This is a genomic window from Pseudomonas sp. LPB0260, assembly GCF_013388395.1.
In genome coordinates, this window is the sequence record NZ_CP058247.1 from 1,809,822 (window position 1) to 1,924,018 (window position 114,197).

At 65.8% G+C, this 114,197-nt stretch carries 95 protein-coding genes, 2 tRNA genes and 6 pseudogenes (2 of these 103 cut by a window edge); 47 read left to right on the forward strand and 56 right to left on the reverse strand.

All coding sequences use genetic code 11. From position 1 onward, the window contains the following. The 3 genes from LPB260_RS07920 to LPB260_RS07930 all read left to right on the forward strand — a co-directional run. On the forward strand, positions 1-195 hold the end of the coding sequence (locus LPB260_RS07920; protein WP_208708153.1) for an ATP phosphoribosyltransferase regulatory subunit. 993 nt of this gene lie to the left of the window's left edge; 195 of the gene's 1,188 nt are visible here — the last part of the coding sequence; the start codon falls outside the window, past its left edge; it ends in the stop codon at positions 193-195. Between the two features lie 54 nt (positions 196-249). Further along, the gene (locus LPB260_RS07925) at positions 250-1,545 is read left to right on the forward strand and encodes an adenylosuccinate synthase (RefSeq protein ID WP_208708154.1); all 1,296 of its coding nucleotides are present in this window, start codon (positions 250-252) and stop codon (positions 1,543-1,545) included. A 142-nt stretch (positions 1,546-1,687) separates the two neighbouring features. Next, on the forward strand, positions 1,688-3,622 hold the full coding sequence (locus tag LPB260_RS07930) for a methyl-accepting chemotaxis protein (RefSeq protein WP_208708155.1): 1,935 nt from the start codon (positions 1,688-1,690) through the stop codon (positions 3,620-3,622). A 98-nt stretch (positions 3,623-3,720) separates the two neighbouring features. Here the strand turns inward: LPB260_RS07930 and LPB260_RS07935 are convergent. Further along, positions 3,721-3,807, reverse strand: a tRNA-Leu gene (locus LPB260_RS07935). A gap of 80 nt (positions 3,808-3,887) precedes the next feature. Then, positions 3,888-3,974, reverse strand: a tRNA-Leu gene (locus LPB260_RS07940). 206 nt (positions 3,975-4,180) lie between these two features. Here LPB260_RS07940 and rnr point away from each other — a divergent pair. From rnr to LPB260_RS07990, 10 genes are all read left to right on the forward strand, one after another. Then, the gene (rnr, locus tag LPB260_RS07945) at positions 4,181-6,715 is read left to right on the forward strand and encodes a ribonuclease R (RefSeq protein ID WP_208708156.1); all 2,535 of its coding nucleotides are present in this window, start codon (positions 4,181-4,183) and stop codon (positions 6,713-6,715) included. After that, positions 6,712-7,467 (forward strand): 23S rRNA (guanosine(2251)-2'-O)-methyltransferase RlmB, encoded by a 756-nt coding sequence (rlmB, locus tag LPB260_RS07950; protein WP_208708157.1) that lies wholly within the window; start codon positions 6,712-6,714, stop codon positions 7,465-7,467. Before rnr ends, rlmB begins: the two co-directional genes overlap by 4 nt. Before the next feature lie 212 nt (positions 7,468-7,679). Further along, on the forward strand, positions 7,680-8,105 hold the full coding sequence (gene rpsF, locus LPB260_RS07955) for a 30S ribosomal protein S6 (RefSeq protein ID WP_208708158.1): 426 nt from the start codon (positions 7,680-7,682) through the stop codon (positions 8,103-8,105). Between the two features lie 28 nt (positions 8,106-8,133). Further along, positions 8,134-8,364 carry a 30S ribosomal protein S18 gene (gene rpsR / locus LPB260_RS07960; RefSeq protein WP_003246847.1) on the forward strand — a complete coding sequence of 77 codons (231 nt, stop codon included), beginning with the start codon at positions 8,134-8,136 and terminating at the stop codon, positions 8,362-8,364. A gap of 36 nt (positions 8,365-8,400) precedes the next feature. Further along, positions 8,401-9,294 (forward strand): hypothetical protein, encoded by an 894-nt coding sequence (locus LPB260_RS07965; protein ID WP_208708159.1) that lies wholly within the window; start codon positions 8,401-8,403, stop codon positions 9,292-9,294. Between the two features lie 21 nt (positions 9,295-9,315). Beyond that, a complete protein-coding gene (rplI, locus tag LPB260_RS07970) occupies positions 9,316-9,762 on the forward strand; it encodes a 50S ribosomal protein L9 (RefSeq protein WP_208708160.1) in 447 nt (148 codons plus the stop codon). Between the two features lie 117 nt (positions 9,763-9,879). After that, on the forward strand, positions 9,880-11,274 hold the full coding sequence (gene dnaB, locus LPB260_RS07975; RefSeq protein ID WP_208708161.1) for a replicative DNA helicase: 1,395 nt from the start codon (positions 9,880-9,882) through the stop codon (positions 11,272-11,274). A gap of 193 nt (positions 11,275-11,467) precedes the next feature. Then, entirely contained in the window at positions 11,468-11,980 is a 513-nt protein-coding gene (locus LPB260_RS07980; protein WP_208708162.1) for a GNAT family N-acetyltransferase, read from the forward strand. A 44-nt stretch (positions 11,981-12,024) separates the two neighbouring features. After that, positions 12,025-12,837, forward strand: a complete 813-nt coding sequence (locus LPB260_RS07985; protein WP_208708163.1) for a sulfotransferase — start codon at positions 12,025-12,027, stop codon at positions 12,835-12,837. A gap of 33 nt (positions 12,838-12,870) precedes the next feature. After that, the gene (locus tag LPB260_RS07990; protein ID WP_208708164.1) at positions 12,871-16,008 is read left to right on the forward strand and encodes an autotransporter domain-containing protein; all 3,138 of its coding nucleotides are present in this window, start codon (positions 12,871-12,873) and stop codon (positions 16,006-16,008) included. A 241-nt stretch (positions 16,009-16,249) separates the two neighbouring features. Here LPB260_RS07990 and LPB260_RS07995 read toward each other — a convergent pair whose 3' ends face one another. The 3 genes from LPB260_RS07995 to LPB260_RS08005 form a co-directional block, all read right to left on the reverse strand. Continuing rightward, positions 16,250-16,951, reverse strand: coding sequence for a YafY family protein (locus tag LPB260_RS07995; RefSeq protein WP_208708165.1), 702 nt, complete (start codon positions 16,949-16,951; stop codon positions 16,250-16,252). A 134-nt stretch (positions 16,952-17,085) separates the two neighbouring features. Next, positions 17,086-17,451 carry a VOC family protein gene (locus tag LPB260_RS08000; RefSeq protein ID WP_208708166.1) on the reverse strand — a complete coding sequence of 122 codons (366 nt, stop codon included), beginning with the start codon at positions 17,449-17,451 and terminating at the stop codon, positions 17,086-17,088. A 197-nt stretch (positions 17,452-17,648) separates the two neighbouring features. Further along, positions 17,649-19,508, reverse strand: coding sequence for a diguanylate cyclase (locus tag LPB260_RS08005; protein ID WP_208710122.1), 1,860 nt, complete (start codon positions 19,506-19,508; stop codon positions 17,649-17,651). A gap of 244 nt (positions 19,509-19,752) precedes the next feature. Here LPB260_RS08005 and LPB260_RS08010 point away from each other — a divergent pair, with 244 nt between their 5' ends. Beyond that, on the forward strand, positions 19,753-22,065 hold the full coding sequence (locus LPB260_RS08010; protein ID WP_208710124.1) for a YgiQ family radical SAM protein: 2,313 nt from the start codon (positions 19,753-19,755) through the stop codon (positions 22,063-22,065). Positions 22,066-22,138: 73 nt separating this feature from the next. Here the strand turns inward: LPB260_RS08010 and LPB260_RS08015 are convergent, their stop codons facing one another. From LPB260_RS08015 to LPB260_RS08025, 3 genes are all read right to left on the reverse strand, one after another. Then, positions 22,139-23,404 carry an Hsp70 family protein gene (locus LPB260_RS08015; protein WP_208708167.1) on the reverse strand — a complete coding sequence of 422 codons (1,266 nt, stop codon included), beginning with the start codon at positions 23,402-23,404 and terminating at the stop codon, positions 22,139-22,141. A 96-nt stretch (positions 23,405-23,500) separates the two neighbouring features. Continuing rightward, positions 23,501-23,938: a YqaA family protein gene (locus LPB260_RS08020; protein ID WP_208708168.1), complete on the reverse strand. Its 438-nt coding sequence runs from the start codon at positions 23,936-23,938 to the stop codon at positions 23,501-23,503. Positions 23,939-23,993: 55 nt separating this feature from the next. Next, positions 23,994-24,722, reverse strand: a complete 729-nt coding sequence (locus LPB260_RS08025; protein WP_208708169.1) for a VC0807 family protein — start codon at positions 24,720-24,722, stop codon at positions 23,994-23,996. Positions 24,723-24,975: 253 nt separating this feature from the next. Here LPB260_RS08025 and LPB260_RS08030 point away from each other — a divergent pair, with 253 nt between their 5' ends. The 4 genes from LPB260_RS08030 to LPB260_RS08045 all read left to right on the forward strand — a co-directional run bounded on the left by LPB260_RS08030 (position 24,976) and on the right by LPB260_RS08045 (position 28,083). Then, on the forward strand, positions 24,976-25,923 hold the full coding sequence (locus tag LPB260_RS08030; RefSeq protein ID WP_208708170.1) for a substrate-binding domain-containing protein: 948 nt from the start codon (positions 24,976-24,978) through the stop codon (positions 25,921-25,923). 110 nt (positions 25,924-26,033) lie between these two features. Beyond that, positions 26,034-26,897 (forward strand): oxaloacetate decarboxylase, encoded by an 864-nt coding sequence (locus LPB260_RS08035; protein ID WP_208710127.1) that lies wholly within the window; start codon positions 26,034-26,036, stop codon positions 26,895-26,897. 92 nt (positions 26,898-26,989) lie between these two features. Further along, positions 26,990-27,256: a DksA/TraR family C4-type zinc finger protein gene (locus LPB260_RS08040; RefSeq protein ID WP_208708171.1), complete on the forward strand. Its 267-nt coding sequence runs from the start codon at positions 26,990-26,992 to the stop codon at positions 27,254-27,256. 29 nt (positions 27,257-27,285) lie between these two features. Continuing rightward, positions 27,286-28,083 carry an ABC transporter substrate-binding protein gene (locus tag LPB260_RS08045; protein ID WP_208708172.1) on the forward strand — a complete coding sequence of 266 codons (798 nt, stop codon included), beginning with the start codon at positions 27,286-27,288 and terminating at the stop codon, positions 28,081-28,083. Positions 28,084-28,160: 77 nt separating this feature from the next. On the opposite strand, the gene LPB260_RS08050 is transcribed toward LPB260_RS08045, so the two are convergent. The 3 genes from LPB260_RS08050 to LPB260_RS08060 all read right to left on the reverse strand — a co-directional run bounded on the left by LPB260_RS08050 (position 28,161) and on the right by LPB260_RS08060 (position 29,958). Continuing rightward, positions 28,161-28,718 carry a GNAT family N-acetyltransferase gene (locus tag LPB260_RS08050; protein ID WP_208708173.1) on the reverse strand — a complete coding sequence of 186 codons (558 nt, stop codon included), beginning with the start codon at positions 28,716-28,718 and terminating at the stop codon, positions 28,161-28,163. Next, the gene (locus LPB260_RS08055) at positions 28,663-29,232 is read right to left on the reverse strand and encodes a GNAT family N-acetyltransferase (protein ID WP_208708174.1); all 570 of its coding nucleotides are present in this window, start codon (positions 29,230-29,232) and stop codon (positions 28,663-28,665) included. Before LPB260_RS08055 ends, LPB260_RS08050 begins: the two co-directional genes overlap by 56 nt. A 129-nt stretch (positions 29,233-29,361) precedes the next feature. After that, positions 29,362-29,958 (reverse strand): MarC family protein, encoded by a 597-nt coding sequence (locus LPB260_RS08060; protein ID WP_208708175.1) that lies wholly within the window; start codon positions 29,956-29,958, stop codon positions 29,362-29,364. Between the two features lie 224 nt (positions 29,959-30,182). On the opposite strand from LPB260_RS08060, the gene LPB260_RS08065 reads away from it, so the two are divergent. Then, entirely contained in the window at positions 30,183-30,452 is a 270-nt protein-coding gene (locus tag LPB260_RS08065; protein WP_208708176.1) for a MoaD/ThiS family protein, read from the forward strand. A 15-nt stretch (positions 30,453-30,467) separates the two neighbouring features. Further along, positions 30,468-31,544, forward strand: coding sequence for an exo-alpha-sialidase (locus LPB260_RS08070; RefSeq protein WP_208708177.1), 1,077 nt, complete (start codon positions 30,468-30,470; stop codon positions 31,542-31,544). A 42-nt stretch (positions 31,545-31,586) separates the two neighbouring features. Here the strand turns inward: LPB260_RS08070 and LPB260_RS08075 are convergent, their stop codons facing one another. The 13 genes and pseudogenes from LPB260_RS08075 to LPB260_RS08135 all read right to left on the reverse strand — a co-directional run bounded on the left by LPB260_RS08075 (position 31,587) and on the right by LPB260_RS08135 (position 49,579). Then, positions 31,587-34,358 carry a hybrid sensor histidine kinase/response regulator gene (locus tag LPB260_RS08075; protein ID WP_208708178.1) on the reverse strand — a complete coding sequence of 924 codons (2,772 nt, stop codon included), beginning with the start codon at positions 34,356-34,358 and terminating at the stop codon, positions 31,587-31,589. Positions 34,359-34,453: 95 nt separating this feature from the next. Then, on the reverse strand, positions 34,454-35,743 hold the full coding sequence (purD, locus tag LPB260_RS08080; protein WP_208708179.1) for a phosphoribosylamine--glycine ligase: 1,290 nt from the start codon (positions 35,741-35,743) through the stop codon (positions 34,454-34,456). A 198-nt stretch (positions 35,744-35,941) separates the two neighbouring features. Next, a complete protein-coding gene (gene purH, locus LPB260_RS08085) occupies positions 35,942-37,549 on the reverse strand; it encodes a bifunctional phosphoribosylaminoimidazolecarboxamide formyltransferase/IMP cyclohydrolase (protein ID WP_208708180.1) in 1,608 nt (535 codons plus the stop codon). A gap of 76 nt (positions 37,550-37,625) precedes the next feature. Next, positions 37,626-37,946, reverse strand: coding sequence for a DNA-binding transcriptional regulator Fis (fis, locus tag LPB260_RS08090; protein WP_208708181.1), 321 nt, complete (start codon positions 37,944-37,946; stop codon positions 37,626-37,628). Further along, a complete protein-coding gene (gene dusB / locus LPB260_RS08095) occupies positions 37,943-38,941 on the reverse strand; it encodes a tRNA dihydrouridine synthase DusB (protein ID WP_208708182.1) in 999 nt (332 codons plus the stop codon). Before dusB ends, fis begins: the two co-directional genes overlap by 4 nt. A gap of 179 nt (positions 38,942-39,120) precedes the next feature. Next, positions 39,121-40,428, reverse strand: a complete 1,308-nt coding sequence (locus tag LPB260_RS08100) for a DUF3426 domain-containing protein (RefSeq protein ID WP_208708183.1) — start codon at positions 40,426-40,428, stop codon at positions 39,121-39,123. A gap of 82 nt (positions 40,429-40,510) precedes the next feature. Further along, positions 40,511-41,389, reverse strand: coding sequence for a 50S ribosomal protein L11 methyltransferase (gene prmA, locus LPB260_RS08105; protein WP_208708184.1), 879 nt, complete (start codon positions 41,387-41,389; stop codon positions 40,511-40,513). 164 nt (positions 41,390-41,553) lie between these two features. Next, a complete protein-coding gene (gene accC, locus LPB260_RS08110; RefSeq protein WP_208708185.1) occupies positions 41,554-42,903 on the reverse strand; it encodes an acetyl-CoA carboxylase biotin carboxylase subunit in 1,350 nt (449 codons plus the stop codon). 17 nt (positions 42,904-42,920) lie between these two features. Further along, complete coding sequence (gene accB, locus LPB260_RS08115) at positions 42,921-43,385, reverse strand: acetyl-CoA carboxylase biotin carboxyl carrier protein (protein WP_208708186.1); 465 nt, start codon at positions 43,383-43,385, stop codon at positions 42,921-42,923. A 23-nt stretch (positions 43,386-43,408) separates the two neighbouring features. Next, entirely contained in the window at positions 43,409-43,852 is a 444-nt protein-coding gene (gene aroQ, locus LPB260_RS08120; RefSeq protein WP_208708187.1) for a type II 3-dehydroquinate dehydratase, read from the reverse strand. Positions 43,853-43,975: 123 nt separating this feature from the next. After that, entirely contained in the window at positions 43,976-45,751 is a 1,776-nt protein-coding gene (locus LPB260_RS08125; protein WP_208708188.1) for a protein-disulfide reductase DsbD, read from the reverse strand. Positions 45,752-45,868: 117 nt separating this feature from the next. Continuing rightward, a pseudogene (locus tag LPB260_RS29300) lies at positions 45,869-46,378 on the reverse strand (methyl-accepting chemotaxis protein); the annotation flags it as partial. Between the two features lie 1,584 nt (positions 46,379-47,962). Beyond that, a complete protein-coding gene (locus LPB260_RS08135) occupies positions 47,963-49,579 on the reverse strand; it encodes a PleD family two-component system response regulator (protein ID WP_208708190.1) in 1,617 nt (538 codons plus the stop codon). A gap of 266 nt (positions 49,580-49,845) precedes the next feature. Between LPB260_RS08135 and LPB260_RS08140 the strand changes: the two genes are divergently transcribed. From LPB260_RS08140 to speA, 4 genes are all read left to right on the forward strand, one after another. Further along, the gene (locus tag LPB260_RS08140; RefSeq protein WP_208708191.1) at positions 49,846-50,913 is read left to right on the forward strand and encodes a DUF2333 family protein; all 1,068 of its coding nucleotides are present in this window, start codon (positions 49,846-49,848) and stop codon (positions 50,911-50,913) included. Next, complete coding sequence (locus tag LPB260_RS08145) at positions 50,913-51,443, forward strand: NUDIX hydrolase (RefSeq protein WP_208708192.1); 531 nt, start codon at positions 50,913-50,915, stop codon at positions 51,441-51,443. Before LPB260_RS08140 ends, LPB260_RS08145 begins: the two co-directional genes overlap by 1 nt. 243 nt (positions 51,444-51,686) lie before the next feature. Further along, positions 51,687-52,058: a translation initiation factor Sui1 gene (locus tag LPB260_RS08150; RefSeq protein WP_208708193.1), complete on the forward strand. Its 372-nt coding sequence runs from the start codon at positions 51,687-51,689 to the stop codon at positions 52,056-52,058. A gap of 137 nt (positions 52,059-52,195) precedes the next feature. Next, positions 52,196-54,109, forward strand: a complete 1,914-nt coding sequence (gene speA / locus LPB260_RS08155; RefSeq protein ID WP_208708194.1) for an arginine decarboxylase — start codon at positions 52,196-52,198, stop codon at positions 54,107-54,109. Positions 54,110-54,169: 60 nt separating this feature from the next. Here the strand turns inward: speA and LPB260_RS08160 are convergent, their stop codons facing one another. Together LPB260_RS08160 and LPB260_RS08165 are read right to left on the reverse strand one after the other, a co-directional pair. Further along, positions 54,170-54,625, reverse strand: coding sequence for a DUF2214 family protein (locus LPB260_RS08160; protein WP_208708195.1), 456 nt, complete (start codon positions 54,623-54,625; stop codon positions 54,170-54,172). A 10-nt stretch (positions 54,626-54,635) separates the two neighbouring features. Beyond that, on the reverse strand, positions 54,636-56,018 hold the full coding sequence (locus LPB260_RS08165; protein ID WP_208708196.1) for an MATE family efflux transporter: 1,383 nt from the start codon (positions 56,016-56,018) through the stop codon (positions 54,636-54,638). Positions 56,019-56,169: 151 nt separating this feature from the next. Here LPB260_RS08165 and LPB260_RS08170 point away from each other — a divergent pair, with 151 nt between their 5' ends. After that, positions 56,170-61,080, forward strand: coding sequence for an alpha-2-macroglobulin (locus LPB260_RS08170; protein WP_208708197.1), 4,911 nt, complete (start codon positions 56,170-56,172; stop codon positions 61,078-61,080). 102 nt (positions 61,081-61,182) lie between these two features. Continuing rightward, on the forward strand, positions 61,183-61,713 hold the full coding sequence (locus LPB260_RS08175) for a transposase (protein WP_208708198.1): 531 nt from the start codon (positions 61,183-61,185) through the stop codon (positions 61,711-61,713). A gap of 73 nt (positions 61,714-61,786) precedes the next feature. On the opposite strand, the gene LPB260_RS08180 is transcribed toward LPB260_RS08175, so the two are convergent. Then, on the reverse strand, positions 61,787-62,080 hold the full coding sequence (locus LPB260_RS08180; protein WP_208708199.1) for a hypothetical protein: 294 nt from the start codon (positions 62,078-62,080) through the stop codon (positions 61,787-61,789). Between the two features lie 436 nt (positions 62,081-62,516). Next, complete coding sequence (locus LPB260_RS08185) at positions 62,517-63,914, reverse strand: PxKF domain-containing protein (RefSeq protein WP_208708200.1); 1,398 nt, start codon at positions 63,912-63,914, stop codon at positions 62,517-62,519. 411 nt (positions 63,915-64,325) lie between these two features. On the opposite strand from LPB260_RS08185, the gene pbpC reads away from it, so the two are divergent. The 12 genes and pseudogenes from pbpC (at position 64,326) to LPB260_RS08240 (ending at position 81,631) form a co-directional block, all read left to right on the forward strand. Continuing rightward, positions 64,326-66,689, forward strand: coding sequence for a peptidoglycan glycosyltransferase PbpC (pbpC, locus tag LPB260_RS08190; RefSeq protein WP_371926166.1), 2,364 nt, complete (start codon positions 64,326-64,328; stop codon positions 66,687-66,689). 96 nt (positions 66,690-66,785) lie between these two features. Beyond that, positions 66,786-67,628, forward strand: a pseudogene (locus LPB260_RS08195) (ShlB/FhaC/HecB family hemolysin secretion/activation protein); the annotation flags it as partial. 872 nt (positions 67,629-68,500) lie between these two features. Further along, positions 68,501-68,788 (forward strand): hypothetical protein, encoded by a 288-nt coding sequence (locus LPB260_RS29305; protein WP_371926123.1) that lies wholly within the window; start codon positions 68,501-68,503, stop codon positions 68,786-68,788. Then, positions 68,785-69,390, forward strand: coding sequence for a transposase (locus LPB260_RS29310; protein ID WP_371926124.1), 606 nt, complete (start codon positions 68,785-68,787; stop codon positions 69,388-69,390). Before LPB260_RS29305 ends, LPB260_RS29310 begins: the two co-directional genes overlap by 4 nt. A 47-nt stretch (positions 69,391-69,437) precedes the next feature. Further along, the gene (locus LPB260_RS08205) at positions 69,438-70,220 is read left to right on the forward strand and encodes an ABC transporter permease (protein ID WP_208708203.1); all 783 of its coding nucleotides are present in this window, start codon (positions 69,438-69,440) and stop codon (positions 70,218-70,220) included. Continuing rightward, a complete protein-coding gene (locus LPB260_RS08210) occupies positions 70,213-71,979 on the forward strand; it encodes an ABC transporter ATP-binding protein (RefSeq protein ID WP_208708204.1) in 1,767 nt (588 codons plus the stop codon). The genes LPB260_RS08205 and LPB260_RS08210 overlap by 8 nt, the downstream gene beginning before the upstream one ends. A 56-nt stretch (positions 71,980-72,035) precedes the next feature. Next, positions 72,036-74,027: a methyltransferase domain-containing protein gene (locus LPB260_RS08215; RefSeq protein WP_208708205.1), complete on the forward strand. Its 1,992-nt coding sequence runs from the start codon at positions 72,036-72,038 to the stop codon at positions 74,025-74,027. 273 nt (positions 74,028-74,300) lie between these two features. After that, on the forward strand, positions 74,301-75,626 hold the full coding sequence (locus LPB260_RS08220) for a glycosyltransferase (RefSeq protein ID WP_208708206.1): 1,326 nt from the start codon (positions 74,301-74,303) through the stop codon (positions 75,624-75,626). A 539-nt stretch (positions 75,627-76,165) separates the two neighbouring features. Next, on the forward strand, positions 76,166-77,233 hold the full coding sequence (locus LPB260_RS08225) for a hypothetical protein (RefSeq protein WP_208708207.1): 1,068 nt from the start codon (positions 76,166-76,168) through the stop codon (positions 77,231-77,233). A 12-nt stretch (positions 77,234-77,245) separates the two neighbouring features. Then, complete coding sequence (gene asnB / locus LPB260_RS08230) at positions 77,246-79,174, forward strand: asparagine synthase (glutamine-hydrolyzing) (protein WP_208708208.1); 1,929 nt, start codon at positions 77,246-77,248, stop codon at positions 79,172-79,174. Positions 79,175-79,202: 28 nt separating this feature from the next. Beyond that, positions 79,203-80,405: a glycosyltransferase gene (locus tag LPB260_RS08235; protein ID WP_208708209.1), complete on the forward strand. Its 1,203-nt coding sequence runs from the start codon at positions 79,203-79,205 to the stop codon at positions 80,403-80,405. Further along, complete coding sequence (locus LPB260_RS08240) at positions 80,402-81,631, forward strand: glycosyltransferase family 4 protein (protein WP_208708210.1); 1,230 nt, start codon at positions 80,402-80,404, stop codon at positions 81,629-81,631. The genes LPB260_RS08235 and LPB260_RS08240 overlap by 4 nt, the downstream gene beginning before the upstream one ends. 14 nt (positions 81,632-81,645) lie before the next feature. On the opposite strand, the pseudogene LPB260_RS08245 reads toward LPB260_RS08240, so the two are convergent. Further along, positions 81,646-81,965: pseudogene (locus tag LPB260_RS08245) on the reverse strand (transposase); the annotation flags it as partial. Between the two features lie 391 nt (positions 81,966-82,356). Between LPB260_RS08245 and LPB260_RS29315 the strand changes: the two are divergent. Next, positions 82,357-82,554 (forward strand): annotated as a pseudogene (locus LPB260_RS29315) (IS481 family transposase); the annotation flags it as partial. A gap of 295 nt (positions 82,555-82,849) precedes the next feature. On the opposite strand, the gene LPB260_RS08250 reads toward LPB260_RS29315, so the two are convergent. From LPB260_RS08250 to LPB260_RS08265, 4 genes are all read right to left on the reverse strand, one after another. Then, entirely contained in the window at positions 82,850-83,527 is a 678-nt protein-coding gene (locus LPB260_RS08250; RefSeq protein WP_208708211.1) for a DUF799 domain-containing protein, read from the reverse strand. Positions 83,528-83,533: 6 nt separating this feature from the next. Continuing rightward, positions 83,534-83,884 (reverse strand): DUF4810 domain-containing protein, encoded by a 351-nt coding sequence (locus LPB260_RS08255; protein ID WP_208710129.1) that lies wholly within the window; start codon positions 83,882-83,884, stop codon positions 83,534-83,536. 26 nt (positions 83,885-83,910) lie between these two features. After that, the gene (locus LPB260_RS08260; protein WP_208708212.1) at positions 83,911-84,573 is read right to left on the reverse strand and encodes a CsgG/HfaB family protein; all 663 of its coding nucleotides are present in this window, start codon (positions 84,571-84,573) and stop codon (positions 83,911-83,913) included. Between the two features lie 458 nt (positions 84,574-85,031). Next, positions 85,032-85,613: an OsmC family protein gene (locus tag LPB260_RS08265; RefSeq protein WP_208708213.1), complete on the reverse strand. Its 582-nt coding sequence runs from the start codon at positions 85,611-85,613 to the stop codon at positions 85,032-85,034. 122 nt (positions 85,614-85,735) lie between these two features. Between LPB260_RS08265 and LPB260_RS08270 the strand changes: the two genes are divergently transcribed. Next, complete coding sequence (locus LPB260_RS08270) at positions 85,736-86,779, forward strand: GlxA family transcriptional regulator (protein WP_208708214.1); 1,044 nt, start codon at positions 85,736-85,738, stop codon at positions 86,777-86,779. A gap of 23 nt (positions 86,780-86,802) precedes the next feature. On the opposite strand, the gene LPB260_RS08275 is transcribed toward LPB260_RS08270, so the two are convergent. Then, on the reverse strand, positions 86,803-87,726 hold the full coding sequence (locus LPB260_RS08275) for a LysR family transcriptional regulator (RefSeq protein WP_218281510.1): 924 nt from the start codon (positions 87,724-87,726) through the stop codon (positions 86,803-86,805). A gap of 96 nt (positions 87,727-87,822) precedes the next feature. Here LPB260_RS08275 and LPB260_RS08280 point away from each other — a divergent pair, with 96 nt between their 5' ends. Beyond that, a complete protein-coding gene (locus LPB260_RS08280) occupies positions 87,823-88,836 on the forward strand; it encodes a zinc-dependent alcohol dehydrogenase family protein (protein WP_208708216.1) in 1,014 nt (337 codons plus the stop codon). A 10-nt stretch (positions 88,837-88,846) separates the two neighbouring features. Here the strand turns inward: LPB260_RS08280 and LPB260_RS08285 are convergent, their stop codons facing one another. Both LPB260_RS08285 and LPB260_RS08290 read right to left on the reverse strand, forming a co-directional pair. After that, a complete protein-coding gene (locus LPB260_RS08285) occupies positions 88,847-89,173 on the reverse strand; it encodes an AzlD domain-containing protein (RefSeq protein ID WP_208708217.1) in 327 nt (108 codons plus the stop codon). Then, entirely contained in the window at positions 89,170-89,907 is a 738-nt protein-coding gene (locus LPB260_RS08290; protein ID WP_208708218.1) for an AzlC family ABC transporter permease, read from the reverse strand. The genes LPB260_RS08285 and LPB260_RS08290 overlap by 4 nt, the downstream gene beginning before the upstream one ends. Before the next feature lie 369 nt (positions 89,908-90,276). On the opposite strand from LPB260_RS08290, the pseudogene LPB260_RS29320 reads away from it, so the two are divergent. Then, positions 90,277-91,296 (forward strand): annotated as a pseudogene (locus LPB260_RS29320) (cache domain-containing protein); the annotation flags it as partial. Positions 91,297-91,434: 138 nt separating this feature from the next. Next, on the forward strand, positions 91,435-92,163 hold the full coding sequence (locus LPB260_RS29325) for a methyl-accepting chemotaxis protein (protein ID WP_371926167.1): 729 nt from the start codon (positions 91,435-91,437) through the stop codon (positions 92,161-92,163). Positions 92,164-92,193: 30 nt separating this feature from the next. On the opposite strand, the gene LPB260_RS08300 is transcribed toward LPB260_RS29325, so the two are convergent. The 8 genes from LPB260_RS08300 to LPB260_RS08335 all read right to left on the reverse strand — a co-directional run bounded on the left by LPB260_RS08300 (position 92,194) and on the right by LPB260_RS08335 (position 99,036). Next, positions 92,194-93,315 (reverse strand): GGDEF domain-containing protein, encoded by a 1,122-nt coding sequence (locus LPB260_RS08300; RefSeq protein WP_208708220.1) that lies wholly within the window; start codon positions 93,313-93,315, stop codon positions 92,194-92,196. A gap of 136 nt (positions 93,316-93,451) precedes the next feature. Further along, on the reverse strand, positions 93,452-94,303 hold the full coding sequence (locus LPB260_RS08305; protein ID WP_208708221.1) for a universal stress protein: 852 nt from the start codon (positions 94,301-94,303) through the stop codon (positions 93,452-93,454). An 11-nt stretch (positions 94,304-94,314) separates the two neighbouring features. Continuing rightward, positions 94,315-95,802: a SulP family inorganic anion transporter gene (locus tag LPB260_RS08310; RefSeq protein WP_208710131.1), complete on the reverse strand. Its 1,488-nt coding sequence runs from the start codon at positions 95,800-95,802 to the stop codon at positions 94,315-94,317. A 387-nt stretch (positions 95,803-96,189) separates the two neighbouring features. Next, positions 96,190-96,681, reverse strand: coding sequence for a GNAT family N-acetyltransferase (locus tag LPB260_RS08315; RefSeq protein WP_208708222.1), 492 nt, complete (start codon positions 96,679-96,681; stop codon positions 96,190-96,192). 70 nt (positions 96,682-96,751) lie between these two features. Continuing rightward, positions 96,752-97,312, reverse strand: coding sequence for a DUF4136 domain-containing protein (locus LPB260_RS08320; protein ID WP_208708223.1), 561 nt, complete (start codon positions 97,310-97,312; stop codon positions 96,752-96,754). Between the two features lie 60 nt (positions 97,313-97,372). Next, a complete protein-coding gene (locus tag LPB260_RS08325; protein WP_208708224.1) occupies positions 97,373-97,972 on the reverse strand; it encodes a DUF4136 domain-containing protein in 600 nt (199 codons plus the stop codon). Positions 97,973-97,984: 12 nt separating this feature from the next. Further along, positions 97,985-98,734 carry a methyltransferase domain-containing protein gene (locus tag LPB260_RS08330; protein ID WP_208708225.1) on the reverse strand — a complete coding sequence of 250 codons (750 nt, stop codon included), beginning with the start codon at positions 98,732-98,734 and terminating at the stop codon, positions 97,985-97,987. Continuing rightward, a complete protein-coding gene (locus LPB260_RS08335; protein ID WP_208708226.1) occupies positions 98,731-99,036 on the reverse strand; it encodes a nucleotide pyrophosphohydrolase in 306 nt (101 codons plus the stop codon). The genes LPB260_RS08330 and LPB260_RS08335 overlap by 4 nt, the downstream gene beginning before the upstream one ends. 129 nt (positions 99,037-99,165) lie before the next feature. Here LPB260_RS08335 and LPB260_RS08340 point away from each other — a divergent pair, with 129 nt between their 5' ends. After that, on the forward strand, positions 99,166-100,443 hold the full coding sequence (locus LPB260_RS08340) for an acetyl-CoA C-acetyltransferase (RefSeq protein ID WP_208708227.1): 1,278 nt from the start codon (positions 99,166-99,168) through the stop codon (positions 100,441-100,443). A gap of 140 nt (positions 100,444-100,583) precedes the next feature. Here the strand turns inward: LPB260_RS08340 and LPB260_RS08345 are convergent, their stop codons facing one another. Beyond that, positions 100,584-101,600, reverse strand: coding sequence for an ABC transporter substrate-binding protein (locus tag LPB260_RS08345; RefSeq protein ID WP_208708228.1), 1,017 nt, complete (start codon positions 101,598-101,600; stop codon positions 100,584-100,586). A 215-nt stretch (positions 101,601-101,815) separates the two neighbouring features. Beyond that, entirely contained in the window at positions 101,816-102,859 is a 1,044-nt protein-coding gene (locus tag LPB260_RS08350; RefSeq protein ID WP_208708229.1) for an LLM class flavin-dependent oxidoreductase, read from the reverse strand. A gap of 364 nt (positions 102,860-103,223) precedes the next feature. Here LPB260_RS08350 and LPB260_RS29330 point away from each other — a divergent pair. After that, a pseudogene (locus LPB260_RS29330) lies at positions 103,224-104,159 on the forward strand (cache and HAMP domain-containing protein); the annotation flags it as partial. 126 nt (positions 104,160-104,285) lie between these two features. After that, the gene (locus LPB260_RS29335; protein ID WP_371926169.1) at positions 104,286-105,014 is read left to right on the forward strand and encodes a methyl-accepting chemotaxis protein; all 729 of its coding nucleotides are present in this window, start codon (positions 104,286-104,288) and stop codon (positions 105,012-105,014) included. 58 nt (positions 105,015-105,072) lie between these two features. On the opposite strand, the gene LPB260_RS08360 is transcribed toward LPB260_RS29335, so the two are convergent. Together LPB260_RS08360 and ribBA are read right to left on the reverse strand one after the other, a co-directional pair. Continuing rightward, complete coding sequence (locus LPB260_RS08360) at positions 105,073-105,558, reverse strand: flavin reductase family protein (protein ID WP_208708231.1); 486 nt, start codon at positions 105,556-105,558, stop codon at positions 105,073-105,075. Positions 105,559-105,881: 323 nt separating this feature from the next. Further along, positions 105,882-106,991, reverse strand: a complete 1,110-nt coding sequence (gene ribBA, locus LPB260_RS08365) for a bifunctional 3,4-dihydroxy-2-butanone-4-phosphate synthase/GTP cyclohydrolase II (RefSeq protein WP_208708232.1) — start codon at positions 106,989-106,991, stop codon at positions 105,882-105,884. A 94-nt stretch (positions 106,992-107,085) separates the two neighbouring features. Here ribBA and LPB260_RS08370 point away from each other — a divergent pair, with 94 nt between their 5' ends. Next, positions 107,086-107,379 carry a DUF1330 domain-containing protein gene (locus LPB260_RS08370; protein ID WP_208708233.1) on the forward strand — a complete coding sequence of 98 codons (294 nt, stop codon included), beginning with the start codon at positions 107,086-107,088 and terminating at the stop codon, positions 107,377-107,379. 34 nt (positions 107,380-107,413) lie between these two features. Here the strand turns inward: LPB260_RS08370 and LPB260_RS08375 are convergent, their stop codons facing one another. The 8 genes from LPB260_RS08375 to LPB260_RS08410 all read right to left on the reverse strand — a co-directional run. After that, the gene (locus LPB260_RS08375) at positions 107,414-107,977 is read right to left on the reverse strand and encodes an NUDIX hydrolase (protein ID WP_208708234.1); all 564 of its coding nucleotides are present in this window, start codon (positions 107,975-107,977) and stop codon (positions 107,414-107,416) included. A 4-nt stretch (positions 107,978-107,981) separates the two neighbouring features. Further along, entirely contained in the window at positions 107,982-108,734 is a 753-nt protein-coding gene (locus tag LPB260_RS08380; RefSeq protein ID WP_208708235.1) for a GntR family transcriptional regulator, read from the reverse strand. A gap of 93 nt (positions 108,735-108,827) precedes the next feature. Then, positions 108,828-109,217: a carboxymuconolactone decarboxylase family protein gene (locus tag LPB260_RS08385; RefSeq protein WP_208708236.1), complete on the reverse strand. Its 390-nt coding sequence runs from the start codon at positions 109,215-109,217 to the stop codon at positions 108,828-108,830. 25 nt (positions 109,218-109,242) lie between these two features. Further along, entirely contained in the window at positions 109,243-110,694 is a 1,452-nt protein-coding gene (locus LPB260_RS08390) for an NAD-dependent succinate-semialdehyde dehydrogenase (RefSeq protein ID WP_208708237.1), read from the reverse strand. Positions 110,695-110,774: 80 nt separating this feature from the next. Further along, positions 110,775-111,260 (reverse strand): flavin reductase family protein, encoded by a 486-nt coding sequence (locus LPB260_RS08395; protein WP_208708238.1) that lies wholly within the window; start codon positions 111,258-111,260, stop codon positions 110,775-110,777. Between the two features lie 34 nt (positions 111,261-111,294). Then, complete coding sequence (locus LPB260_RS08400) at positions 111,295-112,776, reverse strand: aldehyde dehydrogenase (protein WP_208708239.1); 1,482 nt, start codon at positions 112,774-112,776, stop codon at positions 111,295-111,297. Continuing rightward, positions 112,773-113,606, reverse strand: coding sequence for an alpha/beta fold hydrolase (locus LPB260_RS08405; RefSeq protein WP_208708240.1), 834 nt, complete (start codon positions 113,604-113,606; stop codon positions 112,773-112,775). The genes LPB260_RS08400 and LPB260_RS08405 overlap by 4 nt, the downstream gene beginning before the upstream one ends. A 26-nt stretch (positions 113,607-113,632) precedes the next feature. Next, positions 113,633-114,197, reverse strand: the 3' portion of a protein-coding gene (locus LPB260_RS08410) for an amino acid synthesis family protein (protein WP_208708241.1). 26 nt of this gene lie beyond the right edge of the window; 565 of the gene's 591 nt are visible here — the last part of the coding sequence; the start codon falls outside the window, past its right edge; its stop codon occupies positions 113,633-113,635.

Sequence of the window (114,197 nt, forward strand, 5' to 3'; positions counted from 1 at the left end):
CAGCCGGCCGGTATCTGGGCGCCGGACAACCATGATGTATTTCTGTGGCAGGCGGTGCAGCGACTGCGCGGCGAGGGTTCGCGCGTGGTGCAGGCCTTGCCTGGCCAGGAATTGAGCGATGCGCATGAGGCTGGCTGCGATCGCCAGTTGCTGCTGCGCGATGGCCGTTGGCAGGTGGCGCCGCTGGCGCCCTGAATCGTTTCCGCCGGCTGCGGTCGGCATCAAGCTTGCGCGAAGAGGACAAGTGTTATGGGTAAGAATGTCGTAGTCCTGGGCACCCAGTGGGGCGATGAGGGCAAGGGCAAGATCGTCGACCTGCTGACCGAGCAGGCCGCCGCGGTGGTGCGTTATCAGGGCGGGCACAATGCCGGCCATACCCTGGTGATCAACGGGGAGAAGACCGTGCTGCACCTGATCCCCTCGGGGATCCTGCGTGAGGGCGTCGAGTGCCTGATCGGCAACGGCGTGGTGGTCGCGCCCGATGCGCTGATGCGCGAAATCACCAAGCTGGAAGAGAAGGGTGTGCCGGTGCGCGAGCGTCTGCGTATCAGCCCGTCCTGCCCGCTGATCCTGTCCTATCACGTGGCCCTCGACCAGGCGCGCGAGAAGGCCCGTGGCGACGCCAAGATCGGCACCACCGGCCGCGGTATCGGCCCGGCCTACGAGGACAAGGTGGCGCGTCGCGGTCTGCGTGTCGGCGACCTGTTCCATCGCGAGCGTTTCGCCGCCAAGCTCGGCGAGCTGCTGGATTACCACAACTTCGTCCTGCAGAACTTCTACAAGGAGCCGGCCATCGACTTCCAGAAGACTCTGGACGAGTGCATGGAATACGCCGAGCTGCTCAAGCCGATGATGGCCGATGTCACTGCGGTGCTGCATGAGCTGCGCCGTGCGGACAAGGACATCATGTTCGAGGGTGCCCAGGGCTCGCTGCTGGATATCGACCACGGCACCTATCCCTACGTGACCAGCTCGAATACCACCGCTGGTGGCATCGCCACCGGTTCCGGGTTCGGCCCGATGTACCTGGATTACATCCTCGGCATCACCAAGGCCTACACCACTCGGGTCGGTTCGGGTCCGTTCCCCACCGAGCTGTTCGACGACGTCGGCGCCTTCCTCGCCAAGCGTGGTCACGAGTTCGGCGCCACCACTGGTCGCGCCCGTCGCTGCGGTTGGTTCGACGCGGTGATCCTGCGTCGGGCAATCGAGATCAACAGCATCTCCGGTCTGTGCCTGACCAAGCTGGACGTGCTCGACGGCCTGGAGACCATCCGCATCTGCACCGGCTATAAGGATGCCGAGGGCCAGGTGCTGGTCGATGCGCCGACCGATGCCGACAGCTACCTCGGTCTGCAGCCGGTGTACGAGGAGGTGCCGGGCTGGAGCGAGTCGACCCTCGGCGCCAAGAGCCTGGATGAGCTGCCGGCCAATGCGCGCGCTTACATCAAGCGTGTCGAGGAGCTGGTCGGTGCGCCGATCGATATCATCTCCACCGGGCCGGACCGCAACGAGACCATCGTGCTGCGTCATCCATTCGCCTGATAGCGCGCACGCTGTCTGGAAAGGGTCGCCTCGTGCGGCCCTTTGTCGTTTCCGCGAGCCGATATGCTGCGCGGCTGTCCGGATTCAATTATTCCCGTAAGTCGCCGTTACAGTCTGTACGGTCTGAGAAGGAGCCCTGTCCGTGTCTGCCATCGTCTTGTTGCTGCGCAGCCGCCTGCTGCGTCCGGTGTTCCTGGCCTTGGGTGTCGCCTTGTTGGCGCAGGTCGTACTTGCGGTGCTGCTGACGCGATCGACCGTAGGGGCGCTGGTGGATGATCTTGGGGGGCGGCTGGGGTCCGATACCCAGCGTCTGTCGGCCGACCTCGAAGCGGCTGGACGGGAGGTGCAGGGCGGTCTGCAGGGGCTGTCCGTGCGCATGCAAGGCAGCCTCACCGATGGCCTGAAGCAGCGCCTGAGTGCCGAGCAGGATCAGGTGCGCGAGGCTCTGGGGCGTAACCTCAGACAGTCGGCCGATGACCAGGCGCAGCTGCTGGCTGCGGTGTCGCCTAAAGCCATCTGGGATGGCGACGTGCCGGCATTGACCGAGCTGTCGCGCATGGCCCATCGCAATCCAGGTGTGCTGTTTGCGGTCTATCTCGATGCCCAGGGCGAGCGCCTGACCCGGCATGTCAATCGGCAGGACCCGCGGGTCAAGGCGTTGATCGCCAAGGGGCAAGGGCGTGGTGCCCTGGACAAGCTGCTGAATGCCGCCGCCGGCGATGCGGGCGTGTATGTCGCCGAGGCGGCCATCAGCCCCATGGGCGAGGCGATCGGCAAGGTGGTGCTGGGTGTCTCGACCGTCGAGGTCGAGCAGGAGCTGGCGACCCTGGACCAGCGCTTCGCGGCGCTGATCGGCAGCAGTGGCCAGCTGGTGTCTACTGGTCTGAGTCAGGCGGCCGCCGACAGTGGCGCTGCCCTCGCGGCGCGCCTGGGCGGTGCGCAACAGGTGGCGCAGAGCATGAGTCAGAACAGCCGCCAGGCGATCGAGTCGGCCGCCGCCGAACTGCGCTGGAATATCGGTCTCGGGTTGGCCCTGGTCGGGCTGGGCATTCTTCTGGCGCTGGCCTTGGTGCTGGGGCGCCGGGTGGTCAGCAAGCTGCACACCCTGATCGGCGTGCTGAACGACTGGGCGGCGGGCGAAGGCGATTTGACCCGGAGGGTCGAGCTGGACAGTCGTGACGAGATTGGTGACATGGCGGCGGCGGTCAATCGCTTCGTCGCCAAGCTGCAGCCGATCGTGCGCGAGGCAGGAGAGGTGGCGGTGCAGACGAGCAAGGAGATTGCCGGGCTGGCGGCGCGCAGCGTTGCGGCGGAGGCGGCTGCCGGGCGTCAGCGCGATGAAGTGGCCGGCAGCCTGCAGGCCCTGGAGCGGATGGCGGACGAGGCGCAGGCGGAGAGTCAGGCCATGCAGGAGGCGCTGCGGCGCGTCGCGGCGATTCGCCAGGCGGCTGACGAGAACGCGGCCATCGCTACCCGGGTCGGAGGCTCCATCGAGGAGTTGGTGAGCCGGGTCGGTGACGGCGCGGCGGTGATCGAGCGCCTGGCGCGGCAGAGCGAGCAGATCGAGGTGGTGCTGACGGTGATCCATGGCATTGCCGAGCAGACCAATTTGCTGGCGCTGAATGCGGCGATCGAGGCGGCGCGCGCCGGGGAGAGTGGGCGCGGTTTCGCCGTGGTCGCCGACGAGGTGCGGGCCCTGGCGAGCAAGACGCAACAGTCGACCGGGGATATCCAGGCCCATATCGGCGCGCTCCAGGAGGGCGCCCGAGAGGCTGTCGGGGTGATCGCTCAGGCGGGGCAGCAAGCCGACAAGGGGTTGCTGGCGCTGCGCGAGAGTGCCCGCGTGCAACAGGCGGTGCAGGCCGCGGTGGAGGAGGTGCATGGCGCCATCAATGCGGCGACCCAGGCGGCGGCCCATCAGGCCGAGGGGGCGCAGGCGGTGCGCGGGCGAGTCGAGGTGATTCATGCCGAGGCGCAGCGTGCCGCCGAGGCGGTGGCCGCGACCGCGCAGAGCGGGCGAGTGCTGGATGGTCTGGCCGGGCGGCTGCGGGCCAGTCTGGGGCAGTTCCGCGTGTAGCGCGCTGTTCACTGCGCCGCGCTGGTGGCGCAGTGAGCGGGCAGGGGGTAAATGACAGGCATAAAAAAACCGAGCCGTTGGCTCGGTTTTTTGAAATTTGGTGCCCAGGAGAAGACTCGAACTTCCACGATCTTGCGATCACTGATACCTGAAACCAGCGCGTCTACCAATTCCGCCACCTGGGCACTGCTACAATGTTCATCGTCGCCGACACGGATCACTGCGTCCGTTTGTTACTCGCCGAACCTTAAGCTCGGTTTGAAAATGGTGCCCAGGAGAAGACTCGAACTTCCACGATCTTGCGATCACTGATACCTGAAACCAGCGCGTCTACCAATTCCGCCACCTGGGCACTGAAATCGATGATTGCTCATCTACTTCGTGTTACAACGTCTGCTCGACGCTGTGGGCGCGAACTATACGGTCGCTCTTGGGGCTTGTAAACCCCTAGGCGACAAGAAATTTTATTCTGCGCGCCGGGCTGACCCGAACCCTGGTTTCGCGCTTCAATAGACATATGGCAAACCGAAGTTATATAGAAAAGGTGAATCTCCTCTAATGGCCGATTGGCAATCCCTCGATCCCGAGGCCGCTCGTGAAGCGGAAAAATATGAAAACCCCATCCCCAGCCGCGAGCTGATCCTTCAGCATCTCGCCGAGCGCGGCGAGCCGGCTAACCGCGAGCAGCTGCTCGAAGAGTTCGGTCTCGACACCGATGAGCAGATCGAAGCCCTGCGCCGCCGCCTGCGCGCCATGGAGCGCGATGGTCAACTGATTTACACCCGCCGCGGCACCTACGCGCCGGTGGACAAGCTGGACCTGATTCTCGGTCGGGTCAGCGGTCATCGCGATGGTTTCGGCTTCCTCGTGCCGGACGACGGCAGTGATGACCTGTTCCTCAGTCCGGCGCAGATGCGCCTGGTATTCGATGGCGACCGCGCCCTGGCACGCGTCTCCGGCCTCGATCGGCGCGGGCGCCGCGAGGGGGCGATTGTCGAAGTGATCGCCCGCGCCCACGAGACCATCGTCGGGCGTTACTACGAAGAGAGCGGCATCGGCTTCGTGGTCGCCGACAACCCGAAGATCCAGCAGGAAGTGCTGGTCACCCCGGGTCGCAACGCCGGGGCCAAGCAGGGCCAGTTCGTCGAGGTGAAGATCACCCACTGGCCGACGCCGCGCTTCCAGCCCCAGGGCGACGTGCTCGAGGTGGTGGGTAACTACATGGCGCCGGGCATGGAGATCGATGTGGCCCTGCGCAGCTACGACATCCCGCACGTCTGGCCGGAGGCCGTGCTCAAGGAGGCGCGCAAGCTCAAGCCAGAGGTCGAGGAGAAGGACAAGGAGAAGCGCATCGATCTGCGCCACCTGCCGTTCGTCACCATCGATGGCGAGGACGCCCGCGACTTCGACGACGCGGTCTACTGCGAGAAGAGCGGTAGCAACTGGCGCCTGTTCTCTGGCGGCTGGAAGCTCTATGTGGCGATCGCCGACGTCTCCCACTATGTGAAGGTGGATTCGGCCCTGGACGCCGAGGCCCAGGTGCGCGGCAACTCGGTGTACTTCCCCGAGCGGGTGATCCCGATGCTGCCCGAGGAACTGTCCAACGGCCTGTGCTCGCTCAATCCGCAGGTCGACCGCCTGGCGATGGTTTGCGAGATCAGTATCTCCAAGACCGGCAAGATGACCGACTACTGCTTCTACGAAGCGGTCATCCATTCCCACGCACGACTGACCTACAACAAGGTCAGCGCCATGCTCGAGCAGCCCAAGAGCAGCGAAGGCAAGGCCCTACGTAGTGAGTACAAGGAGGTGCTGCCGCATCTCAAGCAGCTCTATTCGCTGTACCAGGTGCTGCTGGCGGCGCGTCATGAGCGCGGCGCCATCGACTTCGAGACCCAGGAAACCCGCATTATCTTCGGCGCCGGGCGCAAGATCGCGGAGATCCGCCCGACCCAGCGCAACGATGCGCACAAGCTGATCGAGGAGTGCATGCTGGCGGCCAACGTGGCCACCGCCGCGTTCATGCAGAAGCATGAGATTCCGGCGCTGTACCGGGTGCACGACGGTCCGCCGCCCGAGCGCCTGGAAAAGCTCAAGGCCTTCCTCACCGAGCTGGGGCTGTCGCTGCATCGTGGCAAGGCCAAGGAGGGGCCGTCGCCAAAGGACTACCAGGCCCTGCTCGAGAACATTCGCGAGCGCCCGGACTACCACCTGATCCAGACCGTGATGTTGCGCTCCCTGAGTCAGGCGGTGTACAGCGCTGATAACCACGGCCACTTCGGCCTGAATTACGACGCCTACGCCCACTTCACTTCGCCGATCCGCCGCTATCCGGATCTGCTGATCCATCGGGCGATCCGCAGCGTGATCCGCTCCAAGCAGGACACCCCCCACGTCAAGCGCGCTGGCGCGGTGAGCATGCCCAAGGCGCGTATCTATCCCTACGACGAGCCGACCCTGGAGCAGCTCGGCGAGCAGTGCTCGATGTCCGAGCGCCGCGCCGACGAGGCGACCCGCGATGTGGTGAACTGGCTCAAGTGCGAGTTCATGAAGGATCGGGTTGGCGAGACCTTCCCTGGGGTGATCACCGCGGTGACCGGCTTCGGCCTGTTCGTCGAGCTGACCGATATCTACGTCGAGGGCCTGGTGCATGTCACCGCGCTGCCCGGCGACTACTACCACTTCGATCCGGTGCACCACCGCCTGGCCGGCGAGCGCAGCGGGCGCAGTTTCCGCCTCGGCGACAGCGTCGCGGTCAAGGTCATGCGAGTCGACCTGGATGAGCGCAAGATCGACTTCGAACTGGTCGTGAGCGCCACTCCGGAGCCGGCCGGGCGCCGGCGTGGTGGCTTCGAGTCGGCCCCGGCCAAGGGTGGCCGCCGTGGCGAGCGCGCGGCGGCGGGCAACACCGACGTCGAGAAAAGTCGTGAGCTGAAGAAGGCCCTGCTGAGCGAATCCAAGTCCGCCAAGGGGCGCGCCGGCAAGGCCGAGGCGGGCAAGGGCGCCAAGCCCAGCAAGCACCGCAAGGGGCCGCCGAAGGCGGAGTCCGGCGGCAATGGAGGCGGGGCGCGCAAGCGTAAGGCGAAATCATGAGTCAGTTGGAAAAGATCTACGGCCTGCATGCCGTGGAGGCGTTGCTGCGTCACCACCCCAAGCGGGTGAAGCAGGTATGGCTGGCCGAAGGGCGCAGCGATCCGCGGGTGCAGGTCCTGGTCGAGCTGGCGGCGCAGGCGCGGGTCAGCGTCGGTCAGTGCGAGCGGCGCGAGATGGATGCCTGGGTTGAGGGCGTCCATCAGGGCGTGGTGGCTGATGTCAGCCCCAGTCAGGTATGGGGCGAGGCGATGCTCGAGGAGCTGCTCGATCGCGCCGAGGGGCCGCCGCTTTTGCTGGTGCTCGATGGCGTGACCGATCCGCACAACCTTGGCGCCTGCCTGCGCACCGCCGATGCCGCTGGCGCCCTGGCGGTGATCGTGCCCAAGGACAAGTCGGCGACGCTCAATGCCACGGTGCGCAAGGTCGCCTGTGGCGCAGCCGAGGTGGTGCCGCTGGTGGCTGTGACCAACCTCGCGCGCAGCCTGGAAAAGCTCCAGCAGCGCGGTCTGTGGGTGGTCGGCACCGCCGGCGAGGCCGAGCAGGAGCTGTACCAGCAGGACCTGACCGGGCCGACCGTGCTGATCATGGGCGCAGAAGGCAAGGGCATGCGCCGCCTGACCCGCGAGCATTGCGATTACCTGGTGCGCCTGCCGATGGCCGGCAGCGTCAGCAGCCTGAATGTCTCGGTCGCCACCGGCGTCTGCCTGTTCGAGGCGCTGCGCCAGCGCAGGGCCAAGGCGCCCAAGGCCTGAGGTCGCACCGCCCTGCTCGCGCGGGGCGGTAGCTATCGCGCTGTTCAAATAATCGCCAGTGCGCCTTGCTTGTGATGGGGGGCTTCTCTAGAATGGCGCCCCTTGTCGCTGCGGCAGGCGCCTTCGTGCCTTCCCGCCGGCAAGACCCACAGAGTCATTCACTCCTTGCCTGACCGCGCCACGTGGCAGGCTACAACCCGTAAGGAGCATTTATGCGTCATTACGAAATCATCTTTCTGGTTCACCCGGACCAGAGCGAGCAAGTCGGCGGCATGGTCGAGCGTTACACCAAGCTGATCGAAGAAGACGGCGGCAAGATCCACCGCCTGGAAGATTGGGGCCGTCGTCAGCTGGCTTACGCCATCAACAACGTCCACAAAGCACACTACGTGATGCTCAACGTCGAGTGCACCGGCAAGGCCCTGGCCGAGCTGGAAGACAACTTCCGTTACAACGATGCCGTGATCCGTAACCTGGTCATCCGTCGCGACGAAGCCGTTACCGGTCAGTCCGAGATGCTCAAGGCCGAAGAAAACCGCAGTGAGCGCCGCGAGCGTCGTGATCGTCCTGAAAACGCTGAGTCCAACGACAGCAGCGATGACAGCGACAGCAACGACAGCGACAACGCTGACGAGTAATCCACGGATCTATTGAGGAGCCAATCACATGGCACGTTTCTTCCGTCGTCGTAAATTCTGCCGTTTCACCGCTGAAGACGTGAAAGAGATCGATTTCAAAGATCTCAACACCCTGAAGGCCTACATCTCGGAAACCGGCAAGATCGTTCCTAGCCGTATCACCGGTACCAAGGCTCGTTATCAGCGTCAGCTGGCCACCGCTATCAAGCGCGCCCGCTTCCTGGCCCTGCTGCCCTACACCGACAGCCACGGCCGCTGAGATCGGACGCTCGACAAGTAGTAAGGGATAGAACGCATGCGCGCCTTGGCTGAATTCATCATGCGCGGCCGCATGCAGGCCACCCTGGTGGTGGTGGGATCTGCGGCGTTGCCGCTGCTGTTCTGGTTGAGTGCTGCCGCGGGAAGCCTGGTGCTTCTGCGGCGCGGTTCGAGTGATGCCCTGGGCATCCTCGCCTGGGCCCTGCTGCCGGCGATTGGCTGGTGGTATTTCGGTGAACCGCGCACCTTGTTGGTGTTGCTCGGTGCGCTGGGGCTGGCGTTGTTGTTGCGCGCCAGCCAGTCCTGGAATCGTGTGCTGCTGTGCAGCGTGGCATTGGGCCTGGTGTACGGGCTGGTCTTGGGGGCGGTGTTCCGCGAACCCATCGAGGCAATGGCGGGGGAGCTGCAGAAGCTCCTGCCGCAGATGCTCGATGGGGTTCACCAACAGATGTCGGTGGACGAGCGAGCGCGCCTGGAGAGCCTGATTGCACCGGTACTGACCGGATTGCTGGCAGCCTTGCTGCAGATCGTCAGCCTGCTGAGCCTGATGCTTGGGCGTTATTGGCAGGCGCTGTTGTACAACCCTGGTGGTTTCGGGCGCGAGTTTCGTGCCCTGCGACTGCCGCCGGCGCCGGCGATGTTGTTGCTGGTTGGCTTGCTGCTCGGCCCCAATCTCGGGCCGCAAATGGCAATGCTGACACCGCTGTGCAGCGTGCCGCTGGCGTTTGCCGGTATCGGCCTGTTGCACGGGCTGGTGGCGCAAGGGCGACTCGCCAAGTTCTGGCTGGTCGGGCTGTACATCACGCTGCTGTTGTTCATGCAGCTGACCTATCCGTTACTGGTGGTTCTGGCCATTGTCGACAGTCTGTTTGATTTTCGTGGTCGCTTTGCGCGCAAGCACGGCGCTGGCCCCACGGACGGTGAAGGTTAAAAGTTAAGAGGTAAGACCCAAATGGAAGTCATCCTGCTGGAAAAAATCGCCAATCTGGGCAACCTGGGCGACAAAGTGAACGTCAAGGCTGGTTACGGCCGTAACTACCTGCTGCCGCAGGGCAAGGCTACTGCCGCCACCGCCGCGAACGTTGCTGCGTTCGAAGCGCGTCGCGCCGAGCTGGAAAAGCTGGCTGCCGAGAAGAAGGCTTCGGCCGAGACTCGCGCCGCCCAGCTGGCCGAGCTGGAAGTCACCATCACCGCCACCGCGGGCGATGAGGGCAAGCTGTTCGGTTCCATCGGCACCCACGACATCGCTGACGCCCTGACCGCCTCCGGCGTGGAAGTGGCCAAGGCTGAAGTGCGTCTGCCGAACGGCACCATTCGCCAGGTTGGCGAATACGACGTGGCTGTGCACCTGCACACCGACGTCGAGGCGACCGTCAAGGTTGTCGTAGTCGCCGCCTAAGGCTTGCGACCAAGCGGTCTTGCGCTCAGGTGCAGGCTCGCTAACATCGGGCACGGCATTGCGTAAGCGATGCCGTGCCCTTTGTTTTTCAACTGCAGAATTTATTCCCAGAGCCTTATGAACGACATCAGCATTTCCGAGCAGTACGACCTGCAAACCTCCGCCCTGAAGGTGCCGCCGCACTCGATCGAGGCCGAGCAGGCCGTGCTCGGTGGCCTGATGCTGGACAACAATGCCTGGGAACGGGTGCTCGATCAGGTGTCCGATGGTGACTTCTATCGCCATGATCACCGGCTGATCTTCCGCGCCATCTACAAGCTGGCCGAGCGCAACCACCCCTTCGACGTGGTCACCCTGTCCGAGCAGCTGGACAAGGAGGGGCAGCTGTCCCAGGTCGGCGGCCTGGCCTACCTCGGCGAGCTGGCCAAGAACACCCCCTCGGTGGCCAACATCAAGGCCTACGCGCAGATCATCCGCGAGCGCGCCACCCTGCGCCAGCTGATCGGCATCAGCAGCGAGATCGCCGACAGCGCCTACACGCCCCAGGGCCGCACCGGCGCGGAGATTCTCGACGAGGCCGAGCGGCTGATCTTCCAGATCGCCGAGGCGCGGCCGAAGACCGGCGGCCCGGTGGGGATCAACGACATCCTGGTCAAGGCCATCGACCGCATCGACACCCTGTTCAACGCGGGCGATGCGATCACCGGCCTGTCCACCGGCTTCACCGACCTGGACAACCTGACCAGCGGCCTGCAGCCGGCCGACATGATCATCGTCGCCGGCCGTCCATCCATGGGTAAGACCACCTTCGCCATGAACCTGGTGGAGAACGCCCTGATGCGCAGCGACAAGGCGGTGCTGGTGTACTCCCTGGAGATGCCCTCGGAATCCATCGTCATCCGTATGCTCGCCTCCCTGGGGCGCATCGATCAGACCAAGGTGCGCGCCGGTCGCCTGGACGACGATGACTGGCCGCGCCTGACCAGCGCGGTCAACCTGCTCAATGACCGCAAGCTGTTCATCGACGATACGGCGGGGATTTCTCCGAGCGAGATGCGCGCGCGCACCCGGCGCCTGGCCCGCGAGCACGGCGAGATCGGCCTGATCATGGTCGACTACCTGCAGCTGATGCAGATTCCCGGTTCCAGCGGTGACAGCCGGGTCAACGAGATTTCCGAAATCTCACGCTCGCTCAAGGCCCTGGCCAAGGAGTTCAACTGCCCGGTGATCGCCCTGTCGCAGCTCAACCGTGGCCTCGAGCAGCGCCCCAACAAGCGCCCGATCAACTCCGACCTGCGTGAATCCGGGGCGATCGAGCAGGACGCCGACATCATCATGTTCGTCTACCGCGACGAGGTCTATCACCCGGAGACCGAGTACAAGGGCGTGGCCGAGATCATCATCGGCAAGCAGCGTAACGGACCCCTGGGCACCGCGCGCCTGGCGTTTCTCGGCAAGTACTCGCGCTTCGAGAACCTGGCGCCGGGCAGCTACCAGTTCGACGACGAGTAAGCGCCCGTCTGATCCGAGCTATTCCGGTCAAGGCAGTTCAGCAGTCGTGCCAAGGAGCTGCTTCAGCCCTGTTGCAGGCACCTGTGAGTTACGGCATAAATGGCGGCTAAACGCCACCACCTTATAGCGTGCCTCAGTCTGGCGTGAACAGCCCTGGCTGCAGCGCAGCCCATTGTCCATCGGAGGCAGCAGCTTGGACACTACCGAGTTCCACGGCTATCGAGTGCACTGGGTGCATGGCCAAAGCTCCCCGCAACTGCGCTCGCAGATTGTCGCCTTCTGGCGTGAGCAGAATGCCCTGAGTGATGCCCACGAAGCTTGGCGGCGAACCTTTGAGGTCGCCTGCATCGCCGTCGATCAGGCCGGGCGAATCGCCGGTGTCAGTTCGGTGTACAGCGCCCAGCATCAGGCCCTGGGGGCGCCCTACTGGTTCTACCGGAACTTCATCGATCCGGAACATCGGGTCAATGGCCTGGCACAGCGGATGGTCAGGCATACGGTCGAGCGACTGGCCGGCGCCTTCGCCGGCGAGGCCGGAGCGCCGCTCGGGGTCATCATCGTCAGCGAAAATGCCAAGCTCGACGCCCCGGCCGGCCAACGCCAGCTCAATCGCCTCGGGTTCGTCCGCCTCGGCGCAGATCAGGCGGGCAGAAGCGTCTGGCAGCGGCGGTTCGCCGTGCCGGCGGACGGCGAGGCGCAAGCCTAAACCCTCCCCCCACTCCTGAGCGACCAGCACCGAGGTTCACGCCAATGCGTCCACTGCATTTCATCTCTGGCCTGCCGCGTTCCGGCTCGACCCTGCTGTCCGCCCTGCTGCGGCAGAACCCCAGGTTCCATGCCGGCATGAGCAGCCCGTTGGCCGGCCTGCTGCACGAGCTGCTCGGCGCCATGAGCAACCGCAACGAGTTTTCCGTGTTCATCAGCGACGAGCAGCGCCAGCGCATCCTGCGCGGGGTGGTCGAGCAGTACTACGGCCCGGAATACCCGGCCGAGGTGATCTTCGATACCAGTCGCGGCTGGTGCGGACGCATGGCCGTGCTGCGCAGCCTGTTCCCGGCCAGCCGGGTGATCGCCTGCGTGCGCGAGGTGCCCTGGATCGTCGACAGCATCGAGCAACTGGTGCAGCGCAATGCCTTCAGCCCCTCGTCGATCTTCAATTTCCAGCCCGGCGGCACCGTGTACAGCCGTGCCGAGGCGGTGGCCAATGGCGAGGGCATGCTCGGCAGCGCCTACAACGCGCTCAAGCAGGCCTTCTACGGCGAGCACAGCGAGCGGCTGATGCTGGTGCGCTACGAAACCCTGGTCAGCGAACCGCAGAAGGTGATGCAGGCGATCTACCAGTTTATCGGCGAGCCGCCCTTCGCCCACGACTTCGAGCGGATCAGCTTCGACGCCGAGGAATTCGACCGCCGCGCCGGCACCCCGGGCCTGCATGAGATACGCCCGCAGGTGGCGCCCCGCGCACGGCGCAGCATCCTGCCGCCGGATGTGTTCCGCCGCTTCGAGCACGACGCCTTCTGGCAGAACCCGCAACTCAACCCCAACGACGTCACCATCGTCTGAACCCGCTTATCCACACAAGGAAAGGTCACCTCGATGAACAAAGGTATTTATCGACTGGTCTGGAACCGCAGCCTGGGCGTCTTGCAGGCCGTCTCCGAAATCGCCCGGGCCTGCCCCGGCGGCAGCCCCCGCGCCCGAAGCGGCTTTCCTCGCCGGCCGGGTCGCGGCCTGCCCTTGGCCGCGCTGGCCCTGGGCATCGCCGCGGCCAACGGCGCCCTGGCCGGCACCTATAACGTGACCACGGGCGCGGACTCGGGACCCGGCTCGCTGCGCCAGGCGATCCTCGATGCCAACGCCGATGGGGCTAGCACCATCAACATCGATGCGGCCGTGACCAGCATTACCTTGTCTGCCCCTCTGCCTGTGTTGACCGTGCCGGTAACAGTGCAGCCCAACAGCGCTGTCGAGATCGTGAGCCAGCCTATCACCGGTGGCGGTAGCTCGTTCACCTTGTCCAGCGGCAACAGTCTCACCTTCGCCGCGGCCGGCACTTTCACCGGTAGCCCGGGGACGGCAGGTGCTGGCGGGACTTCCGGGGCGAATGGCATGTCCGGTATGTATGGCGGCGCCAGCGGTCTACCCGGCTACTCCGGCTACTCCGGAGGCAATGGTGGTGCGGGCGGTGTGGGGGTCGAGGCCGATAATGCCAGCATCATCAACAGCGCCAGTGTCACGGGCGGCGCCGGCGGTACCGGCGGCAACGGCGGCAACGGTGGCAACGGTGGCAGCGGCGGTGCTGGCTACTCATTTGGTTACGGCAGCGGCGGCAATGGCGGCAACGGTGGCAACGGTGGCATTGGCGGTACTGGCGGCAATGGCGCCGTCGGTGGCACCGGCTTCAGTGGCACAGGCTTCACCCTGACCAACACTGGCACCATCCGCGGCGGGGCCGGTGGCAATGGCGGCACCGGCGGCATGGCCGGCACCGGCGGCACCGGCGGAACCGGCGGCGATGGCGGCAAATACACCAGCAACGGCGGCAACGGCGGCAATGGTGGCAACGGCGGCACCGGCGGCACAGGCGGCGCTGGCGCCCAGGGTGGTACCGGTGTCTTCGGCTCGTATTTCGTGCTGCGCAACAGCGGCACCATCACCGGCGGTAACGGAGGTGTGGGCGGCGCCGGTGGTTACTACGGTATTCCCGGCAGTGGCGGTGCCGGCGGCGCCGGCACATACGGTGGAGCCAACGGCTCCGCCGGCAGTATTGGCAATTCCGGCAGCTATGGCGCTAGCGGCAGCTTTGGCGTTGGCGGCGTCGGCGTGATCGCCCTCGGTAGCTCGACGATCTATAACGCCGGCACCATCGAAGGCGGGCTGGCCAATGGCGGCAGCGGCGCGCGGGCCAATGCCATCGAGTTCAGCGGTGGCGGCAACACCCTGGTGCTGGAGGTCGGCTCGATCATCAACGGCAACGTGGTCAGCACCAGCAGCGACACACTGAGCCTCGGTGGTGACACCGGGTCTGATTCGTTTGACTTGGACGAGTTGGGTTTCCTGGGTGGGCCGGCGCAGTATCAGAACTTCGGGCGATACCGAAAGATTGGCAACAGTTCATGGAGCCTGAGCGGCACCGACATTACCGGCAAGGACTGGACGGTGGAGAGTGGCGCCCTGTACCTGACCGATCTCGCCGGCGTGTCCGGCTCCGTAGACGTAAACGTCGGCGCCAGCCTGATTTCCGAGCTCGGTGCTACCTACATCGGCGGTAACTTGATCAACTCCGGCATGGTCCAGCTCAGCAACTTCACCCTGCCCGGCACCCAGCTGAACGTGCGTGACGATTTTATCCAGAACAGCGCCGGCACGCTGTCCATCGGCGCGAACAGCCTGGGCGCATTCGGAAAACTCAACGTTTTGGGGGGGGCGTACCTGGATGGTGCGCTGGAAGTGGATGTCAACAATGGCTTCAACTGGAGCGGGCAAAGTCTGCTCGGGGTGGTCACGGCCAGCTCGGTGAGCGGCACCTTCAGCAGCGTCAGCGATAACAGCCAGCTGTTCGATTTCCAGGCCATCTACAACCCCACCAGTGTCGACCTGAACGCCGTGGCCAGCGCCAGCAGCAGCGTGCTGAGCAGCGTGCGGGCCATGAACAACAGCCCAGCAGTCGGTGCCGCGCGGGCCCTGGACCAGGTCTTCGCCAGCGATCCCAATGGCCAGTTGGCCAGCTACTTTCAGCCATTGAACGGCGATGCGGCGATTTCCGACGCCGCCGGCCAGAGCATGCCGTTGCTCACCAGCGGCTCGGGCCTGGTCCTCGGCTCCACCCTGGGCAGCATCAACCGGGTGATCGGCGCCCGCAGCGACGCGGCCAGCGGCCGCGCCAGCGGCGAGCAGTTCTTCGTCGACCGCCATCTGTGGCTCAAGCCCTTCGGCTCCTGGGCGGACCAGGAAGACCGCGACAACGTCGCCGGCTTCAGTTCCGACCTGGCCGGCCTGGCCCTGGGCGTCGATGGCAGCGTTGGCGAACTCTGGACCCTGGGCTCGGCCTTCGTCTATGCCAACGCCGACTCGCGCAGCCAGTTCGGCGGCGCCCGCCATGGCCTGGACGCCGATGTCTACCAGTTGATCGGCTACGGTTCCTACCGCCTGGCCGGCGATAGTGCCTTGAGCTTCCAACTCGACGTGGGCCAGAGCCGCAACAAGGGTGCGCGCGACATCAGCTTCGCCGGGCTCAAGGCCGAATCGGACTATTCCAGCTGGATGGCCCATGCCGGCGTGGCCCTCGATCGCAGCTTCGAACTGGCACCGGGCACCCGCTTCACGCCCGCGGTGCGCGCCGACTACACCTGGATCAAGGACGAGGCCTATCGGGAGAAGGGCGCTGGTGCCCTCAGCCTCGATGTCGACAGCCAGACCACCGACCAGTTCGTGCTGGGCGTGGATGGCAAGCTGGCGCAGAGCCTGAGCGAGCAGCTGACCCTGAACCTCAACCTGGGCGTCGGTTACGACTTCCTGGCCGAGCGCACCTCGCTGACCTCGACCTTTGCCGGCGCGCCGGGCGTGGCCTTCACCACCAAGGGCATCGACCCCGATCCCTGGCTGGCGCGTGGCGGTGTCGGGCTGTCCTACCAGGCCGACAGTCAGTTGAAACTGTCGCTGCGTTACGATGCCGAGCACCGTCAGGATTTCCTCAACCAGACTGCCTCGCTCGAGGCGCGCTGGGCGTTCTGACCCGTTACCGATAGCGCGATAGAGAAAGGCCACGGATAACCCCGTGGCCTTTTTTCATTTCAACCTTGAGCCGCGCCCGGACAGATGCCTCGACGGGGAGCCGGTCAATGCCGGCCTGCGTGACTCCGGGGCGAACGAGCTGGACGCCGAGCGCCTCTTCGGCAGCAGCGCAGCGGCCCCTGGGTGGCGCGCGGCGCGGCAGGTACGCGCGCCTCCTCGAGTGACCGCGCGTGCGCTGCGATCAGCTTTTGTAAGTCGGGATACTGAGCTCGGCGCGGGCATGGCGGGCGAGATAGTCCTCCAGGCGCTGACCCGCTGCGGGCGTGAAGGCCTCGCCGGTGTCCAGCAGGGTCAGCACCCGGTCGACTCGAAAGTTGCGGAAATCGTTGCGCAGTTCGCACCAGCCGCACAGCGTCCAGGCCTGGCCCCAGAAGAACAGGCCGAGGGGGCGCACGCGTCTTTCGGTGGTTTGCCGAGTTTCGCTGCAGTAGCTGAGTTGCAGCGTGTGCCCGTCACGGATCGCCTGGCGCAACTGACCCAGCAAATGCAAGGGGTAGGGCCGGGTCTCGGGGGCGAATAGCTGGTTGCGGTTGAACTCGTCGCGCAGGGACGCGGGCAGCACGCCGTGAATTTTCGCCAGTGCCGATTCGGCGGCCCGCTGCAATTGCGGATCGGCCCAGGCGTTGACCATGCGCGCGCCGATCAGCAGGGCTTCAAGCTCTTCGCGCTCGAACATCAACGGCGGCAGGTCCATCGGCTGGCGCAGCACATAGCCGAGTCCGGCCTCGCCTTCCAGCGGGACGCCGGAAAGCGAGAGGTCCTGGATATCGCGATAGATGGTGCGTACCGAGACCTGCAGGCGCTCGGCCAGCCACTGCGCAGTGGTCAACCGGCGGCTGCGCAGGAACTGGACGATCTGGAACAGTCGGTCGGCGCGTCTCATCTTCACTCCCTGTAGGCGGCGCTAAGCCCGCTCGGCGGGAGCAGTCTAGAGGTCTTGGTCCGGCCTAGACAGCGCTTCTCCGGGCCCGCCCTTGGCCTTCTCGTCGAATCGATCCGGCGAGAAGGCGAGTCGACTCAGGACCTGCTGTGCAGGCCCACGTGGTTGCCCTCGCTGTCCTCTATCAGGGCGATGAAACCGCTGCAGCCGATATCGGTCTTGGTCTGGAGTATCTTGCCGCCGGCGCCGGGCACGCGGTCCAGGACCGCGTCCAGCTGGCCCTCGGCGTTCAGGTAAACCCGGGTGCCCCCGGTGCCCGGACGCTGGCCCTTTTCGGCGCTCAGGCAGCCGCCGACACCCTGGTCAGCGTCGTAGGGGAGCAAGGCCACCGGCCCACCCATGGCGTCCATCACTTGCAGGGGCGCAGCCAGCGCCTGCTCGTAGAACTTCTGGGCGCGTTGAAAGTCTTCGACGAACAGTTCAAACCAATTGATTGCGTTCATGTTGCCACTCCTTGTAGGGCTATCGGGTCAGCTGGCCGCCGCCGCGCGTGGCGCGTTCCGGACCGCTGAGATCACTCTACGCGGGGGCTGCTGACAGCCTGCTGTCAGTAGACTTTGCGGCGACACCGACGCGCTATGGCGCCCGCTCAGCTCGTCATGCTGAGGTCGTGCTGGTGGGGCGGAGGCGCTGGAAAGGCTCAGAGTCCGCTGCTGACCTTGATCACATCCAGGTGCAGGCGCGCGCTGGCGCTCAGCTCGCCGTCTTCACCGCTGAGCGCCCAGCCCGAGCGGCCGCGGGCCTTGACCTTGTAAAGCGCCTCGTCGGCGGCCTTGAACAGGCCGGCGAACTGCAGGGCATGCTGGGGATAGAGCGCCACGCCGATGCTGATGGTCACGGTGAGCCGCTCCGCGCCGTAGTGCACCGGATGGGCCAGCTCGGCGAGCAGGCGCTCGGCGATATCCCGGGCGTGGGCCTCGGCGTCGGCGCCGCAGATCAGCACGGCGAATTCATCGCCGCCCAGGCGGGCCACGGTGTCGCCGCAGCGCACATGCTGGCGCAGGCGCTTGGCGATCTCCTGCAGCATCAGGTCGCCGGCGTCGTGGCCGAACCTGTCGTTGATCGGCTTGAAATGATCGAGATCGATCAGCATCAGCGCCACGACCTCGTTGTGGCGCTCGGCATTGGCCAGGGCGGAGCCGGTCCGTTCGACCAGGAAACGCCGGTTGGGCAGTTCGGTCAGCGGATCGTGAAAGGCCGCATGCTGCAGTTCCAGCTCGCGCTGCTGCAGGCGGGTGTTGCTGGCGGCCAGCTCGGCGGTGCGTTGGGTCACTGCGCGCTGCAACTCCTCGGCGTTGGCTTGTACCAGGGCCAGCCGCGCGGCCTTCTCGCGGTCCGCTTCGTGTAGCGCCTGCGCTCGCTCGCGCTTGAGCAGCTGGATGCGATAGGCCAGGGCGAAGGAGAACAGAATGGCCTCCGCGGCGACGGCCAGGGGGAACAGGTAGGCGGTCAGTTCGCTGGGTTGCACCACGCCGGCCGCGCGCAGCATCAGGATCACGAAGCTCAGCAGCACGCTGCCGTATCCCAGCAGGTAGAGCAGGGCCGGGGTGAAGCCCTGTTTCCAGCGGATAGCCGCGCAGATCAGCAGGGTCGGTACGCTGAGGATGGGCAGCAGGCCGATCAGCCCGGCGGCTTCGCTGCGGAAGCCGGTCAGGTTGCCGATTAAGGCCAGCAGGTACAGCAGGATGCAGCCGTTCAGCAGTTGATGGGCCCAGCGCAGGCTTTTGCGGGTGTACAGCAGCTCCTGGGTGAAGCGCAGGATGCCGATGCAGACCAGTACCGGCAGGGTGATGCGATTGAGCCAGGCCGGCACTGGCGCGTCAGGCCACAGGTACTGGAAGCCGTGGCCGCTCATGCTGGCGATGAACACCAGGGAGGCGGCCATGCTCAGCACATACCAGAGGTAGGCGCGATCGCGCAGCGCCAGGAGGATGAACAGGTTGTACAGCAGCAGGGCGAAGATCACCCCGTAGATCATGCCCAGGCCGAGGTTTTCCTGGCTGGCGTGGCGCTCGAGGTCGCCCAGCTGCCAGGCGCGCAGGGGGAAGGAGTTGCCGGCGGGGTCGTAGGTGCGCAGGTAGAGAGTCAGCGGTTGCTCGTCGAGCGGCGGCAGCCGGAACAGCGCGCGCCGGTAGGGGGCGTCACGGCCGTCGGCGAAGCTGACTAGCTCGCCGGCCTGCCGCTGCCGCCAGCCGCCCCGATCGTCTGGCAGGAACAGTTGCAGGTCGAGCAGGGTCACCGCGCCGACCTCCAGCCACCACTGGCGGGGGGCGTCCGTGGCGCGGCGCAGTTGTACCTTGATCCACCAGGGGTGACGACTCTGGCCGACGCTGACGCGTCCGTCCGCGGGCTGGAAGCGCGCCTGCACCGCCGGGTCCGCCAGCTCGGCGATGTCCAGGCGAGCACCGACGTCTTCGAGCAGTTCGATTTGCCCGTTCAGCAGCTGGCCGCTGCTCTGCGCCGTCAGCGCCATGGGCGAGGCGCAGGCCCCGACCGCCATGAGCAGCAGGATTATTGTGGTGACGAACTGCTGCACCGCACAGACTCCTTTGACCCAGCTGCCGCGCTTTACCTGATCCGATATCGCTCGGAGTATAGCCGTGCGCGCTAGCGCTGATCAGGAAATATATGGCCTTCTGATATTGCCGTTCGGCCCTGGTTAAACCCAGTACAGCGGTCGGATTTGGTCAAATTTTGTGCTATATTCCGCGGCCGTTTATCCCCATGAAACCTCGGTCATGTCCATGCAAGCAGCCAAGCCGTTATTCGACTATCCCAAATACTGGGCCGAGTGCTTCGGCCCGGCGCCTTTCCTGCCGATGAGCCGGGAAGAGATGGATCAGCTCGGCTGGGACAGCTGCGACATCATCATCGTCACCGGCGATGCCTATGTGGATCACCCCTCGTTCGGCATGGCGATCATCGGCCGCCTGCTCGAGGCCCAGGGCTTTCGCGTGGGCATCATCGCCCAGCCCGACTGGACCAGCAAAGACGACTTCATGAAGCTCGGCGAGCCCAACCTGTTCTTCGGCGTCGCCGCCGGCAACATGGACTCGATGATCAACCGCTACACCGCCGACAAGAAGATCCGCTCCGACGATGCCTACACCCCGGGCGGCCTGGCCGGCAAGCGCCCGGATCGCGCCAGCCTGGTGTACAGCCAGCGCTGCAAGGAGGCCTACAAGCATGTGCCAATCGTGCTCGGCGGCATCGAGGCATCCTTGCGCCGGATCGCCCACTACGACTACTGGCAGGACAAGGTGCGCCACTCGATCCTGATCGACGCCTGCGCCGACATCCTGCTGTACGGCAACGCCGAGCGCGCCGTGGTGGAGATCGCCCAGCGCCTGTCCTACGGGCACAAGATCGAAGAGATCACCGATATCCGCGGCACCGCCTTTATCCGTCGCGACACCCCGCAAGGCTGGCTGGAGATCGACTCCACCCGTATCGACCGTCCGGGCAAGATCGACAAGATCATCAACCCCTACGTCAACACCCAGGACACCCAGGCCTGCGCCATCGAGCAGGAGAAGGGACCGGTCGAGGACCCGAACGAGGCCAAGGTGGTGCAGCTGCTGCCGCACCCGCGCCTGGAGCGCGACAAGACGGTGATCCGCCTGCCGTCCTTCGAGAAGGTGCGCGGCGATGCGGTGCTCTACGCCCACGCCAACCGCGTGCTGCACCTGGAGACCAACCCGGGCAACGCTCGCGCCCTGGTGCAGAAGCACGGCGAGGTGGACGTGTGGTTCAACCCGCCACCGATCCCCATGACCACCGAGGAAATGGACTACGTGTTCGGCATGCCCTACGCGCGGGTGCCGCATCCGGCCTACGGCAAGGAGAAGATCCCGGCGTACGAGATGATCCGCTTCTCGGTCAACATCATGCGCGGCTGTTTCGGCGGCTGCACCTTCTGCTCGATCACCGAGCACGAGGGGCGAATCATCCAGAACCGCTCCCACGAGTCGATCATCCGCGAGATCGAAGAGATCCGCGACAAGGTGCCGGGCTTCACCGGGGTCATCTCCGACCTGGGCGGGCCGACCGCCAACATGTACCGCATAGCCTGCAAGGATCCGGAGATCGAGCGGCACTGCCGCAAGCCGTCCTGCGTGTTCCCCGGCATCTGCGAGAACCTCAACACCGATCACAGCTCGCTGATCCAGCTGTACCGTTCGGCGCGCGAGCTACCGGGGGTGAAGAAGATCCTGATCGCCTCGGGCCTGCGCTACGACCTGGCGGTGGAGTCGCCGGAGTACGTCAAGGAACTGGTCACCCACCACGTCGGCGGCTACCTGAAGATCGCCCCGGAGCACACAGAGGAAGGCCCGCTCAATCAGATGATGAAGCCGGGCATCGGTAGCTACGACAAGTTCAAGCGGATGTTCGAGAAGTACTCCAAGGAAGCGGGCAAGGAGCAGTACCTGATTCCATACTTCATCGCCGCGCACCCGGGCACCACCGACGAGGACATGATGAACCTCGCCCTGTGGCTCAAGCGCAACGACTTCCGCGCCGACCAGGTGCAGGCGTTCTATCCCTCGCCGATGGCCACCGCCACCGCCATGTACCACTCGGGCAAGAACCCGCTGCGCAAGGTGACCTACAAGAGCGACGGCGTGACCATCGTCAAGAGCGAGGCCCAGCGCCGCCTGCACAAGGCCTTCCTGCGCTACCACGACCCCAAGGGCTGGCCGATGCTGCGCGAGGCCCTGGAGCGCATGGGCCGCAGCGACCTGATCGGCAACGGCAAGCAGCAGCTGGTGCCGGCCTATCAGCCCAAGGTCGACGAGTACCACAGCGCGCGACGCAAGAACTCCACCCCGGCCGGCAGCAAGAAGGTCGGTCGGGCCGCGGGCGGCAAGGAATCCACCCGCATCCTGACCCAGCACACCGGCCTGCCGCCGCGCGGCAGCGATGGCAGCAATCCCTGGGACAAGCGCGAGCAGGCCAAGGCCGCGGCGGAAGCCCGGGCCAAGGCCGAGCGCAGCGGCAAGGGCGCGGACAAGAAGGGCGGCAAGAAGCCGGCGAAGCGACCGGTGGCGCCGCGCTGATTCCCCGCGCTAACAAGAACGCCAGCTTCGTGCTGGCGTTTTTGTACCTGCTAAGGAAGGTTGCCGGCCTGCTTCAGCCGTAGCGCTTGTGCGCCTCGATGGCCAGGCCGCTGCCGATGCTGCCGAAGGTATTGCCCTCCACATGGCGGGCGTTTGGCAGCATCGCCGCGACGCTCTGGCGCAGCGCCGGGATGCCGCTGGAGCCGCCGGTGAAGAACACCGTGTCGACCTGCTCGACGCGGATCCCGGCATCGCCGAGCAGTTGCCCGATGCTGGCGCGAATGCGCAGCAGCAGCGGTTCGATCGCGTCCTCGAACAATTCGCGGGTCAGCTCGGCGAGCAGGCCCGCCTCGATGCGCTGCAAATCGATCGGCGCGGCGTCGCGCTCGGTCAGGGCGATCTTGCTGTCTTCCACCTGCATGGCCAGCCAGTGTCCGGCGCGCTGCTCGATCAGCTTGAACAGGCGGTCGATGCCGGTGGGGTCGAGGATGTCGTAGCGCATGCTCTGCAGGGCCCGCTGCGACTGGGCCGAGTAGACCGCATTGATGGTGTGCCAGGTGGCCAGGTTCAGGTGCGCGCTGGTCGGCATGGGCGCATCGCTCTTCATCCGGCTGCCGTAGCCGAACAGCGGCATCACGCCCTGCAGGCTGAGCTGCTTGTCGAAGTCGGTGCCGCCGACATGCACGCCGCCGGTGGCGAGGATGTCGGCCTGGCGATCGGCCACTTGCCGGCGCTCGGGCGACAGGCGCACCAGGGAGAAGTCCGAGGTGCCGCCGCCGATGTCGACGATCAGCACCAGTTCCTCGCGCTCGATACTGCTCTCATAGTCGAAGGCCGCGGCGATCGGCTCGTACTGGAAGGACACCTCCTTGAAGCCGAGCTTGTGTGCCACGGCCACCAGGGTGTTCTGCGCCTCCTGGTCGGCGAGCGGGTCATCGTCGACGAAGAACACCGGGCGGCCCAGCACCACGGCCTCGAAGGGGCGCTCGGCCACCGTCTCGGCGCGCTGCTTGAGCTGGCCGATGAACAGGCCGAGCAGCTCCTTGAACGGCATGGCGCTGCCCAGTACCGTGGTTTCGCTCTTCAGCAGCTTGGAGCCCAGCAGGCTCTTGAGCGAGCGCATCAGGCGGCCTTCATAACCTTCCAGGTACTCGTGCAGGGCCAGGCGGCCATAGACCGGGCGGCGCTCCTCGAAGTTGAAGAACAGCACCGAGGGCAGGGTGATCTTGCCGTCCTCCAGGGCGATCAGGGTGTCGCCGCCGGGGCGCTGCCAGCCGACGGTGGAGTTGGAGGTGCCGAAATCGATGCCGCAGGCGCGGGCCGGAGAAGAGAAAGACATGCTGCGCGCTGTTCCAAAAAAACGGCCGCGCATTCTATGCGAGGCGGCCGCAGAATGCTGCCCCGTTCAGGGTGCGGGCGACGGATGCCGGCGGGCTCAGCCCCAGCCCAGGGTCAGGGCCGCCACCACGGCATAGCGCCCGGTCTTGGCCAGGCCGACGATCAGCAGGAAGCGCCACAGCGGCTCGCGCATGATGCCCGCGGCCAGGGTCAGCGGGTCGCCGATAAAGGGCGCCCAGCTGAGCAGCAGCGACCAGTGGCCGTAGTGGCCATACCAGCCCTGGGCGCGCGTCAGGTTGCGTTCACTGATGGGAAACCAGCGCCGGTGGCGAAAGTGTTCCAGGTAGCGGCCGAGCAGCCAGTTGACCAGGGCGCCGAGCACATTGCCGGCGCTGGCCACCGCCAGCAGCGCCCAGACCGGGTAAGCCTCGCTGAGCAGCAGGGCGACCAGCAGCACTTCCGATTGCACCGGCAGCAGGGTGGCGGCGCCGAGTGCGGTGAAGAACAGCCCGAAGTAGGCGGAAAGGCTCAGCATCAGGGCGGGGTTTGGCGGTGGCGCGTCATGCTCGTAGGCGCGCCAGTCGCTGCGCTCAGGACTGCTGTTCCTGGCCGGCGTGGGTCATGATCTCTTCCAGCTTCAGTCCGGTGAGGCCGTGGATGGTGCGCCACAGGTAGTAGAAGATGGCCATCAGCATGATCATCGAGGGAATGGCGATCATCGGGTAGCTGAGCAGGTTCATCCGCCCCAGTTCGGCGTTGAAGGCTTCGCTGCCGGCCGGGCTGACGACGATCCACTTGGCCAGGACGTAGTTCATCGCCGAGGAGAAGAAGAAGGTGCCGCTGAGCCAGTAGGTCGCGCGCAGCAAACGGGCTTCGAACGCCGCGGTGTGGCCGCCCTGTTCCAGGCGCTGATGGATCTTGTCGACATCCAGCAGCGACTTGTTGAGCAGCATGGTGCGAATCAGCGGGTAGCGGGTGTAGGTCGACACCAGCACGGCGATGCCGATCAGCCCGGGCACCGCGGCCTCCTTGATCGCCAGCCACTGGTTGTCCAGCTTGAGCAGGCCGATGCCACCGGTGAGCAGCACGCTGATCAGGCCGAGCAGGGCAATGAAGTTGAATTTGCGATACTTGATCAGCTCGAACGAACCCCAGCCAAGGGGGAACGCCAGGGCCAGGACCAGGGCGCCGTCGGCGCCTAGGCGCGACTCGCCGCTGAGCTTCATCAGGATCAGCGAGGGAATCAGGATGCTGATCAGCAGGTCGATCAGTGGGCGCGGCTTGTGTGCGGCGCTGGGGCTTGGCGTGGTCTGGGTCATGTCTCGTTCGAAGCGCTGGAAAGAAGGGCGATGATCGCCTGCCTGAGCGGCAGCCGCCAGCCCGATTGTCGGCTGGACTGTGACAAAGTTGTGCGAATGGCCGGCCGCCTGGTGCTCCGAGGCAATGGTCTGAGCGGCCACCGTCGGGATATTGGCTGGCAGTGGTCAGTGTCGAGCTGGCGTCGCTAAGGATATGATACTAATGTGACATCATGCGGTAAGTTGCGGTCGCAGAGGCCGCGGGAGTCCGAACATGCAGTCCCCTCAAGTGGTGCGCTGGGCCTGCCTGCTTTTCGCGCTGGGCGTCTTGCAGTCGGGTCAGGCTTCGGCAAAGGACTGCATCGGCGTGGTGCCCGCCAGCGCCCACGTCTTCTGGCAACAGGTGGAGGCCGGTGCCCGCCGTGCGGGGGTCGACGCCGGTATCGAGCTTTATGTGCGCGGCCCGCGCAAGGAGGGCAGCGTCGCCACCCAGCTGCAACTGATCGACAAGGTCCTGGAGCAGGGCTGCAAGGCGTTGGTGATCGCCCCGGCCGGTGCCGAGATCAATGCCAAGGCCCGTGAACTCGAGGCACGCGGGGTGCTGACCTTCTACATCGACCGGGACGTCGGCGGCGACGATGTACAGGCGCTGATCGCCACCAACAACTACCGGGCAGGCCAGGCGGCCGGGCGCCACGTCGCGCAGCGTCTGGGCAGCGAGGGGCGGGTCGGGCTGATTCGCATGACGCCGGAGATCGCCTCGACCAGTGCCCGCCAGCGCGGCTTCATCCAGGCGGTGGAGGCGGCAGGCCTTACTATCGCCTTCGATCGCCCCCTGGGCGATCCGCCGCAAGCCACCTTCGAAGCCTTGCACGATCAGCTGCCGCGGCTCGACGCGCTGTTCACCCCGAACGGCTCCTCGACCCGGCTAACCTACGCCGCGCTGTTGCGCATGCAGGAGGCCGGGCAGCTGCTGCACATCGGCTTCGACGCCGATCAGGTGCTGCTCGATGCGCTCAGGGCCGGTCAGATCGACGCACTGATGGTGCAGCAGCCCTATGCCATGGGCTATCAGGGTGTGCTGCTGGCCGAGCGCGCCTTGCGCACGGGGCGCGTCGAGCCGCGTATGCGGCGGATCGAGTTGGACGCCGTGCTGGTGACGCGGGACAATCTCGACAGTCCCGGGATCAAGACCCAGCTGCAGCTGCCCAAGCAGCCCTAGGCCGGTCATCGGGTGTCGCTCGCCAGCGCTTGCGCCCTGGCGAGTGCCGGCCCCGGCCGCTCCTCCGTCCAACCTCACCATCGCTTCTGGATGATGCCCCCATGTCGAACCTGCAACGTGCTTCCCACCATGAGCTGCGCAGCGCCTTTCGCGCGCTGCTGAGCGCCGATGCCTGCTACCACACCGCCTCGGTGTTCGATCCGATGTCGGCGCGGATTGCCGCCGACCTCGGCTTCGAGGTGGGCATTCTCGGTGGTTCGGTGGCCTCGCTGCAGGTGCTGGCCGCGCCCGACTTCGCCCTGATCAGCCTCAGCGAGTTCGTCGAGCAGGCCACCCGTATCGGCCGGGTCAGCCGCTTGCCGGTGATCGCCGATGCCGACCACGGCTACGGCAATGCGCTCAACGTGATGCGCACCGTGGTCGAACTGGAGCGCGCCGGGATCGCCGCGCTGACCATCGAAGACACCCTGCTGCCGGCCCAGTTCGGTCGCAAGTCCACCGACCTGATCTCCATCGACGAGGGCGTCGGCAAGATCCGCGCGGCGCTGGAGGCGCGGGTCGACCCGCAGCTGGCGATCATCGCGCGCACCCATGCCGGCGTGCTGGCGACGGACGAGGTGATCCGTCGCACCCAGGCCTACCAGGCGGCCGGCGCCGATGCCATCTGCCTGGTCGGGGTGGAGGACTTCGCCCATCTGGAGCAGATCGCCGGCGCGCTGAGCATCCCGCTGATGCTGGTGACCTACGGCAATCCCCGGCTGCGTGACGACGCGCGCCTGGCCAAGCTCGGCGTGCGCATCGTGGTCAACGGCCACGCCGCCTACTTCGCCGCGATCAAGGCCACCTACGACTGCCTGCGCGAGCAGCGCGGTGGCGAGGCATCCGAACTCAGCGCCTCCGAGTTGGCGCACAAGTACAGCCTGCCCGAGGAGTACATGGTCTGGGCCGAGGACTTCATGAATGTGAAGGAGTAGCCGTGTGCGGCGCAGGCCGATGAACCGCCCTTGCAATAGCGGGCTCAGGCGCGCATATCTAGCGCAGGGCAACGAACGTTTGAGAGGTGTACATGGCCGGTGGTTGGGCGAGTGACGGGGCGGTGCAGGAACAGATCGACAGCAGCATCGAGGACGCCATCGCTCGCGCCCGTAGCCAGCTGCCCAGGGGCGAGAGCCTGCATCACTGCGAGGCGTGCGATGCGGCCATTCCCGAGGCCCGGCGCCAGGCTATCGCGGGGGTGCGCCTGTGCGTCGCCTGCCAGTCCGAACAGGACAAGGCGCAGCAGGCCGGTGGCGGCTACAACCGCCGCGGCAGCAAGGACAGTCAACTCAGATAAGGCGCGGCATGGGCGTCAGGGGGGAAACAGTGGGAAAGCTGTGGCAATGGCTGCGCCTGAATGTGCGGCACGCTTCCCTCGTGTCGTGCCTGGCCCTGCTCGTGGTCCTGCCGGCCCAGGCCGCGCAGCTGGTGTTGCACACTGAGGAAAACCCGCCGATGAACTTCAGTCGCGATGGCGAACTGACGGGGTTCTCCACCGAGGTCGTTCGCGAGTTGGCCGTGCGCACCGGCGACACGGTTCGGCTCGAACTGGGGCCCTGGACCCGCGGCTACGGCAAGGCGATGAGCACCGCCAACGTCGGGGTCTTTACCACGGCACGCATCGCCGAGCGCGAGCAGGCTTTTCAGTGGGTGGGGCCGCTGACGCACACGCGCACCCGTTTCTACACGCACAAGGGCGCGGGCCTGCGAATCGACAGCCTCGAGCAGGCCGCCCATGCCGGTCGCCTGGTCCTGCAGCGCAACTGGTACACCCACGAGTATTTGCTCGCGCGCGGTTTCACCAACCTCTATACGGTGACGGCGCCGGACAAGATGATGCAGGTGTTCAGCAAGCATCGCGCCGACCTGCTGGCGGCTAGCGACTACGCCTTGCCGGAGCTGCTGGCGATGGTCGGGATGAGGCCGGAGCAGGTCGAGGCGCAGTTCGTGTTTCTCGAACACGACACCTACCTGGCGTTCTCCCTCGCCACCGCGCGGAGCATCGTCGAGCGCTGGCAGGTGGCGTTGGATGAGATGAAGCGGGACGGCGAATTTACCGCCATCTACCGGCGCTGGTTCCCCGAACAGCCGCTGCCGGCATGGCTGCTCAGCGGCAGCCGTTAGCTCGCGCCTCGGTCTTCCCTATCCCTCGGCCAGTGCTGAAATGAGCTCAGTGTCATGACAGCGGCCCCGGCCGGCAGTCATCGGGCGGGCGTGGACAGGGTCTTGTAGTAGATGGCGTTCGCCCGGTACTGGCCATCGGGGCCACATGCGTAGTCGGGCAGGCCGCCGATGCAGCGATAGCCTGCGCTGCGGTAGGCGTCCTCGGCCGGGCTGCCAGCCTCGGTGTCCAGGTACAGCAGGCCGCGCTGCCGGCTGCGCGCCTCGTCCTCCAGGCGCTGTAGCAGTGCGCGGGCGATACCGCGCCGGCGCGCACGGCTGTGCACCAGGAGCTTCTGCACCTCGGCACGGTTCAGGCCGTTGCGCTTCTGGCACAGGCTCAGCTGCACGCTGCCGAGCGGCAGGGCATGCCGGCCGGCGACCCACAGCAGGCGCGAGCCGTCCTGCAGGCCCGCCAGCACCTCGTCGTAATAGGCGTTGGCTTCGGCCCCCGAGAGGTCGGCGAGGAAGCCGACCGAAGCGCCGTGGCGCACGCTGTCGAGCAGCAGCTCGACCAGCCCCTGTCTATAGGTTTCGAATTGCTCAGGCCCGACCAGGGTCGGTTGCAGTGGCTGGGTCGTCGGGAGCGCTGGATCCATGGGTATTCCCTTCCGTGGGTAGAATCAGTTGCATAAAGGTCAAATCCAGCCAGCGGTCGAACTTGCGCCCGACCTGGGGCATCTGCCCGGTGGTGACGAAGCCGAGGCGCTCGTGCAGGCGGATCGAGGCGGTGTTTCCACTTTCGATGGCGGCGACCAGCACGTGCAGGCCGGCGCCGCGCGCCCGCTCGATCAGCGCCTGCATTAGCGCGGGCCCCAGGCCGCGGCCGCGTTGGTCGCCGCGCACGTACACCGAGTGTTCCACGGTGTGGCGAAAGCCTTCGATGCTGCGCCAGGTGCCGTAGCTGGCGTAGCCAAGCACTTGCCCCGCGCTATCACGGGCGACCAGGACCGGAAAGCCGGCGGCCCGGCGTTCGGCCAGCCAGGCGCTGCGGTTGTTCAGGTCGACCAGGGTTTCGTTCCAGATCGCCGTGGTGTTCTGCACGGCGTCGTTGTAGATGGCCAGGATGCCGGGCAGGTCGCCGGCGTTGGCGTCGCAGATCGTGTAGCTCATGGCAATCCTTGGCGATGCAGGGGGTACGGTCGCCCGCGAGGCTGAATATAGGTCGGGGCTGCGGCGGGCGTCGAGCGTCTCCTCCGGGGCTGAGGGCGCCCGCTCGACCGGCCGCGCGGCGCCGGCGAATCAGAGCACCAGGTAGTTCTTCACCCCGGTGAAGATGATCTGCGCCGCCAGGGCGCAGACGAACAGGCCCATCAGGCGGCTGACGATCTGCAGGCCCTGGTCGCCGAGCAGGCGCTCGAACTGGTTCGACAGGTACAGCACCACCCCCACGGTGAGGCTGGCCAGGGCGATGCCGAGCACCGCCAGCAGCTTGTCGTCCCAATGCGGCTGGCTGGCGCCCATCAGCAGCAGCGCACCGATGGTGCCGGGGCCGACGGTGAGGGGGATGGTCAGCGGCACGATGGTCACGTCCTGCTGCACGTTGTCGGTCTGCACCGCCGACTTACCCTGGGCCATGCCCAGGGCGGAGATGAACAGCACGCTGCCGGCGCCGATGCGGAACGCGTCGATGGTGATGCCGAACAGGGTGAAGATGTGCTTGCCGAACAGGTACAGCAGTACGCTGGCCACCAGTACGCCGGCGGCGACCTTCCAGGCCAGCCTCTTGCGCTCCTTTACCGTGTAGCCGCGGCTCAGGCCGATAAAGCAGGACAACACGAAGAATGGGCTGTAGAGCACCAGCAACTTGAGATACAGACTGAACAGCTCGGACGCCATGGCGGGACTCGTCTCTTGGCCGGGGGGCGGGGGTAGGCGGTGGGCGCGGCCGTGCCGGCGGTCGCCTCGGAGGGGAATGATCCGGGATTGGTCGCGCGATCTCCAGTGCGCCAGGCAATTTTGTTGCTCGCTGGTGGATGACCGCCTGGCGCCCTGGCGCCAGCCGGCGCGCAAGTTCGACTATACCTGTGGCGTTAGCCGGCACTGGCCGCTGGAGCCGCACGATGGCGCATGTGAGCTTCACCCGCAACCTGCATCGCCACCTGGATGTGGCCGCCTGCGAGGCGGCCGGTGCCACGGTGGGCGAGGTACTGGGCGAGGTGTTCGCCGGCAATCCGCGGCTGCGCAGTTATCTGCTGGATGATCAGGGACGGCTGCGTCAGCACGTGGCGATCTTCGTCGATGGCAGCCAGGTGCGCGACCGCCGCGGCTTGAGTGACCGGGTGGCGAGCGGCAGCGAGATCTTCGTGGTGCAGGCGCTTTCCGGCGGATAAAAGGAGGAGGCGAAGATGGCTGACGTGCTGCATGTGGCCACGCGCAAGGGCTTGCTGACATTTTCCCGCAAGGCGGGCGAGTGGCGCCTCGAGCGCAGCGATTTCCTTGGGGAACCGGTAAGCATGGTGCTGGCCGATCGGCGCGATGGCTATCTCTACGCGGCCCTGCACCTGGGGCATTTCGGTCCCAAGCTGTGGCGTTCGGCAGATGCCGGAGAACACTGGGAAGAAGTCGTCGCGCCGGCGTTCGCCGCCAGCGCTGACGGGCAGGGGCCGTCGGTGTCGATGATCTGGTCGCTGGAGTGTGGCGGCGTCGACCAGCCGCAGACGCTCTGGGCCGGGACCCTTCCCGGCGGCCTGTTCCGCTCCGACGACCGTGGCGCGTCCTGGCGGCTGATCGAAGCGTTGTGGCAGCGCCCGGAGCGCGCCCAGTGGTTCGGCGGCGGCTACGACGAGCCGGGCATTCACTCGATCTGCGTCGATCCGCGCGACAGCGCGCGGCTGCAGGTCGCGGTGTCCTGCGGCGGCGTGTGGTGCAGCGAGGACGCCGGGACCAGCTGGGCCTGCTGTACCCAGGGCATGCGCGCGGCCTACATGCCGCCGGAGCAGGCCGAGATGCCGGAGATCCAGGACCCGCACCGCATGGTGGCCTGTGCGGCGCAGCCGGACACCCTCTGGGTGCAGCACCACAACGGCATCTTCCTGTCCCACGATGGCGCCGGGCATTGGCGCGAGATCGAGGGCGTCGAACCTTCGAGCTTCGGTTTCGCCGTGGTCGTGCACCCGCGCGAGGCACAAACCGCCTGGTTCGTGCCGGCGGTCAAGGACGAGTGTCGGGTGCCGGTGCAGCAACGCCTGGTGGTGACTCGCACACGGGATGGTGGGGAGAGCTTCCAGTGCCTGGGCGCCGGCCTGCCGCAGAAACACTGCTTCGACCTGGTCTACCGGCATGGCTTGGCCATCGACGAACGTGGGCAATGCCTGGCGATGGGCTCGACCACCGGCCATCTGTGGTACTCGGCCGATCAGGGCGACAGCTGGCAGCTGCTGGCCGGCCACCTGCCGCCGATCCATGCGCTGCGCTTCGCCTGATACGGGGGCGCCTGTGCGACGCCGGGTTTGCCGAGGGACGGATCAGTAGGGCAGGGCGGTGCGCTGGCGGCGGACTTCGCGTTCGGCGATCCAGTGCTCGAGCAGGTCGCGCAGTTGCGACAGCTCCACCGGCTTGGACATGTGCCCGTCCATGCCGGCCTGGCGTGCGCGTTCCTTGTGTTCGTTGAGGATATGCGCGGTGAGGGCCACCACCGGGGTGCGGTCGCGCTTCTCCGCCTGCTCCCAGGCGCGCAGCTGCTCGGTGGCGGAGAAGCCGTCGAGCACCGGCATCTCGCAGTCCATCAGGACCAGGTCGTAATGCCGGCTCTTCATGGCCGTGAGCGCTTCCTCGCCGTTGCTGGCGGTATCGGGCTGCAGGTTGAGCTTGCCGAGCATGCCGCGGATCACCTTGGTCGAGATGCTGTTGTCTTCGGCGACCAGGATGCGGAAATCGTTCGGCACGTTCAGTGGCGCGGTCACCGTGGTCGGCACGAACTGCGGCGCGCCGGTGCTGCGCTGGGCCAGTTCGTCGGCCAGGGTGGCCTTGAGGGTGTACCCGGCCACCGGCTTGGCCAGGATGCGCTTGATGCCGGCATTGCGCGCGACGATCTTGCTCGGTGCGTTGCTGATGCCGGTGAGCATGATCAGCAGGATGTCGTGGTTGAGGCTGGGGTCTTCCTTGATCTTGGCCGCCAGCTGCATGCCGGTCATGCCGGGCATGTCCTGGTCGAGCAGCACCACGTCGAAGTACTCGCGCAGGTGCGCCTTGGTCCGCAGCAGGGCCAGGGCCTCCTTGCCGGAGGGCACGGTGCTGACGCTTAGGCCCCAGGCGCTGCACTGCTGCATCAGCACCTTGCGGCAGGTGTCGTTGTCGTCGACCACCAGCAGGCGGGCACCCTGCAGGGGACCGTCGAGGTCGGCGGTGGGCTGCTCGAGGCGCGCGGCGTCGAGCGGCAGGGTCAGCCACAGGGTCGAGCCCTGCTTGCCGCCGCTCTGCACGCCGAACTCGCCGCCCATCAGGCGCACCAGCTGGCGGGCGATAAGCAGGCCCAGGCGGCCGCCGAGCTTGGTGGCGGAGAGGAAGTCGCGGCTTTGCAGCTCGGCATGCAGGAGCGCCTCGCGTTCGCTGGCCAGCAGCGGCTGGCCGCTGTCCTGCACGGCGATGCGCAGGCGCGGCTGGCTCCCGCCATTGTCCAGCGCCACCACCAGCAGCACCTCGCCCTCGGCGGTCTGCTTGAAGGCATTGTCCAGCAGGCTCAGCAGGGTCTGGCGCAGGCGCGTCGGGTCGCCGCTGATCACCCGCGGCACCTGGGGTTGCATGAAGCTGATCAGCTCGACCTTCTGCTGCTCGGCCTTGGCGCGGAAGATGTCCAGGCAGTCCTCGATCAGGGCATTGAGATCGAACTGCACATCGTCCAGTTCGATCTGCCCGGTCTCCAGCTTGGAAATGTCGAGAATCTCGTTGATCAGGGTCAGCAGCTCGTTGCCCGAGCTGTGGATGGTCTGCACGTAGTCGCGCTGCTTGGCCGACAGTGGGGTGCCGAGCAGCAGCTCGGTCATGCCCAGCACGCCGTTCATCGGGGTGCGGATCTCGTGGCTGATCTTGGCCAGGAACTCGGCCTTGGCCTTCAACTCGGCGGAGCTGGCGGCCAGGGCGCGGCTGGTGCTGAACTGATCCTGGACGATGCGGCGCTGGCGTTCGCTCAGCGCCATGCTGGCGATGAAGCCGCTGACCACGGTGATGGCCAGCAGGCCGTAGGCCAACCAGTCGGATTGCACCGCCCAGTAGCCGAAGAGGATCGGCAGGGCGCCGACGAAGGCCGCGCAATACAGCAGCAGCGCCACACTGAACAGGCGCGCCGGGCGGTAGCCGTGGCTCCAGTGGTACAGCGCGACCAGCAGCATGCTCAGGCCGCTGACCGCGGCGAGCAGGTAGACCAGCTGGTTGAACTGCAGGTTGCTGGCGATCAGCAGGGTCAGGCTGACCAGGCCGACCACCAGGATTTCCCCGAGCAGCAGGCGGTTCAGCGGCGTATTGCTGCAGACCCCATGGAAGAAGCTGGCGGTGAAGGCCAGGGCGCAGAGCATGGTTGCCAGCATCGACAGGTTGGCGATCTGCGGTTGCAACGGCTGCCATTCGCCCAGCCAGGGGTTGCTGATGCCCAGCACGCTGATGGCGGTCAGCAGCAGGCCGGCCTGGGTCGCCGCGAGCCACAGGCTGGTGACCGCGCGGCTGTAGGCGAAGCGCACGAGGTTGTAGAACACCAGCATGCCGAGGCCGCCGAGCAGCAGGCCGAGCAGCAGTGGCCGGCTGTCGTCGGCGGCGATGGCGTTGGTGCTCTGCAGGCTGATGGTCGGGCGCAGGGCGTGATCGGAGGCCAGGCGCAGGTAGAGGTCCAGGGGGGCATCGGCCTGGGGCAGTGGCAGCAGGTAGTCACGGCTGGCCAGGGGACGGCTGGAGAACGGCAGGCTGCTGCCGGTGCGGGTGTGATCGAGCAGCTGATCGCCCTGCAGCACGTACAGGTCGAGGTAGGCCAGGTAGGGGGCGAAAATCCGCAGCATGCGCGCCTGCGGGCTCACCGGCAGGCGGTAGTGCAGCCATAGCGCGGCGTCGCCGCCGGGGGTGTAGAGGTCGCCGAGCTCGGTCGGGGCGAAGCGCGAGCTGTGCAGGGGGGTGCGGATGTCGTCGAGTTGCAGGCTCGCGCCATCGTCGTTCAGCGCCGACCATCCGCTCGCCGCCTGGGCCGGCAACTGACACAGCAGCGTCAGCAGCAAGCCGAAAAACAATCCTGTGGCATTCCTCAGCCGGCGCACGGTGAAATCCCTTCGGTAATGGGTGGTCCGATTATAGCCATGCCGGGATCGCCAGGACCATGCAAAGGGCGTCGCCGCCCTTTGCTGGTGCGCTCTCAGCTCTCGCCGCGCTCGCGGGCGATCGCCCGATAGCCGATGTCCTTGCGGTAGAAACAGCCGTTCCAACGGATCTGCTCGGCCAGGCGGTAGGCCTGCTGCTGGGCCTCGGCCACGCTCGGGCCGATGGCCGTGGCGCACAGCACCCGGCCGCCGGCGGTGACGATCTGGCCGTCCTTGAGCGCGGTGCCGGCGTGGAACACCTTGCCGTCCAGCTTGGCGGCGGCGTCCAGGCCGTCGATGACCTCGCCCTTGGCGTAGTCGCCGGGATAGCCGCCGGCGGCCAGTACAACGCCGACGGTGGGGCGCGGGTCCCAGGTCGCCTCGACCTTGTCCAGGGCCCTGGCCAGGGCGGCCTCGATCAGCAGCACCAGGGACGATTCCAGGCGCACCATGATCGGCTGGGTCTCCGGGTCGCCGAAGCGGCAGTTGAACTCGATGACCTTGGGCGCACCGCTCTTGTCGATCATCAGGCCGGCATAGAGGAAGCCGGTGTAGACGTTGCCTTCGGCGGCCATGCCCTTGACGGTCGGCATGATCACCTCGTCCATCACCCGCTGGTGTACCTCGGCGGTCACCACCGGAGCCGGCGAGTAGGCGCCCATGCCGCCGGTGTTCGGGCCGCTGTCGCCGTCGCCGACGCGCTTGTGATCCTGGCTGGTGGCCATCGGCAGGACATTCTCGCCGTCGACCATCACGATGAAGGAAGCCTCTTCACCATCCAGAAACTCTTCAATGACCACCCGCGAGCCGGCCTCGCCGAAGGCATTGCCGGCGAGCATGTCGCGCACCGCGGCCTCGGCCTCGGCCAGGTCCATGGCGACGATCACGCCCTTGCCGGCGGCCAGGCCGTCGGCCTTGATGACGATCGGAGCGCCAACCTGCTGCAGGTAGGCCAGGGCAGGTTCCACTTCGGTGAAGTTCTGGTAGGCCGCGGTCGGAATCTGGTGGCGGGCGAGGAAGTCCTTGGTGAAGGCCTTGGAGCCCTCCAGCTGTGCGGCGCCGGCGCTGGGACCGAAGATGTCCAGGCCGCGGGAGCGGAACAGGTCGACCACGCCCCTCACCAGCGGCGCCTCGGGGCCGACGATGGTCAGCTGCACGTTCTGCTCGGCGAAGTCGGCCAGTTGCTCGAGGGCCAGCACGTCGATGGCGACGTTCTCACACTTGGCCTCGAGGGCGGTGCCGGCATTGCCCGGGGCGACGAAGACCTTGGCCACGCGTGGGTCCTGGGCGACTTTCCAGGCCAGGGCGTGTTCGCGACCGCCGCTGCCGATGATCAATACGTTCATGTTTCTCTCCTGGGGGAGGCGGGCCTGGGGCCCGTTCGGTGGATAGGCAAAGCGCTATCCACCCTGCGAATGTCGAGGTCGCGATCGGGCCGGTAGATGCAGGGCGCCCGGTCCTTCGCCCAGCACTGTTGCCTTCTGGCAATGAGCAGGGGTAAGGGCCGGGCAATGCCGCTGATGCCCGTCCGATCGCGGCCGATCTTAGTGCCTGAAGTGGCGCATGCCGGTGAACACCATGGCAATCCCCGCCTCGTCAGCGGCGGCGATCACCTCGGCGTCACGCATCGAACCGCCGGGCTGGATCACCGCGGTGATGCCGGCCTTGGCGGCGTTGTCGATGCCGTCGCGGAAGGGGAAGAACGCGTCCGAGGCCATCACCGCGCCGGGGACCGGCAGGCCGGCGTGCTCGGCCTTGATCGCGGCGATGCGCGCGGAGTTGACGCGGCTCATCTGGCCGGCGCCGACGCCTATGGTCTGGCGGTTCTTGGCGTAGACGATGGCGTTGGATTTGACGAACTTGGCCACCTTCCAGGCGAAGATCAGGTCATGGATCTCCTGCTCGCTGGGGGCGCGCTGGGTGACGATCTTCAGGTCTTCGGCCTTGATCATGCCGATATCGCGGCTCTGTACCAGCAGGCCACCGTTGACCCGCTTGAAGTCCCAGCCCGGGGCGCGCTCGGCCGGCCACTCGCCGCACTCGAGCAGGCGCACGTTGGCCTTGGCGGCAACCACTTCGCGGGCAGCCTGGGAGATTTTCGGGGCGATGATCACCTCGACGAACTGACGCTCGACGATGGCCTTGGCGGTTTCGCCGTCCAGCTCGCGGTTGAAGGCGATGATGCCGCCGAAGGCCGATTCGCTGTCGGTGGCATAGGCCAGGTCGTAGGCCTTGCGGATGCCGCCTTCGTCTTCGGGGACCACGGCGACGCCGCAGGGATTGGCGTGCTTGACGATCACGCAGGCCGGTTTGACGAAGCTCTTGACGCATTCCAGGGCGGCGTCGGTATCGGCGACGTTGTTGAACGACAGCTCCTTGCCCTGCAGCTGCACGGCGCTGGAGACGCTGGCCTCGCCCTTCTTCGCCTCGACGTAGAAGGCCGCGCTCTGGTGCGGGTTCTCGCCGTAGCGCATCTCCTGGGCCTTGATGAACTGGCTGTTGAAGGTGCGCGGGAAGGCGCCACGGGCCTCGGTGGACAGCGTCTCGCGGCTCTGGTCGATGGTGCCCAGGTAGTTGGCGATCATGCCGTCGTAGGCAGCGGTGTGCTCGAAGGCCTTGAGCGCCAGGTCGAAGCGCTGGGCGTAGCTCAGGCCGCCGGCCTTCAGGGCCTCGACGATGCCGGCGTAGTCGCCGGTGTTGACCACGATGGCGACGTCCTTGTGGTTCTTCGCCGCGCTGCGGACCATGGTCGGGCCGCCGATGTCGATGTTCTCGATGGCATCGGCCAGGTCGCAGTCCGGCTTGGCCACGGTGGCCTCGAAGGGGTAGAGGTTGACCGCGACCAGGTCGATCGGCTTGATCCCGTGCTGCGCCATGACCTCGCCGTCGAGGGCGCGGCGCCCGAGGATGCCGCCATGGATCTTCGGGTGCAGGGTCTTCACCCGGCCGTCCATCATCTCCGGGAAGCCGGTGTAGTCGGCCACTTCCACGGCGGCCACGCCGTTGTCCTTGAGCAGCTTGTAGGTGCCGCCGGTGGAGAGGATCTCGACGCCGAGGGCGGACAGTTCGCGGGCGAAGTCGAGGACGCCGGTCTTGTCGGAGACGCTGATCAGCGCGCGGCGGACGGGGAGGCGGGTGGTCTGGTCGGTCATTTCAGAGTCCATCAGAGCAGGGAAATCAGCAGGCGGGGCGGCTCGTGATCGGGCCGCCCCGCCTGGGGAAAAGGGGTTAGAGCAGGTCGTACTGCTTGAGTTTCTTGCGCAGGGTGCCGCGGTTCAGGCCGAGCAGTTCCGAGGCCTTGGTCTGGTTGCCCTTGACGTAGTTCATCACGGTCTCCAGCAGCGGGGCTTCCACCTCGGTGAGCACCAGGTTGTAGACGTCGGTGACGTCCGCACCTTCCAGGTGGGCGAAATAGTTATGCAGCGCTTTCTCGACACTGCCGCGTAGGGTCTGGCCCTCTTCGCTCGGCGTGGTCAGGTGCTGTTTCAAGCTGGTGCTGTCGCTCACGGGTGCAATTCCACTCACTAAATTCTCGGTCATCAACGTCATGCGGCCACCCCCTTTCCATCGTTTCGCCGCTCGCCGAAAAACAGGCGAATCTCGGCGCACTGCGCGTCCGTACTGTCCAGACGATTGAACTGGGCGCGAAACTCCCTGGCGCCCGGCAGGGTTGCGAGATACCAGCCGACATGCTTGCGGGCGATGCGCACGCCCATCACCTCGCCATAGAAGGCATGCAGTGCGGCCAGATGCTCAAGCAGAATACGTTCCAGTTCGAGCAGGCCCGGCGCCGGGAGTTTTTCCCCGGTGCGCAGGTAGTGCTCGATCTCGCGAAAGATCCACGGCCGCCCCTGGGCCGCCCGGCCAATCAGCAGGGCATCGGCGCCGGTGGCGGCGAGCACGGCCTTGGCCTTTTCCGGTGAATCGATATCGCCGTTGGCAAACACCGGCATCGACACCGCCTGCTTGATCGCGGCGATGGTGTCGTACTCGGCTTCGCCGGTGTAGAGATCGGCGCGGGTGCGCCCGTGCACGGCCAGGGCGGCGATTCCCGCCTGCTCGGCGATCTTCGCCACCTCCACGCCGTTCTTGTTCTGCCGGTCCCAGCCGGTGCGGATCTTCAGGGTGACCGGCACGTCCACAGCGGCGACCACCGCGTGGAGGATCTCGCGCACCAGGTCCTGATCCTTCAGCAGGGCAGAGCCGGCGGCCTTGTTGCAGACCTTCTTGGCCGGGCAGCCCATATTGATGTCGATGATCTGCGCACCCAGTTCGACGTTACGCCGCGCCGCCTCGGCGAGCATCTGCGGATCGCCACCGGCGATCTGCACCGAGCGCGGCTCCGGATCGCCGGCGTGGGGCAGGCGCAGGCTGGACTTGCGCGAACTCCACAGGCGCACATCGCTGGTGACCATTTCCGAGACGACCAAGCCCGCACCCAGGCGCCGGCAGAGCTGGCGGAAGGGCCGGTCGGTGACTCCGGCCATGGGCGCGAGAATCAGCGAGTTGGGCAGTCTGTAGGGGCCGATGCATAACGCCGACATAGGGCTTCCCTGCTCAAGAGACGTGCTGTTGAGACCAGTAGGAGGGTGCGAAAAGGCTGGGAATAATACCCGCTCTGGGTGACCGGATAAAGGCTGTTTTGAACAAATTCTGAACAGCTACGGCCTTATCGCCAAGGGTTAGGTTGCCGGCGGCGGCCCGGCATGGCGCCGCCTGTGGCTCATTCCGGCGAGTGGAAGCTGAGGCTGTAGTTCACCGCCTGGGTGCCCGGGTCGAGGATGTCCAGGGACACGTGGATGGGGGTCTGCGGCGGCATTTCCGCCTGGCCGGCGAGCTCGCCGCCGAGGTATTCGTTGGGTTTGAAGCGGCGGCTGGCGAGCAGTTGGCCGTTGATGTCGGCGAAGCGCATTTCCAGCAGCGGGAAGGGTTGGGCGAACGGCGCGCGGTTGTAGAGGATCGCGTCGACCACCAGGGCGCCGCTGAACTGCGGGTGGCTGCGCACCACCAGGTTGCTGCTCTTGATCTGCTCGATGTCGACCTTGGACGGCAGCAGGCAGCCGATGCTCGGGCACAGCTGCTCGAACCAGGGGCGGTACTCGTCCTGGCGCGCCAGTTCGTCGAAGTGATAGATCACGTACTGAGTGGCCAGGGCGCCGGCGGCGACCAGGTTGAGCAGGCCCCAGGCGAACCAGCGCGCCCAGGGCTTGCGCGGTGGCTGCCAGTCCAGTTGCAGCGGTTCGTCGTCCAGCTCGAACAGGTGTTCGTCGCGCAGTTCGGGCTCGTTGCGGCGGCTCTTTGCGGTCGGCTCGACCGCAGGTTCGTCCAGCTCCGGATCGATCTCCTCGCGTGCCGCGCTCAGGCGCAGTTCGTCCTCCAGCGGCAGTGATTCGACGGTGTCGGCATCGCTCAGGTTGAACCGCGGCTCGCTGCGTGGCGGCTGGACGGCGGGCTCGGTGCGGGCGATGGGCGATGCTGGCGGAGTCGCGGGTAGCGGCGCGGCCGGCGCGTCCTCGGCTGCGTCCGGGCTCAGGCTCAGCGGCCCCTTGGGCGCCTCCTCGCGCAGCAGGGCCTCGGCCCATTGCTCGTCGTCGGGCTCGCGGGCGCTGTCGCTCAGCGGGCGGAAGCCTTCGGTGTAGCGCGGCGGTTGCTCGAGGGCCATGAACTGCTGGGAGAGCTGCTGCTCCTGTTCTTCCAGCTTGGCCAGTTCCTCGTCGAGGTCGAGGCTGTCCAGGTCGAGGTCGTCGTGTATCCACAGGGTATCGTCGGAGGTTTTCCGCTCCGCCGGCGAAGGGGGTTGTTCGTCTGCTCGCGCGGGCGCTGGCGCCGGCTGCGCAGGAGCGGCGATGGGCGCCCTGCCGGGGGCGTCGCCGGCCAACTGATGGCCCTGCTCGCGCAGTTGTTGCGCGGCATTGAACACGTGCAGGCAGGCGCCGCAGCGGACCACGCCATGGGCGGCGCCCAGCTGTGCCTGGTTGACCCGGAAGCTGGTGTGGCAATGGGGGCACTGGGTGATGAAGCTTTCGCTCATGCGTGGGTCCGGCGGCCTGAGGGCAGGTGGAGCGGGGCGATCAGTCTAACGCAAGTGCCCGGCATAGCAGCAGGGCGGCCCATCAGCGGCGCACGCCGCTGATGCGCACCCAGCCTTCCTTGCTGGCGGTCGGCTCCAAGACGAAGGCATCGCTGTAGGCGGCGCGGACCTCATCGGCCTGTTCGGCGAGGATGCCCGACAGCGCCAGGCGGCCGCCCGGCTTGACCAGGCTGGTGATCTGCGGGGCCAGGGCGACCAGCGGTCCGGCGAGAATGTTGGCCACTACCACCTCGGCCGGCTGCGGCGGCAGGTCGGCGGGCAGATAGAGGGCGAAGCGCTCCGGGGCGATGCCATTGCGCCCGGCGTTGTCGCGCGAGGCTTCCAGGGCCTGGGGGTCGATGTCGGTACCCACGGCCTGGGGGGCGCCGAGCAGCAGGGCGGCGATCGCCAGGATGCCGGAGCCGCAGCCGAAGTCCAGCACGTTGCAATCGGTCAGTTCCTGGGCATCCAGCCACTCCAGGCACAGCGCGGTGGTCGGGTGGGTGCCGGTGCCGAAGGCCAGGCCGGGATCGAGCAGCAGGTTGACCGCATCCGGCTCCGGCGCGGCGTGCCAGCTCGGCACTATCCACAGGCGGCGGCCGAAGCGCATCGGCTGGAAGTTGTCCATCCAGCTGCGTTCCCAGTCCTGGTCCTCGATGCGCTCCAACTGGTGCTCGGGCAGTGCGCCGCCGGTCAGCAGTTGCAGGTGGGCGATCAGGCTGTCCGCGTCGGTGTCGGCCTCGAACAGCGCCAGCAGGTGGGTGTGCGACCACAGCGGGGTGGTGCCCAGGTCCGGCTCGAAGATCGGCTGGTCCTCGGCGTCCATGAAGGTCACGGATACGGCGCCCACTTCGAGCAGCGCGTCCTCGTAGGTTTCCGCCTGTTCCGGGGTGATGGCGAGACGGACTTGCAGCCAGGGCATGGGGGAAACCTCTTGCGATACGACGTAATGGAGCGAATTGGATGGTGCGACAGGTGGGCAAGCTTACTTGACGGGCGTTGCGCCTTCCACCGCGGCGGTTTCACCGTGGCCTGAAATGACAAGGGCCGCCCGTGGGCAGCCCTTGTGGTTCGACACGGCAAGCGTCAGTGCTTGTCCATACCCAGTTTCTTTTCCAGGTAATGGATGTTCACGCCGCCTTGGCAGAAGCCCTTGTCGATGACCAGATCGCGGTGCAGTGGCACGTTGGTCTTGATGCCGTCGACCACGATCTCTTCCAGGGCGTTGCGCATGCGCGCCAGCGCCTCGTCACGGCTGGCGCCGTAGGTGATCAGCTTGCCGATCAGCGAGTCGTAGTTCGGCGGCACGGTGTAGCCGCTGTACAGGTGCGAGTCGACCCGCACGCCAAAGCCGCCAGGGGCATGGAAGTGCTTGACCTTGCCCGGGCAGGGCATGAAGTTGTCGGGGTCTTCGGCATTGATCCGGCATTCCAGGGCATGGCCGCGGATCACCACGTCTTCCTGCTTGATCGACAGCTTGTTGCCCGCGGCGATGCTGAGCATCTCCTTGACGATGTCGACGCCGGTGACCATTTCGGTGACCGGGTGTTCGACCTGTACGCGGGTGTTCATCTCGATGAAGTAGAAGTTGCCGTCTTCGTAGAGAAACTCGAAGGTACCGGCGCCGCGATAGCCGATCTCGATGCAGGCGTTGACGCAGCGGTCGAGGACCTGGGCGCGCGCGCGCTCGTCGATGAACGGGGCCGGGGCTTCTTCCAGGACCTTCTGGTGGCGGCGCTGCAGCGAGCAGTCGCGGTCGCCCAGATGGATGGCGTTGCCCTGGCCGTCGGACAGCACCTGGACTTCCACGTGACGCGGATTGCCGAGGAACTTCTCCAGGTAGACCATCGGGTTGCCGAACACCGCACCGGCTTCGCTGCGGGTCAGCTTGGCCGACTTGATCAGGTCTTCTTCCTTGTGCACCACGCGCATGCCGCGACCACCACCGCCACCGGCGGCCTTGATGATCACCGGGTAGCCGACTTCACGGGCGATCGCCAGGGCGGTCTCCTCGTCTTCCGGCAGCGGGCCGTCGGAGCCGGGAACCACCGGTACGCCGGACTTGATCATGGCTTCCTTGGCCGAGACCTTGTCGCCCATCAGGCGGATGGTCTCGGCTTTCGGGCCGATGAAGGCGAAACCGGAGTTTTCCACCTGTTCGGCGAAATCGGCGTTTTCCGCGAGGAAGCCGTAGCCAGGGTGGATGGCGGTGGCGCCGGTTACTTCCGCGGCGCTGATGATCGCCGGGATGTTCAGGTAGGACTGGGCGCCGGCCGCCGGGCCGATGCAGACCGACTCGTCGGCCAGGGCCAGGTGCATCAATTCGCGGTCGGCGGTGGAGTGCACCGCCACGGTCTTGATGCCCAGTTCCTTACAGGCGCGCAGCACGCGCAGGGCAATCTCGCCGCGGTTGGCGATCAGGACTTTTTCCAACATCGCAGGCTCTCCCCGGTTCAAACGATGGTGAACAGGGGCTGATCGTATTCCACCGGCTGGCCGTTCTCGCCCAGGATGGATTCGATCACGCCGCTGGTCTCGGCCTCGATGTGGTTCATCATCTTCATCGCCTCGACGATGCAGAGGATGTCGCCCTTCTTCACGCTCGTACCCACTTCGACGAAGTTGCCCGAGGTTGGCGAGGAGGCGCGGTAGAAGGTGCCGACCATCGGCGAGCGGACCACGGTGCCATTCAGCTTGGGCGCGGCCGGAGCGGCGGCTTCGGCGGCTGCCGGCGCGGCCGGAGCGGCGGCTGGAGCGGCAGGCGCGGCGGCCTGGGCATAGACCGGCTGCTGCATGAAGGCCGGCTGCTTGCTGTGGCGGCTGATGCGCACGGACTCTTCGCCTTCGCGAATCTCCAGCTCGTCGATGCCGGACTCTTCCAGCAGTTCGATCAGTTTCTTGACTTTACGAATATCCATAGTTGCTCCACTCCCAGGTGAGGTCAGGGCCGTTCAAGTTGTTCGAGCGCGGCCTCCAGGGCCAAGCGGTAACCGCTGGCGCCAAGGCCGCAGATCACTCCCACCGCGACGTCGGAAAAGTAGGAGTGATGGCGGAAAGGTTCGCGTTTGTGCACGTTGGACAGGTGCACTTCGATGAATGGGATGCTCACCGCCAGCAATGCGTCACGTAATGCGACGCTGGTGTGGGTAAAAGCGGCGGGATTGATCAGGATAAAGTCGACACCTTCGCCTTTCGCGGCGTGAATGCGCTCGATCAGCTCGTACTCGGCGTTGCTCTGCAGGTACTGCAGGTGGTGGCCGGCCTCGCGGGCGCGGCGCTCCAGGTCGAGGTTGATCTGCTCCAGGGTGGTGGCGCCGTAGACCCCTGGCTCGCGGGTGCCCAGCAGGTTGAGGTTGGGGCCGTGCAGTACCAGCAAGGTGGCCATGAGCGGGTTCCTAAGGTGTCCAATGCTGCGCGCGACTATGCCGCAGAACGCGCAGGACTGTCCAGTTGCCAGCAGTAGCCGGCACGATGTCAGTAGTTTGCGGCAGATATGTGACTGAGAGGCTCAGAGGCGTTCGCGTGCCCGGCTCAGGCGCGTGGCGAAGGTCGGTGCATCCACCTCGCCGACCACGCGCAGGTCGCGCCATTCTTCGCCCTGGCTGTCGAACAGCAGGAGCGCCGGCGGGCCGAACAGCTGGTAGCGGTCGAGCAGGGCGCGTTGCGCCGGGGTGCTGTCGGTCATGTCGAAGCGCACCAGGCGAAAGCCGGCCAGTTGGCTGCCGACCCGCGGCTCGCTCAGCACCTCGCGCTCGATCACCTTGCAGCTGATGCACCAGTCGGCGTACCAGTCGAGCAGCAGCGGCTGGGCGCTGGTTCTCGCCGCGGCGAAGGCGGCCTCCAGGTCGGCGGGGCTGCTGACGGTCTGCCAGCCCTCGACGCCGACCTGACTGGCCGGCGCACCCGCCAGCGCCGCCGGGCGGCCGAGCGGGCGCAGCGGGTCGTCCTGGCCCTGCAGGGCACCGGTCCAGCTGGCCAGGGCATAGGCCAGCAGCGCCAGGCCGGCCAGCTGGGCGAGCTTCTGCCCGTGGGTTTTCGGGCCGAATTCCAGGGCGCCGAGGAACAGCGCGGCGCCGCCGGCGAGCAGGCCCCACAGCGCCAGCGAAAGCGGGCCGGGCAGCACCCGTTCGAGCAGCCACACGGAGACGGCCAGGAGCATGACGCCGAACAGGTTGCGCACGCCGGTCATCCAGGCGCCGCTCTTGGGCAGCAGCGCGCCGCCGCCGGCCCCGATCAGCACCAGGGGCGCGCCCATGCCCAGGCCCAGGGCGAACAGCTGCAGGCCGCCGCCGAGGGCGTCGCCGGTGCTGCTGATATACAGCAACAGGCCGGTCAGCGGTGCGGTAACGCAGGGCGAGACGATCAGGCTGGAGAGCACCCCGAGGGTGGCCGCGCCGGCGACGGTGCCGCCGCGGGTCTGCGCCGCCTGGCGATCGAGGCGCTCGCGGATGAAGGCCGGCAGGCGCAGCTCGAACAGGCCGAACATGGCCAGGGCGAACAGCGCGAAGAAGGTGGCGAAGGGCACCAGTACCCAGGGCGACTGCAGCATGGCCTGCAGGTTCAGGCTGGCGCCGAACACCCCCATCAGCGCGCCGAGCGCCGCATAACAGGCGGCCATCGGCAGCACGTAGGCCAGCGACAGGACCAGGCCGCGGCCGTTGCTCGGGCGTCCGCGCAGCACCACGCCGGAGAGGATCGGCAGCATCGGCAGCACGCAGGGGGTGAAGGTCAGGCCCAGGCCGGCGAGGAAGAACAGCGCCAAATCGCGCCAGTTCCAGCTGGAGTGCGTGCCGCCGGGGAGGGCGACGCCGGCAGCCAGGCCGCCATCGATTGCCAGCACCTCGGTTTCCGGCGGATAGCACAGGCCCTTGTCGGCGCAGCCCTGGTAGGTCACCTGCAGGTCGAACGGGGCTTGGCCGGGGCGGCTGCGGGGCAGCTCCACGTCGAGCACGCCGTAGTACACCTCGACGTCGCCGAAGTAGTCGTCGGTCTTGTGCTTGCCGGCCGGCAGGCGCGCCTCGCCCAGGCCGATATCGGCGGGTTCGCTGGCGAACTTGAAGCGGTGCTTGTAGAGGTAATAGCCCTCGGCGGCGACGAAGCGCAGCTTGATCGCATCGGCCGAGCTGTCGACCAGGCTCAACTTGAACGCCTCGCGCACCGGCAGGAAATCGGCACTGTTGTTCAGTGCCGCGCCCAGTGGCGCCGAGGCGGGGCGGTTGTCGAGCAGGCCGGCGCTGGTGGGCAGGGCGAACAGCAGTAGAAGCAGGCAGAACAGGCGGCGCATGGAAGTCTCGTCTTTGGCTGGTGCCTGCATCATAACCAAGCCGGCGCGGAGGGGGCAGGGTGCAGGCTGTAAGCGGTCGTGTCCAAGGCGCGGATGGTCGGCCGCGCCGCTGGCCGCCTACAGGCGGAACGCCTGCACCGCGGTGTGCAGCTGCTCACCCAGGCGCAGCAGCTGCTCGCCCTGCTGGCGCCCGGTGCCGATGCGCAGCAGGTTGTCGCCGCCGAGCTGGTGAATGCGCTCGCTGTGGCCGCGGATTCCGCTGACCGCGTCGCTCTGCTGGGCGGTGGCGGCGGCGATGCGCTCGGCCATGCTGGCGATGGTGCGGATTGCCGCGACTATATCGTCGAGAGCGCCTTCGGCGGCCTCGGCCTGACTGGCGGTGGTCTCCGCGTGCTCGACCTGGGCGCGCATGGCGTCCACCGACTGGTGTGCGGCCTGCTGCAGGCGCGCGATCAGCTCCTGAATCTCCTGGGTGGCGCTGCTGGTGCGCTGCGACAGCGAGCGCACCTCGTCGGCGACCACGGCGAAGCCGCGCCCGGCATGCCCGGCGCGCGCCGCTTCGATGGCGGCGTTGAGCGCCAGCAAGTTGGTCTGTTCGGCGACGCCGCGGATCACCGTCAGCACATTGCCGATGGTGGCGGTTTCCTCGGCCAGGCGCTCGATGGCCTGGGCGTTGCCCTGAACCTCGCCGACCAGGGCGTGCAGCCCGCTCAGGCTCTGGCCGATGACCTGCTGGCCCTGGCCCAGGGCGAGGTCGGCATCGCGGCTGGCGGCGGCCGCCTGGCTGGCGTCGCCGGCCACCTGCTGGATGGTGCGCTCCAGCTCGCCGAGGGCATCGCGGATCTGCGCGGTGTCGCCGGCCTGACGCTCGGCGCCGGCGTGCAGGCCGCCGCTGAGATCGGCCAGGGTGCGACTGGAGCCGGCCACCTGCTCGGCGTGCAGGCGGATGGTGCCGACCAGTTCGACCAGGTAGGCGCGCAGGCGTTTGAGCGAGGCCTCGATGTCGCACAACTCGGGGGTGCGGGTGTCCAGCTGGATGTCTCCGGCGAAGTCGCCCTCGGCCCAGGCCGACAGCGCCGGCACCAGTTGCTCGAGCAGGCGGGTCAGGCGGCGCTGGAGGCGGTCGATGGTCAGGGCGATGAGCAGGATCAGGCCGATCATCAGCCCCTGGATCAGGCGCACCTCCGCCTGGATGCGGCCGTGTTCGGCGCGCACCAGCGGCTCCAGGGCGCCCAGGGCCTGTTGCACGGCGTCGAGCCGCTGGCGGGTGAGCTGGAGCAGCTGGCCACGCTGTTCGATCAGCGCCTGGGTGCGGCGCAGTTCCGCCGGGTAGCGTGCCACCAGGCTGGCCAGCTCGCGCTTCAGGGCAATGCCGCGGTCCTGCGCCGGTTCGCTGGCGCCGTCGCTGCCCAGGCCGAGCAGGGCGGCGAAGCCATCGCCGGCCGATTCCCGCTCCTCTGCTACGCCGAGCAGAGGCAGGGCGTCGAGGGCTTCGGCCTGGCGTCGCAGCGCAGCCAGCTCGCGCTCGACGTCGGCGGTCAGCTCGCCGCGCCCGCTGCCGACCAGCTTGTTGCGGGCATGGGCCAGGCGTCCGAGGTGCTGGGCGGCATCGAACAGCGGGCGCCGGTAGCCGGCGGCAGGGGCGGCGTTGGCGCTGTCGGCGTACTGGGCGAGCTGCTCGAGGGTGCCAGCCATCTCCCGTTCGGCCTGCAGCAGCAGGCCCTGGGGGTCGCCGGCCAGCTTGCCGGCGGCGAGCAGCTCGCCGGCGGCGAAGTCGCGCAGCGCGGCGAGGCTCGGGCGCAGGTCCTCGGCCAGTTGCCCCGGCAGCGCGGCGACGGCCGGCTCCAGGCTGTCGATGGCCTGCAGCGCGGCGCTGTGGCGCAGGGCGTCGCCACTGTCGAGGTAATCGAGGGTGTTGCGGGCGACCTGCTGCTGGAACTGTTGCGACAGGCTCAGGTAGCGTGCCATCAACTGGTAGGGGCGCTCCAGGGCGTGCTGCGACCACCAGAGCGTGGCGCCGAGGGCGATGCACACGGCAACCAGCAGCAGGGTATTGAGGTTGGTGAGGGACTTCAGGCGCATAGAACTCGACCGGCGATAAGACGGTGGAGGCCACCCCGTCCTGGGGTGACCGCTGAGTCTATGAACGTATTGCGTTTTGATGACACCGGTGTGACAGCGTGGGCGGCTTCACACTTTGCCGGCGCGGCGTCAGTCGCTGAACAGCTCCACCCGGTTGCGGCCGCCGTGCTTGGCGCGGTACAGCGCCTCGTCGGCCTGCTGGGACAGGCGCTTGCTGTCCTGCTCGCCATTCAGCTCGGCGATGCCGGCGCTGAAGGTGCAGGACAGGTCCTGGGGTTGCGCCGGGTAGCGGATTTCGGCGAAGCGTTGGCGGATCTCGTCGAGCACCCGGCGCGCGGCCTGGGCGTCGGTGCCCGGCATGACCACGGCGAACTCCTCGCCGCCGTAGCGGCCGATGTGGTCGCTCTTGCGCAGGCGCTGCTTGAGGAACAGCGCCAGGCTCTTGATCACCCGGTCACCCATGGGGTGGCCGTAGGTGTCGTTGACCTTCTTGAAGAAGTCGATGTCGAGCATGGCGAAGCTCAGCGGCTGGTCGTCGCGCTGGGCGCGGTAGCGTGCATCTTCGAGCAGCTGCAGGGTGTGGGTGTGGTTGTACAGGCCGGTCAGGCTGTCGCGCACCATGCGCGCCTTGAGGTTGCGCGCGCGGGCGGCGCGATTGCGCACGGTGGCGATCAGGTGGCGCGGCTTGATCGGCTTGGTGAGGAAGTCGTCGCCGCCCTCGCTCATGGCGTCGAGCTGCTTGTCCAGGTCGTCCTCGGCGGACAGGTAGATGATCGGCACGCTGACATAGCGGTCGTTGTGGCGGATCACCTTGGCCAGCTCGGTACCGGTGCAGTTCGGCATGTACATGTCGAGGATGATCAGGTCGGGCTGGAATTCGGCCAGCTCGGCCATCGCCTGGATCGGCTCGGTCAGGGTGCGGGTGACGATGCCGGCGCCGTTGAGCACCCGTTCGGTGTGGGTGGCCTGGGCCCGTGAATCGTCGATGATCAGCACCCGGTAGGGGTCGTACTGGGCCACATGGGTGAGCACCTCGATGCGCTCGAGCAGGGTGGAGGCGTCCAGGGTGCCGGTGAAGAACTCCTGGCCGCCGGCGCGCACCGCCGCCAGGCGGGTCGGGGTGTCGGTGTCGTGGTGGCTGTAGAACAGCAGCGGGATCTTCTGTTCCAGGCCCTGCTGCACCGACTCGGCCAGTTGCAAACCGCAGCCGGGGCCGGAGAAATCCACCTCCATGAGGATGGCCGCAGGATGGCGCTCGAGCATCGCCGCGCGGAAGGCGTTGGCGCTGTCCAGCGGTTGCGCGGTCATGCCGAAGAACTCCAGCTGCTGTGCCAGGCGTTCGGCGCGCTCCAGATGTTGCAGGGCCAGGTACACCGGCTTGCGCAGCGGTGGCAGGGCGGTCTGCTCGAAGCTGTCGCCGTGGCGCAGGCCGGTGCGTGACAGGCGCTGCATCAGCTGGTTGAGCTCACTGATCACGGCGCTGCTGAGGCGACCGCGGTTGTCGGCCACGGCCTGCAGGCAGTGGCCGATGCCTTCGGCCAGCTGCAGGTGTTCGGCCTGCTCGAAGCGCTCGGCGTAGCGTTGCAGCAGCAGCGCCGCCTCGCGCAGCTCGTGCATGCTGGCGTCATTCCAGTCGAGGCGCTGCAGGCGCTGCCAGACCTCCAGCACCTGGCGGGCCTGGTTGATCACGCGCTGGGCGAAGTGCTGCTTGAGTCGATCGCGGCTGGGGTCGGTGTGCTCGGTCATGTCCCTGACTCTTCTGGTGGCGCTGAGGCCCGGCTGACTGGTGGCTGCATGCTATCACCGTCGGCTCGGCGCACCAGTGCCGCCGATCTCATTTCGCCGGCCTTCCGTCCCGCCGATTTGGCGCGCATCCACAGACGCATGGCGATCGAGTTTGCCGGTCGGCGCTGCGCAGGGGCCTATGCTTCCCTTATAGTGCAAGACCGCCGCGCAACCTCCTCCGGGGATTGTGGTCGGACAACCGAATGCCGTAGATGAAGGACTTTGCCATGCTGGACTGGAAGAAGGGCGCAGCAGGTGTGCGCGACAGCCTCGAAGACTCGGGCGACAACGCACGCAAGAAATCTGGGGGCGGCTGGATCGGCCGCGGGGTCGGCAGCCTGGTCGGCCTCTACCTGCTGGCGGCGCTGGTAGTCGGCTGGTACTGGAGCCAGGAGCCCGAGCTGTTCCCGGTGCAGGCCCAGGCCCAGGCCGCGGCGCAGAAGGCCCAGCGGCAGATGGTCAATGGCTACACCACGGTGGAGACCCTCAAGCAGGTCGCCAGCACCCTGCTGGACAAGCCCGGTGGCTACCTGGCCAACGACATGGCACCGCCGGGGCTGTGGCTGGACAACATGCCGAGCTGGGAGTACGGCGTGCTGGTGCAGGTGCGCGACCTGTCGCGGGCGCTACGCAAGGACTTCGCCCGCTCGCAGTCGCAGTCCACTGAAGACGTCGACCTGGCCAAGGCCGAGCCGCGCTTCAACTTCGACAACAAGAGTTGGGCGCTGCCGGCCTCCGAGTCCGAGTACCGCGAAGGGATCAGGCTGCTCGACCGCTACCTGGCCCGCCTGGCCGATCCGAGCAAGCCCGGCGCGCAGTTCTTCACCCGTGCCGACAACCTCAACAACTGGCTGGGCGACACCGCGACCCGCCTCGGCTCGCTGTCGCAGCGCCTGTCCGCCAGCGTCGGCCAGGTGCGCCTGAACACCGACCTGCCGGACCCGGCCCTGGCCGAGGAAGGCACCGGCGGCATCGCCGAGGGCATCTACGAGACGCCGTGGATGCAGATCGACAACGTGTTCTACGAGGCCCGTGGCCAGGCCTGGGCGCTGTCTCATCTGCTACGCGCCATCGAGGTGGACTTCGCCGACGTGCTGGCGAAGAAGAACGCCACCATCAGCCTGCGGCAGATCATTCGCGAGCTGGAGGCCGCCCAGGAAACCCTGTGGAGCCCGATGATCCTCAATGGCAGCGGTTACGGCCTGCTGGCCAACCACTCGCTGGTGATGGCCAACTACATTTCGCGGGCCAATGCGGCGATCATCGACCTGCGTACCCTGCTGAGCCAGGGCTAGTGGCGGTGTCGGAAGTCGAGGCGGCCCATCGCGCCGCCTCCGATGCCGAGCTGGTGGCCTGGGTCGACGCAGACGACCGCCCGCTCGGCAGCCTGCCGCGTGCCGAGTTGAGTCGGCGCGGCCTGATCGGCCGCGGTACCTTCATCCTGCTGTTCAACTCCGCCGGTCAGCTGTGCGTGCACCGGCGCACCCTGAGCAAGGCGCTGTACCCCGGCTACTGGGACGTGGCCGCCGGCGGCATGGTGCTGGCCGGCGAAAGCTACGCCGAATCGGCGACCCGCGAGCTGGCCGAGGAACTGGGCATCGCCGGGGTCGAATTGTGCGAGCACGAACGCTTCTTCTTCGACCAGGCCGGCAATCGCCTGTGGTGCGCGGTGTATTCGGCGCAGTCCGATGCGCCGCTGGTGCTGCAGCCGGAGGAGGTCCTGGAAGCGCACTTCATCGCCCCGCAGCAGGCGCTGGCCGAAGCCGCCGAAAAGCCCTACTGCCCGGACTCGCTGGAGGCGCTGCGGCGCTACTTGGCGGGCTGAGACCGTCGATCGACGGCGACTGTGCAACATAGCGCGGCAATGCCGTGCGCTATGTTGGACGGGGTCGCCAATCTGTCGGCTAATGGCGCAAATTTGTACTTAGCAACGGCGGGCTTTGCCTTTACACTGCGCGCCCTCTAAGCCCGAGCCGTCCAGCTCGGCTGCGCTGCCCCTGCCAGAGTGGGGCTTCGCGGCTGATAGCCATCAGCCAGTCGCTATCCTGACCCCTACGAGGACAAGCCGGTGGTCAAGAAAGCCTCGTCATTGTCCGCCCTCGGCGGCCTGGTGTATTCCACCGACAGCGGCCGGCATTGCCCGGACTGCAGCCAGCCGGTGGACGCCTGCATCTGCCACAAGACCCAGATTCCCGCCGGTGACGGCATCGCCCGTGTGCGCCGCGAGACCAAGGGCCGTGGCGGCAAGACGGTGACCACCGTCAGCGGCGTGCCCCTGGCCGAAGAGCCGCTCAAGGAACTGGCCAGCGCGCTGAAGAAGCGCTGCGGTTGCGGCGGCGCGCTGAAAGACGGGGTGATCGAGATCCAGGGCGATCACGTCCAGCTGCTCCTCGACGAACTGCTCAAACGCGGCTTCAAGGCGAAGAAGTCCGGCGGCTAGCCGGGCTCTTTTCCCAAGTCTTCTAAACTTTCTCGGCAAGTCGCGGGTCGACTGCCGGGCTTTGTTCATTTGCTCACTCTAATCTGCTGTTGCCCGGGCTGACCCCCTGGCCTCCATCTCTAGCAAGGGAGAACTCGATGTCTGCACGACGCACACGCAAAGATGACGGTAGCCAGTGGACGGTCGCGGACAGCCGCAGCGTCTACGGCATTCGGCATTGGGGCGCGGGGTATTTCGCGATCAATGAAAGCGGCCGCGTCGAGGTGCGCCCCAACGGCCCTGGCAGCACGCCGATCGACCTGTTCGCCCAGGTCGAGGAGCTGCGCGAGAGCGGCCTGAGCCTGCCGTTGCTGGTGCGTTTTCCGGACATCCTGCAGGACCGCGTGCGCGGCCTGACCGGCGCCTTCGACGCCAACATCGCGCGCCTCGGCTACGAGAACCAGTACACCGCGCTGTACCCGATCAAGGTCAACCAGCAGGAGGCGGTGGTGGAGAACATCATCGCCACGCAGAACGTCTCCATCGGCCTAGAAGCCGGCTCCAAGCCGGAGCTGCTGGCGGTGCTGGCGCTGGCGCCGAAGGGCGGCACCATCGTCTGCAACGGCTACAAGGACCGCGAGTTCATCCGCCTGGCGCTGATCGGCCAGAAGCTCGGCCACAGCGTGTTCATCGTCATCGAGAAGGAATCCGAGGTGCAGCTGGTGATCGAGGAGGCGGCCGAGCTCAAGGTCGCCCCGCAGATCGGCCTGCGCGTGCGCCTGTCGTCGCTGGCCTCGAGCAAGTGGGCCGACACCGGCGGCGAGAAGTCCAAGTTCGGCCTGTCGGCGGCGCAGCTGCTGTCGGTGGTCGAGCGTTTCCGCGCGGCGGGGCTCGACCAGGGCATCCGCCTGCTGCACTTCCACATGGGCTCGCAGATCGCCAACCTGGCCGACTACCAGCACGGCTTCCGCGAGGCCATCCGTTACTACGGCGAGCTGCGTGGCCTCGGCCTGCCGGTCGACCACGTCGACGTCGGCGGCGGCCTGGGGGTCGACTACGACGGTACCCACTCGCGCAACGCCAGCTCGATCAACTACGACATGGACGATTACGCCGGCGTGGTGGTGGGCATGCTCAAGGAGTTCTGCGACGCCCAGGAGCTGCCGCACCCGCGCATCTTCTCGGAGAGCGGCCGCTCGCTGACCGCGCACCACGCGATGCTGATCGTGCAGGTCACCGATGTGGAGAAGCACAACGACGAGGTGCCGGTGATCGAGGACGTCGCCAGCCTGCCGGAGACGGTGCAGCACCTGGTCGAGCTGCTCGGCCCCACCGACATCGAGATGGTCACCGAGACCTACTGGCGCGCCACCCACTACATCAGCGACGTGGCCGCGCAGTACGCCGAGGGCAAGGTCAGCCTGCGCGAAAAGGCCCTGGCCGAGCAGTGCTACTTCGCCGTGTGCCGGCGCCTGTACGACTCGCTGAAGGCGCGCCAGCGCTCGCACCGCCAGGTGCTCGACGAGCTCAACGACAAGCTGGCCGACAAGTACATCTGCAACTTTTCGGTGTTCCAGAGCCTGCCGGACACCTGGGCGATCGATCAGGTGCTGCCGATCCTGCCGCTCAACCGCCTGGACGAGGAGCCGCTGCGCCGCGCCGTGCTGCAGGACCTGACCTGCGACTCGGACGGCAAGATCAAGCAGTACGTCGACGAGCAGAGCATCGAGACCAGCCTGCCGGTGCATGCCCTGCGCGAGGGCGAGGACTACCTGCTGGGGATCTTCCTGGTCGGCGCCTACCAGGAGATCCTCGGCGACATGCACAACCTGTTCGGTGACACCGACTCGGTGAACATCTACCAGAACCAGGACGGCAGTGTGTACCACGCCGGTATCGAGACCCACGACACCATCGAGGACATGCTGCGCTACGTGCACCTGTCGCCGGAGGAGCTGATGACCCACTACCGCGACAAGGTGGCCAGCGCCAAGATCAGCGCCCGCGAGCGTACCCAGTTCCTCGACGCCCTGCGCCTGGGCCTGACCCGCTCCTCCTACCTGGCGTCCTGACGCTTCGCCGCCCAATGAAAACGCCCGGCTCGTGCCGGGCGTTTTCGTTTCCGCCGGCGCTCAGCCGAAGTAGCCGACGCCGCGGGCCATCAGCGCCGCCAGCAGCGGAATCAGCAGCAGCAACAGCAGCTCCAGGCGGATGACCAGGGTCACCCGGCGGGCCTGGCTCGCGCTGACCTCGGGCAGCTGGCCGGCCTTCAGGCTCTTGCGCCAGCCGAGGAATAGCAGGGTCGGCACGATCGACAGCAGGCCGACCAGAACGAACAGGGTGAGCTTGGCGTGGAACAGGCCGTTGTGCAGGTAGTAGTCCAGGCCCTTGGCGAACCACAAGGCCCGCGCCGCGCCGGTGAGCAGCACCAGCACGGCGCTCATGCCATAGGCGGCGTCGAGGCGCACCAGGCTGCGCGCCCGCTGCAGGTCCAGGGGCAGCTTGAACAGCTGGTGCTCCAGGGTCAGCAGGGCGAACAGGACGAAGATCGACAGGTAGTGCAGGTAGGCGGCAATGGCTTCGGCCATGGGAGTTTCCTTACTCGGTGGAACAGTCGGTTGGGCGTGGATGGGTCGGCCCGGGGGCGCCGAACCACGCGTCGCGGCGGGTCAGGCGATACGCATAGCCACCCAGGCTGAGGCTTCGCAGTAGCATGAAGGCAAGGAAGGCCAGCCACAAGCCGTGGTTGCCCAGGGGCTGCAGCAGCCAGCCCAGCGCCAGGCTGGGCAGCAGCGCCAGGAGCATGGCGTCGCGCATCTCCCGCGCCCTGGTGGCACCGATGAACAGGCCGTCGAGCAGGTAGCTCGATACCGCGATCACGGGCAGCAGGGCCAGGTAGGGCAGGTAGTCGAGGGCCGTGGCGCGCACCACCGCGATGTCGGTCTGCAGGGCGATGAACCAGTGGCCGCCGAACCAGAAGAACAGGGCGAAGCCGAGGCTGGCCAGCATCGACCAGCCGGCGGCGACGATCAGGCTGCGGCGCAGGGCCCGGCGGTCGCCGGCGCCGAGGGCGTGGCCGCACAGCGCCTCGACCGCATGGGCCAGGCCATCGAGGGCGTGGGCGGTGAGCAGCAGGCCGTTGAGCAGCAGGGCGTTGGCCGCCACCGTGGCGTCGCCCAGGCGGGTACCCTGCACCGTGACCAGGAAGAACACCGACTGCAGCGCCAGGCTGCGGATAAAGATGTCGCGATTGACCGCCAGCAAGGGGCGCCAGCTGGCCCAGCGGCGCAGCAGCGGCCACTCGATGCCGCCGGCATAGGCGGCCAGGGCGCGCCGGGCCAGGTACAGGCCGAGCAGCGCACCGCTCCATTCGGCCAGCACCGAGGCCCAGGCGGCGCCGGCCACGCCCCACTGCAGGCCGAGCACGAACAGCAGGTCGAGGGCCACGTTGAGCAGGTTGGTGGTCAGCAGGATGGCCAGCGGCCCACGGGCGTTCTGGGTGCCGAGCAGCCAGCCGATCAGCGCATAGCTGGCCAGCGCCGCCGGCAGGCCGAGCAGGCGGATATGCAGGTAGCTGCGGGCCAGCTCGTCGAGGGCCGCCGAGGGCTGCATCAGGCTCAGGGCCAGGCCGCTGAAGGGCAACGCCAGGAGCATCAGCAGCAGCGCCAGGCCGCCGGCCAGCAGCAGGCCCTGGCACAGCACCTGGCGCAGAGCGCCGCCGTCCTCGCGGCCGGCGGCCTGGGCGGCGAAACCGGTGGTGCCCATGCGCAGGAAGCCCACGGTCCAGGCCAGCAGGGTATACAGGCTGGCGCCGACGGCCACGGCGGCGAGCTGATGGGCGTGGGGCAGGTGGCCGACCACCGCGCTGTCGACCAGCGCCACCAGCGGCACGGACAGGTTGGAGAGGATCATCGGCGCCGCCAGGGCCCAGACCCGTTGGTGGGTCGGGCGGTGACGCCAGGCATCGCGTAGCAAGGACATAGGGGCTCCCGGACAGCGCTGCAGTATACGGAAGGCGACGCCGCGCCGATAAGCCGGGTGCCGGCCCGGGTTGTGCACGGCCTGGCAGCTTGCCGGGCGGGCCCTGGGCTATAGTGTCCGGCGTCCGCACCCGCCATGTCTGGAGCCCGCAATGCCGAACAAAGGACTGCTTCTGGCACTTGTCCTGAGCCTGCTCAGCGCCTGTGATTCCTCCACCGAGCCGGCCCAGGTCAGCGCCACGCCGGCGTCGGCACCGGCCAGTAGCGTCCCGCAGGCGCCGCCCCGGGTCGACCGCGAGGCCCTGGCCGCGCGCTATGCCGGTCGCGAGCTGAGTGTGGTGGATGTCTCCGAGGTGCAGCTGGACGGCGCCAGTGCCCTGTCGGTGAGTTTCGCGGTGCCGCTGGAGCCCGAACAGAACTTCGCCGAGCGCCTGCACCTGGTCGACAGCAAGAGCGGCAAGGTCGATGGTGCCTGGGAGCTGGCCGACAGCCTGATGGAGCTGCGCCTGCGCCACCTGGAGCCGCGACGCAAACTGGTACTGACCGTGGATGCCGGCCTGCGCGCGGTCAACGGCGCCGAGCTGGCCGATGAACATATCAGCCGCGTGCAGACCCGCGACCTGCAGCCCAGCGTTGGTTTCGCCAGCCGCGGCTCGCTGCTGCCGACCCGGCTGGCCGAAGGCCTGCCGGTGATCGCCCTGAACGTCGACCGGGTCAACGTCGAATTCTTCCGCATCAAGCCCCAGGCGCTGCCGCGCTTTCTGGCCCAGTGGGGGCGCAGCAGCAACCTGGAAACCTGGGAGGCGCAGCAGCTGCTGCCGATGGCCGAGCTGGTGTATGGAGGTCGCTTCGACCTCAACCCGGCGCGCAACACCCGCGAGACCCTGCTGCTGCCGCTCGCCGGCCTGCCACCGTTCCAGCAGCCAGGGGTGTACCTGGCGGTGATGCGCGAGGCCGGCAGCTACGGCTACTCGCAGCCGGCCACGTTGTTCAGCCTCAGCGACATCGGCCTGTCCGCCCACCGCTACGGCCAGCGCCTGGACGTGTTCACCCAGGCCCTGGCGGGTGGTCAGGCATTGGCCGAGGTCGAGCTGGAGCTGCTCGATAACAAGGGCCGGGTGCTGGCCGCGGGCAAGACCGACGACGCCGGCCACGCCGAACTGCCGTTGCCGGCCAAGGCCGACCTGCTGCTGGCGCGCCAGGGCGAGCAGACCAGCCTGCTGCGCCTCGCCGGGCCGGCCCTGGACCTGGCCGAGTTCGATATCGCCGGGCCCAAGGCGCAGCCGTTGCAGTTCTTCGTGTTCGGCCCGCGGGATCTCTATCGCCCGGGCGAGACCGTGCTGCTCAATGCCCTGCTGCGCGACGCCGACGGCCGCGCGGTGCCGGCCCAGCCGGTCAGCGTCGAGGTGCGCCGGCCGGACGAGCAGGTCAGTCGCAAGTTCGTCTGGCAGGCCGATGACGCCGGCCTCTACCAGTACCAGCTGCAGCTGGCCGAGGAGGCGCCGACCGGGCGCTGGCAGTTGCTGCTCGATCTTGGCGACGGCCAGCCGCAGCTCTACGAGTTCGCCGTCGAGGACTTCCTCCCCGAGCGCCTGGCCCTGGAACTCGAGGGCCGCGACAGCCCCTTTGCCCCGGCCGAGCAGGCCGAGTTCGCGGTGAGCGGGCGCTACCTCTATGGCGCCCCGGCCGCGGGCAACCGCCTCAGTGGCCAGCTCTACGTGCGACCGCTGCGCGAGGCGGTGGCCGGCCTGCTGGGCTATCAGTTCGGCTCGGTCACCGAGCCGGAGCTGAGCCAGGATATCGAGCTGGAGGAAACCAGCCTGGACGAGCAGGGCCGGACCCGGCTGGAGATCGACAGCCGCTGGCGCGACGCCAGGTCGCCGTTGCAACTGATCCTCCAGGCCAGCCTGCAGGAGTCCGGTGGCCGCCCCATCACCCGCCGCCTGGTGCAGCCGGTGTGGCCGGCCGAGCGCCTGCCGGGGCTGCGCGGCCTGTTCGACGGCGAGCAGGTCGACGCCGACAGCCTGGCCGAGTTCGAGGTGCTGGTGGCCGACGCCGCCGGGCGCAAGCTGGCCGCCGAGCAGCTGACGGTGCGCCTGGTGCGCGAGCGCCGCGATTACTACTGGAACTTCTCGGCGAGCGATGGCTGGAGCCACCACTACAACGAGAAGTACCTGACCCTCAGCGAGCAGCCGCTCAGTGTCGCGGCCGGCGCCACGGCGAAGGTCAGCTTCCCGGTGGAGTGGGGCCCGTACCGGGTCGAGGTGATCGACGGCCAGACCGGCCTGCTCAGCAGCCTGCGCTTCTGGGCCGGCTACCGCTGGCAGGACAACGCCGGCGGCGGTGCGGTGCGCCCGGATCAGGTCAAGCTGGCCCTGGACCAGCCGGCCTATGTCGAGGGCGACACCGCCCAGGTCACGGTCACCCCGCCGGCCGCCGGCAACGGCTACCTGCTGGTCGAATCCAGCGACGGCCCGCTGTGGTGGCAGGAGATCGAGGTGCCGGCCGAGGGCAAGCGCTTCGAGATTCCCATCGCCAAGGCCTGGGCGCGCCACGACCTGTACGTCAGCGCCCTGGTGATCCGCCCCGGCGAACGGCAGGGCAACGCCACGCCCAAGCGCGCGGTCGGCCTGCTGCACCTGCCGCTCGAGCGCGCGCCGCGCAAGCTGGCGCTGCGCCTCGAGGCCACGGAGAAGATGCGCCCCAGCCAGCCGCTGAAGATCAGGGTGCAGGCGCGCAACGCCGATGGCAGCGTGCCCCGGCGCGCCCGGGTGCTGGTCGCCGCGGTGGATGCCGGCATCCTCAACATCACCGGCTACCCCACCCCCGACCCCTTCGCCGCGCTGTTCGGGCGCAAGGCCTACGGCGCCGACCAGCTGGATGTCTACGGCCAGCTGATCGAGGCCGGCCAGGGCCGGGTGGCCAAGCTGGCCTTCGGCGGCGATGCGGCCCTGGCCGCCGGCGGCAAGCGCCCGGACACCAGCGTGCTGATCGTCGCCCTGCAGAGCCAGCCGCTGTGGCTGGACGAGCAGGGCGAGGGCGAAGTCAGCCTGGACATCCCGGACTTCAACGGCGAACTGCGCCTGATGGCCCAGGCCTGGACCGACGAGCGCTACGGCATGGCCGAGGCCAAGACCCTGGTGGCCGCGCCGCTGATCGCCGAACTGTCGGCGCCGCGCTTTCTCGCCGGCGGCGACGAAACCCGCCTGGCGCTGGACCTGCACAACCTGTCCGGCCGGGCCCAGCAGCTGCAGGTGCAGCTCGCCGTCGAGGGCCAGCTGCAACTGGCAGACGCGGCAGAGGCGGTGCACGGCATTCGCCTGGACGCGGGCGAGCGGCGCATTCTGCGCCTGCCGGTGCGGGCCCTCGGCGGCTACGGCCAGGGGCGCATCGGCGTCGAGGTGCAGGGCCTGACATTGCCCGGCGAGTCGCTGCCGCCCTTCGCGCGCCAGTGGACCCTGGGCGTGCGCCCGGCCTACCCGGCGCAGCTGCGGCAGTTCCGCGCGGTGCTCGAGGACCAGCCCTGGCGCCTGCCGGACGACGCCCTGCAAGCCTTCGAGCCGGCCGGACTGGAGGCGCGCCTGCAGCTGTCCAGCCGCCCGCCGCTCAACCTCGGCGAGCACATCCGCGCGCTCAAGGCCTACCCCTATGGTTGCCTGGAGCAGACCACCAGCGGCCTGTATCCGTCGCTCTATGCCGACGCGGCGAGCCTCCAGCGCCTCGGCATCGCGGCCGAGCCCGAGCCCCAGCGGCGGAGGGCCATCGAACTGGGCATCGAGCGCCTGCTGGGCATGCAGCGGCACAACGGCAGCTTCGGCCTGTGGGGCGCCGACGGCAGCGAGGAATTCTGGCTGACGGCCTACGTCACCGACTTCCTCCTGCGCGCCCGCGAGCAGGGCTTCGGCGTGCCGGCCGAGGCACTGAAAAAGGCCAGCGAGCGCCTGCTGCGCTACCTGCAGGAACGCAACCTGATCGAGGTCGACTACAGCCAGGACGGCAACCACAGCCGCTTCGCCGTGCAGGCCTACGCCGGCTACGTCCTGGCGCGCAGCCAGCAGGCGCCGCTGGGCGCCCTGCGCAGCCTGTTCGAGCGGCGCGGCGACGCCCAGTCCGGCCTGCCGCTGGTGCACCTGGCCGTGGCCCTGCAGAAGATGGGCGATGCGCCGCGCGCCGAGCAGGCCCTGGCCGCCGGCCTGGCGCGCGGCCGCGACAGCCAGCGCTGGCTGGCCGACTACGGCAGCGCGCTGCGCGACCAGGCGCTGATCCTGGCCCTGCTGGAGGAGCACGAACTGGCCGCCGGCAGCCGCGAGCAACGGCTGTTCGCCCTGGCCGACGAAGTCGCCAGCCAGCGCTGGCTGTCGACCCAGGAGCGCAACGCCCTGTTCCTGGCCGGGCGCACCCTGCTCGGCAAGCCCGAGGCGGCCTGGACGGCCCAGCTGCAGAGCGGGGCCTTCGCGTTCAGCCTGAGTGACGCCCAGCCGGGCCTCAAGCTCGAGGGCGAGCAACTGGCCGCGCCGCTGACCATCAGTCACGCCGGCGCGGCGCCGCTGTACCAGCAGCTGACCCTGTCCGGCTACCCGCGCGAAGCGCCGGCGGCCGGCGGCGAGAACCTCAGCATCTTCCGCGAGTACCTGGGCATGGACGGCCGCCCGTTGGACCTGGGAGCGCTGAACAGCGGCGAGCTGGTGCTGGTGCACCTGACGGTGGCGGCCAAGCAGCGGGTGCCCGATGCCCTGGTGGTCGACCTGCTGCCGGCCGGCCTGGAGCTGGAAAACCAGAACCTGGCGCAGAGCGCCGCCAGCCTGGCCGATGCCGGCAGTGCGGTGCAGGAGTGGCAGCGTTCGATGCAGAGCGCGCGGCTCAAGCATCAGGAGTTCCGCGGCGATCGCTACGTCGCCGCCCTGGACCTCTATGGCCACGGCACCACCCACCTGCTGTACCTGGCGCGCGCCGTGACCCCGGGCAGCTACCGGGTGCCGCCGCCCCAGGTCGAATCCATGTACCGGCCGAACTGGCAGGCCCTGGGCGAGTCGCCGGGGCGCCTGGTGGTCAGGGAGCGGTGATAGAAGGCTTCCCGGATTGCATCCGGGCTACAAAGCATGCCTGCGTGCTCGTGGTAGCCCGGATGAAATCCGGGACGAGACTCAGGCAGGGAGGTCTGCAGCATGGTGCTCTACCGCCGGGCCCGCGTGCCCGGCGCCTGTTACTTCCTCCCCCTGGCGCTGCAGGACAGGCGCGCGGATACCCTGCTGCTGCACCGTGCAGCCCTGGGCGATGCCTTGCGTCGGGGGCGCCGGCAACAGCCCTTTGCGCTGCCCGCTATCGTCCTGCTGCCGGACCACCTGCATATGCTGATGCCGTTACCCCGGCGCGATGCCGATTTTTCATCGCGCTTCCGCCTGCTCAAGTCGATGTTCGTCGCCGCGCTGCGCGCCCAGCCGGACCACACCATCAGGCTCAATGCCAGGGGGGAGGCCAATCTCTGGCAGCGGCGCTTCTGGGAACACCTGATCCGCGATGAACGGGGCCTGGCCGCCCATGTGGATTACATCCACATCAACCCGCAGAAGCATGGCCTGGTCGAGCGGGTGTGCGACTGGCCGCACTCCAGCTTCCACCGCTATGTGCAGCGCGGCCTGTTGCCGCGCGATTGGGCTGGAGGAGACGAGCGGGCGGTCAGCCGTGCGGGGGCGTAAGCGCTCCCGGATTGCATCCGGCTACGCCTCTCCCGTAGCCCGGATGCAATCCGGGGCAGCACCCATTCAACGCCTAGTGAATCAGGCCGCTGAGCAGCCACAGGCCGAGGAACAGCCACACCAGTCCGGCGATGATCGAGCGGCGCAGGAAGGCGCGCAGTGCGGCGTAGAGCAGCAGCAGGCCGATCACCAGCACGGCGATGCCGAGCAGCGACGGGGTGATGCCGAGGGCCTGGGACAGGCCCGAGATGAAGCCGGCGACCGCGCTGCCCATCAACTCGAAAAAGCCGCCCAGGGCCTCGACGACAAAGCGGATCAACTCGCCAAAGGCTCGGCCCAGCCACTCGAAAAAACTTTCCACCTGCATTCGACAAATCCTTTCCGCCCTGCGGCGCAGTGGGTGATCGCCGGCGAGCGCCGGCGGCAAAGGCGCCTAGTGTGCCATCGGCAGAGCAGATCCGCAGGCTTGGCGGACTGCTGCCAGGCGGCGGTTCTGCCTGGCGCGTGGATCAGTCCCGCGTTGCTGGAAGTGCCAGCAGTAGCACGGATGCAATCCGTGGCAACGTCTTGCACTGCGTATGGGAGTGTCGTCCGGCGTGGCAGGAGCAGGTCTAGGTCTGGAGGGCTTCGGCTCGGAGTGCAGCAGGCAAAGCTGGGGGATGGCAGGGGCGCGACAGAAGGGGGCGGGTTGTATTTCGAGGAGTGGCGGACTTCATTCGGGCTACTGCTGGGGGCTCGGAGCTTTTTCGGAGTGAACAACCCGGGGGACGGACGACCCCGGGCTGCTCCATTTCTGCGTACTGTTACTTCTTGAACTCGAACTTCACCACCGGCGAGGTGGCGCCGCTGTTGTACTGCATGTACAGCACGCGACACTTGCTCGCATAGTCCTTGGGCGTCTTCCAGTTGAACTGCCAATAGCCGTCGCCGTTGTACTGCAGGCCGCTGCTGCCGGAAGTGGTTTCCTCGACGGCATCGGTCGGTTGGCCCCCGACGCAGAGGTTTTCCGAGGAGAACATGCCACTGAAACTCGAGCCATAGGCAATTGGCACGTTGTTGGCGTCGGTCAGGCGCCACTTGATCGGTATCGTTTGCCCGGCCTTCGCGACGTTAACCAGGCCATTGTCCACCGGGCTGAAGAACCCGTCGAACTTGTAGGTCACCAGGAAACTCTGGCACAGCGGCTCTCCGGTATTGCCGGCAGAGTCCGTACCTCGGACACAGACTTCATGGTTGCCGACGGACGTCGCGTCGAAGCTGACCTCGACATCCTCCGCCACCCCATCAAAGGCACCGTCCTTCGCACTCATGGGCAGCCAGGCGCCATTGTCGACACTGTATTCGGCATCGGCGATCAGGCTGCCGCCAGTGCTGCTGTCGTCGACCGTCGCGCTGACGGTTGCAGTGCCGTTCAGATATATGGGATCCGGCAGAACGGCTACGTCCGACGTGATGGGGCCGGCCTCGTCGGCTGGCAGCACTACCACGTCCGGTACCTCCAGGTGGCCAATGCTGATCGTGACATTGCTGGACGCCCCTCCGCCAAAACTTCCAGATAAGGCAAGTGCACCGCTGAGCGTGAAGCCGGCGGCCATGTCGACCCCCGTCACGCTCCAGCACGTGGGGCCACTAGTGCCAACTGGTTTTGTAAAACTGCCCAGAGACTCACCTCCGAGTGACACGTTATTTAGACTGATGGAGGTAGGCGTCTGGTTCTTGGTGATAGTGATCTGCAGGTAGTTTAATGGGCCCAGATTGGATAGGTTGCGTGTAATAGGCTGACCCAAGCTTTCCACGGCGGTGCTCAAGTTGCCGACACCGTTATAGGTGAACATTACGGCCTTGCCTGTCTCCCATGTGACGTCGCCTGTCGCCGCTGGGGCGATCACCGGCAATTCGCTTATCGATATTTCTTTCCCGCCGCCGCCGCTGCTGAGGTTGAAATAACTGACCGACCCTTTCAGCGTCAGCGTTTCACCTTGGCCTAATACGCAGCCCTGGGTCACTGTCGGCGCGGCCTGTGCGGTCACCGACGGCAGGGAGAGGGCCAGTGCCAGGGTCGCAAGGCCGGCCAGTCGGGCTGAGCCCCAACAAGCGCCGGAATCAGGCGTTTGGCCTGTCGGCATGGAATGGCTCACGTCTGTCACCCTGTTGAGTTTTTTGGCGATGTGCGGCGAACGCTCAAAATAGTTGCTATCCATGGTTACTGCCCTGCCTTGAGTTGATAAGCGTCTACGTCCAAGTGAGGCGAATCAGTTCGAGAGTCATCCCGTCAGCCAGGCAGCAGCGAGCGCCGGCTCCGTGCATGCCTGGCTAAGCGCTTGAGTCTGATGTCGTCTTTTTCGGGGGCCGGAAACTTGTTTTGAGTGCGTCACTAATTCAGATGATCGGCCCCGGTCACCTGATATCAGTGTGATATGGGTTTAGGCAGGCGCGGATACTCTGTAAAGCCGCGAATCGATGGAAAATGTGCTTTGTGACAGTATTCCGACGATCGGTATGTTTCGAGTGGTTGGGTTGTTCGCTGGCGTCATTTTTACGACTTTTCGAGTGCTGGCTAATTGCAATCAATCAGTCAATAAGTCGTTAAATTTAAAGGAGTTAGCGCTTTGATCTGGTGGTCGCAGTGGCGGCAGGTTGTCAGGCTCGGCAGGGCGCGTCGTCGAGCCTGGCTGATGGCAGCATTGCTGCTGGTGCCAGCATCGCTGTGGCTGGCCGACCGGCTGTGTCCGCTGCCGCTGCCGCACGACGACCTGGCCCGGGTGGTGCTGGCCGAGGACGGCACGCCGCTGTGGCGCTTCGCCGATGCCAAGGGGGTGTGGCGCTACCCGGTGAGCCTGCAGCAGGTCTCGCCCTACTACCTGCAGGCGCTGCTGACCTACGAGGATCGCTGGTTCTACCGGCATCCCGGGGTCAACCCCCTGGCCCTGGTGCGCGCCACCTGGCAGAACCTGCGCGGCGGGCGAGTGGTGTCCGGTGGCAGCACCCTGTCGATGCAGGTGGCGCGCCTGCTCGATCCCCACGACCGCTCTCTGGCCGGCAAGCTCAAGCAGCTGGCGCGCACCCTGCAGCTGGAGTGGCACCTGTCCAAGGACGAGATTCTCGGCCTGTATCTCAACCGCGCGCCTTTCGGCGGCACCCTGCAGGGCGTGGCGGCGGCCAGCTGGAGCTACCTGGGCAAGTCGCCGGCCAGCCTGACCCGCGCCGAGGCGGCCCTGCTCGCGGTGCTGCCCCAGGCTCCCAGCCGCCTGCGCCCGGACCGTCACCCACAGCGCGCCCAGGCGGCGCGCGACAAGGTGCTGGCGCGTCTGGCCGGCTTTGGCGTGTGGCCGCAGGCGCTGGTCGAGGACGCCCTGGAGGAGGCGGTGCTGCTGGCGCCGCGCCGGCAGCCGTCGCTGGCGCCGCTGCTGGCGCGGCGGCTGAATGTACCCGGCAGCCCGCCGCTGATCCGCACCACCCTCGATGCCGCGCTGCAGCGCCGCCTGGAGGACCTGCTGCTGGGCTGGCGCGCGCGCCTGCCGGAGCGTACCTCGGCGGCGATCCTGGTGGTCGAGCAGCCAAGCATGGCGGTGCGTGCCTACCTGGGCTCGGTGGATATCGGCGATGCCGCGCGCTTCGGCCATGTCGACATGATCAGTGCCGTGCGCTCGCCCGGTTCGACCCTCAAGCCCTTCCTCTACGGCATGGCCCTGGATGCCGGGCTGATCCATTCCGAATCCCTGCTGCAGGACGTGCCGCGGCGCTACGGCGACTACCGCCCCGGCAACTTCGCCGCCGATTTCAGCGGCGCGGTATCGGCCAGCCAGGCCCTGGCCAGCTCCCTCAACCTGCCCGCGGTGCAATTGCTGGAGGCCTACGGCTCCAAGCGTTTCGCCGGCGAACTGCGCCATGCCGGCGTGCCCCTGGCCCTGCCGCCGCTGGCCGAACCGAACCTGGCGCTGATCCTCGGCGGCGCCGGCAGCCGCCTGGAAGAGCTGGTCAGCGGCTACAGCGCCTTCGCCCGTGGTGGGCGCGCCGCGCGCCTGCGCCTGCAGCCCGGCGACGCCCTGCATGAGCGGCGCCTGCTGTCCCCCGGCGCCGCCTGGATCGTGCGGCGCATCCTCAGCGGCCAGGCGCGGCCCGACCGCGACCCGCGGGCGCAACTGGTGCAGCGCCCGAGCCTGGCCTGGAAGACCGGCACCAGCTACGGCTTTCGCGATGCCTGGGCGATCGGCGTGGCGCCGCGCCATGTGATTGGCGTGTGGATCGGTCGCCCGGATGGCACCCCGGTGCCCGGTCAGTTCGGCCTGGCCTCGGCTGCGCCGCTGCTGCTGCAGGTGCACGACCTGCTGAGCAACCGCGACAGCCAGCGCGGCATTGCGTTGCCCGCAGACCCGCAGCCCGCCGAGGTCGGTGTGGCGGCGATCTGCTGGCCCCTGGGCCAGCCGTTGGAGCGGGGCGACCCCAACTGCCGGCGCCAGCGCTTCGCCTGGACCCTGGCCGGCACCACGCCGCCGACCCTGCAGGCGCTGGACCAGCCCCTCGGCCTGGGCCTGCGGGAGACCATCTGGCTCAATGCCGAGGGCCTGCGTGTCGATGCCGGCTGTGCCGGCGCCGAGGCTCGCGACATCGCCCTGTGGCCGGCGCCGCTGGAGCCCTGGCTGCCGCGCCGCGAGCGGCGCAGCGCGCGCCTGCCGGCGGTCGACCCGCGCTGCCCGCCAAGCCAGCCAGCGGCCGCCGCGCCCCTGTCGATCGTCGGCGTCAGCGACGGCGACCGCCTGCGCCGACCCGCCACCAGCGCCACACCGCTGCGCCTGAGCCTCTCTGCCCTGGGCGGCGGCGGCCGGCGCTGGTGGTTCCTCGACGGCCAGCCGATCGGCGAGAGCGCCGCCGAGGCGGTACTCGAGCAAACCTTCGCGCGCAGCGGTCACTATCGGCTCAGCGTGCTGGACGAAAGCGGGCAAACCGCGCGGCTGGGGTTTCGCGTGGATGACTAGAACTGTGAGGGGTGTCACGAAGCTTTAGCGGTGATGGCCGGATGCCATGTGGTTAAATGCGCGCCGGATTTTTTTGCCGCTCAAGGGATTGAAAGCATGGCGCTTCGTAGTACGCCGCTGGCCGCCTGGCTGATCGTTACCCTCGCCCCTGTTGCCCTGGCCGCGCAGACCCCGGGCGATCGAGAGCTGATTCGTGAGCGCCAGGAACGCCTGCTGCAGGAGCAGCAGCAGCGCCTGGAAGAACTGCGCCAGCTGCCCGGCGCGACGCCGCAGCTGCCGTCCGAGCCGGCTGGCGACAGCGAACGCTGTTTCGACATCCAGCAGATCGAGCTGAGCGGCGCCAGCCTGCTCGGCGAGGCCGAACAGGCCAGCTTGCTGGCGCCCTTCGTCGGCCAGTGCCTGGCCGCCGGCCAGCTCAACCAGCTGCTCAAGGTCATCACCAATCACTACCTCGGCCGTGGCTACGTCACCACCCGCGCCTACCTGCCGCCGCAGGAGCTGGCCGATGGCACGCTCAAGGTCATCGTGGTCGAAGGGCGGCTCGAGGGGCTGGACAGCTCCGAGCTGGCCAGCGAGCGCGAGCTGGCCATGAGCTTTCCCGGACGCACCGCTGAGGTGCTCAACCTGCGTGAGCTGGAGCAGCTGGTCGAGCAGCTCAACCGCCTGCCCTCGCGCCAGGCGCAGCTGGAGCTGCTGCCCGGCGAGCAGGTCGGTGGCAGCCGCGTGCAGCTCAAGGGCCAGCGCAGCAAGCCCTGGCGCGCCAGCCTGACGCGCCACAACGACGGCCAGCCAAGCACCGGCGAGCAGCAGTGGGGCCTGGGCCTGGGCCTGGACTGGGACAGCCCGCTGGGCCTGGCCGACCAGTTGAGCCTGCGCGCCGGTGGCGATGCGGTCAGCGACAGCTATCGCCACTCGCACAACCAGAGCCTCCGCTATTCGCGAGCTCGAGGATGCCGATTACGGCCGTAGCGAGCCAGGCTCGCGAAGATCTTACTCTGGGCATTGAAAAGGTTGGCGGCGCAATGTTCGATGTGTCACGCTAGGCGCGCTTATCACCTACCGGATTCTTAGCTGCTCGGGCTTCGTGAGAAAGCTGTGGGTTGACAGTCTGCCATCCTGCCGAAAATACGGACATACTCAACTCAAGCAACTGCCGGGAGTTCTTTAGGTTCTGCAATTACCGCAGCAGTGCTTAAGTTGGTTCTGCCTCGTAATTCTCGCTCCTGCGAATGATCTAGATGTGTGAGTTGGAGGGCTTCTTTGAGCCGTTGTGCCTTGTGGAACTACTTGCGCTCCCTGAAATGGCGGCGCTTGTGGAGTAGGCGGCCAAGGTGACTTTCCCGGGCTCCGACAGTCTGGAGAAGGTAGCCTATTTCTATCAGGTACAGTGCATGCCTTGGGTGATGAAACAGATATAGGAGGAGACCGTTTAGCTTGGCCAGACTCAGCTGTTCGGAGCATTTTACGAGTGCATTATGGAGGGGCTTTCATTCGGTTAGCCAACGGTTATGTCGACGATCAAGGCGCGCCCTGTATACACTTCCCAAGTATGATGAAATACGTCGATCCCGCCTCCCGAGTTCTTCCTTAGAGCAGATGACCTTCGCCAAAGCCGAGTATGCCGGCAAGCGGAAGCAGACCCGTAAGGAGGCGCGCCTGATCGAGAGGGGGCAGGTGGTGCCGTGGAGGGGACTGATTGCTCTGATCGAGCCGTACTACCCCAGGGCGAAACCGGCCGACCGGCGTACGCGTTGCTGGCGATGCTGCGCATTCATCTGATGTAGAACTGGTTTGGCTACAGGGATCCGGCGATGAAAGAAGCACTGTACGAGGCCACCATCTTGCGCCGTTTTGCCGGGCTGAGACTGGAGCGCATCCCGGACGAAACTACCGCCCTCAATTTTACGCGCCTGCTGGCGAAACACGAGATGGCGGTCGGGGTGCTTGGTTATTTGGGTGGTCGTGGTCTGTCGCGACGCCTGGGCACCATCGTCGATGCCACGTTTATCCAGCGTCCAGTTCGACCAAGAACAAGAGCGGCAAGCGCGATCCAAAGAAGGATCAGACCAAGAGGGGCAGCCAGTCTAACTTCGGCATGAAGGCGCACATCGGCGTCGATGACGAATCGGGCCTGGTGCACGGCCTGGTGGGTACAGTGGACAATGTGGTGGATGTCGACCCAGGTCGACCAGCTGCTTGGCGAGAACGAGGTCTGTGCGGATGCCGGTACACTGGCGTCGAGCAACGACCCGAGCATGAAGGCCGCGCAGTCATTTGGCTGATCGCAGCTCGTCGTAGTAACTATAAGAAACTCGATAGGCGCAGTGCCCTGTACAAAACCAAGCGCAAGACCGGGAAGGCCAAAGCGCAGATGCGCGCAAAGGTCGAGCATCCGTTTAGGGTGGCCAAGCGTCAGTTCGGTTGTGTGATAGCGCGCTTCCGTGGCCTGGTGAAGAGCACAGCGCAACTGGTGACGCTGTTTGCATTGTCGGACCTGTGGATGACGCGTCGACGTTTGCTGGCGAGCGCAGGAGAGGTTCGCCCGAAATGTAGGAGATGGCTGCCGCGAGGGGCGCGCGCCTGCCAAAAAATGCAAATAATGTGGCGGCGGGGCTGGTCGATTTTGATCGATCCCCTTGCTTTCAAATGGGCGATGGCTGAAGTGGCTCGGAAATACCGGGCTACTTCAGAGCATCCCTAGGGTTACGAGTCGTAATAACCTCAAAATATCTATGAGAGACGTATGAGATGGACGCATTGGCTAGCCTGCTAAAGCATCGACACATTCTTTACGCCACTGTGGTTCACGGGCTGAGGAAGCGCACCAGTGGCAATGTGCTTGGGGCATTGTGGATGCTGCTTTATCCGTTGCTGTTTCTGAGCATGTACGGCTTGGTCTTCGTGCAGATCCTGCAGGTTCGCATTCCAGGGCTGGACACCATAGGGTACATTCTAGTGGTGTTTTCCGGTCTGGTTCCCTTCCTGGCGTTCTCCGAGGCATTCGGCACTGGCACCATCAGTATCGTCGCCAACCGCGATCTGCTGATGAATACCCTTTTCCCCATCGAGTTAGTTGTTGCCCGCGAGGTACTTATTGGCCATGCCACTATGGGCATGGGAATGTTGCTGCTCTGGGGCGCGGTCCTTCATTTTCATGGTGCCCAGTGGACGCACCTGCTGGTGCCGCTGATCTATCTTCTGCAGATCATTATGGTGATAGGTCTGGTGTGGATCACCGCTACCCTGACGGTGTTTTTTCGTGATCTGCAGCAGGCTATCCCAATCCTTGTACTATTTCTGATGATGGTCTCGCCAATCGGCTACACGGCAGATATGGTTCCAGAAGGACTCAAGGCGCTACTGCTGTTCAACCCCTTGGCCTGGCTGATGGAACTCTATCGGGCCTGTCTGGTGCGTGGCGAGGCGCCGCTGGAACAGCTTGGTCTGTTTGCGCTTTTTGCCTGCGTGCTCTTCACCGTAGGTGGAGCGCTCATCCTGCGACTTAAACCGTTGTTTGCTGATCATGTCTGATTTTGCGATTTCTCTTACTGGCGTCAGCAAGACGTTTCGCCGCTTCCAGCACCCCGTCTGGAGGGCACTTGATGCTTTGGGCTGGCCTGTGTCGAAGTGTCGCTATGACATCTTCCAGGCTCTGACGGATATTAATCTAAACATCTCTAGGGGCGAGAAGGTGGCCCTAATCGGACGCAATGGCGCCGGTAAAAGCACACTGTTGCGTCTGATCTCTGGACTGATGCGTGCGGACTGTGGGCAGATTCGCGTGAATGGACAAGTGCAGGCGCTGATGACGCTAGGCACGGGATTTCATCCGGATTTCAGCGGTATCGATAACATTCGCTCGGCCCTTGCCTACCAGGGCGTCCCCCCGTCACGAGTGGAAGATTGTATTGAGGAAATAGCTGAGTTCACTGAGCTGGATACCTTTCTGCAGCGCCCGGTAAAGGAGTATTCGGCTGGAATGTATGCACGACTGGCGTTTGCTGTGGCCACATCCACCAGCCCCGAAGTGCTAATTATCGACGAGATTCTGGGCGCCGGCGATGCCTACTTCCTAGGAAAGTGCATTCACCGTATGAAGACGTTGACTAATCAGGGCGCGACAATACTGTTCGTCTCCCATGATATCAGCTCAGTGCAGGTGCTTTGTGATCGCGGCATCTGGCTAGAGGGAGGGCATATTCGCCAGGACGGCCCCTTACTTCCAGTTAGCAAGGCGTACTTGGCTAGTATTCGCGATGAAGAAGAGCGGCGCGTGCGGGCCAAGAGCATGTCGTTGACTCGTGGGCAGGTGTCGGCCTTAACCACCACTGGCGGGCAGACCAGCTTGCTGCGATTGGTCGGTCTCGATGGTACTCCGCCTAGGCAGCCACTGCTGCTGCGTGCTGTCGAATATGGCGATGTCAGTGGGCAGTTGGGCAGCATTGATATGGCTGGCGTGCACACCGGCGGCTCTTGCCTGATCGTCGACCCTCAATTCATGAATTGGCAGCGTGTCGCTTCTTCCGCGGACTCTGGCTGTTGGGCGTTTGGCGACTTCGGTGGGCGTTATCAGCATTCCCCGCTGCAGCTTGCCTGGCCGAACGGTATTCCTGTCGGTGCCTGGGTGCAGTTGCAGTTGCGCCAAAGCTCCAGTCACCCGGTGCTGCTCGAGCAGTACGATCCGGAGCAGGGCGTGTATTGCAAGCTGATAGAAATTGCCGCGGGCAGCGGTGAGGTGTGGACCACCGTGCGCGTGCCGCTGCACACAGAATTCGCTCTGGGTCGTAACCGGCGAGACGAACTGCTCGCGGATCTGCAGGAACTCAGCAGTGACGACCGATACGGCAGCGGAGAAGTGCGTATTACCGGCTTTGGCTTTTTCGACGCTGAAGGTGTCCGCCGACACACGCTGATTACGGGCGAGCCGGCTTTTGCGGTGATAGCTTTCGATGCCAGTGAGGCGGTGCTTGATCCTGTCCCGGTGGTTGCCATCTACCGCCCCGACGGAACCTGCGCGATGCAGGTCATTGCGAGTCTGAGCGGTCAGCGCTTTTCTCAGTTGGATGGCAGCGGAGGTATTCGAGTGGACTTTTCGCCTTTGCTGCTGGGGCCTGGGGATTATCTGGTGTCGGTGGCTTTGTTCCGCGAGCTGAACCTAGCTTCGGCGGTGGAACCGTCCTCTTACGATCTGCATGACCGTTGCCATGCTCTTAAGGTGCTGCCGCCGTCTGGCGTTCATGTGCAGATCGGCTTGGTCAATCAGCCTGCCCAGTGGGAGTTACTAAAGTGATCGAAAATAGGCGCTTATGGCGCTTATATGACAAGGCCCAAGTTTGGGATCAGCCGTTGCAGATCGGACAATTCAACCTGCTGCAGGCTATTCGGGACTTCTGGCCGACCGGGATCGCCTCGGTGCTGGATGTCGGTTGCGGGGACGGGAAGCTGACTTCTCGATTGAGAGCGCCTGGGGCGCCGACCATTGTTGGGCTTGATAGCAGTGGAGAGGCACTCGCGCGCCTTCAGCTCGATGGGGTGCTGGGTAAGGCGCAGGCATTGCCGTTTCCCAGCGCCGCCTTCGACCTGGTGATGAGTACCGACACCCTGGAACATATGCCCGACGCCGAGGAAGTCTCCGCCTGGGACGAGCTGTTTCGCGTAGCCGCCAAAGCGGTAATGGTCGCGGTTCCTTTTCGTGAGGAGCTGCTGGACGCCACCACCCGTTGTGCAGAGTGCGGCCATTGCTACCACGTCAATTGGCACCAGCGCAGCTACGACATCGTAGACCTTCATCAGCGTGCCCCGGTCGGGTGGACGGTTCGTGCCACTGTGCTAGCTGGCGAGCCCTGGAATGCCACGTTGCCGCCGGAAACTATACTGCGGCGAACGGCCCTGAACGAGTGGGCGGGGTGGGAGCTGGCAATCTGTCCCTGCTGCGGTAGCGGCGGCCAGGCCGCGACTGCTGAGCAACCATTGCAATCTTTGCTGGCGCAGGCGCTGGCCAAGCACCTTTATCCGGCACTTGCCGAACAGCGTTACTGTCGCAGCCACAGCGAAGTTCTGGTGATATTCCAGCGTAATGGGGTGGCGTTCGACCTTCCGCAACCGTTACTGGCGGAAACTCATGCCCAGCCGGCATCCCAGATAGATTTTTTAGAGCAGTTACCGGCTGCCGATCTGCAGCCGTTCTGCCAAGTGGCCCAGCATGTGGCCTGTGCGGGCGGCCGTTGGCGCCTACAGTTCCCACTCTACGAAGCATCACCCACGCTGGAAGTCTGCCGCCAGCCAGGTAGCCAGGGCGCGCTGCACCTAGTGCTGGAGGATGAGGTCGGCTGCCTGTTCAACGGCTGCGTGCTGGATGACGGGCAGGAGCGCAGCGTTCACCGTTTGCCACGCCCGCCGCAGGCAGGTTACTACGGCGTGCTGGGGTCCTGCTCAAGTGCTGAGCCGTTCGCTTCGTTGCAGTTGGGGCAGGGTCCGTCGGTGCTCTGGGCTGTGGCCGCCGATAGTGGGAAATGCCGTTATCTGCACCTTAACGGCGAAGAGAACCCGCTATTCGTTCAGGTATCGCAGCCACTCTGGTTTGACCCACAAACGCTGAGCCCGCGGTCGCCAGCGGCGAGGGCTGCACCGTGGCAGGTGTTGTACAGTCTGCAGGATTGTTTCGAGCGCGCCCTGCAAGCCAGCAATGCTGTCTCATCCATTGAGGCTCAGATTACCGAGCAAAATCAGCTGCGGGTGCATATCCAGAACCTTAGTGCAGAGCGTGATGCCTTGCTGCAGCGTGCTATTGAAGCTGATCAGTTGGCGGTGCAGTTGCAGAACCTTAGTGCAGAGCGTGATGCCTTGCTGCAGCGCGCTATTGAGGCTGATCAGTTGGCGGTGCGGGTGCAGAATCTGAGTGCAGATCGTGATGTCTTGCTGCAGCGCGCTATTGAGGCTGATCAGTTGGCGGTGCGGGTGCAGAATCTGAGTGCAGAGCGTGATGTCTTGCTGCAGCGCGCTATTGAGGCTGATCAGTTGGCGGTGCAGGTGCAGAATCTGAGTGCAGAGCGCGATGCCTTGCTGCAGCGCACTATTGAGGCTGATCAGTTAGCAGTGCAGTTGCAGAGCCTGAGCACTGAGCGTGATACCCTGTTGCAACGCGCTATTGAAGCTGATCAGTTGGCGGTGCAGTTGCAGAACCTGAGCACTGAGCGTGATGTCTTGCTGCAGCGCGCTATGGAGGCCGACCAATTGGCGGTACAGGTGCAAAACCTGAGGGCAGAGCGTAATGCCTTGCTGCAATGCGACGATGATGCTAGACAGTCTCGCGGTGCGCCTGCAGAACCTAAGCGATGAGCGCAGTGAGCGCTCGTGGTAGCCGAAAGCCCGGATCGAGCAGCTGCAATAGTAAGCAGCAAGAGTTTCAGCATCGCTCCTTAGAAGGGCATGCTCATTTACAAGGGAATCCAGTGTGCCTTGACAAGCAAGATGTGCACAGTAGGACCTGCAAGAGCAACTGCTAGCCAACCAAGCCCGGGTGACGCAGCTCAGTCAACAATAGAAGCCGGTTGGGCATCGCCGTCAGAGGCGCGCTGGCGAGTCCGACTAAAAATCGTAGGGGGGGCGTGCATGGCCCACATTCTAATGCTGTGCCACGATCAGAGCCTGGATCGTCGGGTGGTGGCGCAGGCTGCTACCTTAATAGGGCAGGGTCATTCTGTGCACCTTCTCGCATTGTCATTCGACGGTGAGACCACTAATGAGCTGATGCCTGAAGGCATCCAGCTGACACGAATCGGCTTGAATCATATCGTTCCTGAAAATTCGATTTACAAAGCATATGTGATACGCCAGCATCGATTAAGTGATCTGTTCACCCGTGCTGCCAATCGTTACTCCCGCAGGGTAGGGGGCTTTCAACGTATATTTAACTGCGCGAGCCGGCTGAACTGGAATCTCTACAAGACACTGTTATTGGCGCGATATCACAACGTTGCCCTGCATGATCCGCTGCCGTTTCGGCAGGCATTTGTTAGTCACGGTCTGGCACATCCGAGCGATCTCGTGCAAGTACATGACTTGCCAGCACTCGAGGCTGGGGCTGAGTTGGCTGGGGCCTGGAATGTGCCACTGGTATATGATGCTCACGAGCTGTATCCAGAGCAAAAGTCGTTCTCTTGGGCGCAGCGTCGAATCTGCTCGCAAGCAGAAGCGCGCCTGATCAAGAAGGCGAATCTGGTGTTTGCCGTCAATGAGTCTATCGGCGATGAAATGGCCCGCCGTTATCGGATACCCAAACCGGTGACATTGTTAAATGCACTCGACCCTCCTGTAGAGTTCGACCCTGAAGCGCGCTATGACTTGTTGCGTGAGAAGCTCAGTCTGCCTGTGCAGAGGCGTATTCTGCTGTTTCAAGGAGGCTTTGCGCCACATCGCAATCTGGAGGCTCTCGTGGAGGCCATGGCTTATGTGCGGGCCTCAGATGTTGATCTGGTCATGATGGGGTTCGGTACGTTCGGCGATCTGCTCAAGGCGAAGGCTGCACGGCTCAAGCTTCTGGGCTCGCGAGTTCATTTTCTGCCGGCAGTAGCGCAGAGTGAGCTTCTACAGCACAGCGCGTCGGCGGATATTGGCATTATTCCCTATCCGCATGTGGATTTAAACTCTTACTACTGTACTCCAAACAAGTTGTTCGAATTTATTCAGGCTGGGCTGCCGATACTTGCTAATGACTCGCCGGAGCTTAATCGCTTTGTTCGGGTTAATAAATTTGGCAGCTCGGCCAAGATGACTAATCCGAGGAAAATCGCTCTGGCGATTGATTCTGCTTTCTCAAGCGGGGATTTTTCGGAGTGGCGCAGCAACATCAAGTGCGGTCGAAGCAAATTTGCATGGCGTGGGCAGGGGGATATCTATATTTCATCAGTTTCCCGGGTGCTTGGAACGTTCCGCTGAGCCTGTGTTGGAGTTTAATTTTTTGGAGGCGTTAAGAGGTTATGCATGTGGTAATCCGAGGTAACTTAATGCTTTGGGGCGTGCCTGCTCCGGCAGTCAGATAAGTTATCTATTGCTGCATTCTTATCGGCTTTTGCTTGGTGTTGTGAAGTGTCGCTGGCATGCGGTTTGATTTTTTCAATTTTCTGAGTATTCGATGAAGAATTCCTGGGGTGCGGTGGCGATCCGTATGGGCATCGCGCAGTGTCAATGCGGTACACTTGGCTTTTGTTCCTAGGTGTGTGGGTTTTTATATGTGATGGCTATGCTTAACACTTCCAGTGTCTTTGGAAGGGGCGTTAATGGATCCTTCCAGAGCGTCCGGGCAATGATACTTGCTTTAAGCGGGGGTGCAGATGTTCTTGGGTGGATATATGTTTTTCGTATGTAATGGTCTGGCAAGGCTACGTAGAGCATGCGTGTGTGTTTTAATGGTTGTGTTGGGGGTGAGTGATGGTTGGGAATCAATTAGTGTTTGCTGTGTGTGGGGTTGTCTTTAGATGCATGTCGGCAGTGATTTCTTAGTCATGCTATTTCGGCGCAGTGTGTTGGGGCGGTGCGGGATTTTTGTTTTTTTGTTTCTGGCTCTTATTGGAGTGGTGGTAGGCGTTGTTCATGCTTATCTTGGATACCGGAGCCACACTGTATTTAATTTGCTGGGGGCTGTGGAGTTTTATTCTTGTGACGACTCAAACTACTACTCGGGGCACGGTGTTGATGCGTTAGATACTGCTAATTTAGATGACTACGTTGCGGCAGTGAGCGCGCAGGGTTCTAGTTTTTGTTTTAGTACAAATGAGGCTTCCCAGCTTGCTGGCTTGAAGCTCGTCTGGTATTCGCTGGCTGAAGCACCTAAGTCTATTGAGGTGTTAGGGCTTGCGGGGGGGCGAGGGACGACCGAGATTGAGGTGCTCTGGGCGAAGGATAATCCTCTTGTTGTCAAGTCTTTGTCCGGGTTTTTCTATTCCGAACTTAGTATTGAATCGCTCTCAAAGTTTTCTAGGTTTCGTGTGAACTATGTAGCGGGTGCTGGGCAGGATAGGTTGCTGCTTAGGGCGGTCGCTCCGTTTTTTAGAACGCGCGTTGGCAGTGATCTTGCTCCAGTTTTGCGTGACATTCATCGTGTATCACTGACTGCGCCTTATGGTATGGGGGTGACCGAAACAGATTCAAGAGATATTGATGCGTTAGCTTCAAGCTTGAAAACTGCAAGCTCTCTGCATTGTGGGAACTATAACTATATTTTTGCATATGAGATAAGTGGTAGATATGGATGGAGTGCTTTGGGTTTAGTTTCCAATTTGCAGGCCCAGCATGCTGTCGTCGAGATTGATTACTTTGGTGAGGAATACACTGCTGATCCAACCTTAGGTGCGTTGTATTTGTGTTCTAATTCGGCTATGCGGGCAGGAGGGTGTGATTTTTCCACAGCGCTTTACACTGATACATATAATCCGGTGTTGTGGCGATATAAGGGGGCGGATTTTCATTTGGGTGCAAAGGTTAAAAGTAGGTATTCAGGTATTCAAGAATATTTTGATGCGTATCGAAAGCTGGATGTTAAATGATTTGGAGTTTGCATGTGTGGTTTGGCAGGTGTTCTGTCTGGAGTTGGTCATCAGCAGAAGGTTGTTGATGATGTAAGGAGTATGCTGGCAGTCATCCGACACCGCGGTCCTGATGGAGAAGGGGTCTGGTTGGATGAGCGTCGACCGGTTGGGTTCGGCCATGTGCGACTGGCGATTATCGATCCGGAACACGGAAAGCAGCCGATGGTGACCGAGGATGGTCGCTTTGTCGTGGTATTTAACGGTGCTATTTACAATTATCTGGAGTTACGCCGCGAGCTTATTGCTAAGGGCCATCCGCTTCACAGCTTCTCGGATACCGAGGTGCTGCTGTACGCCTATCGTGAGTGGGGTGAACCTTTTGTAGACCGGCTGTTGGGGATGTTTGCGTTTGCGATCTGGGACAAATATGAGCAGCGGCTGTTCTGTGCCCGCGATCGAGTTGGTATCAAGCCTTTATATTACCACTTTGATGGCCGTCGTTTGTTGTTCGCCTCGGAAATCAAGGCAATCGTGGCCGACGATAAGGTTAAAGCTCAGGTTGATCCCGAGGGGTTGCAGGACTATCTGACGTTCCAGTTCTGCTTAGATCAAAAAACTTTATTCAAAGGGATCGACAAGCTTGAGCCGGGCTATTGCCTGTCCGCTTGGTATGAGGGCGATTCGCTCAAAGTGCAGACACGCCAGTATTGGGATCTGCGCTACAACATTGATGAAGAGCACGATGAGCGTTACTTCATCGACACGCTGTCAGGGCTGATCGACGACTCTATTCGCCTCCATATGCGTTCTGATGTGCCGCTGGGTGCACATTTGTCTGGCGGGCTGGACTCCAGTGCCATCGTGTGTTTGGCCTCGCGCATGTTGGGAGGCGAAAAGATGCATACCTTTACAGGTGCGTTCAATGAGGGGCCGCAGTTTGACGAGACGGCTTACGCCAAGGCAGTATCGGCGTTCGCCGGCACAACCTATAACGAGATCTACATCCCAGCCGGAAATGAGCTTGCGGAGACGCTTCCGCGCCTGATGTATTGTATGGATGAGCCGCTGGCTGGACCAGGGGTTATTCCTCAGTACTACGTGTCGCAGTTGGCCAGCCAGCACGTGAAGGTGGTGATGGGGGGGCAGGGCGGTGATGAACTGTTTATCGGCTATGCTCGTTACATGGCGTTGTATCTGGAGAAGTGCCTGTCGGGTGCTATTTACCAGACAGCCAACCAAAACCGCTATGCGGTCTCGCTGGAGTCGATCGTCCCTAACCTGCCTCTACTGGCTACCTACCAGCCAATGTTGCAGCAGCTTTGGAAGAACGGGTTGTTTGCGTCCCATGACCAGCGTTATTTTAGCTTGTTGGATCGCAGAGAAGGTATGGCGCAGCTGTTCAATCAGGATGCTTTACGAACCAGTAGTGGCTACTCCTCATTTGAGTCGTTCCAGCGAATTTTTAATAGAGCGGGACTACACTCACTAGTCAACCAAATGACGTATTTCGACCTTAAGGGTTCACTGCCGGCGCTGCTCCATGTTGAGGACCGTACAAGTATGGCCGCATCCATCGAGTCCCGTGTGCCACTGCTTGACCACCGCATTTTAGAGTTCATGGCTACCGTTCCGCCGAATATCAAGTTTGCCGAAGGGCGCATGAAGCATCTATTCAAAGAGTCGGTGCGCAGCGCTATTCCGCCGAGCATTATTGAACGAAAAGATAAGATGGGCTTCCCGACCCCGCTCAATCAGTGGACCAAGGGCGTTGCGCGTGATTTTGTCCGCGACATGCTGCTTTCCGATCGCGCGCGTCAGCGCGGCCTGTATGACGTGGCGGCGGTGGAGAGGACCTTGGGTAACGAGCGCGAGTTCGGACGTGTCGTTTGGGGGCTGTTGTGTCTAGAGTTGTGGCAGCGAATTTTTATTGACGGAGACATGAAACCTAGTGTTATCTGATTCATTGCAGGCCACTCGACAGGTACTGATGCTCTGTAATGACCGGCAGATTGATAGACGGATTCTTCTCCAAGCAGACAGTTTGGAGGAGGACGGTTGGCAGGTCACTATTCTGGCGATGCCGCTGGACGAGTCAGTAGCATTGGACGATCCGCGCGTTGTAAGAATCGGTGCACTGACCAATCCATTCGCGCATCGGGAAAATCGCGTGCTTGAGATATATCGACTGGCCAGTCAATATCTACCGATGAATGGCCCATTGATGCGGTTGTTGAAGTCTATTGCCTGGCGATTATTGGTCGATAAGGAGCGCTTTTATCTAAACCTTTTTCTTGCCAATGGTCGCCAGCATGTGGCTAATGTCGTGGTGGCGCACGATTTGCCGATGCTTGCCGTCGGCCGGGCGTTGGCCAATGAGTTTAGGGCCTATTTGATCTATGACAGCCACGAACTGTATACCGAGCAAGAGTTCTCACGCCAGCAGCAGGCGAGCTGGGCGAAGATTGAGCACCGGCATATTAAAACCTGTGATCAGGTGATTACTGTTAATCCGTCGATTGCCCGTGAGCTTGAGGCGCGCTATGGGCTGGCAGGGGTGGCAGTCATTCATAATGCTGAACGCATCAGTCCGCTCGGTCCGCGTTCTTGGTATTTGCATGAGCGCTTCGGCATTCCTCGTGAAGGTCGCATTCTGTTATTTCAGGGCGGCTTTTCAGCGGGACGCAACTTAGTTGAGTTGGTTAAGGCTATGGTGTTGCTGCGTGACTCGAGGGTTTATCTCGTGTTGTTGGGCGACGGTCAGCTTGTCAATGCTCTGCAGCGCCTGGTTGAGCGTAAGGGGTTGCAGTCGCGGGTGTATTTGCATCCGGCCGTTGCCCAAGCTCGTTTGCTTGAGGTGACGGCGGCAGCAGATGCTGGTGTGATCCCTTATCAGTCTATATGTCTGAACAACTACTACTGCACGCCTAACAAGTTATTTGAGTTCATTGCTGCAGGGTTGCCCATTCTGGCAAGCGACTTGCCGGAGTTGCGGCGCTTGGTTGAGGGTAATCAAATCGGTTGTGTCGGCGACCTCTCCACGCCGTCGGCCATGGCAAAGATGATTGAGGCATTTTTTGCCGATGAACTGCGCCTACAACGCTGGCGTGAGCGACTTGCTGCCGTTCGCGAAGAGCTCAGCTGGCAGAAAGAAGGTGAGAGTTTCAAGCAGCTCTATCGAGCGTTTAAATGAAAATAGCGGTGGTTTACCAATACTATCAGGGACACTCCTCGCCCGGGCACTCGTTGGTGTATGAGCTTACTCAGCATCTCGCTGCAAATGGCCATGAGGTTACTGTAGTCTCTGGCGAAACTGGCTACATGCGCCGCGATAAGCCGGTTTTGCCTTGGTACAGGCGCCTCTTGCGCTGGGAGCAGGACGGTGCCGTGCAGATCATCCGCACCTACACCTACAGTGAGCTTCATTGCAGTTACCTAGGGCGTTTGTTCAGCTTCATATCATTTTCGTTGACGGCTCCGTTCGGTCTATTGAAAGTCAGTAGGCCGGATGTCGTGCTGGCATCCTCCCCGCCAATTTTTCCAATGTTATCCGTCTGGTTGGTCTGCAAGATGCGCGGTATTCCGATGGTTTTCGAGGTGCGTGACCTGTGGCCGGAGTCTGCCGTTCAGATGGGCATTCTGCGGAACCGCCCTCTTATCGCAGTCATGTCATGGATGGAACGGTTGCTCTACAATAAGGCGGAGCGAATTGTAACACTCACCCATGGCATTCGCGACGATATCCATGCGCGTGGCTGGCCTGCAGAAAAGCTGGAAGTTATTACCTGCGGTATCGATACTCAGATGCTTTATCCGGATGTTGAAGCGGGGGCTGAGATTCGTCGTATGTATGGCTGGGAAGGGCGAAATATCGTATTGTACTTTGGGGCAATGGGTGAGGCCAATAATCTGGATGTGATTATTGATGCCGCTATGTGTTGTCAGGATCGGAGAACCCTTTTTTTGTTGGTGGGCGATGGAATGAGGCGGTCACATGTTGAAAGTCGTATTGCAGCGCTAAATATTAATAATATTCAGTTGTTGGCTCCGGTTTCCAAAGATATGGCGCGTGGGTTCATTAATGCGGCGGATTTGTGTCTAGTAACTTTGCAGGATATTCCTTTGTTCAAAGGCGCTATTCCTACAAAATTGCTGGATTACATGGCCTGCGGTCGTCCTGTGCTATGCGGTATTGGGGGGGAGGCTGCTGAGATCGTTCAGGCTGCTCATGCTGGAGTTATTTTCTCTCCAGGCAGCGGTCAGCAGCTTTCAGCTCTTGTCTTTGAGTTGATGAGCGATGAGGCTCGCCGGCTCGATATGGGCAACAGAGCGGTACGGTATGTTCAAGACAATTTTGATGCGGTTTCTAGTCGAGCTGCGATGACTGTGTTATTGCAGAAGGTTGTCGGGGCTGACTGAGGCCTGAGCGCGGCCAGGACGGTAGTTTCGTCCGGGGGCGTTCCAGGCTCAGCCCGGCAAACCGGGAAACCGGCACAGGATAGTGGTCTCGTACAGCGCTTCTTTCATCGCCGGATCCCTGTGGCCAAACCAGTTCTGCATCAGATGAATGCGCGGCATCGCCAGCAGCGCGTCCGCCGGTCGGCCGATTTCGCCCTTGGTGTAGTACGGCTCGATCAGAGCAATCAGTCCCCTCCACGGCACCATCTGACCCATCTCGATCAGACGCAATTCCTTGCGGGTCTGCTTGCGCTTGCCGGCATACTCGGCTTTGGCAGAAGGTCATCTGCTTTATGGAAGAGCTCGGGTGGCGGGAGCGACGTATTTCAACGGGTTTGGGAAGTGTTTTTCATAGTGTCGCTCGGCGTGATCTCTCAGTAGGTTGTTCATCCGTGGCATTCCCGGCGTTCTGGATGTGCGCCCAGCAAAGCCTTCTAGGAGCCCCAGATTAACCTGCATATACATGCCCTTCTTACCCCTCGCAGTCTAGCCCTTTTAGTTCAGCGCATTCACCCTGGCCTGCGGGGCGAGGAGTGGGCTGGGAGTTCGTCAATGTGGCCATCGACGATGCTAGTCGTATCGCTTTCAGCAGTTTGCATCCTGAAGAGCGGGGCCGCAGTGCGTGTCAGGTCTTGATTCAAGCGCTGCGTTAGTACCGCTGCCCGGGCATTCACTTCCCCCGCATCATGACCGACAACGGAAGCCGCAATGGCTCACGCAAATTCCGCCGTTTGGTTAGGCGCTTGGGGTTGCGTCACCTGCGCACCAAGCCGTATACGCCAAGGACCAGCTGCAAGGCTGAGCGCTTCATCCAGACCAGCCTGCACGGGAGGGCCTATGCCCGTAGTTACGAAAGCTCAGCGCAGCGAGCACAGCACCTGCTGCTGTGTCTGAGTCGCTACAACTGGCACCGGTCGGACTCCTGTCTCGGTTATCGCCCGCCATCAGCGGCGCGCCACTTTCACTGGAAACGTGCTGGGTTCACACAGCCAGGCGTCAAAGTGGAGATTTCCTGCTGGTGGAGGTCGGCGGATGTGTCCCTAGGCTATTGCCGGCTCAACCGACAGACTTACACTATCGTTTTCTTTCTTTCTTTCTTTCTTTCTTTCTTTCTTTCTGTCCGGCTGGTTTGCTGCCAGGCCGGCGGCGATTCGGTCTGGCGGCAGTTGGCGCTCTGCGCTATTGCGCGGCCAGTTGTTGCTTCATGGCCAGGGGCGCGCGCGGGCCGGGGAGGATGCCGTCCCGGCGGGAGACGGTCAGCAGGCGGTGGCTGGCGATGCCGGCGACTTCGTGGCCGCGGTCACTCAGGGTGTTGATGATCTGGTTGACCGCGGCGGTGATCAGCATGCCGACCAGGCCGCCGCCGCTGTTGTTCTGGTTCTCCGCGGTGCTGGCGCGGGCGCTGCCTTCCCACAGCAACTGGCCGTTGCGCAGGTCGACCAGCTTGGCGTTGGCGGTCACCGCGACCTCGCTGCTCACCAGCTTGTAGCTGCTGCCGTATTCGCTGACCTCGATGTACAGGGCGGCATCGGCGCCGAAGATCTCCTGCAGCTTGGCCGGCGGCGCCATGTGCATTTCGGCGGCGTTCATCAGGCCGTTCTGCTTGAAGGTTTCGTCCACCAGCGCCACCGGCAGCACGTAGTAGCCGGCCTCGGCGAGCGGCAGGGTGACGTGGGACAGCACGCTGTAGCTGGCCTTGATGTCCGGCGAGCTGTTGATTGGCGGCAGCACCAGGATGGAGGCGGGGTTGCTCTGCTTGAACGCGGTGTAGTCGTAGGGCGTGGGGGTGGCGCAGCCGCCGAGCAGGCCGGTCAACAGCAGCAGGGCCAGGGCTTTGCAGGGGTTGAAACGGATCATGGCGGGTTATCTCTCGGCGTTACGCAGCAGGAAGTCCATGTAGGCGGCGGACTCGGGGAACAGGCTCTTCTCGGTTTCGAACTGCTGGCGCACCTGGTCGGCCTTGCCGACCTGGGCGTAGAGCATGCCGAGGTGGGCGTGCAGGCCCGGTGGCGGCACGGCGTTGCGCGCGCGGGCTTCCTGCAGGCCGGCTTCCAGGGCGGCGATCTGCTGCTCCGGGCCGCTGCCGTCGTTCTTGAAGTGTGCGTAGACCTGTTCCTGGTAGCCGGCCCAGTGGTACAGCGGCTGGGGCTGGCTGACGCAGCCGCCCAGCAGGGTGGCCGAAGCCAGGGCGAGCAGCGTGGCGTACTTGTGCATCTGCATGTGGATTCCTTTCCTTGGGGTTATTGCGCCGGGCGCCAGGCGCCGCTGTCGACACCGCCGACCAGGTTGTTGACCGCTTCGCGGATGGCCAGGTCGAGGACCTTGCCGTTGAGGGTCGAGTCGTAGCTGGCGGTGCCGCCGAAGCCGATCACTTCGCGATTGGACAGGCTGTACTCGCCGGCGCCCTGGGCCGAGTAGACCACCTCGGAGGTGCGCACGTTGACGATGTTGAGGTTGACCTTGGCGTAGGCGATCTGCGATTTGCCGCGGCCGAGGATGCCGAACAGCTGGTGGTCGCCGACTTCCTTGCGGCCGAACTCGGTGACGTCGCCGGTCACCACGTAATCGGCTCCGCGCAACTGCTGGCTCTTCTGGGCGATCTGGCTTTCCTGCTGGATTTCCGCGAGGTTGTCGCGGTCGAGCACGTTGAAGCGATTGGACTGCTGCAGGTGGGTGATCAGGATGGTCTTGGCCTGGCCGCCGAGGCGGTCGACGCCGTCGGAGAACAGCCCGCGCATGTAGCTGGAGCGGTTGTCGAACTTGCCCACTGCGATCGGGTTGCGGGGGCCCTGGTAGACGCTATGGGCCGAGGCGACCTTGGCGACCTCGAGGGTGCGCGATTGCTCGGTGGCGCAGCCGCTCAGCAGGCCGAGCAGGCTGACGGCAATTAGGGTTCTTCTCATCTAGGCGTTCTCGTCGGGGGATTGATCCGGGGGGAGCTGGATGGCATGCGCGAGCCGCCGGCTGCGGGCAGGCGGTAGAAGGCGAGCTGGGGCAACAGCTGCGGGTGCGTCCATGACCATCGAGTCCTTGATCGGCGCACCCGCTGGGCGGTGGCCGGGCGTTGCTGGGGGGGCTGGGCGGTGGCGACAGCGTGGCTGCGACTGGGACCAGGCCCTGTTGTATCGGCCGCGGAGTCTACAAAAGCCCAGGGGTGCTGGCCAGTAGCCATTTGCTCGGCGGCGGCGCTGGCTGTGAGCGAGTTCACGCCTGGGGCGGTTATGGGCGGCGAGGAGCCGAAGGGGGCGTGGATTGTTGCCGATCGGGCGGCGTAGGCGGGCGGTCAGGTCATTCAAGCCGCCTGACGCCACGGCGCAGCGTCAGGCGGCACGACTGGTGCAACAACGTGCCCGCTCGCGGACTAGGCGGCCTTCGCATGCCTGACCCGTTCCACCGTCACCGGCACCGGGCGGCATACGGTGTTGCAGACCGGCGAGTGTTCCTTGGCGAACGTGAGCAGGTCGTCCAGCTCCGCGTCGCTGCAGTCCGCCTCGATGTCCATCTTGATGCGGATCTGCTCGTAGCCGACCGGCACGGCAGCATTCAGGTCGAGCAGGCCCTGCACGTCGATGCTGCCTTGCAGTTCGGTGGATAGCCTGCGGATCTGGATACCGCGCGCGGCGGCGTGCAGCACGGTGGTGGTGGTCACGCAGCCGGCCAGGGCGTGCAGCAGGAACTCGACGGGATTGGCGCCCTCGTTGCCGCCGAGCAGCACCGGCGGTTCGCCATTGATGAACTCGAATGAAACGCTGCGCGAGGTGTCCTCGGCCCCGGCGCCATAGAAGTCCTTGATGGTCGAGCGGTTCTCGCCGCCGTCGATCCATTGGTTGCGAGCGCGGAACTCGAAACGTGCCAGGCTTGGATCGTTCTTGATGGCCTCCACGGTCTGCGTCATCTGCTGTACGTTCAGGCCGTTGCGCGTTTGGCTTTTTAGGGTTGTCATGGTGTCCTCCGGCGCCGCTTGCTTTTGTCGCGGCGCATCTACGATAGGCGCGTAAGTACCCGGCAGTAAGATGGCTTTTGGCCAAAACAGGGGCGATCGTGCCACTGAATGAGGAGGCCGCCTTGAACCGTTCAGAAACGGGGCCGGTGGACGTCCTGATCGTCGCGGTCGCCGAGACCGCCGGCTCGTCCCTCTACGGCATGGTGGATGTGCTGCTGGCCGCGGGGCACGTGTGGCAGAGCCTGGTGAGCGGGGAACCGGGCCGCGCGCTGTTCCGGGTGCGCATCGTCTCGCCCGGCAGGGCGCCCTTCACCTGCGGCAATGGCATTCCCGTGGTGCCCGCCTGTGCGGTCGCCGACGAGCCCAGGGCGGGCATCCTGATCCTGCCCGAACTCTGGCTGCGACCCGATGAAGGCCTGCACGGCCGCTACCCCGAGCTGATGGCGTGGATCCGCCGCCAGTATGCCGAGGGGGCCACCCTCTACTCCGCCTGTTCCGGCGCGGTCATGCTGGCCGAGAGCGGCCTGCTCGATGGCTGCGAGGCCACCTCCCATTGGGGCTATCGGGAGCTGTTCAGCAAGCACTATCCCAAGGTGTGCTTCCGCCCGGAGCCGAACCTGGTGTTCGCCAACAGTTCGGGGCGTATCGTCACCGCGGGGGGCACGACCTCCTGGCACGACCTGGCGATCCATATCATTGCCCGCCACGGCAGCCCGGGGGAGGCGCTGCGGGTGGCCAAGGTCTACCTGCTCAAGTGGCACGATGAGGGCCAGCTGCCCTATGAATCCCTGGTCCGCCGGACCTTGCACGGGGATACCGTGGTGCGCGCCTGCGAGGCGTGGCTGGCCGAGCACTTCCGGGCGAGCGGGGTGATCCATGGCGTGGTCGAGCAGGCGCAGGTGCCCGCGCGCACCCTGAAGCGACGCTTCAAGGCGGCTACCGGCAGCTCGCTGATCGAGTACCTGCAGAACCTGCGGATCGAGGAGGCGAAGCGCCTGCTGGAGTCCGGCTCGCTGCCGGTGGACGAGATCAGCGCCGCCGTCAGCTACGACGACCCGTCATTCTTTCGCCGCTTGTTCAAACGCTGCACGGGCCTCACCCCGAGCCAGTATCGCCGCCTTTTCCACCCGGTGTTGAAGGCCACGGGCCACGGCCCCGAAGGCTGAACGCCGAGCGGGGGCCAGGCGGGTCATGGTGTCGGGCGGGGTCGGTTTTGGCCGGCGGACTGCCAGTGCGGATCGGCCCAGTGTTCCAGCAGGAAGTCGATGAAGCAGCGCACCTTGGGCGCCAGCAGGCGGCCGCTGGGGTAGACCGCCCAGATGCTCGATTGCGCCTCGAGCGGGTAGTTGGGCAGCACCGGCACCAGGCGGCCGTCGGCCAGCTCCTGATGGATGCTCCACAGCGACTGAATGCTGATGCCCTGGCCGTTGAGGGCGGCGTCGCGCAGGCTCTCGCCGTGGTTGCTGCGTAGCGGGCCGCTGACCCGCACCACGGACTTCTCGCCAGTGGCGTGGCGCAGGGTCCAGCTGTGCTGTTCGTGCAGCACCAGGCACTGGTGCCGGGCCAGGTCGGCGGGCACTCGCGGCGTGCCCTGGCGTGCGAGGTAGGCCGGCGCGGCGCAGAGGATGCGCGTGCTGTCGGCCAGCCTGCGCGCGACCAGGCCCGGGTCGACCTGCGGGGCGATGCGGATGCCGAGGTCGAGGCCGTCCTGCACCAGGTCGACGACCCGGTCGGACAGCTGCAGGTCGACCTTGAGCGTCGGGTAGCGCTCCAGGAAGCGCGCCAGCGCCGGGCCGAGGTGCAGCCGGCCGAAGGAGGCCGAGCAGGTGATGCGCAGGGTGCCGCTCGGCTGCTGCGCCGGGGCGCTCAGGGCGGCCCGCGCCTCGGCCATGGTGTCGACCAGGCGTTGCGCGTAGTCGGCGAACACCCGGCCGTCCTCGCTGAGGCTGAGGGCCCGGGTGCTGCGGTGAAACAGGCGCGCGCCCAGGCGTTTCTCCAGCTGGGCCAGGCGGTGGCTGACCACCGCCGGTGACAGGTGCGCCTCGCGGGCGGCGGCGCTGAGGTTGCCGAGGGCGGCGATGCGCAGGAACAGCTGGAGGTCGTCTTCGTTCATTTTCAAAAAATATCGAACAGAGCTGGCACTGGTTGCCTGATTATCGCTGCTTGTTGCCGCTAATACACTGTCGCCATCCATACAGGAGAGGCGACCATGAAAGCGCAGGTACTCTATCGACCGGGCGAGCCCGAGCAGTTCAGCTATCAGGAGTGGCCCAAGCCCGAGCCGGGGCCGGGCGAGGTGCTGGTGCGACTGCACGCCACCAGCGTCAATCCGGCCGACTGCAAGATGCGCCGCAGCGGTTCGGCGCTGGCCCCGGATTTACCGGCGGTGCTCGGCGCCGACCTGGCCGGCGAGGTGGTGGCGCTGGGCGCGGGCGTCAGCGGGTTCGCCCTAGGGGACGCAGTGTTCGGCTGCGCCGGCGGGGTGCGCGGCATGCATGGCAGCTACGCCGAATACATCGCCGCCGATGCACGCCTGCTGGCCCCGTGCCCGCGCCGTCTGAGCCCGCGTCAGGCGGCGGCGCTGCCGCTGGCCGGCATCACCGCCTATGAAGGGTTGATCGATCGCGCGCGGCTGGCGCCGGGGCAGCGCGTGCTGGTCTACGGCGCGAGTGGCGGCGTCGGCCATCTCGCCGTGCAGATCGCCAAGGCGTGCGGGGCCCACGTGACGGCGGCGATATCGACGCCGAGCAAGGCCTCCCTGGTCCTGTCCCTGGGCGCCGATGAGGTGGTGCTGTACCGCGAGGAGAGTCCCGAGCAGGCCGCGCAGCGCCTCACCGACGGGCTGGGTTTCGACCTGGTGTTCGATACGTTGGGTGGCGACAACCTCAACGTCGCCATCCAGGCCGCACGTCCGCAGGGACAGGTGGTGACCCTGGTGGCGCGGCAGAGCTACGACCTCGGCGGCGCCTTCGCCAAGGGCCTGAGCATCCATATCCTGTTCATGCTGATTCCGATGCTGCACGACCTGGGTCGCGCCCGCCACGGCGAGATCCTCGGCGAGTTGGCGCGGTTGGCCGATGACGGCCTGATCACGCCGCTAGTGGATCCGCAGCGCTTCGCCCTGGCGGAGCTGGCGGCGGCCCATCGCCATTTGGAAAGCGGTGCGGCGCTCGGCAAGGTGGTGGTGGATATCCTCGATGCCGAGGCGCGTCCGCAGTCCTAGTCCCAGCGGCTCAGGCATAGGCCTGGAGCAGCCAGAGCGCCGCCATGCCCACCGCCAGGGTCAGCAGCACCTGACGGGTGCGCCAGGCGACGAATGCCGCCAGGGCGCCGGCCAGCAGGCGCTCATTGCCCAGGGACAGGTCGACGGCGCCGTCGACGTTGACCAGGGCCGGCAGCACCAGGGCCGCCATCACCGCGGCCGGGACGAAACGCAGGGCGCGCTGCAGGTAGGGCGGTGGGCTGCGGCGGCCGAGCATCTCGATGAACGACAGGCGCAGGGCGTAGGTGCCGACGCCGATGGTGAGAATGATCAGCCAGGCCGTGGTGTTGCTGGTCATGGGGCGTCCTTCGCGGGCGGTCGGGTGTCGATGGGCGGCGGGGCGGGTGGCTGCAGCTGTTCCACCAGCAGGCCGGCGGTGATACCGCTGGCCGCCGCCAGAAACAGCCCCAGGTTGTACGGCAGGCGCGCGGCCAGCACCGCGACCACGCCGCCGGTCAGGGCCGCGGCCAGGGTCGCGCGGTCGACAATCGAGGGGATCAGCAGCACCAGGAAGGACAGCGGAATGGTGAACTCCAGGGACCAGCTCGCCGGCACCCCGGCGCCGAGAAAGATGCCGGCGGCGCAGGAGGCCACCCAGACCAGCCACAGCGGCAGCCCCGCGCCCAGGTAATAGAGGTGCTTGGCCGGGGCCTTCGGCTCGAGGGTGTAGCGGGTGATGCTCAGCGCATAGGCCTGATCGGTGAGCAGGTAGGCCAGGGGCCAGCGCCAGCGCCCGCTCAGGCCCTGGAAGTGCGGGGCGATCGAGGCGCTGTACATGGTGAAGCGCGCGTTGATGACCAGCGCCGTGAGGATGATCACCAGCGGCAGGGTGCCGAGGTCCATCAGTTGCGCGGCCACCAGTTGCGCCGTCCCGGCGAAGATCACGAACGACATGGCCAGGGCGGCGCTGGGCGACAGTCCGGCGTCGATGGCGGCGATGCCGGCGATCATGCCGAACGGAATCAGCCCGGGAAGCAGCGGGGCGACTGCCTTGGCGCCGGCGGTGAAGGCCGGGTGTGCTGAGAGGGCCATGCTGTCTCCTGACGCTGCCTGTCTGTGGGTGCCTGCCGGCGCATGCGGTGGTGGGGAGACGCCTTGCCGGCACGACACGGCACAAGCTTAGGGCGCCGGGCGCGGGCCCGGTGTTCCATTCACGACGCCCGATTGCCCTCGGCCAGGCCGGCCGGTGTTTCGTAGCGGCCGCGCTCGGCAACCGTGCGTCGGCCCGGGTCGCGCTGCGCTCAACTCTGTTTCTCGGTAGTCGATAACCCGGCAAGGCTGTCATCAGGCGGCTATTTGTGCACAATGCTGTATCCAAAGTAGCCGTCAATCGACAATAACAACGGGAGACCTTCCATGCGCCTCTGGCAACGCAGCATTCAGTGGCAGTTGATCCTCAGCATGGGTGCGGCCCTGCTCGCCAGCATCCTCATCGTGGTGGGCATCTACACGGCGGTGGTCAATCGCCTGGCCGAGCGCTACCTGGTCGAGGAGGCGCTGCCGGCGAGCATCCTGGCCATTCGCAACGACCTCGAGCGGGTCCTGGCCGAACCCCTCACCGCGGCGCGCGGCATCGCCCAGAACAGCCTGGTGGCGGACTGGCTGGGCAGCGGCGAGGATTCCGCCCAGCGCGACGCCTTCGCCCGCTACCTGGCCGGCGTGCAGGCGCAGCAGAAGGCCCTGGTGACCTTTATCGTGGCCCTGGACAGCGGCAACTACTTCACCGGCCAGGGGCTCAAGCGCACCCTGACCCGCGGCCCGGCGGACAACGGCTGGTTCTACGGCTTCGTCGACAGCGGCAAGGAGCGCTCGCTGGATATCGACATCGACCAGAGCACCCGCCAACCGACCCTGTTCATCAACCAGCGGGTCGCGGTCGGCGGCAAGACCCTGGGGGTGGCCGGCCTCGGCTTCAGCCTCAGCGCCATGTCGGAGATGATCCGCGACTTCCGCTTCGGCGAGGCCGGGCGGGTCTACCTGGTCAGCGCCGATGGACGGGTCAAGGTGCACCCGCAGTCGGAGCTCAACGACAGCCGCGAACTGGCGCAACTGGTCGGCGCCGAGGCGGCTGGCGGCCTGCTCGGCAAGCGTCGCGAGGCCCTGCGCTTCCAGCGTGATGGTGAAGCCTACCTGGCCATCGCCCAGCCCTTGCAGGCCCTGGACTGGTTGCTGGTCAGCGAGATTCCCGAGGCGGAAATCTACGCCGAGGCGCGCCAGGCCCTGTGGACCAGCAGTTTGATCGGCATAGCCGTGGCCCTGCTGTTCCTCGGCCTGGTGGTGTTGCTGGCCCGGGGCCTGGTGCGGCCGATTCGCCAGGTCACCGCCGCCCTGGTGGAGATCGGTGGCGGCGGCGGCGACCTGACCCGCCGCCTGGACGAGTCGCGGGCCGACGAGCTGGGCGACCTGGCCCGTGGCTTCAACCGCTTCATCGGCAGCCAACGCAGCCTGATCGGCGACGTGCTGACCACCAGCGAGCGCCTGCGCAGCGCGGTCGGCCAAGTCGCCCAGGTGGTGGAGAACACCGCCGACCGTGCCGGCCGCCAGCAGGAAATGACCGACATGGTGGCCACCGCGGTGCATGAGATGGGCCTCACCGTGCAGGAGATCGCGCGCAATGCCAGCAGCGCCGCGCAGGCCTCCCACAGCGCCCGCGACGAGGCGCAGCAGGCGCGCCAGGTGGTCGGCGAGTCGATCACCCATATCGAGAAAATGTCCAGCGAGATCGGCGGTGCGGCCGAGGCGGTCGGCGAACTGGCCAACCAGGTGGCGTCGATCGACCAGGTGCTGGCGGTCATTCGCGGCATCTCCGAGCAGACCAACCTGCTGGCGCTCAACGCCGCCATCGAGGCGGCGCGCGCCGGCGAGATGGGCCGTGGCTTCGCCGTGGTCGCCGACGAGGTGCGTACCCTGGCCAGCCGCACCCAGAGCTCCACCGACGAGATCCAGGACATGATCCAGCGCCTCAAGCAGGGCGCCGACACCGCGGTCAGCTCGATGCACGCCGGGCAGGCCGCCACCGGCACCGGCGTGCAGGCCAGCCAGCGCACCGGCCAGTCGCTCGGCGCGATCACCGAGCAGGTGGAGAAGATCAGCGACATGAACACCCAGGTGGCCGCGGCCACCGAGGAGCAGTCGTCGGTCACCGAGGAGATCAATCGCAACGTCCAGGGCATCGCCGACCTGGCCCACGCCACCGCCGGCGAGGTGTTGGGCTGCCGCGAGGATTGCCGCAGCCTCAGCGCCCTGGCCGAGGACCTGGCCAAGCAGATGGGCAGCTTCCGCCTCTAGCCCGCTATCGGCTGCCTGGCCTGTCTTCGCTCAGGCCAGGGCCAGGCGGTTGCGCCCGGCGTCCTTGGCCAGGTAGAGGGCGTCGTCGACGCGCTTGAAGAAGGCCTCGGCGCTGGCGTCGCGCTCCGGCGCGAAGCAGCCGACACCGAGGCTGGCGGTCAGCGGCAGGGTGTTGCCCTGAACGTCGAAACCCTTATCTTCCAACTCCTGGCGAAAGCTCTCCGCCAGGTGCTGGGCCTGGCCGAGCGGGGTGTTGGGCATCAGCACGCCGAATTCCTCGCCGCCCAGGCGCAGCAGGGCGTCGCTGTCACGCCGGAACACCTGGCGCATGCGCTCGGCGAAGGCGCTGAGGCAGGCGTCGCCGCAGGCATGGCCGTGCTCGTCGTTGATCCGCTTGAAGAAGTCGATGTCCAGCAGCACCAGGGACAGCGGCTCGCCCTGGCGGTGGGCGTTGGCCACCATCACCGGGAACAGGCTGTTGAACTGATAGCGATTGCCCAGCTGGGTCAGGCTGTCGGTGCGGCTGAGCTCTTCGAGGTCGCGTTGCTGCTCGAGCAGCTTGAGCTCCAGGTTCAGATGGTTGTGATAGACCTGACGGTTGCGGCTGAGGGCCATTACCAGGTAGCTGAGGTAGACGATCAGGGCGATGAAATGGCCCCGTTGCGCCTGCCAGTCCAGGGCCAGGACCAGCAGGCCGGGCAGGTAGAACAGCGGCAGGAGCAGCAGGGACAGGTGTTTGCGCATGGCCAGGTGGTACACGCTGGCGGTGCTGAAGGCGATGGTGGCCATCATCGCGACGACCCGCGAACCCTCGAACGCCGCGCTGTACAGCGTCCAGCCCAGCGCCAGGCCCCAGCCCAGGGCGCTCAGCAGGATCAGCGCCCAGTGTCGACTGAGCCAGCGCTGCAGCAGGTGCTGGGCGTTCTGCGCCGGCAGGCGATGGCCCAGGCGCAGGAGCAGCAGCAGGCCGAAGTAGGCGATGCCGGCCAGGCCGAGGGGCCATTGCTCGCTCGGCTGGTTGCTCAACAGCCACACCAGCAACCAGGCCACCAGGTAATAGAAGCCGGCGAGGAAGGAGCGTGCGCGTATGTCCTGTGCTTGGCGCCAGAGGGCGAAAGCGGCAGGCTCATGGGGTAATTCGCTATAGGTCATTGCAGGAGATCACTAGAGCAGCCGAGTTAGAGCATAGCGCTTCTGTGGCGGCAGCAGTGTCGAACGGCCTTTTGGCGGTCCTGCGGCCGAACCCGGGTGGTTCGGCCTGGCCGAGGCGATAGAGGAGGGGCGGGACCTAGCGCAGGATCAGCAGCGGGCCATTGCTGGAGCGCAGCAGGTGGCTGGTGGTGCTGCCGACCAGGAACTGGCGGATCCGCGAGTGGCCGTAGGCGCCCATCACCAGCAGGTCGATGCCATGCTCGGCTTGGTAGGCGTGCAGGGTCGGTTCGACTTCGCCGGCACGGATCGCCAGGTGCACCTCGGCGGCCGAGCCCTGCAAGGCGCGCTCGGCGGCCTTGAGCTGTTCCCTGGCCTCAACGGTGTCGGCGCCGACCATCACCAGGTGGCAGGGCAGGCCCTTGAGCAGCGGGCTGGCGGCGATCAGCTCGATGCCCTTGCGCGCGGTGGCGCTGCCGTCGAAGGCGAACAGGTAGCTCCGGGGCGCCTGGAATTCACCGCAGCTGACCAGGATCGGCCGCTGCAGGGTGCGGATGGCGTTCTCCAGGTGGCTGCCGACCTGTTCGGTCTGGCTGGCGCTGGCCTCGCCCTGGCGGCCGATCACCAGCAGGCGGATGTCCTGCTGCAGCTCGCCGAGGCTGTCGACCAGGTCGCCGTGGCGCTGGCGCAACTGGATGTCGCCGATACCGGCGGCGGTGGCGCGGGCCTTGGCCGCCTCGAGCATCAGGTGGCCCTGCTCCAGGGCCAGCTTGCTGCGCTTCTCGTCCAGTTCGGCCAGCTCCTCGAGCAGGTGTTCGCGGCTGCCCAGGCCGATGGCGCCGGACAGGTCCTGGCGCTGCGGGTACTGCACCTGGTCCAGCACGTGGAGGAAGCTCAGCGGCGCCTGCAGGCGCTGGCTGGCCCAGGCGGCGTAGTCGCACACTGCGGGGGCGGCCGGCGAACCGTCGATACATGCCATTACGTGGCTCATGCTGTTGCTCCTTAGTGGCCCATCAGGTTGTCGACGGCGTCGGGCTTGTCGTGCACGCCGAAGCGGTCGACGATGGTGGCGCTGGCCTGATTGAGGCCGAGCACCTCGACTTCGGTGCCTTCGCGGCGCAGCTTGAGCACCACCTTGTCCAGCGCGGCGACCGCGGTGATGTCCCAGAAGTGCGCGCGCGACAGGTCGATGCTGACCTTATCAAGGGCTTCCTTGAAGTCAAAGGCGTTGCCGAACTTGTCGGCGGAGGCGAAGAACACCTGGCCGACCACCTTGTAGCTGCGCTGCTTGCCGTTCGCGTCGATTTCGGAGTCGATATACAGGAAGTGGCCGATCTTGTTGGCGAAGAACAGCGCCGCCAGCAGCACGCCGACGAACACGCCGTAGGCCAGGTTGTGGGTGTAGACGGTGACCGCCACGGTGGCCAGCATCACCAGGTTGGTCGACAGCGGGAAGCTCTTGAGGTTGCGGATCGAGTCCCAGCTGAAGGTGCCGATCGACACCATGATCATCACCGCCACCAGGGCGGCCATGGGGATCTGGCTGACCCAGTCGGAGAGGAACACCACCATCAGCAGCAGCACCGCACCGGCCACCAGGGTCGACAGGCGTCCGCGACCGCCGGATTTCACGTTGATCACCGACTGGCCGATCATCGCGCAGCCGGCCATGCCGCCGAGCAGGCCGCTGGCGATGTTGGCCACGCCCTGGCCCTTGCACTCGCGGTTCTTGTCGCTGCCGGTGTCGGTCAGGTCGTCGATGATGGTGGCGGTCATCATCGACTCCAGCAGGCCGACCACGGCCAGGGCGGCGGCGTAGGGGAAGATGATCGCCAGGGTCTCGAAGGTCAGCGGCACCTCGGGCCAGAGGAAGACCGGCAGGGTGTCCGGCAGCTCGCCCATGTCGCCGACGGTGCGGATGTCCAGGCCCATGAGCATGGCCACGGCGGTCATCGACAGGATGCACACCAGCGGCGAGGGAATCACCTTGCCGACCTTGGGCACGTAGGGGAACAGGTAGATGATGCCCAGGCCGGCGGCGGTCATGGCGTACACATGCCAAGTCACATCCGTGAGCTCGGGTAATTGGGCCATAAAGATCAGAATCGCCAGGGCGTTGACGAAGCCGGTGACCACCGAGCGCGAGACGAAGCGCATCAGGCTGCCGAGCTTGAGGTAACCGGCGCCGATCTGCAGCACCCCGGTGAGCAGGGTCGCGGCCAGCAGGTACTGCAGGCCGTGGTCCTTGACCAGGGTCACCATGACCAGGGCCATGGCCCCGGTGGCGGCGCTGATCATCCCCGGACGGCCGCCGACGAAGGCGATCACCACGGCGATGCAGAAGGAGGCGTAGAGGCCGACCTTGGGATCGACCCCGGCGATGATCGAGAAGGCGATGGCCTCGGGGATCAGCGCCAGGGCGACCACCAGGCCGGCGAGCACGTCGCCGCGGATGTTGAATAACCAGGTTTGTTTCAGGCTGTGCAGCATCGGCTGTTCCAAGGGCTGTGCTCCGCCGGCGTGAACAGGCAGCGGGTGGAGCGGGTGAGCGACAGAAGGTATCAGGGGGCAGCGCCCGGCTCGGGCATGAGTGCGGGCCGAACCAGGCGCGCACCCGGCGCGCGGGGACGAACAACATAGGCGCGCATCGGCGGCTGGCGTGACGCTCGGAGCCGCGCGATTGGCCAGGCTACGTTCCCGGCGGGCCAAAAAGGGCGCATACCCTACCACAGCGGGGCCTGCGCCGCACCCGCAGGGCCGGCGCGATTGGGACTGGTCGTGGTGGATCGGCCGGATGCCGGTGATGGTCAGTTGCAAGCCGACGAGCCTGCACGGAGCGCCATGCGCGCAATGGCCAGCACTACGCCGGCGTCCTGCTTAGCCGAGGCTTTTCTCCATCTGCACCAGGGCCACCCGGCGGCCCGCAAAATCCTGGCGTTCGACGATGTCGCGGGCGCGGTAACCGAGGCGGGCGTAGAGCAGCAGGCCGGCGGCGTTGTCGTTGTGGCAGGACGCGCGCATGCAGGCGGCATTGAAGTCCTCTAGGGCCTGGCGCTCCATCTCGCCGATCAGGTAGTGGGCGACGCCCTGGCCGCGGGCCCAGGGGGCGATCATCAGGTTGCCGAGGGCGCAGAACTCGTTCGGCTGCGCCTGGTAGAAATTGGCGAAGCCGGCGACCCGGCCGTCCAGCAGCGCCACCGTGCTGTTGCTGCGCTCGGCCATGGCCGTCGCCAGCTGCGCGACGCTCAGCGGCCAGCTGGCCCTGGGGTAGCTGAAGAACAGCTCCTGGGCGTTCTGCGGGAACTCGACCACGCTCGCCAGATCGGCGGGGCTGGCGGGGCGGTGGCTGGGTCGGGCGGGGTGATTCATGGAGGCTCCTGCTGGCCGGTGCAATGAAGGGTTTACTGATAGCAGCGCCGCACGCGTGGCACAACTTGGGCTAGTGCGGCGGATACTGGCCGAGCACCTTGGCCACCGTCTGGCGAATCGCCGTGTCGCGCTCGCGCGGGTCGCGGTAGTCGCCGCGCAGGCTTTGCGCCGCGCTGCCGCGCCACACCAGCTGGTTGTCTTGGCCGTCGAACAGGTCGATCTGCAGGGTGCCGACCTGATAGTCGAGGGTGCGCGTCTCGACATAGGCCGGGCCGCCCCAGACGCCGCCCCAATGTCCGCTCCAACCGCCGCCGTAGCTGGTGCTGACCTGCTGCTGGCGCTCGTCGACGATCAGCCAGGCCTGCACCCGCAGGTCGCCACTGGTGCCGGGCGGCGCGGCGCGCAGTCCGCGTTGTTCCAGCTGCTCGGTGATGGCCGCGCGCAGGCGCTGCTCGGTCAGGCCGCTGTTGAGCCTGGGGTCGTCGGGCCTGTACTGCACGGCCGGCTCCTGCCAGCTCCAGCTCTGGTAGCGGGCGAAGTCGCGCTGCGGGTCGAAGTCGCGGCTGAGGCGGGTGGTCTGGCAAGCCGTCGTCAGCAGCAGGGTGGCGATCAGTAGCAGGGGCAGGCGCATGCTCGGGTCTCCTCATCGCCGCGGTCCGGGACGAGCCCGCGCGGCGTTGCTCGGGTTGGCTCAGGCCGGTGGATAGTCTTGCAGGGCACGCTTGCAGGCGGCGCGCAGGGCGTCGGCGCGCTCGGCCTGGCTGCCGCCGCTGGGCAGCTCGGCGAGGCCTTGCCAGACCGGCTGGCCGTCACGGCGGTCGAACAGCTCGATGCTGACCACCAGGACCTCCACCTCGTAGGCGCGCTCCACCGGAATGCGGCCCCAGTAGCCCGGGTAGTCGGCGTAGTAGCCGCGATCGTGATAGCCGTCATAGTGATCGACCACCTGGCGGATGCGCCGCTCCAGGCGCAGCTCGCTGCGCACCCCGAGGTCGGCCACTGCCCCGCCCTGGGCCGGGCGCAGGCCGCGCTGATCGAGGGCGTTGCTCAGGGCCTCCTGCACCAGCTCGGCGCTGGCCCAGGCGCTGCCGGCCGGCGGCTGATCGTTGTGCCAGGTCCAGTTGCGGTAGCGCCTGTAATCACGCGGTGCCGCCGGGTAGGCGCTGCGATCCAGCTGGGTGGCCGCCTGGGCCGGTGCCGGCGGCAGGGGCATGGATTGCGCGGTATAGGGGTTGGGGCCCTGGCAGGCGGCCAGGGACAGGCACAGCAACAACAGGGCAAAGCGGGTCATCTTCCCTCCGGGTCAGCGCGGCCGGCAGATCCAGTGCAGATAGCGGCCCAGGCCGGCGAAGCTCGGGTGGCGGCGGTAGGCCAGCTCCATTTCCAGCAGGTCGATCGGTTCGGCCTTGGCCTGGAACTCCTGGCTCATGTAGTCGTGGAAAACCCGCACGCCACTCTGGCTTTCGACCCGCCAGTACTCGTCGAGTTGCACCGCCAGCTCGCGCGGGTCCAATGGCCGTTGCGGCGTCAGGCTGCTTTTCTCGCCGGCGAACTCGGCCTTGCGCAGCTTGCGGAAGTGGCCCTTGAGCAGGTTGCGGTAGATCAGCGCATCCTTGTTGTAGAAGGCCAGCGACAGCCAGCCGCCCGGCGCCGTGAGCTGGTGCAGCACCGGCAGGATGGCCTGGGGTTCGGCCAACCATTCCAGCACCGCATGGCAGACCACCAGGTCGTAGGGCTGGTTGAGCTGGCCGAGCAGGTCCTGCCAGGGGGCCTGGATGAAGGTGGCCGGTTGGCCAGCGCCGGCGAAGCGCGCGCGAGCGCCCTCGAGCATCGGCGCGGCGGGTTCGGCGAGGGTCACCAGGTGGCCACGGCCGGCCAGCCACAGGGCCATGTGGCCGAGGCCGGCGCCGATGTCGAGCACCCGCAGCGGCCGGTCGGGCAGCGCCTCGGCCAGGTCGGCCTGGAGCACCGCCAGGCGGATCGCGCCCTTGGCGCCGCCGTAGATCTTCTCGGCGAAACGGGTGGCCAGCTCGTCGAAATGACGGTCCTTCATCGGGCGAAACGCCGTTCGCTGTCGGCCAGCTTGGCGCGCACCGCCTGCTCCAGGTCGATGCCCAGCTCGCTGCACAGCAGCAACAGGTAGAGCACGATATCGCCGACTTCCTGGCCGGCGTGCGCCAGCTGCTCGGGAGCGAGCTGGCGCGACTGTTCCTCGCTGAGCCACTGGAAGATCTCCACCAGCTCGGCCATCTCCACGCTGGCAGCCATGGCCAGGTTCTTCGGGCTGTGGAATTGGCGCCAGTCGTTGCGGTCGCGGATGGCGTGCAGGCGGGCGGTGAGTTCGGCGAGGTCCATGGGGCTCCGGCGTGAGTGATCGGCTGAGGGCGCATTGTTTCATGGGGTCGGAGTGCCGGCCAGCGCCCGAGCGGGCGCCCATGGACTAGCCTGAGCCTCATGCCAGTGCCGCACCCCGAGGAACCCGCCATGAATTCGCTGCGCCGCGTCGCCATCGTCGGTGGCAACCGCATTCCCTTCGCCCGCGCCAACGGCGCCTATGCCACGGCAAGCAACCAGGACATGCTCGGCAGTGCCCTGGACGGTCTGGTGGAGCGCTTCAACCTGCACGGCGAGCGTCTCGGCGAGGTGGTGGCCGGGGCGGTGCTCAAGCATGCGCGCGACTTCAACCTGACCCGCGAGTGCGTGCTGGGCTCGCGCCTGGCGCCCGAGACGCCGGCCTACGACCTGCAGCAGGCCTGCGGCACCGGCCTGGAGGCGGCGCTGCTGGTGGCCAACAAGATCGCCCTCGGGCAGATCGACTGCGGCATCGCCGGTGGCGTCGACACCACCTCCGACGCGCCGATCGCGGTCAGCGAGGGCCTGCGCAAGATTCTCCTGGAGGCCAATCGCGGCAGGCGCACCGTCGACAAGCTCAAGAGCCTGCTCAAGCTGCGTCCGCGCCACCTGGCGCCGTCCCTGCCGCGCAATAGCGAGCCGCGTACCGGGCTGTCCATGGGCGAGCACTGCGAGCGGATGGCGCAGACCTGGGGCATCCCGCGCGACGAGCAGGATCGCCTGGCCGTGGCCAGTCATCAGAATCTCGCCGCGGCCTATGCCGAGGGCTGGCAGGACGACCTGCTCACCCCCTTCCGCGGCCTGACCCGCGACCAGAACCTGCGCCCGGACATCGACCTCGACCGGCTCGCCGACCTTTCGCCGGTGTTCGACCGCGGGCTGAACGGCACCCTGACCGCGGCCAATTCGACCCCGCTGACCGACGGCGCCTCGCTGGTGCTGCTGGCCAGCGAGGACTGGGCCAAGGCCCGCGGCCTGCCGGTGCTGGCCTATTTCAAGGACGGCGAGGCGGCGGCGGTGGATTTCGTCGGCGGCCAGGAGGGCCTGTTGATGGCTCCGGTGTACGCCGTGCCGCGGTTGCTGGCACGCAACGGCCTGCGCCTGCAGGACTTCGACTACTACGAGATCCACGAAGCCTTCGCCGCCCAGGTGTTGTGCACCCTCAGGGCCTGGGAGGACGCCGACTACTGCAAGCGCCGCCTGGGCCTGGCGCAACCGCTGGGCGCCATCGACCGCCAGCGGATGAACGTCAAGGGCAGTTCCCTGGCCGCCGGCCACCCGTTCGCTGCCACCGGCGGGCGCATCGTCGCCAACCTGGCCAAGCTGCTGGCGGTGGCCGGGCAGGGGCGCGGTCTGATCTCGATTTGCGCGGCGGGCGGCCAGGGTGTGACCGCGATCCTGGAAAGGTAATCCAATAGCCGTGGCCGCTCGTCATCGCGGCCACGCGATGTACGCAACTCCATGATTGAGGGCGGTCCCGCCGGTTGGGGCCGCCTTTTTTTTGTGCCTGAACCGAGCCCGCCTGGCCGCGACGTCGGCGTTCAGCCGCCTTACTGCCGCTGCCAGGCCTGCCAGCGCTCGGCGATGGCCTCGCCGTGCTTGCTCCAGTATTTGAAATCCAGGGTCACCTGGCTGTCGCTGTGGGCGCTGGGCAGGTTGTCCGCCAGCACCGCCGGCACCTTGCCCTGGCTCTCCAGGTTGACCGGGGCATAGCCACTGAGGATGGCGAAGTCGGCCTGGGCTTGGGGACTGCTGGCGAAACCGAGGAAGCGCTTGGCCGCTGCGGCGTTCTTGCTGCCGCGCGGGATCACCAGGAAGTCGCCGCTGACCAGGTTCTGCTGCCAGCCGATCCCCACCGGCGCCCCGCTTTGCTGCAGGGCATTGACCCGGCCGTTCCAGAACATGCCCAGGCTGGCCTCGCCCGAGGTCAACAGGCGCTGGGACTCCTCGCCGCCGTCCCACCAGAGAATGTCCGCCTTGATCTGCTCGAGCTTGGCGAAGGCGCGATCCAGGTCCAGCGGGTAGAGGCGTTGTGGATCGACGCCGTCGGCCAGCAAGGCCATCTCCAGCACGCCGGGGCTCGGCCATTTGTACAGCGCGCGCTTGCCGGGGAAGTTGTCGGTGTCGAACAGCGCCGCCCAGTTCCGCGGTTGAGCGGGCAGGCGCTCGCTGTTGTAACCGAGGACGAAGGAGAAGTAGAAGGAACCCACGGCGTAGAGGGTGACGAAGCGCGGGTCGATCTGCGGCTGGGCGATCAGCTTGAAGTCCATGGGTTCGAGCAGGCCTTCGCGGCCGGCACGCAGGGCGAAGTCGGGCTCGACGTCGACCACGTCCCAGGTCACCTCGCCGCTCTCGACCATGGCCTTGAACGCGGCGTAGTCGGTGGGGCCGGCCTGTTTCACGGCGATGCCGGTCGCCCGGGTGAAGGGCTCCGCCCAGGCTTTTTGTTGGGCGGACTGGGTCGAACCGCCCCAACTGACGAAGGTCAGGCTCTCTTGCGCCTCAGCGACTTGGCAGCCCATCCACAAGGCGCCCAACAGGACGAAAACCGGTCTTGCCAACCCCATAACCAACCCCCACTCGTGCGGCGAATCCATCCAGTGATCGATCGCGATCTAATTGTGGGATTCGGTATACCAGTATGCCGTGATACATGCCTAGACCGGCCGCACATTTATACGATCTGGTTATTAGCGTCGTGCCGCGGATGCGCATCTTCGCGGCTGAACGAAAAAAGCCGGATCATTGCTGATCCGGCTTTGCTGTGTGGCTCAGGTGGGGCTCAGCGGAACGCCGGCACCACGTGCTTGATGAACAGCTCCAGGGACTTCTTCTTTTCCTCGTGGGACAGGCCGTTGTCGGCCCAGAAGCTGAACTCGTCGACGCCAAGCTCCTGGTAGTGGCGGATGCGGGCGATGATCTGCTCGGGGGTGCCGATCATGGTGTTCTTGTGGATGTTCTCCAGTTCGAACTCCGGGCGTTCCTTGAACTTCTCCTCCGGGCTCGGCGGCAGCAGGCCGTTGACCGGGGTCTGCTTGTTGCCGAACCAGGCGTCGAAGGTGCGGTAGAAGCGCGAGATGGCCTTGGCGCCGACCATCCAGCCCTCGGGGTCGTCGCTGCTGTGCACGTGGGTATGGCGCAGCACCATCAGTTGCGGGCGTGGCACCTCGGGGTTGTTGGCCAGGGCGGTCTCGAACTTGTTCATCAGGTCGACCACTTCCTCGTCGCCCTTCATCAGCGGGGTGACCATCACGTTGCAGCCGTTCTTCACCGCGAAGTTATGCGAGTCGGGGTCGCGGGCGGCGATCCACACGGGCGGGCCGGGCTGCTGCACCGGCTTGGGCGAGGAGGTGGAGCTGGGGAACTTCCAGAGCTCGCCGTCGTGGGCGTAGTCGCCCTGCCACAGGGCCTTGACCACCGGGACCATCTCGCGCAGGTGCTGGCCACCCGAGGAGGCCGGCATGCCACCGGCCATGCGGTCGAATTCGTACTGGTAGGCGCCGCGGGCCAGGCCCACTTCCATGCGACCGTTGCTGATCACGTCGAGCAGGGCGCACTCGCCGGCCACGCGGATGGGGTGCCAGAACGGCGCGATGATGGTGCCGGCGCCCAGGCGAATGGTCGTGGTCTTGCCTGCCAGGTAGGACAGCAGCGGCATCGGGCTCGGCGAGATGGTGTATTCCATCGCGTGGTGCTCGCCGATCCAGACGGTGCTGAAGCCGCCGGCCTCGGCCATCAGGGTCAACTCGGTGAGATTCTCGAACAGTTGACGATGGCTGACTTGCTCGTCGTAGCGCTCCATATGCACGAACAAAGAAAACTTCATGGCATTTACCTCGAACCTGTTGCTGAGCGGCCGTAGCCCGGTGGTCGGCCGAAAGGGTGAAGAGCGCGCGGCGCTGCATCGCGGTTGATTCCGCTGCGTCGGGTAGACGGCCAGTAAATGGCTGAGCGGAACGTTGTGTGTTGGTATACCATAATACGCAGTATCCACAAAATTTTTCTGCCCAACGCACCGTACCCAAGGAGAGAGGATGAACATCAAGCAGAAGTTAACCCTGGCGTTCGCGGTGATTGCCTGCGTGCCGGTCATCCTGGTCGCGCTGCTGATCATCCTGAATCTGCGCAGTGAAGCACGCACGGCGTTCCTCGACAGCAGCGCCCGGGAGATCCGCCAGGTCGACAATGCCATGCAGCTGTTCTTCGAGAGCATCCGCCAGAACGTCGATTTTCTCGCCAGTCAGCCGCAGCTCACGGCGATCGACGGCGACCTCAAGCGCTATCTCGCCGCCGACGCCGCGCGGGTCGAGATGGGCGCGCAGGACCAGCGGGTATTCGAGCTGTTCGCCGCCCTGGCCGCCAGTCATCCGGCCTACGCCTACCTGTCCCTGGGCACCCGCGAGGGCGGCTATGTGTTCTGGCCGGGCGATCCGAACCTGAGCAACTACGACCCGCGCACGCGCCCCTGGTACCAGGCCGCCATGGCCGAGCCGGGCAAGACCCGGCGCACCGCGGCCTACTACTGGGCGGCGGACGATGTGGTGCTGGTCAGCACGGTGCGCAGCTTCGCCAATCGGCTGGGCAGCCCGGGTGGGGTGGTGAATATCGATGTGTCGCTCAAGCAGCTGACCGATCTGGTCAAGCAGATCAAGCTGGGTGACAGTGGCTATCTGCTGCTGATGGAAGACAACGGTACCGTGCTGGTGGACCCGAGCGAGCCGGCGCACAACTTCAAGCGCCTCGCGGACCTGGGTGGCGGCTACAGCGAGCTGGCCCGGGCCGAGCAGGGCCTGGTGGAAGTGCAGATCGATGGCCAGCGCTATATGGCCAATGTGTGGCCGTCCGAACAGCTGGGCTGGCGCTTCGTTGGCCTGATTCGCCAGGACGAGGTATTCGGTTCCGCCACTCGCCTGGCCTGGCTGATCGCCGCCATCGCCCTGGCCCTGGCCGTGCTGTTCGCCTTCGTCGGCGCCTGGTTCGCCGGTCTGATCGTGCGGCCGATCCGCTCGGTGGCGGGTGGCCTGGAGGGCATCGCCCAGGGCGACGGCGACCTGACCGGCAGCCTGGCGGTGCGCGGTGCGGATGAAACCGCGCAGCTGGCCGGCTGGTTCAACCAGTTCCTCGGCAGCATCCGCCAGCTGATCCAGCGCATCGGCCAGGCGGCGGGGCAGATTCACAGCAGTTCCGGCAGCTCCAGCGAGGTGGCCGGGGAGATGGCCGAGGTGGCGGCGCGCCAGCGTGAGGCGGTGGACATGGTGTCCACCGCCTTCCATGAGATGGTCATGACCGCCAATGAGGTCGCGCGTTCCTGCACCCAGGCCGCCGAGTCCGCCGACAGCGGACAGCGTCAGGCCCATGCCGGGCAGCGGCAGATCGACGAGGCGGTCGAGCGGGTCAACCGTCTGAGCGGCGAGATTCAGCAGTCGGCCGGCGCCATGCGCCAACTGGAGCAGGACAGCCAGGATATCCAGTCGATTCTCGGCACCATCCGCTCGATCGCCGAGCAGACCAACCTGCTGGCGCTCAATGCGGCCATCGAAGCTGCCCGCGCCGGCGAGCAGGGCCGCGGTTTCGCGGTGGTCGCCGATGAGGTTCGCGCCCTGGCCAAGCGCACTGCCGACTCCACCGAGGAGATCGATGGCCTGCTCGGTGGCCTGGCGCGGCGCACCCAGCAGATGGGCACGCAGATGCAGGGCAGCCTCGAGGTGTCGCAGCTGACGGTGGCCTCGATCAGCCAGGCGAGTGCCAGTTTCGAGCGGATTCGCGATGCGGTGGATGTGATTCGCGACATGAACACCCAGATCGCCACGGCCGCCGAGGAGCAGCATCAGGTGGCCGAGGACATCAACCGGCACATCAGCCAGATCCACGCCGATGCCCGCCTGGTGGCGGACCTGGCGGGAACCACCAGCGTGGATGCCAAGACCCTGGCGGGCCTGTCCGAGGAACTGAGCGCGTTGATCCGGCGCTTCAAGACCTGAGGTGTGTCGCGCCCGGGGCCGGCTCGCTCCGGCCCCGGGCGGCTATCGGGGGGATAGCTCAGGCAAAGGCGGGCAGGGCGCCCATCTTGCCGCGGCAGTAGACCATGGGCGCGACCGCCTGCTCCGGCACGATCAGGTTCTTCACCGCGCCGACCAGGATGGCGTGGTCGCCGCCCTCGTACTCGCGCCACAGCTCGCACTCGATGATCGCGGTGGCGTTGCGCAGGATCGGATTGCCCAGTTCGCTGAGGCTCCACTCGATGCCGTTGGCCTTGTCGCTGCCCTTGCGGGCGAAGGCGTAGGCCTCGCCCTGCTGCTCGGCGGACAGCAGGTGGATGGCGAAGCGCCGGCTCTTGATCAGCGCCGGGTAGGAGTCGGAGCTGTAGTTGGGGCAGAACAGCACCAGGGCCGGGTCCATGGACAGGGAGCTGAAGGCGCTGGCGGTGAGGCCGACGATGCCGCCGTTTTCGTCCAGGGTGGTGATCACGGTGACGCCGGAGGGGAAGGAGCCCATGACGTGTTTGTAGGCAGTTGCGTCGATCATCTCGAGTACCTCGGCAGAGCGTGGCTGCGACCGGCAGCCATGGTGGGGCTGGCACCGCCGGCTTGTTCCGGCGATTCGATTTGAATGATGGTATACCGTAATACGGTGTTCGCAAGAATTATTTGTGGCCGGCGGCGAACGGTCGTCCGCTGCCGATCGGCTCGGCCAGGGCCGGTTGGCTGGGGGCGGGAGTGGGGTCGACGCCAGGCGCTTGCATCGGGGCCGGAAACACACAGCCCCTTGGCCTGGGCGGCAGGCGCAAGGGGCTGCGGGTGTTGGCCGGCGCGGTGGTGCGCCGGCTGGGAGTCGACTGCCGCGGTGCGTCAGCCGCCGAACGTCAGGGTTTCCACCACTTCCAGGTCGTAGCCGGTCAGGCCGGCGTACTTCAACGGCGCGCCGAGGTGGCGCAGCTTGCCGACGCCGATGTCCTGGAGGATCTGCGCGCCGGTGCCGACTTCCGAATAGATGCGCGACTGCGAGCGGTTGAACTGCTGGCGCGGCTGGGTCAGTTGCGGCACGCGTTCCAGCAGGGCCTGGGACGACTCGTTGTTGGCCAGCACCACCACCACGCCGCGGCCTTCCTCGGCGACCTTCTGCAGCGCCGCCCACAGTGTCCAGTTCTGCGGGCCGGTGTACTCGGCGCCGACCAGGTCGCGCAGCGGGTCGATCACGTGCACGCGCACCAGGGTGGGCTCCTCGCGCCGGATCTCGCCCATCACCATGGCCATGTGCACGCCGCCTTCGATGCGGTCCTCGTAGGTGATCAGGCGGAAGTCGCCGTGCACGGTGGGCAGCTCGCGCTCGCCGATCCGGGTCACCGTGTGCTCGGTGCTCAGGCGGTAGTGGATCAGGTCGGCGATGGTGCCGATCTTGATGCCGTGCTGGGCGGCGAACTTCTCCAGGTCGGGACGACGGGCCATGCTGCCGTCCTCGTTCATCACCTCGACGATCACCGACGCCGGGCTGAAGCCGGCCAGGCGCGCCAGGTCGCAGCCGGCCTCGGTGTGCCCGGCGCGGTTGAGCACGCCGCCGTCGCGGGCGCGCAGGGGGAAGATGTGCCCGGGTTGCACCAGGTCTTCGGCCTTGGCGTCCGGCGCCACGGCGGCCAGCACGGTGCGCGCGCGGTCGGCGGCGGAGATGCCGGTGGTGACGCCGGTGGCGGCCTCGATGGAAATGGTGAAGGCGGTGGAGAAGGCACTGCCGTTGGCCGGCACCATCTGCTCCAGGCCGAGGCGCTGGCAGTGCTCGTCGGTTAGGGTCAGGCAGATCAGGCCGCGCGCCTCGCGGGCCATGAAGTTGATCGCCGCCGGCGTACACATTTCCGCCGCCAGCAGCAGGTCGCCCTCGTTCTCGCGGTCCTCGTCGTCCACCAGCAGGACCATCTTGCCCTGGCGGTAGTCCTCGATGATTTCTTCGATGCTGTTGAATGCCATGCCAGTGTTCTCACGGTTTGCGATGGGTGACGGTTGTTCGATCGGCTGTATGGTATACCATATTACGAAATTCTGACGAACACCCGAGGTAAAGATGAAGGCGTACTGGATTGCCCATGTCGATGTGACCGACCCCGCGCAGTACAGCGAATACACCCGCCGGGCACCGGCGGCGATCGCCCAGCACGGCGGCCGGATCCTGGCCCGGGGCGGGCGCTCCGAGGCGCTGGAGGGGCGGGCGACGCCGCAGCGCAGCGTGGTGATCGAGTTCGCGACCTACGAGCAGGCGTTGGCCTGCTACCGTTCGGCCGAGTACCAGGACGCCTGCAGCCAGCGCCAGGGTGCGGCCCTTGCCGAGGTGATCATAGTCGAGGGCGTTGCGCCCTGAGCCGACGTGAGGCTGGTGGGCTGGGTGGCTCGCTTTAGCGGATAAAGTGCACTTTGCCGGTGTCGTCGTTGCCGACGTAGATGCCGTAGACCCCGGCCTGGCGCTCCTCGATATAACGCTCGAGAATCTGCCGGATCGCCGGGTAGTAGATGCTCTCCCAGGGGATCTCTTCCGGGGCGAAGAAGCGGTAGTCGAGGGTCTCGGGGCCGAACTGGCCGGTCACTTCCAGCGCCACGGCGCGGAAGATGATGTACACCTCGCTGATCTTCGGCACGCTGAAGATCGAATAGGGGCAGAGGATCTCGGCGCGTACGCCGCTTTCCTCCCAGACCTCGCGCAGGGCCGCCTCCTCGGTGGTCTCGCCGCTTTCCATGAAGCCGGCCGGCAGGGTCCAGGTGCCGGGGCGCGGGGCGATGGCACGCTGGCACAGCAGGTACTTGCCGTCCTGCTCGATGATGCAGCCGGCGATGATCTTCGGATTCTCGTAGTGGATATAGCCGCAGCCCGCGCACATCAGGCGCTCATGGGTGTCGCCTGGCGGCTGCCGCCGGCTCAGGCGGTCGGCGCCGCAGCCGGGGCAGAAGCGCGGAGTGGGCATGGGCTCAGCGTCCTATGCGCGGGTCTTTGAGGGCGATCGGCGCGGCGATGTCACGTACCTTGGCCGGTTCTTCCTGCTTGGACTTGAGGTAGTCCAGGGCCACCTTGGCGGCGGCGCGCACGTGGTCCACCGAGGCCTGGTGCGCGGCCAGCGGGTCGCCGCTCTTGATCGCCTCGACGATGCGTTCCATCTCCTGGTTGCTGCTGCCGCGGCGGTTGGCCTGCGACACCGAGGTGGCGCGCAGGTAGCTGATGCGCGCCTGCAGCTGGCGCAGCTGGGTCGCCGCGATGTGGTTGCCGGAGCCCTCCAGCAGCACGTCGTAGAAGCCCTGCACCGACTCCAGCACCTGCTGCAGTTCGCCTTCCTCGAGGACCTTACGGTTGGCCTCCAGGGCGCGCTCCAGGGCGCGGATGTCCTTGGCCTTGGCATTGAGGGTGAACAGCTGGACGATCAGGCCCTCGAGCACGCAGCGCAGCTCGTAGATGTCGCGGGCGTCCTCCAGGGTGATGATCGCCACGCGCGGGCCCTTGGCGTCGGCGAACTCCACCAGACCTTCGGATTCGAGGTGGCGCAGGGCCTCGCGTACCGAGGTGCGGCTGACGCCGAGGCGGTCGCACAGGTCGCGCTCGACCAGGCGGTCGCCGGGCAGCAGCTGGAAGTTCATGATGGCGCTGCGCAGTTTTTCCAGCACGATTTCGCGCAGGGTAACGGGGTTGCGATTGACCTTGAAGCTATCGTCGAGAGGCAAGCGTTTCATGGGTTCCGCTCTGGTTGAGACTGTCCTTAAAAAGCAAAAAGCACCCAGATCGCTGGATCGAGGGTGCTCCGGATGCTTCCTTCAAGCCAGTTGTTACGATTGGCTTTCAGCATCGGCCTCGGCAAAGGCTTCGCGGGCGATGCGGAAACTGTCCACGGCTGCAGGTACGCCGCAGTATATGCCGACCTGTAGCAGGATCTCGCGGATCTGCTCACGGCTGAGGCCGTTGCGCAGGGCTCCACGGATATGCAGCTTCAGCTCGTGCGGGCGATTGAGTGCCGAAATCATCGCCAAGTTTATCATGCTGCGTTCGGCCAGGGATAAGCCCTCGCGGCCCCAGACGTGGCCCCAGCAGTACTCGGTGACCAGTTCCTGCAGGGGGCGGTTGAAGTCGTCGGCGTTGTCGATCGACTTGTTGACGTAGGCCTCGCCCAGCACCTGGGTGCGGATCGCCAGGCCCTTCTCGTACTTGTCGTTGCTCATGTTGCGCTCCTTCGGGGGCGGGCCGTCACAGGCCGCCCATCAGGGTGTATTTGATCTCGAGGTAGTCCTCGATGCCGTACTTGGAGCCTTCGCGGCCCAGACCGGAGGCTTTGACGCCGCCGAAAGGCGCGACCTCGGTGGAGATCAGCCCCTCGTTGATGCCGACCATGCCATATTCCAGCGCCTCGCTCATGCGCCAGGCGCGGCCCAGGTCGCGGGTGTAGCAGTAGGCGGCCAGGCCGTACTCGGTGTCGTTGGCCAGGTGCACGGCTTCGGCTTCACTGCCGAAGCGGAATACCGCGGCCAGCGGGCCGAAGGTTTCCTCGCGGGCGACCTTCATCTCCAGGCTCAGGTCGGCGAGCACGGTCGGCTGGAAGAAACCGTTGCCCAGCGCGTGGCGTTCGCCGCCACAGAGCAGGCGCGCGCCCTTGCCGAGGGCGTCCTGCACATGGTCCTCGACCTTGGCCACGGCGCGCTCGTTGATCAGCGGGCCCTGGGTGACGCCGGACTCGAAACCGTCGCCGACCTTGAACTCGCGGACGCGCTCGGCCAGGCGCGCGACGAACGCCTCGTAGATGCCATCCTGCACCAGGAAGCGGTTGACGCACACGCAGGTCTGCCCGGCGTTGCGGAACTTGGCGATCAGCGCGCCCTCGACCGCGCGCTCCAGGTCGGCGTCGTCGAAGACGATGAACGGCGCGTTGCCGCCCAGCTCCAGCGAGACCTTCTTCAGGGTGTCGGCGCACTGGGCCATGAGCAGCTTGCCGATGGCCGTGGAGCCGGTGAACGACAGCTTGCGCACCGCCGGGCTGCCGGTCAGCTCGGCGCCGATGGCCACCGCGTCGCCGGTGATCACGTTGAAGATGCCGGCCGGGATGCCGGCCTGCTCGGCCAGGGCGGCCATGGCCAGGGCGGAGAACGGGGTTTCCGGGGCCGGCTTGACGATGCACGGGCAGCCGGCGGCCAGCGCCGGGCCGGCCTTGCGGGTGATCATCGCGGCCGGGAAGTTCCACGGGGTGATGGCCGCGACGACGCCGATCGGTTCCTTGCTCACGACGATGCGTGCATCGCCCTTGTGGCTGGGAATGGTGTCGCCGTAGATGCGCTTGGCCTCCTCGGCGAACCACTCGATGAAGCTGGCGGCGTAGAGAATCTCGCCCTTGGCTTCGGCCAGCGGCTTGCCTTGCTCCAAGGTGAGGATCTCGGCCAGGGCATCGGCATGCTCCAGCATCAGCGCGTGCCAGCGCTTGAGGATGCTGCTGCGTTCCTTGGCGGTGCGCGCGCGCCAGGCGGGCCAGGCGGCATTGGCGGCGGCGATGGCGCGCTGGGCTTCGGCGCTGCCCATGTTCGGCACCTGGCCGATCACCGCGCCGTTGGCCGGGTTGTGGATTTGCTGGTGTGTGCCGTCCTGGGCATCACACCATTGACCGTCGATGAAGGCCTGCTGGCGGAACAGGTGTGCGGCTGCTGGGGTCATGTCGGCTCCGGGAATAAAAAAGGGTCGCCTGCGCAATACGTGGAGGCAGACGACCCAAAAAAACTGTCAGGTGATGGCGTTCAGGCGATGGCGGGCAGGGCGCCCAGCTTGCCGCGGTGATAGACCATCGGGGTCAGCTCGACCTCGGGGATGATCAGGTTCTGCACCGCGCCGACCATGATGGCGTGGTCGCCGCCTTCATATTCGCGCCACAGCTCGCACTCGATGATTGCGGTGGCCTTGCTCAGCAGCGGGTTGCCCAGCGCGCTGAGCTGCCAGTCGATGCCCTTGGCCTTGTCCTTGCCTTTGCCGGCGAAGGCATAGGCCTCGGCCTGCTGCTCGGCGGACAGCAGGTGGATGGCGAAGCGCTTGTTGGCGCGCAGCACCGGGTAGGAATCGGAGGCGTAGTTGGGGCAGAACAGCACCAGCGCCGGGTCGATCGACAGGGCGCTGAAGGCGCTGGCGGTGATGCCGACTATGCCGCCGTCCTCGTCGAGGCAGGTGATCACGGTGACGCCCGAGGGAAACGAGCCCATCACCTCTTTGTAAATGCCTGGTTCGATCATCTTTGACTACCTATGGGTTGCGGTTCGTGGCGGCTCAGCGCATCACGAAGGGGTCTGGCATCGGCGCTTGCGAGAGGTTGATCCACACCGTCTTCTGCTCGGTGTAGGCGAGCACCGAGTCGATGCCGCTCTCGCGGCCATAGCCGCTGTTCTTGAAGCCGCCGATCGGCGCCATGGCCGAGACCGCGCGGTAGGTGTTGACCCAGATGATCCCCGAGCGCACGTCGCGGGCCAGGCGGTGGGCGCGGCCGAGGTCGCGGGTCCAGATACCGGCGGCCAGGCCGAACTGCGAGTCGTTGGCGATGGCCAGGGCCTCGGCCTCGTCCTTGAAGCGGATCACCGAGGCGACGGGGCCGAAGACCTCTTCCTGCATGATCTTCATCGAGTTGCTATCGCACTCGAACAGGGTCGGCTCGTAGTACCAGCCGTTGCCCTCGACCTGCGGGCGCTTGCCGCCCAGGCGCAGGGTCGCGCCCTCGGCCAGGGCGTCGGCGACCAGGCCTTCGACCACAGCCAGCTGCTGCGCGGTGGCCATGGGGCCCATCTCGCTCTGCTCGTCCTGCGGGTTGCCGATGCGGATGCGCCGGGCGCGTTCGATCAGGCGGGCGACGAACTCGTCGTAGATCTCGTCCTGCACCAGCAGGCGCGAGCCGGACACGCAGCTCTGCCCCGAGGCGGCATAGATGCCGGCGACGGCGCCGTTGATGGCGCTGTCCAGGTCGGCGTCGGCGAAGATGATGTTCGGCGACTTGCCGCCCAGCTCCAGCGACAGCTTGGCGAAGTTCTCCGCGCTGCTGCGCACCACGTGGCGGGCGGTGGCGGCGCCGCCGGTGAAGGCGATCTTGCGCACCAGCGGGTGGCGGGTCAGCGCCGCGCCGGTGCTCGGGCCGTAGCCGGTGACCACGTTGACCACGCCCGGCGGAATGCCGGCTTCCAGGGCCAGGCGGGCCAGCTCGAGGATGGTCGCCGAGGCGTGCTCGGAGGGCTTGAGCACCACGGTGTTGCCGGCGGCCAGGGCCGGTGCCAGCTTGATCGCGGTGAGGTACAGCGGGCTGTTCCAGGGGATGATCCCGGCGACCACGCCCAGCGGCTCATGCACGGTGTAGGCGAACAGGTCGCTCTTGTCCAAGGGCAGGGTGCCGCCCTCGAGCTTGTCGGCGAGGCCGGCGGTGTAGTGGAAGAACTCCGGCAGGTAGCCGACCTGGCCGCGGGTCTCGCGGATCAGCTTGCCGTTGTCGCGGCTTTCCAGCTGGGCCAGGTGCTCCTTGTTCTCGGCGATCAGGTCACCCAGGCGGCGCAGCAGCTTGCCCCGGGCGGTGGCGGTCAGGCCGCGCCAGGCCGCACTTTCGAAGGCCTTCTGCGCCGCCTGAACGGCGCGCTCGACGTCGGCTTCGTCGGCGTCGGGCAGTTCGGCCCAGGGCTCGGCGAGGGCCGGGTTGAGGCTCTGGAAGGTCTTGCCGGACAGGGCGTCGAGCCACTGGCCGTCGATGCACATGCGAAAGCGTTCGAGGCTCATGCGACGATCTCCTTTACTGGGGGCGCTGCGTGCTGGGTATTGCCGAGGAAGTCGAGCAGCAGCTGGTTGACCAGGCGCGGCGACTCTACCGGCATCATGTGCCGCTGTTCTTCGAGTATGGCGGCCTGGGCACCGGGAATCCGCGCGGCCAGTTGCCGGGCCATCTCGGGCGTGGAGCCGGGGTCCAGTTCGCCGGTGGCGATCAGGGTCGGCGCCTGGATGCTCGAAAGCTCGTCGGCACCATACATGTCCTGGGTGGCGAACAACGAGTAGGTGGTCAGGTAGCCCTGGGGATCGTTGCCCGCCAGGACCTGGCGGATCGCCGCGATCTGCGCCGGGTTGGCCGCCTGGTATTCGCGGCTGAACCAGCGCGCCAGGGCCGCCTCGGCGTTGGCCGCCGGACCGAACTCGGCGACCTGGGCGGTGCGCTCGATCACCCCTGCGCGCTGCTCGGGGCTGCGATTGAACACGCTGTTGAGCACCACCAGGGCACTCAGGCGGGCCGGCTGCTGCAGGGCAAACGCCCGCGCCACCAGGCCGCCCATGGAGAAGCCGACCACCGCGACCCGGGGCAGGTCGAGGTGCTCGAGCAACTCGCGCAACTGTTCGGCATAGTCCGGCAGTCCGGCGTCTGCCGGCGGCAGGGCGCTGGCGCCATGGCCGAGCATGTCGTAGGCGATCACGCGGAAGTGCGGGGCCAGGCCGACGATCTGCCCGCCCCACATTTCCTTGTTCAGGCCGACCCCGTGGATCAGCACCACGGGGTGGCCTTGGCCGGTCGCCAGGTAGCTGGTGCCGGCCGGGGTCTGTTCAGCGGTGAGCCGAATCATGGGTTGCTCCTGCGCGCGCCTGGCAATTACTGGGCTTGCTCGGCGGCCAGTTCTTCCAGGTCGATGTAGCGGTTGCCGATACGCGGGTGCAGGCGGCCGCCGTCGGAAGCGCCCAGGACGACGACGATCTCGTCGGCGCGCGGGGCGTCTTCGATCTGCATCTCCAGGGTGACATAGTGCGAGCGCGCGCCTTCGTCGTCCTTGTGCATCATCGGAATCTGGATCGAGGTGCCCGGGCCGCCGCGCTTGTTGGTGAAGCTCAGGTAGCTCTTGGCGTTCACCGCCTGGCGGTAGTGGTTGCCGAAACGCAGGTTGTGGATCACCGCGGAGGCATGTTCGATCTCGCCGTCGGCGCCGACGACGGCGGCCTTACCATAGGCCTCGATCTTCTCGGCGCCACCGATGGCGTCGACCAGGCGCTTGACCATCAGCGCGCCCAGCTCGGAGCAATTGGCCTTGATTTCCGAGCGCAGGTCTTCGACGAAGCCACGGCCGGACCAGGGGTTCTTCATTACCACAGCTAGGCCGACCATGGTCACCGGCTTGTCGGTGGCCTTGCCACCTTCGATAAGGGTTTCTTCCACGTAGCTG

Coding starts and splice junctions, on each gene's coding strand:
- LPB260_RS07925 (WP_208708154.1), top strand. CDS start 250: ATGGGTAAGAATGTCGTAGTCCTGGGCACCCAGTGGGGCGATGAGGGC.
- purH (WP_208708180.1), bottom strand. CDS start 37,549: ATGACCGACCAGACCACCCGCCTCCCCGTCCGCCGCGCGCTGATCAGC.
- LPB260_RS08160 (WP_208708195.1), bottom strand. CDS start 54,625: ATGGCCGAAGCCATTGCCGCCTACCTGCACTACCTGTCGATCTTCGTC.
- LPB260_RS08055 (WP_208708174.1), bottom strand. CDS start 29,232: ATGAGCTACACGATCTGCGACGCCAACGCCGGCGACCTGCCCGGCATC.
- LPB260_RS08280 (WP_208708216.1), top strand. CDS start 87,823: ATGAAAGCGCAGGTACTCTATCGACCGGGCGAGCCCGAGCAGTTCAGC.
- LPB260_RS08030 (WP_208708170.1), top strand. CDS start 24,976: ATGCAGTCCCCTCAAGTGGTGCGCTGGGCCTGCCTGCTTTTCGCGCTG.
- LPB260_RS08290 (WP_208708218.1), bottom strand. CDS start 89,907: ATGGCCCTCTCAGCACACCCGGCCTTCACCGCCGGCGCCAAGGCAGTC.
- LPB260_RS08170 (WP_208708197.1), top strand. CDS start 56,170: ATGCCGAACAAAGGACTGCTTCTGGCACTTGTCCTGAGCCTGCTCAGC.
- LPB260_RS08375 (WP_208708234.1), bottom strand. CDS start 107,977: ATGCCCACTCCGCGCTTCTGCCCCGGCTGCGGCGCCGACCGCCTGAGC.
- LPB260_RS08100 (WP_208708183.1), bottom strand. CDS start 40,428: ATGAGCGAAAGCTTCATCACCCAGTGCCCCCATTGCCACACCAGCTTC.
- LPB260_RS08025 (WP_208708169.1), bottom strand. CDS start 24,722: ATGACCCAGACCACGCCAAGCCCCAGCGCCGCACACAAGCCGCGCCCA.
- LPB260_RS07990 (WP_208708164.1), top strand. CDS start 12,871: ATGAACAAAGGTATTTATCGACTGGTCTGGAACCGCAGCCTGGGCGTC.
- LPB260_RS08345 (WP_208708228.1), bottom strand. CDS start 101,600: ATGGGGTTGGCAAGACCGGTTTTCGTCCTGTTGGGCGCCTTGTGGATG.
- dnaB (WP_208708161.1), top strand. CDS start 9,880: ATGAACGACATCAGCATTTCCGAGCAGTACGACCTGCAAACCTCCGCC.
- LPB260_RS08220 (WP_208708206.1), top strand. CDS start 74,301: ATGGCCCACATTCTAATGCTGTGCCACGATCAGAGCCTGGATCGTCGG.
- ribBA (WP_208708232.1), bottom strand. CDS start 106,991: ATGGCATTCAACAGCATCGAAGAAATCATCGAGGACTACCGCCAGGGC.
- LPB260_RS08050 (WP_208708173.1), bottom strand. CDS start 28,718: ATGGATCCAGCGCTCCCGACGACCCAGCCACTGCAACCGACCCTGGTC.
- LPB260_RS08310 (WP_208710131.1), bottom strand. CDS start 95,802: ATGCTGCACAGCCTGAAACAAACCTGGTTATTCAACATCCGCGGCGAC.
- accB (WP_208708186.1), bottom strand. CDS start 43,385: ATGGATATTCGTAAAGTCAAGAAACTGATCGAACTGCTGGAAGAGTCC.
- LPB260_RS29305 (WP_371926123.1), top strand. CDS start 68,501: ATGAAAGAAGCACTGTACGAGGCCACCATCTTGCGCCGTTTTGCCGGG.
- prmA (WP_208708184.1), bottom strand. CDS start 41,389: ATGCCCTGGCTGCAAGTCCGTCTCGCCATCACCCCGGAACAGGCGGAA.
- LPB260_RS08140 (WP_208708191.1), top strand. CDS start 49,846: ATGCTGGACTGGAAGAAGGGCGCAGCAGGTGTGCGCGACAGCCTCGAA.
- LPB260_RS08285 (WP_208708217.1), bottom strand. CDS start 89,173: ATGACCAGCAACACCACGGCCTGGCTGATCATTCTCACCATCGGCGTC.
- LPB260_RS08315 (WP_208708222.1), bottom strand. CDS start 96,681: ATGAATCACCCCGCCCGACCCAGCCACCGCCCCGCCAGCCCCGCCGAT.
- LPB260_RS07965 (WP_208708159.1), top strand. CDS start 8,401: ATGCGCGCCTTGGCTGAATTCATCATGCGCGGCCGCATGCAGGCCACC.
- LPB260_RS08070 (WP_208708177.1), top strand. CDS start 30,468: ATGGCTGACGTGCTGCATGTGGCCACGCGCAAGGGCTTGCTGACATTT.
- LPB260_RS08400 (WP_208708239.1), bottom strand. CDS start 112,776: ATGAGCCTCGAACGCTTTCGCATGTGCATCGACGGCCAGTGGCTCGAC.
- rpsF (WP_208708158.1), top strand. CDS start 7,680: ATGCGTCATTACGAAATCATCTTTCTGGTTCACCCGGACCAGAGCGAG.
- rplI (WP_208708160.1), top strand. CDS start 9,316: ATGGAAGTCATCCTGCTGGAAAAAATCGCCAATCTGGGCAACCTGGGC.
- LPB260_RS08180 (WP_208708199.1), bottom strand. CDS start 62,080: ATGCAGGTGGAAAGTTTTTTCGAGTGGCTGGGCCGAGCCTTTGGCGAG.
- LPB260_RS08250 (WP_208708211.1), bottom strand. CDS start 83,527: ATGATCCGTTTCAACCCCTGCAAAGCCCTGGCCCTGCTGCTGTTGACC.
- LPB260_RS08395 (WP_208708238.1), bottom strand. CDS start 111,260: ATGATCGAACCAGGCATTTACAAAGAGGTGATGGGCTCGTTTCCCTCG.
- LPB260_RS29325 (WP_371926167.1), top strand. CDS start 91,435: ATGGTGGCCACCGCGGTGCATGAGATGGGCCTCACCGTGCAGGAGATC.
- LPB260_RS08330 (WP_208708225.1), bottom strand. CDS start 98,734: ATGAAGGACCGTCATTTCGACGAGCTGGCCACCCGTTTCGCCGAGAAG.
- LPB260_RS08340 (WP_208708227.1), top strand. CDS start 99,166: ATGAATTCGCTGCGCCGCGTCGCCATCGTCGGTGGCAACCGCATTCCC.
- LPB260_RS08255 (WP_208710129.1), bottom strand. CDS start 83,884: ATGCACAAGTACGCCACGCTGCTCGCCCTGGCTTCGGCCACCCTGCTG.
- LPB260_RS08165 (WP_208708196.1), bottom strand. CDS start 56,018: ATGTCCTTGCTACGCGATGCCTGGCGTCACCGCCCGACCCACCAACGG.
- LPB260_RS08005 (WP_208710122.1), bottom strand. CDS start 19,508: ATGGCGGTCGGGGCCTGCGCCTCGCCCATGGCGCTGACGGCGCAGAGC.
- rpsR (WP_003246847.1), top strand. CDS start 8,134: ATGGCACGTTTCTTCCGTCGTCGTAAATTCTGCCGTTTCACCGCTGAA.
- LPB260_RS08205 (WP_208708203.1), top strand. CDS start 69,438: ATGGACGCATTGGCTAGCCTGCTAAAGCATCGACACATTCTTTACGCC.
- purD (WP_208708179.1), bottom strand. CDS start 35,743: ATGAACGTATTGATCATCGGCAGCGGCGGTCGCGAACACGCCCTGGCC.
- LPB260_RS08350 (WP_208708229.1), bottom strand. CDS start 102,859: ATGAAGTTTTCTTTGTTCGTGCATATGGAGCGCTACGACGAGCAAGTC.
- LPB260_RS29335 (WP_371926169.1), top strand. CDS start 104,286: ATGGTGTCCACCGCCTTCCATGAGATGGTCATGACCGCCAATGAGGTC.
- LPB260_RS08175 (WP_208708198.1), top strand. CDS start 61,183: ATGGTGCTCTACCGCCGGGCCCGCGTGCCCGGCGCCTGTTACTTCCTC.
- rnr (WP_208708156.1), top strand. CDS start 4,181: ATGGCCGATTGGCAATCCCTCGATCCCGAGGCCGCTCGTGAAGCGGAA.
- LPB260_RS08275 (WP_218281510.1), bottom strand. CDS start 87,726: ATGAACGAAGACGACCTCCAGCTGTTCCTGCGCATCGCCGCCCTCGGC.
- LPB260_RS08335 (WP_208708226.1), bottom strand. CDS start 99,036: ATGGACCTCGCCGAACTCACCGCCCGCCTGCACGCCATCCGCGACCGC.
- LPB260_RS08185 (WP_208708200.1), bottom strand. CDS start 63,914: ATGGATAGCAACTATTTTGAGCGTTCGCCGCACATCGCCAAAAAACTC.
- aroQ (WP_208708187.1), bottom strand. CDS start 43,852: ATGGCCACCTTGCTGGTACTGCACGGCCCCAACCTCAACCTGCTGGGC.
- LPB260_RS08125 (WP_208708188.1), bottom strand. CDS start 45,751: ATGCGCCGCCTGTTCTGCCTGCTTCTACTGCTGTTCGCCCTGCCCACC.
- LPB260_RS08370 (WP_208708233.1), top strand. CDS start 107,086: ATGAAGGCGTACTGGATTGCCCATGTCGATGTGACCGACCCCGCGCAG.
- LPB260_RS08240 (WP_208708210.1), top strand. CDS start 80,402: ATGAAAATAGCGGTGGTTTACCAATACTATCAGGGACACTCCTCGCCC.
- LPB260_RS08010 (WP_208710124.1), top strand. CDS start 19,753: ATGCAAGCAGCCAAGCCGTTATTCGACTATCCCAAATACTGGGCCGAG.
- LPB260_RS08235 (WP_208708209.1), top strand. CDS start 79,203: ATGCTCTGTAATGACCGGCAGATTGATAGACGGATTCTTCTCCAAGCA.
- dusB (WP_208708182.1), bottom strand. CDS start 38,941: ATGTCGGCGTTATGCATCGGCCCCTACAGACTGCCCAACTCGCTGATT.
- LPB260_RS08015 (WP_208708167.1), bottom strand. CDS start 23,404: ATGTCTTTCTCTTCTCCGGCCCGCGCCTGCGGCATCGATTTCGGCACC.
- LPB260_RS08390 (WP_208708237.1), bottom strand. CDS start 110,694: ATGACCCCAGCAGCCGCACACCTGTTCCGCCAGCAGGCCTTCATCGAC.
- rlmB (WP_208708157.1), top strand. CDS start 6,712: ATGAGTCAGTTGGAAAAGATCTACGGCCTGCATGCCGTGGAGGCGTTG.
- LPB260_RS08040 (WP_208708171.1), top strand. CDS start 26,990: ATGGCCGGTGGTTGGGCGAGTGACGGGGCGGTGCAGGAACAGATCGAC.
- LPB260_RS08360 (WP_208708231.1), bottom strand. CDS start 105,558: ATGATCGACGCAACTGCCTACAAACACGTCATGGGCTCCTTCCCCTCC.
- LPB260_RS08135 (WP_208708190.1), bottom strand. CDS start 49,579: ATGACCGAGCACACCGACCCCAGCCGCGATCGACTCAAGCAGCACTTC.
- fis (WP_208708181.1), bottom strand. CDS start 37,946: ATGACGTTGATGACCGAGAATTTAGTGAGTGGAATTGCACCCGTGAGC.
- LPB260_RS08020 (WP_208708168.1), bottom strand. CDS start 23,938: ATGCTGAGCCTTTCCGCCTACTTCGGGCTGTTCTTCACCGCACTCGGC.
- asnB (WP_208708208.1), top strand. CDS start 77,246: ATGTGTGGTTTGGCAGGTGTTCTGTCTGGAGTTGGTCATCAGCAGAAG.
- LPB260_RS08300 (WP_208708220.1), bottom strand. CDS start 93,315: ATGACCTATAGCGAATTACCCCATGAGCCTGCCGCTTTCGCCCTCTGG.
- LPB260_RS08225 (WP_208708207.1), top strand. CDS start 76,166: ATGCATGTCGGCAGTGATTTCTTAGTCATGCTATTTCGGCGCAGTGTG.
- LPB260_RS08210 (WP_208708204.1), top strand. CDS start 70,213: ATGTCTGATTTTGCGATTTCTCTTACTGGCGTCAGCAAGACGTTTCGC.
- speA (WP_208708194.1), top strand. CDS start 52,196: ATGTCTGCACGACGCACACGCAAAGATGACGGTAGCCAGTGGACGGTC.
- LPB260_RS08000 (WP_208708166.1), bottom strand. CDS start 17,451: ATGAACGCAATCAATTGGTTTGAACTGTTCGTCGAAGACTTTCAACGC.
- LPB260_RS08380 (WP_208708235.1), bottom strand. CDS start 108,734: ATGAAACGCTTGCCTCTCGACGATAGCTTCAAGGTCAATCGCAACCCC.
- LPB260_RS08385 (WP_208708236.1), bottom strand. CDS start 109,217: ATGAGCAACGACAAGTACGAGAAGGGCCTGGCGATCCGCACCCAGGTG.
- LPB260_RS08260 (WP_208708212.1), bottom strand. CDS start 84,573: ATGAGAAGAACCCTAATTGCCGTCAGCCTGCTCGGCCTGCTGAGCGGC.
- LPB260_RS07985 (WP_208708163.1), top strand. CDS start 12,025: ATGCGTCCACTGCATTTCATCTCTGGCCTGCCGCGTTCCGGCTCGACC.
- LPB260_RS29310 (WP_371926124.1), top strand. CDS start 68,785: ATGAAGGCGCACATCGGCGTCGATGACGAATCGGGCCTGGTGCACGGC.
- LPB260_RS08325 (WP_208708224.1), bottom strand. CDS start 97,972: ATGACCCGCTTTGCCCTGTTGTTGCTGTGCCTGTCCCTGGCCGCCTGC.
- LPB260_RS08320 (WP_208708223.1), bottom strand. CDS start 97,312: ATGCGCCTGCCCCTGCTACTGATCGCCACCCTGCTGCTGACGACGGCT.
- LPB260_RS08305 (WP_208708221.1), bottom strand. CDS start 94,303: ATGAGCCACGTAATGGCATGTATCGACGGTTCGCCGGCCGCCCCCGCA.
- LPB260_RS08065 (WP_208708176.1), top strand. CDS start 30,183: ATGGCGCATGTGAGCTTCACCCGCAACCTGCATCGCCACCTGGATGTG.
- LPB260_RS08405 (WP_208708240.1), bottom strand. CDS start 113,606: ATGATTCGGCTCACCGCTGAACAGACCCCGGCCGGCACCAGCTACCTG.
- accC (WP_208708185.1), bottom strand. CDS start 42,903: ATGTTGGAAAAAGTCCTGATCGCCAACCGCGGCGAGATTGCCCTGCGC.
- LPB260_RS08265 (WP_208708213.1), bottom strand. CDS start 85,613: ATGACAACCCTAAAAAGCCAAACGCGCAACGGCCTGAACGTACAGCAG.
- LPB260_RS08060 (WP_208708175.1), bottom strand. CDS start 29,958: ATGGCGTCCGAGCTGTTCAGTCTGTATCTCAAGTTGCTGGTGCTCTAC.
- LPB260_RS07995 (WP_208708165.1), bottom strand. CDS start 16,951: ATGAGACGCGCCGACCGACTGTTCCAGATCGTCCAGTTCCTGCGCAGC.